109 protein-coding genes and 2 riboswitches (2 of these 111 only partly in view) are annotated in these 113,455 nt (G+C 60.9%); of the genes, 67 read left to right on the top strand and 42 right to left on the bottom strand.

Annotated features, from left to right (window positions below):
- On the top strand, positions 1-116 hold the end of the coding sequence (locus tag AACY25_RS19880; protein ID WP_445262171.1) for a methyl-accepting chemotaxis protein. The gene continues 1,687 nt to the left of window position 1, outside the view; only the last 116 of its 1,803 coding nucleotides appear in the window; its start codon lies off the left edge, out of view; its stop codon occupies positions 114-116.
- A gap of 154 nt (positions 117-270) precedes the next feature.
- Entirely contained in the window at positions 271-954 is a 684-nt protein-coding gene (locus AACY25_RS19875) for a type 1 glutamine amidotransferase domain-containing protein (RefSeq protein ID WP_339526978.1), read from the top strand.
- Positions 955-1,030: 76 nt separating this feature from the next.
- On the opposite strand, the gene AACY25_RS19870 is transcribed toward AACY25_RS19875, so the two are convergent.
- Positions 1,031-2,263, bottom strand: a complete 1,233-nt coding sequence (locus tag AACY25_RS19870; RefSeq protein WP_339526976.1) for an NADH:flavin oxidoreductase/NADH oxidase family protein — start codon at positions 2,261-2,263, stop codon at positions 1,031-1,033.
- 77 nt (positions 2,264-2,340) lie between these two features.
- Here AACY25_RS19870 and AACY25_RS19865 point away from each other — a divergent pair, with 77 nt between their 5' ends.
- Positions 2,341-2,745, top strand: a complete 405-nt coding sequence (locus AACY25_RS19865; protein ID WP_339526974.1) for a MerR family transcriptional regulator — start codon at positions 2,341-2,343, stop codon at positions 2,743-2,745.
- A 273-nt stretch (positions 2,746-3,018) separates the two neighbouring features.
- Entirely contained in the window at positions 3,019-4,332 is a 1,314-nt protein-coding gene (locus AACY25_RS19860; RefSeq protein WP_339526973.1) for an NAD(P)/FAD-dependent oxidoreductase, read from the top strand.
- Between the two features lie 83 nt (positions 4,333-4,415).
- Here the strand turns inward: AACY25_RS19860 and AACY25_RS19855 are convergent, their stop codons facing one another.
- Together AACY25_RS19855 and AACY25_RS19850 are read right to left on the bottom strand one after the other, a co-directional pair.
- Positions 4,416-6,398 (bottom strand): alkaline phosphatase D family protein, encoded by a 1,983-nt coding sequence (locus tag AACY25_RS19855; protein WP_339526970.1) that lies wholly within the window; start codon positions 6,396-6,398, stop codon positions 4,416-4,418.
- 78 nt (positions 6,399-6,476) lie between these two features.
- A complete protein-coding gene (locus AACY25_RS19850) occupies positions 6,477-7,160 on the bottom strand; it encodes a Crp/Fnr family transcriptional regulator (protein WP_339526968.1) in 684 nt (227 codons plus the stop codon).
- A gap of 100 nt (positions 7,161-7,260) precedes the next feature.
- Between AACY25_RS19850 and AACY25_RS19845 the strand changes: the two genes are divergently transcribed.
- Positions 7,261-7,785, top strand: a complete 525-nt coding sequence (locus AACY25_RS19845; protein WP_339526966.1) for an Mpo1 family 2-hydroxy fatty acid dioxygenase — start codon at positions 7,261-7,263, stop codon at positions 7,783-7,785.
- Positions 7,786-8,036: 251 nt separating this feature from the next.
- Here the strand turns inward: AACY25_RS19845 and AACY25_RS19840 are convergent, their stop codons facing one another.
- Both AACY25_RS19840 and AACY25_RS19835 read right to left on the bottom strand, forming a co-directional pair.
- On the bottom strand, positions 8,037-8,780 hold the full coding sequence (locus tag AACY25_RS19840; RefSeq protein ID WP_339526965.1) for a hypothetical protein: 744 nt from the start codon (positions 8,778-8,780) through the stop codon (positions 8,037-8,039).
- A 102-nt stretch (positions 8,781-8,882) separates the two neighbouring features.
- Positions 8,883-9,695: a helix-turn-helix domain-containing protein gene (locus AACY25_RS19835; protein ID WP_339526964.1), complete on the bottom strand. Its 813-nt coding sequence runs from the start codon at positions 9,693-9,695 to the stop codon at positions 8,883-8,885.
- 127 nt (positions 9,696-9,822) lie between these two features.
- Between AACY25_RS19835 and AACY25_RS19830 the strand changes: the two genes are divergently transcribed.
- A complete protein-coding gene (locus tag AACY25_RS19830) occupies positions 9,823-10,254 on the top strand; it encodes a hypothetical protein (protein ID WP_339526962.1) in 432 nt (143 codons plus the stop codon).
- Here the strand turns inward: AACY25_RS19830 and modC are convergent.
- The 5 genes from modC to nirB form a co-directional block, all read right to left on the bottom strand.
- On the bottom strand, positions 10,237-11,328 hold the full coding sequence (gene modC / locus AACY25_RS19825; protein ID WP_339527020.1) for a molybdenum ABC transporter ATP-binding protein: 1,092 nt from the start codon (positions 11,326-11,328) through the stop codon (positions 10,237-10,239). The genes AACY25_RS19830 and modC overlap by 18 nt on opposite strands.
- A gap of 47 nt (positions 11,329-11,375) precedes the next feature.
- Positions 11,376-12,056 carry a molybdate ABC transporter permease subunit gene (modB, locus tag AACY25_RS19820; protein WP_339526960.1) on the bottom strand — a complete coding sequence of 227 codons (681 nt, stop codon included), beginning with the start codon at positions 12,054-12,056 and terminating at the stop codon, positions 11,376-11,378.
- 12 nt (positions 12,057-12,068) lie between these two features.
- Positions 12,069-12,815: a molybdate ABC transporter substrate-binding protein gene (modA, locus tag AACY25_RS19815; protein ID WP_339526958.1), complete on the bottom strand. Its 747-nt coding sequence runs from the start codon at positions 12,813-12,815 to the stop codon at positions 12,069-12,071.
- 260 nt (positions 12,816-13,075) lie between these two features.
- The gene (nirD, locus tag AACY25_RS19810; protein WP_339526956.1) at positions 13,076-13,453 is read right to left on the bottom strand and encodes a nitrite reductase small subunit NirD; all 378 of its coding nucleotides are present in this window, start codon (positions 13,451-13,453) and stop codon (positions 13,076-13,078) included.
- The gene (gene nirB, locus AACY25_RS19805; RefSeq protein ID WP_339526954.1) at positions 13,453-16,008 is read right to left on the bottom strand and encodes a nitrite reductase large subunit NirB; all 2,556 of its coding nucleotides are present in this window, start codon (positions 16,006-16,008) and stop codon (positions 13,453-13,455) included. Before nirB ends, nirD begins: the two co-directional genes overlap by 1 nt.
- A 545-nt stretch (positions 16,009-16,553) precedes the next feature.
- Here nirB and AACY25_RS19800 point away from each other — a divergent pair.
- Positions 16,554-20,624 carry a bifunctional nitrate reductase/sulfite reductase flavoprotein subunit alpha gene (locus AACY25_RS19800; protein ID WP_339526952.1) on the top strand — a complete coding sequence of 1,357 codons (4,071 nt, stop codon included), beginning with the start codon at positions 16,554-16,556 and terminating at the stop codon, positions 20,622-20,624.
- Positions 20,625-20,703: 79 nt separating this feature from the next.
- On the opposite strand, the gene AACY25_RS19795 is transcribed toward AACY25_RS19800, so the two are convergent.
- From AACY25_RS19795 to hemF, 3 genes are read right to left on the bottom strand one after another with little or no spacing between them, the layout of a single operon-like run.
- Positions 20,704-21,330: a class I SAM-dependent methyltransferase gene (locus AACY25_RS19795; RefSeq protein WP_339409357.1), complete on the bottom strand. Its 627-nt coding sequence runs from the start codon at positions 21,328-21,330 to the stop codon at positions 20,704-20,706.
- 4 nt (positions 21,331-21,334) lie between these two features.
- Positions 21,335-22,159, bottom strand: coding sequence for a shikimate dehydrogenase (aroE, locus tag AACY25_RS19790; protein WP_339526951.1), 825 nt, complete (start codon positions 22,157-22,159; stop codon positions 21,335-21,337).
- Positions 22,159-23,079 (bottom strand): oxygen-dependent coproporphyrinogen oxidase, encoded by a 921-nt coding sequence (gene hemF / locus AACY25_RS19785; protein WP_339526950.1) that lies wholly within the window; start codon positions 23,077-23,079, stop codon positions 22,159-22,161. Before hemF ends, aroE begins: the two co-directional genes overlap by 1 nt.
- Positions 23,080-23,261: 182 nt before the next feature.
- Here hemF and AACY25_RS19780 point away from each other — a divergent pair, with 182 nt between their 5' ends.
- Positions 23,262-24,239: an NADPH:quinone reductase gene (locus tag AACY25_RS19780; RefSeq protein ID WP_339526948.1), complete on the top strand. Its 978-nt coding sequence runs from the start codon at positions 23,262-23,264 to the stop codon at positions 24,237-24,239.
- 15 nt (positions 24,240-24,254) lie between these two features.
- Here the strand turns inward: AACY25_RS19780 and AACY25_RS19775 are convergent, their stop codons facing one another.
- From AACY25_RS19775 to AACY25_RS19765, 3 genes are all read right to left on the bottom strand, one after another.
- Positions 24,255-24,812, bottom strand: a complete 558-nt coding sequence (locus AACY25_RS19775) for an L-threonylcarbamoyladenylate synthase (protein WP_339526947.1) — start codon at positions 24,810-24,812, stop codon at positions 24,255-24,257.
- A gap of 41 nt (positions 24,813-24,853) precedes the next feature.
- On the bottom strand, positions 24,854-25,969 hold the full coding sequence (dprA, locus tag AACY25_RS19770; protein ID WP_339526945.1) for a DNA-processing protein DprA: 1,116 nt from the start codon (positions 25,967-25,969) through the stop codon (positions 24,854-24,856).
- A 98-nt stretch (positions 25,970-26,067) separates the two neighbouring features.
- On the bottom strand, positions 26,068-27,093 hold the full coding sequence (locus AACY25_RS19765) for a LysM peptidoglycan-binding domain-containing protein (RefSeq protein WP_339526944.1): 1,026 nt from the start codon (positions 27,091-27,093) through the stop codon (positions 26,068-26,070).
- A gap of 152 nt (positions 27,094-27,245) precedes the next feature.
- Here AACY25_RS19765 and def point away from each other — a divergent pair, with 152 nt between their 5' ends.
- Genes def through AACY25_RS19740 form a run of 5 tightly spaced genes read left to right on the top strand, consistent with a single transcriptional unit; the run spans position 27,246 to position 31,787 of the window.
- Positions 27,246-27,752: a peptide deformylase gene (gene def / locus AACY25_RS19760; RefSeq protein WP_339526943.1), complete on the top strand. Its 507-nt coding sequence runs from the start codon at positions 27,246-27,248 to the stop codon at positions 27,750-27,752.
- 53 nt (positions 27,753-27,805) lie between these two features.
- Positions 27,806-28,747 (top strand): methionyl-tRNA formyltransferase, encoded by a 942-nt coding sequence (fmt, locus tag AACY25_RS19755; protein ID WP_339526941.1) that lies wholly within the window; start codon positions 27,806-27,808, stop codon positions 28,745-28,747.
- Positions 28,748-28,760: 13 nt separating this feature from the next.
- Entirely contained in the window at positions 28,761-30,074 is a 1,314-nt protein-coding gene (gene rsmB / locus AACY25_RS19750; protein WP_339526939.1) for a 16S rRNA (cytosine(967)-C(5))-methyltransferase RsmB, read from the top strand.
- A gap of 12 nt (positions 30,075-30,086) precedes the next feature.
- A complete protein-coding gene (trkA, locus tag AACY25_RS19745) occupies positions 30,087-31,460 on the top strand; it encodes a Trk system potassium transporter TrkA (RefSeq protein ID WP_339526937.1) in 1,374 nt (457 codons plus the stop codon).
- A 9-nt stretch (positions 31,461-31,469) separates the two neighbouring features.
- The gene (locus AACY25_RS19740) at positions 31,470-31,787 is read left to right on the top strand and encodes a hypothetical protein (protein WP_339526935.1); all 318 of its coding nucleotides are present in this window, start codon (positions 31,470-31,472) and stop codon (positions 31,785-31,787) included.
- Between the two features lie 20 nt (positions 31,788-31,807).
- Here the strand turns inward: AACY25_RS19740 and AACY25_RS19735 are convergent, their stop codons facing one another.
- The 3 genes from AACY25_RS19735 to AACY25_RS19725 form a co-directional block, all read right to left on the bottom strand.
- The gene (locus tag AACY25_RS19735; protein ID WP_339526933.1) at positions 31,808-32,080 is read right to left on the bottom strand and encodes a PilZ domain-containing protein; all 273 of its coding nucleotides are present in this window, start codon (positions 32,078-32,080) and stop codon (positions 31,808-31,810) included.
- A gap of 68 nt (positions 32,081-32,148) precedes the next feature.
- Positions 32,149-33,036, bottom strand: coding sequence for a lysophospholipid acyltransferase (locus tag AACY25_RS19730; RefSeq protein WP_339526931.1), 888 nt, complete (start codon positions 33,034-33,036; stop codon positions 32,149-32,151).
- A 45-nt stretch (positions 33,037-33,081) separates the two neighbouring features.
- A complete protein-coding gene (locus AACY25_RS19725) occupies positions 33,082-33,639 on the bottom strand; it encodes a DNA-3-methyladenine glycosylase I (RefSeq protein ID WP_339526930.1) in 558 nt (185 codons plus the stop codon).
- Positions 33,640-33,705: 66 nt separating this feature from the next.
- On the opposite strand from AACY25_RS19725, the gene glyQ reads away from it, so the two are divergent.
- The 10 genes from glyQ (at position 33,706) to AACY25_RS19675 (ending at position 44,141) form a co-directional block, all read left to right on the top strand.
- Complete coding sequence (glyQ, locus tag AACY25_RS19720) at positions 33,706-34,653, top strand: glycine--tRNA ligase subunit alpha (RefSeq protein WP_339526928.1); 948 nt, start codon at positions 33,706-33,708, stop codon at positions 34,651-34,653.
- Positions 34,650-36,704, top strand: a complete 2,055-nt coding sequence (gene glyS, locus AACY25_RS19715) for a glycine--tRNA ligase subunit beta (RefSeq protein ID WP_339526927.1) — start codon at positions 34,650-34,652, stop codon at positions 36,702-36,704. Before glyQ ends, glyS begins: the two co-directional genes overlap by 4 nt.
- 90 nt (positions 36,705-36,794) lie before the next feature.
- Positions 36,795-37,328: a D-glycero-beta-D-manno-heptose 1,7-bisphosphate 7-phosphatase gene (gmhB, locus tag AACY25_RS19710; RefSeq protein WP_339526926.1), complete on the top strand. Its 534-nt coding sequence runs from the start codon at positions 36,795-36,797 to the stop codon at positions 37,326-37,328.
- Positions 37,329-37,360: 32 nt separating this feature from the next.
- Positions 37,361-38,134, top strand: coding sequence for a lysophospholipid acyltransferase family protein (locus tag AACY25_RS19705; RefSeq protein ID WP_339526925.1), 774 nt, complete (start codon positions 37,361-37,363; stop codon positions 38,132-38,134).
- A gap of 247 nt (positions 38,135-38,381) precedes the next feature.
- Positions 38,382-39,005: a CDP-alcohol phosphatidyltransferase family protein gene (locus AACY25_RS19700; RefSeq protein ID WP_339526924.1), complete on the top strand. Its 624-nt coding sequence runs from the start codon at positions 38,382-38,384 to the stop codon at positions 39,003-39,005.
- Between the two features lie 10 nt (positions 39,006-39,015).
- Positions 39,016-40,767 carry a bifunctional alpha/beta hydrolase/class I SAM-dependent methyltransferase gene (locus AACY25_RS19695; RefSeq protein ID WP_339526922.1) on the top strand — a complete coding sequence of 584 codons (1,752 nt, stop codon included), beginning with the start codon at positions 39,016-39,018 and terminating at the stop codon, positions 40,765-40,767.
- The gene (locus AACY25_RS19690) at positions 40,767-42,122 is read left to right on the top strand and encodes a phosphatase PAP2/dual specificity phosphatase family protein (protein ID WP_339526920.1); all 1,356 of its coding nucleotides are present in this window, start codon (positions 40,767-40,769) and stop codon (positions 42,120-42,122) included. The genes AACY25_RS19695 and AACY25_RS19690 overlap by 1 nt, the downstream gene beginning before the upstream one ends.
- Complete coding sequence (locus AACY25_RS19685) at positions 42,112-42,567, top strand: hypothetical protein (protein ID WP_339526918.1); 456 nt, start codon at positions 42,112-42,114, stop codon at positions 42,565-42,567. Before AACY25_RS19690 ends, AACY25_RS19685 begins: the two co-directional genes overlap by 11 nt.
- Positions 42,568-42,577: 10 nt before the next feature.
- Entirely contained in the window at positions 42,578-43,198 is a 621-nt protein-coding gene (locus AACY25_RS19680) for a lysophospholipid acyltransferase family protein (RefSeq protein ID WP_339526917.1), read from the top strand.
- A 1-nt stretch (position 43,199) separates the two neighbouring features.
- The gene (locus tag AACY25_RS19675; protein ID WP_339526915.1) at positions 43,200-44,141 is read left to right on the top strand and encodes a phosphatidate cytidylyltransferase; all 942 of its coding nucleotides are present in this window, start codon (positions 43,200-43,202) and stop codon (positions 44,139-44,141) included.
- 63 nt (positions 44,142-44,204) lie between these two features.
- On the opposite strand, the gene gyrB is transcribed toward AACY25_RS19675, so the two are convergent.
- The 4 genes from gyrB to dnaA form a co-directional block, all read right to left on the bottom strand.
- Positions 44,205-46,622 carry a DNA topoisomerase (ATP-hydrolyzing) subunit B gene (gene gyrB, locus AACY25_RS19670; RefSeq protein WP_339526913.1) on the bottom strand — a complete coding sequence of 806 codons (2,418 nt, stop codon included), beginning with the start codon at positions 46,620-46,622 and terminating at the stop codon, positions 44,205-44,207.
- Between the two features lie 4 nt (positions 46,623-46,626).
- Positions 46,627-47,730, bottom strand: coding sequence for a DNA replication/repair protein RecF (gene recF / locus AACY25_RS19665; protein ID WP_269382643.1), 1,104 nt, complete (start codon positions 47,728-47,730; stop codon positions 46,627-46,629).
- Positions 47,731-47,879: 149 nt separating this feature from the next.
- Positions 47,880-48,983, bottom strand: coding sequence for a DNA polymerase III subunit beta (gene dnaN, locus AACY25_RS19660; RefSeq protein ID WP_090254206.1), 1,104 nt, complete (start codon positions 48,981-48,983; stop codon positions 47,880-47,882).
- 31 nt (positions 48,984-49,014) lie between these two features.
- Positions 49,015-50,484, bottom strand: a complete 1,470-nt coding sequence (dnaA, locus tag AACY25_RS19655; RefSeq protein WP_339526910.1) for a chromosomal replication initiator protein DnaA — start codon at positions 50,482-50,484, stop codon at positions 49,015-49,017.
- Positions 50,485-51,006: 522 nt separating this feature from the next.
- Here dnaA and rpmH point away from each other — a divergent pair.
- From rpmH to AACY25_RS19540, 23 genes are all read left to right on the top strand, one after another.
- Positions 51,007-51,141 (top strand): 50S ribosomal protein L34, encoded by a 135-nt coding sequence (rpmH, locus tag AACY25_RS19650; RefSeq protein WP_002551315.1) that lies wholly within the window; start codon positions 51,007-51,009, stop codon positions 51,139-51,141.
- A gap of 11 nt (positions 51,142-51,152) precedes the next feature.
- Positions 51,153-51,557, top strand: coding sequence for a ribonuclease P protein component (gene rnpA / locus AACY25_RS19645; RefSeq protein WP_430695388.1), 405 nt, complete (start codon positions 51,153-51,155; stop codon positions 51,555-51,557).
- Positions 51,550-51,795 carry a membrane protein insertion efficiency factor YidD gene (gene yidD, locus AACY25_RS19640; RefSeq protein WP_090254202.1) on the top strand — a complete coding sequence of 82 codons (246 nt, stop codon included), beginning with the start codon at positions 51,550-51,552 and terminating at the stop codon, positions 51,793-51,795. The genes rnpA and yidD overlap by 8 nt, the downstream gene beginning before the upstream one ends.
- Positions 51,796-51,797: 2 nt before the next feature.
- Complete coding sequence (yidC, locus tag AACY25_RS19635; protein WP_339526905.1) at positions 51,798-53,549, top strand: membrane protein insertase YidC; 1,752 nt, start codon at positions 51,798-51,800, stop codon at positions 53,547-53,549.
- A gap of 75 nt (positions 53,550-53,624) precedes the next feature.
- The gene (gene mnmE / locus AACY25_RS19630; protein ID WP_339526903.1) at positions 53,625-54,992 is read left to right on the top strand and encodes a tRNA uridine-5-carboxymethylaminomethyl(34) synthesis GTPase MnmE; all 1,368 of its coding nucleotides are present in this window, start codon (positions 53,625-53,627) and stop codon (positions 54,990-54,992) included.
- A 614-nt stretch (positions 54,993-55,606) separates the two neighbouring features.
- Positions 55,607-57,499: a tRNA uridine-5-carboxymethylaminomethyl(34) synthesis enzyme MnmG gene (gene mnmG / locus AACY25_RS19625; protein WP_339526901.1), complete on the top strand. Its 1,893-nt coding sequence runs from the start codon at positions 55,607-55,609 to the stop codon at positions 57,497-57,499.
- Complete coding sequence (gene rsmG / locus AACY25_RS19620; RefSeq protein WP_339526899.1) at positions 57,499-58,146, top strand: 16S rRNA (guanine(527)-N(7))-methyltransferase RsmG; 648 nt, start codon at positions 57,499-57,501, stop codon at positions 58,144-58,146. The genes mnmG and rsmG overlap by 1 nt, the downstream gene beginning before the upstream one ends.
- A 12-nt stretch (positions 58,147-58,158) precedes the next feature.
- On the top strand, positions 58,159-58,947 hold the full coding sequence (locus AACY25_RS19615) for a ParA family protein (protein ID WP_339409310.1): 789 nt from the start codon (positions 58,159-58,161) through the stop codon (positions 58,945-58,947).
- A gap of 10 nt (positions 58,948-58,957) precedes the next feature.
- Entirely contained in the window at positions 58,958-59,830 is an 873-nt protein-coding gene (locus AACY25_RS19610) for a ParB/RepB/Spo0J family partition protein (RefSeq protein ID WP_339526897.1), read from the top strand.
- A 157-nt stretch (positions 59,831-59,987) separates the two neighbouring features.
- Positions 59,988-60,395 (top strand): F0F1 ATP synthase subunit I, encoded by a 408-nt coding sequence (locus AACY25_RS19605; RefSeq protein ID WP_339526895.1) that lies wholly within the window; start codon positions 59,988-59,990, stop codon positions 60,393-60,395.
- Positions 60,396-60,409: 14 nt separating this feature from the next.
- Positions 60,410-61,279 carry a F0F1 ATP synthase subunit A gene (gene atpB, locus AACY25_RS19600; RefSeq protein ID WP_339526893.1) on the top strand — a complete coding sequence of 290 codons (870 nt, stop codon included), beginning with the start codon at positions 60,410-60,412 and terminating at the stop codon, positions 61,277-61,279.
- 116 nt (positions 61,280-61,395) lie between these two features.
- Positions 61,396-61,653 (top strand): F0F1 ATP synthase subunit C, encoded by a 258-nt coding sequence (gene atpE / locus AACY25_RS19595; RefSeq protein WP_003097235.1) that lies wholly within the window; start codon positions 61,396-61,398, stop codon positions 61,651-61,653.
- Positions 61,654-61,710: 57 nt separating this feature from the next.
- The gene (locus tag AACY25_RS19590; protein WP_275960033.1) at positions 61,711-62,181 is read left to right on the top strand and encodes a F0F1 ATP synthase subunit B; all 471 of its coding nucleotides are present in this window, start codon (positions 61,711-61,713) and stop codon (positions 62,179-62,181) included.
- Between the two features lie 15 nt (positions 62,182-62,196).
- Positions 62,197-62,733 (top strand): F0F1 ATP synthase subunit delta, encoded by a 537-nt coding sequence (locus tag AACY25_RS19585; protein ID WP_339526891.1) that lies wholly within the window; start codon positions 62,197-62,199, stop codon positions 62,731-62,733.
- 21 nt (positions 62,734-62,754) lie between these two features.
- On the top strand, positions 62,755-64,299 hold the full coding sequence (gene atpA / locus AACY25_RS19580; RefSeq protein WP_274088526.1) for a F0F1 ATP synthase subunit alpha: 1,545 nt from the start codon (positions 62,755-62,757) through the stop codon (positions 64,297-64,299).
- 50 nt (positions 64,300-64,349) lie between these two features.
- Positions 64,350-65,210 carry a F0F1 ATP synthase subunit gamma gene (gene atpG / locus AACY25_RS19575; RefSeq protein ID WP_090378658.1) on the top strand — a complete coding sequence of 287 codons (861 nt, stop codon included), beginning with the start codon at positions 64,350-64,352 and terminating at the stop codon, positions 65,208-65,210.
- A gap of 30 nt (positions 65,211-65,240) precedes the next feature.
- Positions 65,241-66,617 carry a F0F1 ATP synthase subunit beta gene (gene atpD / locus AACY25_RS19570; RefSeq protein ID WP_274088528.1) on the top strand — a complete coding sequence of 459 codons (1,377 nt, stop codon included), beginning with the start codon at positions 65,241-65,243 and terminating at the stop codon, positions 66,615-66,617.
- Positions 66,618-66,700: 83 nt separating this feature from the next.
- Positions 66,701-67,126 carry a F0F1 ATP synthase subunit epsilon gene (locus tag AACY25_RS19565; protein ID WP_090254171.1) on the top strand — a complete coding sequence of 142 codons (426 nt, stop codon included), beginning with the start codon at positions 66,701-66,703 and terminating at the stop codon, positions 67,124-67,126.
- Between the two features lie 231 nt (positions 67,127-67,357).
- Complete coding sequence (glmU, locus tag AACY25_RS19560) at positions 67,358-68,719, top strand: bifunctional UDP-N-acetylglucosamine diphosphorylase/glucosamine-1-phosphate N-acetyltransferase GlmU (protein WP_339526890.1); 1,362 nt, start codon at positions 67,358-67,360, stop codon at positions 68,717-68,719.
- Between the two features lie 14 nt (positions 68,720-68,733).
- On the top strand, positions 68,734-69,243 hold the full coding sequence (locus AACY25_RS19555; RefSeq protein WP_339526888.1) for a M23 family metallopeptidase: 510 nt from the start codon (positions 68,734-68,736) through the stop codon (positions 69,241-69,243).
- Positions 69,244-69,342: 99 nt separating this feature from the next.
- Positions 69,343-70,110 (top strand): DeoR/GlpR family DNA-binding transcription regulator, encoded by a 768-nt coding sequence (locus AACY25_RS19550; RefSeq protein ID WP_339526886.1) that lies wholly within the window; start codon positions 69,343-69,345, stop codon positions 70,108-70,110.
- Positions 70,111-70,120: 10 nt separating this feature from the next.
- Positions 70,121-71,971, top strand: coding sequence for a glutamine--fructose-6-phosphate transaminase (isomerizing) (gene glmS / locus AACY25_RS19545; RefSeq protein ID WP_339526884.1), 1,851 nt, complete (start codon positions 70,121-70,123; stop codon positions 71,969-71,971).
- A 14-nt stretch (positions 71,972-71,985) separates the two neighbouring features.
- Positions 71,986-72,216: a hypothetical protein gene (locus AACY25_RS19540; protein WP_339526883.1), complete on the top strand. Its 231-nt coding sequence runs from the start codon at positions 71,986-71,988 to the stop codon at positions 72,214-72,216.
- Position 72,217: 1 nt separating this feature from the next.
- Here AACY25_RS19540 and cobM read toward each other — a convergent pair whose 3' ends face one another.
- Together cobM and AACY25_RS19530 are read right to left on the bottom strand one after the other, a co-directional pair.
- Positions 72,218-72,973: a precorrin-4 C(11)-methyltransferase gene (cobM, locus tag AACY25_RS19535; RefSeq protein WP_339526882.1), complete on the bottom strand. Its 756-nt coding sequence runs from the start codon at positions 72,971-72,973 to the stop codon at positions 72,218-72,220.
- Complete coding sequence (locus AACY25_RS19530; protein ID WP_339526880.1) at positions 72,970-73,533, bottom strand: cobalamin biosynthesis protein; 564 nt, start codon at positions 73,531-73,533, stop codon at positions 72,970-72,972. Before AACY25_RS19530 ends, cobM begins: the two co-directional genes overlap by 4 nt.
- A riboswitch (cobalamin riboswitch) is annotated at positions 73,500-73,736 on the top strand. (Overlaps the previous gene by 34 nt.)
- 100 nt (positions 73,737-73,836) lie before the next feature.
- On the opposite strand from AACY25_RS19530, the gene cobW reads away from it, so the two are divergent.
- The 7 genes from cobW to AACY25_RS19495 all read left to right on the top strand — a co-directional run bounded on the left by cobW (position 73,837) and on the right by AACY25_RS19495 (position 83,289).
- Positions 73,837-74,892 (top strand): cobalamin biosynthesis protein CobW, encoded by a 1,056-nt coding sequence (gene cobW, locus AACY25_RS19525; protein WP_339526879.1) that lies wholly within the window; start codon positions 73,837-73,839, stop codon positions 74,890-74,892.
- 6 nt (positions 74,893-74,898) lie between these two features.
- Complete coding sequence (gene cobN / locus AACY25_RS19520) at positions 74,899-78,636, top strand: cobaltochelatase subunit CobN (protein ID WP_339526877.1); 3,738 nt, start codon at positions 74,899-74,901, stop codon at positions 78,634-78,636.
- Positions 78,633-78,902, top strand: a complete 270-nt coding sequence (locus tag AACY25_RS19515) for a hypothetical protein (RefSeq protein ID WP_160013923.1) — start codon at positions 78,633-78,635, stop codon at positions 78,900-78,902. The genes cobN and AACY25_RS19515 overlap by 4 nt, the downstream gene beginning before the upstream one ends.
- 292 nt (positions 78,903-79,194) lie before the next feature.
- A complete protein-coding gene (locus AACY25_RS19510; RefSeq protein ID WP_445262170.1) occupies positions 79,195-80,208 on the top strand; it encodes an ATP-binding protein in 1,014 nt (337 codons plus the stop codon).
- The gene (locus AACY25_RS19505) at positions 80,190-80,897 is read left to right on the top strand and encodes a vWA domain-containing protein (protein ID WP_339527015.1); all 708 of its coding nucleotides are present in this window, start codon (positions 80,190-80,192) and stop codon (positions 80,895-80,897) included. Before AACY25_RS19510 ends, AACY25_RS19505 begins: the two co-directional genes overlap by 19 nt.
- The gene (gene cobF, locus AACY25_RS19500) at positions 80,894-81,658 is read left to right on the top strand and encodes a precorrin-6A synthase (deacetylating) (RefSeq protein WP_339526876.1); all 765 of its coding nucleotides are present in this window, start codon (positions 80,894-80,896) and stop codon (positions 81,656-81,658) included. The genes AACY25_RS19505 and cobF overlap by 4 nt, the downstream gene beginning before the upstream one ends.
- Before the next feature lie 203 nt (positions 81,659-81,861).
- Positions 81,862-83,289 carry a PDZ domain-containing protein gene (locus tag AACY25_RS19495; protein ID WP_339526875.1) on the top strand — a complete coding sequence of 476 codons (1,428 nt, stop codon included), beginning with the start codon at positions 81,862-81,864 and terminating at the stop codon, positions 83,287-83,289.
- A gap of 195 nt (positions 83,290-83,484) precedes the next feature.
- On the opposite strand, the gene AACY25_RS19490 is transcribed toward AACY25_RS19495, so the two are convergent.
- The 6 genes from AACY25_RS19490 to cobG all read right to left on the bottom strand — a co-directional run bounded on the left by AACY25_RS19490 (position 83,485) and on the right by cobG (position 89,492).
- On the bottom strand, positions 83,485-83,967 hold the full coding sequence (locus AACY25_RS19490) for a YegJ family protein (protein WP_339526874.1): 483 nt from the start codon (positions 83,965-83,967) through the stop codon (positions 83,485-83,487).
- Positions 83,968-83,981: 14 nt separating this feature from the next.
- Positions 83,982-84,851 carry a tetratricopeptide repeat protein gene (locus tag AACY25_RS19485; RefSeq protein WP_339526872.1) on the bottom strand — a complete coding sequence of 290 codons (870 nt, stop codon included), beginning with the start codon at positions 84,849-84,851 and terminating at the stop codon, positions 83,982-83,984.
- A 160-nt stretch (positions 84,852-85,011) separates the two neighbouring features.
- Positions 85,012-86,673, bottom strand: a complete 1,662-nt coding sequence (gene cobJ / locus AACY25_RS19480) for a precorrin-3B C(17)-methyltransferase (RefSeq protein ID WP_339526870.1) — start codon at positions 86,671-86,673, stop codon at positions 85,012-85,014.
- A gap of 107 nt (positions 86,674-86,780) precedes the next feature.
- The gene (locus AACY25_RS19475; RefSeq protein ID WP_339526868.1) at positions 86,781-87,533 is read right to left on the bottom strand and encodes a precorrin-2 C(20)-methyltransferase; all 753 of its coding nucleotides are present in this window, start codon (positions 87,531-87,533) and stop codon (positions 86,781-86,783) included.
- Positions 87,530-88,156 (bottom strand): precorrin-8X methylmutase, encoded by a 627-nt coding sequence (locus AACY25_RS19470; RefSeq protein WP_090251038.1) that lies wholly within the window; start codon positions 88,154-88,156, stop codon positions 87,530-87,532. The genes AACY25_RS19475 and AACY25_RS19470 overlap by 4 nt, the downstream gene beginning before the upstream one ends.
- Complete coding sequence (gene cobG / locus AACY25_RS19465) at positions 88,149-89,492, bottom strand: precorrin-3B synthase (RefSeq protein WP_339526865.1); 1,344 nt, start codon at positions 89,490-89,492, stop codon at positions 88,149-88,151. Before cobG ends, AACY25_RS19470 begins: the two co-directional genes overlap by 8 nt.
- A gap of 95 nt (positions 89,493-89,587) precedes the next feature.
- Positions 89,588-89,788, bottom strand: a riboswitch (cobalamin riboswitch).
- A gap of 69 nt (positions 89,789-89,857) precedes the next feature.
- On the opposite strand from cobG, the gene cbiE reads away from it, so the two are divergent.
- The 11 genes from cbiE (at position 89,858) to AACY25_RS19410 (ending at position 102,276) form a co-directional block, all read left to right on the top strand.
- Positions 89,858-91,060 carry a precorrin-6y C5,15-methyltransferase (decarboxylating) subunit CbiE gene (gene cbiE, locus AACY25_RS19460; protein ID WP_339526863.1) on the top strand — a complete coding sequence of 401 codons (1,203 nt, stop codon included), beginning with the start codon at positions 89,858-89,860 and terminating at the stop codon, positions 91,058-91,060.
- Positions 91,057-91,776, top strand: a complete 720-nt coding sequence (locus AACY25_RS19455) for a cobalt-precorrin-6A reductase (RefSeq protein ID WP_339526861.1) — start codon at positions 91,057-91,059, stop codon at positions 91,774-91,776. The genes cbiE and AACY25_RS19455 overlap by 4 nt, the downstream gene beginning before the upstream one ends.
- A gap of 120 nt (positions 91,777-91,896) precedes the next feature.
- Positions 91,897-92,613, top strand: a complete 717-nt coding sequence (locus tag AACY25_RS19450; protein ID WP_339526859.1) for a (2Fe-2S) ferredoxin domain-containing protein — start codon at positions 91,897-91,899, stop codon at positions 92,611-92,613.
- A gap of 119 nt (positions 92,614-92,732) precedes the next feature.
- Positions 92,733-92,990, top strand: coding sequence for a BufA2 family periplasmic bufferin-type metallophore (gene bufA2 / locus AACY25_RS19445; protein WP_339526858.1), 258 nt, complete (start codon positions 92,733-92,735; stop codon positions 92,988-92,990).
- Between the two features lie 56 nt (positions 92,991-93,046).
- The gene (gene bufB, locus AACY25_RS19440; protein ID WP_339526857.1) at positions 93,047-93,892 is read left to right on the top strand and encodes an MNIO family bufferin maturase; all 846 of its coding nucleotides are present in this window, start codon (positions 93,047-93,049) and stop codon (positions 93,890-93,892) included.
- Positions 93,883-94,671, top strand: a complete 789-nt coding sequence (locus tag AACY25_RS19435; RefSeq protein WP_339526855.1) for an HvfC/BufC N-terminal domain-containing protein — start codon at positions 93,883-93,885, stop codon at positions 94,669-94,671. Before bufB ends, AACY25_RS19435 begins: the two co-directional genes overlap by 10 nt.
- 57 nt (positions 94,672-94,728) lie before the next feature.
- On the top strand, positions 94,729-96,483 hold the full coding sequence (locus AACY25_RS19430; protein ID WP_339526854.1) for a sensor histidine kinase: 1,755 nt from the start codon (positions 94,729-94,731) through the stop codon (positions 96,481-96,483).
- 297 nt (positions 96,484-96,780) lie between these two features.
- Entirely contained in the window at positions 96,781-98,133 is a 1,353-nt protein-coding gene (locus AACY25_RS19425) for a sigma-54-dependent transcriptional regulator (protein WP_339526852.1), read from the top strand.
- 554 nt (positions 98,134-98,687) lie between these two features.
- The gene (locus AACY25_RS19420) at positions 98,688-99,641 is read left to right on the top strand and encodes a TAXI family TRAP transporter solute-binding subunit (RefSeq protein WP_339526851.1); all 954 of its coding nucleotides are present in this window, start codon (positions 98,688-98,690) and stop codon (positions 99,639-99,641) included.
- Between the two features lie 188 nt (positions 99,642-99,829).
- Positions 99,830-101,857 carry a TRAP transporter permease gene (locus AACY25_RS19415; RefSeq protein WP_339526849.1) on the top strand — a complete coding sequence of 676 codons (2,028 nt, stop codon included), beginning with the start codon at positions 99,830-99,832 and terminating at the stop codon, positions 101,855-101,857.
- Entirely contained in the window at positions 101,854-102,276 is a 423-nt protein-coding gene (locus tag AACY25_RS19410; protein ID WP_339526847.1) for a DUF1850 domain-containing protein, read from the top strand. The genes AACY25_RS19415 and AACY25_RS19410 overlap by 4 nt, the downstream gene beginning before the upstream one ends.
- 124 nt (positions 102,277-102,400) lie before the next feature.
- Here AACY25_RS19410 and AACY25_RS19405 read toward each other — a convergent pair whose 3' ends face one another.
- Entirely contained in the window at positions 102,401-103,660 is a 1,260-nt protein-coding gene (locus AACY25_RS19405; protein WP_339526846.1) for an ATP-binding protein, read from the bottom strand.
- A 264-nt stretch (positions 103,661-103,924) separates the two neighbouring features.
- Between AACY25_RS19405 and AACY25_RS19400 the strand changes: the two genes are divergently transcribed.
- Together AACY25_RS19400 and AACY25_RS19395 are read left to right on the top strand one after the other, a co-directional pair.
- Positions 103,925-104,428 (top strand): GNAT family N-acetyltransferase, encoded by a 504-nt coding sequence (locus AACY25_RS19400; RefSeq protein ID WP_339526845.1) that lies wholly within the window; start codon positions 103,925-103,927, stop codon positions 104,426-104,428.
- A 128-nt stretch (positions 104,429-104,556) separates the two neighbouring features.
- Positions 104,557-105,072 (top strand): DUF3617 domain-containing protein, encoded by a 516-nt coding sequence (locus AACY25_RS19395; protein WP_339526844.1) that lies wholly within the window; start codon positions 104,557-104,559, stop codon positions 105,070-105,072.
- A gap of 15 nt (positions 105,073-105,087) precedes the next feature.
- Here AACY25_RS19395 and AACY25_RS19390 read toward each other — a convergent pair whose 3' ends face one another.
- Positions 105,088-105,834, bottom strand: a complete 747-nt coding sequence (locus tag AACY25_RS19390) for a substrate-binding periplasmic protein (protein ID WP_339526842.1) — start codon at positions 105,832-105,834, stop codon at positions 105,088-105,090.
- 276 nt (positions 105,835-106,110) lie between these two features.
- Here AACY25_RS19390 and AACY25_RS19385 point away from each other — a divergent pair, with 276 nt between their 5' ends.
- On the top strand, positions 106,111-107,778 hold the full coding sequence (locus AACY25_RS19385; RefSeq protein WP_339526840.1) for a BCCT family transporter: 1,668 nt from the start codon (positions 106,111-106,113) through the stop codon (positions 107,776-107,778).
- 557 nt (positions 107,779-108,335) lie between these two features.
- Here AACY25_RS19385 and AACY25_RS19380 read toward each other — a convergent pair.
- The 9 genes from AACY25_RS19380 to AACY25_RS19340 all read right to left on the bottom strand — a co-directional run.
- Positions 108,336-108,596 carry a hypothetical protein gene (locus AACY25_RS19380; protein WP_339526838.1) on the bottom strand — a complete coding sequence of 87 codons (261 nt, stop codon included), beginning with the start codon at positions 108,594-108,596 and terminating at the stop codon, positions 108,336-108,338.
- A 75-nt stretch (positions 108,597-108,671) separates the two neighbouring features.
- The gene (locus AACY25_RS19375; RefSeq protein WP_339526837.1) at positions 108,672-109,229 is read right to left on the bottom strand and encodes a hypothetical protein; all 558 of its coding nucleotides are present in this window, start codon (positions 109,227-109,229) and stop codon (positions 108,672-108,674) included.
- 87 nt (positions 109,230-109,316) lie between these two features.
- Complete coding sequence (locus AACY25_RS19370) at positions 109,317-109,709, bottom strand: hypothetical protein (RefSeq protein ID WP_339526836.1); 393 nt, start codon at positions 109,707-109,709, stop codon at positions 109,317-109,319.
- Positions 109,710-109,864: 155 nt separating this feature from the next.
- Positions 109,865-110,167: a hypothetical protein gene (locus AACY25_RS19365; RefSeq protein WP_339526834.1), complete on the bottom strand. Its 303-nt coding sequence runs from the start codon at positions 110,165-110,167 to the stop codon at positions 109,865-109,867.
- Between the two features lie 498 nt (positions 110,168-110,665).
- Positions 110,666-111,391, bottom strand: a complete 726-nt coding sequence (locus tag AACY25_RS19360) for a hypothetical protein (protein ID WP_339526832.1) — start codon at positions 111,389-111,391, stop codon at positions 110,666-110,668.
- An 89-nt stretch (positions 111,392-111,480) separates the two neighbouring features.
- Positions 111,481-111,948 (bottom strand): hypothetical protein, encoded by a 468-nt coding sequence (locus tag AACY25_RS19355; RefSeq protein WP_339526830.1) that lies wholly within the window; start codon positions 111,946-111,948, stop codon positions 111,481-111,483.
- A gap of 84 nt (positions 111,949-112,032) precedes the next feature.
- Positions 112,033-112,317 (bottom strand): hypothetical protein, encoded by a 285-nt coding sequence (locus AACY25_RS19350; RefSeq protein ID WP_339526829.1) that lies wholly within the window; start codon positions 112,315-112,317, stop codon positions 112,033-112,035.
- Complete coding sequence (locus tag AACY25_RS19345) at positions 112,317-112,622, bottom strand: hypothetical protein (protein ID WP_339526828.1); 306 nt, start codon at positions 112,620-112,622, stop codon at positions 112,317-112,319. The genes AACY25_RS19350 and AACY25_RS19345 overlap by 1 nt, the downstream gene beginning before the upstream one ends.
- 699 nt (positions 112,623-113,321) lie before the next feature.
- Positions 113,322-113,455, bottom strand: partial view of a DUF6434 domain-containing protein gene (locus AACY25_RS19340; protein WP_339526827.1) — the 3' portion only. 79 nt of this gene lie beyond the right edge of the window; 134 of the gene's 213 nt are visible here — the last part of the coding sequence; the start codon falls outside the window, past its right edge — the gene reads right to left on this strand; the stop codon is at positions 113,322-113,324.

Here is a 113,455-nt window from a genome sequence, read left to right as displayed (position 1 = left end):
TGCTGCAGACCTATATGCGCGATACCGGCGAGCTGATGCACGACCTGTCAGTGCCGATCATGGTTCAGGGCAGGCATTGGGGTGGCCTGCGCCTGGGCTACAAGCCGGAGCCCTAGCCGTCCGCTCCCGCTTTCAACGCCTTAGCGGCGGAACGGCATTTGCCGAGAGCGTGCACAGCAGCGCAAACGATATCCGATGGAATTATCCAGCCGTGCGGGCGTTCTTACGCTGTACGCCATTTACGGGCCTCAGGCCCTCAAGGAGCACGCGATGAAGATTCTGTTGGTATTGACCTCTCACGACCAACTGGGTGACACCGGCCATAAAACCGGATTTTGGCTGGAAGAGTTCGCCTCGCCCTACTACGTATTCAAGGATGCCGGCGTGCATCTGACCCTCGCCTCGCCCAAGGGCGGTCAGCCACCGCTGGACCCGAAAAGTGACGCGGCCGATGCGCAAACGCCGGCCACCGACCGCTTCAAGGCCGATCCTGCCGCGCAGCAAGCACTGGCGAACACCGTGCCACTGAGCGCGGTAAAGGCCGATGACTTTGACGCCGTGTTCTACCCGGGCGGCCATGGCCCGTTGTGGGACTTGGCCGAGGATCGCAACTCCATCGCCCTGATCGAACACTTCCATGCGCACAACAAGCCCGTAGCGGCGGTCTGCCACGCGCCCGGCGTGCTCCGTCACGTTAAAACGGCAAGCGGACAGCCGCTGGTCAGCGGGAAGAAAGTCACCGGCTTCAGCAACAGCGAGGAAGCTGCCGTACAACTGACTAAAGTGGTGCCATTTCTGGTGCAAGACATGCTCATTGCCAACGGTGGGCACTACTCCAGCGTGAATGATTGGCAAAGCCATGTGGTGGTCGACGGGCGGCTGATCACCGGGCAAAACCCGGCGTCCTCGGACGCCACTGCCGAAGCGCTGCTGCGGTTGCTCAAGGGCCAATAAACGCGGCCACGGCGGCGCGCCGGGCAGCTGCTCAGGCGCGAATGCCCGGCCACGTAACGGACGAGCGCCCGGCCAATTAGCCAGCGTCTGCCATCAAGCGTTTATATACCCGGGTGCGTCGTACTGCTTTTAGTTGCTCCAGCAGCAGGGCGCGCAACGGTGAAACCTGCGCATTGGTGCGCTTGCCCCGGCTGAGCTGGCGAAGTTGATATTTCACCGCAGCCATATAGGCCAACGAGGCAAACGCCTTGTTCTTCCAACGTATAGGCGGCAGCTCGGCACGCGCCTCAACCTGACCCGCCTGCCACTGCGCGGGTAATGCCGGGTTGATCGCCAATGCCGTGCCAATTCCCGCCATGGCCACGCCGCTGGCTAATACCTGCTCGACCACCGGCAAGCGGCGAATACCGCCCGTGACCATCACCGGCATGCGCGCAACGGCGGCAATCTCGCCGGCAAATTCCAGGAAATACGCTTCACGCGCCAGAGTGCGCCCGTCGCGGGCATCGCCCTGCATCGCCGGCGCTTCATAGCTGCCGCCGGACAGCTCGACCATATCCACAGCGAGCTCATTGAGCAGCTGCACCACGCGTTTGGCGTCGGCCGCGTCGAAACCACCGCGCTGGAAGTCCGCCGAGTTGAGTTTCACTGCCACGCAGAAGCTCGGCGCAACAACAGTGCGCACCGCCTTGACCACTTCCAGCAACAGCCGAGCGCGGTTCTCCAGCGAGCCGCCCCAACTGTCCGTGCGCTTGTTGCTCAGCGGCGAAAGAAACTGACTGAGCAGGTAGCCGTGCGCAGCGTGGATCTGCACCCCGGTAAAGCCGGCCTTTTCGGACAGTTGCGCGGTGCGTGCAAAGCGCTGAATGAGGTCCTGAATTTCTGACTCATCCAGCGCCTTGGGCAGCGGGAACATCTTTGATAAGCCACCAAGCTCGAGGCCCACGGCCGATGGGGCGACGGTCTGCTGGCCGAGGTTGGCCTGCATCTGCCGGCCGGGGTGGTTGATCTGCATCCACATCTGCGCGTCCCGAGCGCGGCCGATACGTGCCCACTCGCGGAATTTATCCAGCTGGCGTTCATCTTCCAGCACCACGCCGCCGGGGCCGGTCATGGCACGGCGGTCAACCATCACATTGCCGGTGAGCAGCAACCCGGCACCGCCCTCCGCCCAGGCCTGATACAGCCGCAGCAGCTCATTGGACGGGCCCTGGGTCGCGTCGGCAAGGTTCTCTTCCATCGCCGCCTTGGCGATGCGATTGAACACGGTGGTGCCGTTGGGCAGTTGCAGCGGTTGGAAGGCAGTCATGGCGTACTCCGGGGTAGCAGATGGAGCAAGGCTAAGGTTAAAGTCAACTTTAAGGTCAATAGCCCGGAGTGCAGATGATGAAAATTGGTGAACTGGCCACGCGCAGCGGCCTGGCCGCCTCGCGTATCCGCTTCTACGAGGCCAGCGGGCTGATCAGCGCCCAGCGCCAGGCCAACGGTTATCGCAGCTACCCGGAACAGGCGGTACAAACCCTGGGCATTATCAGTTGCGCGCAGCAGGCCGGTTTCAGCCTGGAGGAAATTCGCCACCTGCTACCTGACGCTAACTCGCAGGGCTGGGCCCATGAGCAGATGCTTGGCAGCTTGCAACGCAAGGTCGTCGAGATCGAGGCCATGCAGGAGCGCCTAGCGCAGAACAAGGCGCAGCTGCTCGGCATCATCGCCAGCATCGAAAGCAAACCCGAAGGCATGCCTTGTGCCGAAAACGCCGAGCGGGTGATGGCGCAATTGCGCGGTGGGTAATGGGCACCTAATGTTTAGCCCGGCAGCAACCAAGCATGTAAAAAACAGCATTTAACCAACGCATGGCCCTGTGTGAACCTTGCGGCCATGCACTCTTCTCTTGTGTTTTCCCCCACCCCTTCGCACGCAGCCGCGACGCGTGATCAGGTCACGCTGCCACAAACCCTGGCGTTCTGGGCATTGTGGCATTGCCGCCACGCGCGCCCGCCGGATGACTGGACCGCTCAGCCCTGACTGCTTTGTCCATTCCCGTTGTCTACCAGGAAGCTGCTTATGAACGCCGCCATTAAACCCGTAACGCCCGCCGCCGAGCGCTGCCCGTCCTATTACAGCGCCAGCCTCAATGAGGAAACCGACTACCCGACCCTGCAAGGCGAGCTCAGCGTCGATGTGGTGATCATCGGTGGCGGTTTTACCGGCGTAGCATCTGCGGTGGAACTGGCCGAGCGCGGCCTCAAGGTAGCGATAGTCGAAGCCAACAAGATCGGCTGGGGCGCCACCGGGCGCAACGGCGGCCAGGTCACCGGCAGCCTGTCCGGCGATGCAGCGATGACCAAACAGATGCGCAACAGCCTCGGCGAGGAGGTGGAAGACTTTATCTGGCACCTGCGCTGGCGCGGCCACGAGATCATCAAGAATCGCGTGGAAAAATACGCCATTCAGTGCGATCTCAAACACGGTCACCTGCATGCGGCGATGAAGCCTGCGCATATGCAGGAACTCGAAGCCACCTACGCCGAAGCGCAGCGCCGGGGCATGGGCGCCGACGTGACGCTGCTCGACCGCGACGGCGTGCGTAGCCACCTGGCCAGCGACCTGTACAACGGCGCGCTGAAGAACACCCGCAATATGCACCTGCACCCGTTGAACCTGTGCATCGGCGAAGCCAAGGCCGCCGCCAGCCTGGGCGCGCTGATTTTCGAACACTCAGAAGTGCTGGAAATCATCCACGGCGACAAGCCGGCGGTGGTTACCGCAGCGGGCCGGATCAACGCCAAGCAGGTGCTGCTGGCCGGCGACGTGTACCACAAGCTGGAGCCGAAAAAGCTCAAGGGCATGATCTTCCCGGCCATGGGCGGCATCGTCACCACCGCGCCGCTCGGTGCGCTGGCCGATGAGCTGAATCCGCAGGATCTGGCCGTATACGACTGCCGCTTTGTACTCGACTACTACCGCCTGACCGCCGACAAACGCCTGCTATTCGGCGGCGGCTGCAACTACTCCGGCCGCGATTCACGTGACATCGCAGCGGAACTGCGCCCCGGAATCGAAAGCACCTTCCCGCAGCTCAAGGGCGTCGATATCGACTTCCAGTGGAGTTGCGCCATGGGCATCGTGATCAACCGTATCCCACAGCTGGGCAAGCTCTCGGACAACGTCTGGTACTGCCAGGGTTACTCCGGTCATGGCATCGCCACCACTCACATCATGGGCGAGATCATGGCCAACGCCCTGACCGGCACGATGGGCCACTACGACACCTTCGCCGCCTGCAAACACATCAAGGTGCCGCTGGGTGACGTGTTCGGCAACCCGATGCTGGCCGCCGGCATGTGGTACTACCAAATGCTGGAAAAGCTGCGGTAAGCCATTCGCTGACAACCGATCATCGCGGCCAAGGCCGCTCCTACAAAGGGTTAAACCTGTAGGAGCGCCTTGGCCGCGAGCGTTTAGCCCTTGCCAACAAGGCTGCGCGCGACCTGCGGGGCCGGCGCGTCATCACGGTCATCGACAAAGGCCACCGCTGGCGAGCCATCGGCATTTATCTGGTAGATCGCGCTCGGCTGGCCGTGCTCGTTGAAGAACACCTGGCCGAGCCCCGCGCCATTCCACAGGCGTTCGCCGGCCTTGCTGCGCGAGGGGATGCGCGGGCTGACCTGCATACGCCGGCGCGTGGTCAGCCAGTTAAGCGGCGACCAGGGCGCATACAGCCAGCGGTTGAGGCGGTCGAACCAGTCGAGCAGACGCGGCGGGAATTCGTTTTTCAGGCCGCTGCTGGTGATCTGCCAGAGCTTAGGCCCGCGCTTGCGCTGGCGGATCAGCACCTCGTAGACGAACGAGTAGTGCACGTCGCCGGAGAGAATCACGTAGTTCCCCGGCGTACGTGAGTGGCGGAAGATATTCAGCATCACCTGCGCCGCGCCGCGATGGGCCATCCAGTTTTCCGCATCGACCAGCAGCGGGTGGCCGGCCCAGCTGAAGACCTTCTGGATGGTCTCGATCAGCTTGACGCCGAACATCGGCGCCGGCGAAACGATGATCGCCGACGGCTGATCCAGTAGCTCCTGCTGAAACTCGCACAGCGCTTCCCAGTCCAGCAGGCCGGACGGCCGCTTGAGGTTGCGCTCGCTGCGCCAGCGCCGCGTACGGGTGTCCAGCACCACCAGCGCCGGGATGCTCGGCAGGACGAACTGCCACTGGTGAAAGCTCAGCAGGGTGTCGATCAACGCGTCCTGCCGCTGACTGTCCATATGGTTGGCAGCATTGCGGCCCTCGGTCATCGTACGGATCATCTGCAGCGGCTCAGCAAACACATCCGGGTTATTGCCCCAGCCCTGGCACAGCAGGTAGGCGATCAGCGCATTGCCGATGATGCGCTTGGAAAACGGGTGGCCGTAGGCCGTCTCTTCCCACTGCGCGGAGAGATTCCAGTCATCGGTGATGTCGTGGTCATCGAAGATCATCAGCGTCGGCAGGTGGGCGAGGGCACGGGCGACCTGGCCCAGGCCACCGCGAAAGGCTTCGATGCGCCCACGTTCAGCCTGATAACGCGGCACTTCTTCGGCGCTGAGTGCCGGCATTTCGGCGTCGAGTAAAGTCCAGGGCACCGGCGACCAGACCAGCAGGTACATGGCCAGCACCTCGGCGCAGGTCACCAGGTGGTTGTCGGCGCTGCTGGTGGTGAACACCGGCTTTTCCACGCCGCCGAAGAAGCGCTCGCGCAGGGTTTCATTGCTCTTTAGCGCCGGCAACAATTCGGCGCGCTGGTAGTAGCTGGCCGGGTGTACATAGAGCGCGTCGCTATCATCGACCACCGCGCCTTCCAGCCGCTCGCCGAACAGGCCGAGACGCTCAATCACCTGATGGATCGCGCGCAGCAGCGGCCCGCTGACATCATCGGCGTAGATCTGGTCGCCGCTCATCAGCAGCAACGCCGGGCGCTGTTCGGGGTCGTGGGGCTCGGCCAGCAGGCGATCGGCGCAGAGTAGGCCATCGGCCGCCGGGTGGTGCGGCTTGCGGCAGGAGCCGTGCAGCAGATGATCCAGCCGCGCACGCAGAACAAAGTTGGCCTGGGTCGCGTCGTTGTACAGCAGGTGCGGTGCCCAGTCGGCCATGCCTTGCGCAGGCCGACCAGGCTGTTCGATCAGCAGGTCGTAGTCGATCTGCACATCGCAGGGCAGCGGCAACTCCAGCTTCAGATCGATCAGGTGGATAAACGCCTGCTCGCCAATCTGGATAACCTGGCAGCTGTCACCTTGTAGCGGGTAGCCCTGCGGGTCTGCAGCTTCGCCATGAGTTAGCTGCAGGCTAAGCGTCAACGGCTGGCTACCGACCAGCCACAGCAGCAGGCGCTGCGGCTCCATGCGGCGCAGCAACGGGCCGGCCAGCACCTGGGGCAGGTCATCATGGGCAACAGCGGCGGACATCGGCATCAGTACATCAGGCTCTGGCGTTAAGGCGCCTAGTAGAACGCAGTTATGCGCCTGAGGTTCACTCTTTACCGCCGGGGCTTACTGCGCTGCTTCGCGCAGGCGCGGCAGATCGAGGATTTCGATCTCACCATAGGTCAGGCGCAGGATGCCCTGGCTTTCCAGCTCCTTGAGGATCTGGTTGGTGGTTTGCCGGGAGATCGCCAGCATCAGCGCCAACTGTTCCTGAGGCAGGTGCAGCACCCGGCGCGGCTCGCCTTCGCCGTAGTTTTCCGCGATCAGCAGCAGGCGCCGGGCCAGACGCGGGGCAGCGGGCAGCAGGCTCATCTCTTCCAGGGCGATAAACGCCAGGCGCAGTTTGTGGCTCATCAGCAGGGCGAAGTCGCGCCAGTACTGCGGCTGTTGCTCAAGCAGCGCCAGCAGCCGCGCCTGCGGTACCAGCAACAGAGTGGTGGGGCCTTCGGCAAAGGCATCGTGGGTGCGTGGCTGGCCATCGAACAGGGAAATCTCGCCAAACCAGTAGGGCGGCTCCACCAGGGTCAGCAGCGCTTCCTTGCCGGTGGCACTGACCGCGCCGATGCGCATGCCGCCCTCGACCACGGCATACAGGCCGCAGGGTTTGTCGCCCCGACGAAAAAGCACCTGCCCAGCCGCCAGCTGTTGCACCTGGGCGGCGGCCAGCAGCGCCTCCTGCAGCGCGGCGGGCAGAGCGCTGAACCAATGGCCCTGACACAGGCGCGCCTGATAGCTGCGGACGCTGTTCATTGGCGGCTCCCGTAGCGGCGACCTATTTGTCGGCTAGCTGACAGAGCGCAGCGTGAGCGTGGGTTCATCCTGGCCACCTGTCTTGCATGAGGAAATAATAATGAAGACCCTGGTTGATCATCTGGCTCAATACGCGGCCTATCACCGCGACCAACGCAATATTCTCAGCCACTTTATCGGTATTCCACTGATCGTTGTGGCGGTAGCCGTGCTGCTGTCACGCCCCGGCTTCGAGCTGCTCGGCCTGTGGCTGTCCCCGGCCCTGCTGGTAGCCCTGGCGGCGGGGGTGTTCTACCTGCGCCTGGACCTGCGTTTCGGCCTGCTAATGGCGCTGCTGCTGGCGCTCAGCCTGTGGGCGGCCGCAGGCCTGGCCGTGCAGTCGACGGCGGTATGGCTAAGCAGCGGGATCGGCCTGTTCGTGATCGGCTGGGCCATCCAGTTCGTCGGCCACTACTACGAAGGGCGCAAACCGGCGTTTGTCGATGACGTGATGGGCTTGGTGATCGGCCCACTGTTCGTCGCCGCCGAAGCGGCCTTCCTGCTGGGCCTGCGCAAAGAGATCGAACACGCCATCGTCGAACGCGCCGGCCCAACCTGTATTCGCGAGAAGAAAGCAGCGGTTTGATCGATTCACGCCTAGAACGTATTCAAGATCTTGCGAGCTAGAGTCCTGCAAGGCGCTACGTTAGTAACAGCCTCCGGCTGGTCAAAACAGGCTAGGAAGCGGGCTGGGCTCGCACACGAGTGTACTTTTGTACATGAGCACTACTCGTTTCACTCGCCCTTCGGGCCGCGCTAAAGCGCGTTAGCCGCAAGCGACTTTCCGAGCCTGTTTTTAACGCAGCAGGGCCGACGCGCAGCAGATCGTAGCCGGACTTAGTACATCGCCATCCATTGCGTGGTCAGCGAGCGGGTATGGCGATACACGGTGATCGGCGCAAAGGGCCGGCCCGAGGCGCTCTGCAGCGCGCTGCTCTGACTATTGAGGTCGACCAGCGCGGCCTTGAGGTAATCCCAGCGGGTTTTCAGCTTGCCCACCTGCGGGTCGGCTTTGCTGTCCAGCGCGGCTAGCTGCGCATCCACCGACGGTACGATCTTGCGTTCGTCCTGGCCGAGGTAGGTGTCAGGCTGTTCGCGGGCGGTTTCGAAATTGCCGAAGTAGGCGCGGCTGAGGTACTGCACCGAGAGGTATTCAAGCTTAGCGGACAGCTCGTTGTCATCTGGCCCGGCCAGCTTGCGGGTTTCCTCGAGCACGCCGAGCAGGGCCTTGCTGAGCTCTTCAGGGTAGCGCCAGGGCATGTCATCTTCGCTCGGGCCGAAGGCCACGCCACGACGAATCTGCACTACCAGTTCCTGATGGGCGCTGCGCAGGGCATCACTGCTTTGCGGCAGGCTCTGCACCGCCGCGGCCAGAGCCTGCAGATCGGTTTCCAGGGCCTCCTGGTGTTTCTTTTGGAAACCCTCGCCACGTAACAGCATCAGGCTGCTGGTAACCCGGCTGGCCTGCACCTGAACTTGTTCCTGGAGGGTAACGGCCTGGGCAACGGCCAACGGCGAGAGGCTCGCCAGCAAACCGATTAGGCACAGCCATAGCGAACTAGACAGCGTTGTAGAACGCATACGAGGGGTGCTCCTTATTATTTTTGTGAGCAGTGCTGAACCAGGTCAGCTTATACAATCGCGGGCAACAGGGTACTGCACTGAATACTGGAGAAAAGCAGCCTAAAGAGTGATTTCATCGGAAAGATGCGCCTGTTCGGCCAGGTCACGCAAGTACTGCGCGCTGAAGGCATCGGCCGGGAAGAAGGTTTCCAGCGCCAGCTCCGCCAGGGTGATGTCGTTGGCGGTGCCGAACACCGTGGTGGTGCCGATCAGGCTGACCACACCCTGCTCGCTGGCAAACTGCAACGGCATCAGCACTGTATCGCTGTCGAACTGCGCGGGCGCCGCTGGCCCCGGATAGGCATTCAGCTCATCCCACAGCAGCTGCAACTGGGCATCACCACTGGCCTGAATATCACGCTGTAAACGCGACAGCAGGTAGGCGCGCCACGGCCCCAGATTGACGATACGCGGGGCCAGCCCGCCGGGGTGCAGACTCAGGCGCATCACATTGACTGGCGGCTCCAGCAGCTCGGGGGCTATGCCCTGGAGAAAGGGCGCCAGAGCACTGTTGGCCGCCAGCAGGTTCCAGTGCCGGTCGATGGTCAGCGCCGGGTAGGGCTCATGGGCCTTTAGCAGTAGTTCGATGGCGCTGCGCGCAGCCGCCATGGCCGGCTCGGAAAGTGCGTGCTGAGTGAACAACGGTGCATAGCCGGCAGCGCTGAGCAGGCGATTGCGATCACGCAGGGGAATATCCAGCTGCTCGGCGAGCAACAGCAGCATCTCGCGGCTGGGTTGTGCGCGCCCAGTTTCAACGAAACTCAGGTGGCGCGTGGAGATATCGGCCTCGCAGGCGAGGTCGAGCTGGCTTAGACGACGGTGCTGGCGCCATTGGCGCAGCAGGGCCCCGACGGGCTGGATTTGGCTGTTCATGGGCATCGACGATAGACCAGCAAGGTCATTGCAGCCATTACCTGCTAGGTAATCGACACGGCGTGCGGATCGGCGAAATCTAAGGGCCAACCCGCCATTTCGGCGGTACTTCTGTGGAGACTTCGCCATGACCACCTTGCAACCTTCGCTGTTACTGCGCCGCGCCCTGCTCGCCGATGGGCTGGTCGGTGTGGCCACTGCCGCACAACTTCTGCTGCTGGCCGATTGGCTCAGCGGCCTGCTGGCCCTGCCGCGCGAGCTGCTACTCGGCGCCGCCCTGGTGCTGCTGCCGCTGGCGGCCTTTCTGCTCTGGCTATCGCGCCGCGAAAGCCTGTCGCGAACCGCGGTCTATGCAGTGATTGGCCTGAACGTCCTGTGGGTGGTGCACAGCGTGCTGTTGCTGCTCAGCGGTTGGGTCACGCCGAACCTGCTCGGCTACGCCTTCGTGATCGTCCAGGCCGTGGCAGTGCTGGTGTTTATCGAGCTGGAGTGGATCGGCCTAAAGCGCTCGCAGGACATCCCCAGCACGTTTGCCCAGGCTTCAGTGAGTACTCAGTAATGACACCGACTTGACCTGCGCCCACAGCGATTGCTCGCGCTGGATCTGCAGGCGGTCGAAGGAGTAGCGGGTGATGCGGGCGATCAGTTGCTCGCTACCCACTTGCACGCGCACCAGTACATGGGCTTGTTCGGCGACGTTGATCCAGTCCAGCACTCGCGCGGGCAACAGGTTAAGCACACTGCTGTCCTCGGCCTGCTGCAGGCTCAGGCTGACATCGCGGGCCTTAACCTTGATCCGTACCGACTGGCCCAGCGGCAACGGCCCATGGGGCAGGCGTAGGTTGATGGCGCTGCCAGGCAGTTGCAGAGAGAGCAATCCGTAGTCCGGATCATGACCGCTGACCTGACCATCGACCACCGCCTCGGCATCGTCCTCGAAGACAAACGGCAGATCAGCGCGCAGTAGGGTTTCCTTTAACGGGCCGCTGGCGCTGACCTTGCCGTCCTCGAGCAACACCAGATGATCGGCCAGGCGCGCCACCTCATCCGGCGAGTGGCTGACGTAAACAATCGGAATCTCCAGCTCCTGGTGCAGGCGCTCCAGATAGGGCAGCACCTCCTGCTTGCGCTTGAGGTCGAGGGACGCCAGCGGCTCATCCAGCAGCAGCAGGCGTGGGCTGGTCAGCAGGGCGCGAGCAATGCCAACGCGCTGCTGTTCACCGCCAGACAGCCTGTCCGGCAGGCGCTCCAGTAGATGCTCAATCCCGAGCAGCTCGACCGCCTGCTCCAGGGCAATTCGCCGCTGGGCTGCGGGAATGCGTTTCAGCCCGTACTGCAGATTGCGCAACACTGACAGGTGGGCAAACAGGTTGGCATCCTGAAACACGTAACCCACGGCGCGTTGATGCGCCGGCACGAAAATGCCCTGGGCACTGTCCTGCCACAGCTCGCCGTTGACCTGCAGGTAGCCTGCGCTCGGCTGATCCAGCCCGGCAAAACAACGCAGGCAGCTGGTCTTGCCCGAGCCGGAATGGCCGAACAGGGCGCTGACGCCGCGACCCGGCAGGTTCAGCTCAACATCCAGAGTAAAACCGGCATGCGCCACCTTGAAACGCGCCTGGATTTCGCCCACCCCGGCGACTGTGCGAATTGCCGGATTGCGCCGCGCCAATGGCCAGATCATTGCCACACCCGCGTGCGGCTTCGCCCGGAATACAGTGCCAACAGCACGATAAAGGAGAACAGCACCATGCCGCCCGCCAGCCAGTGCGCCTGGGCGTACTGCATGGTTTCCACGTGGTTGTAGATCTGCACCGACGCCACCTGGGTCTTGCCGGGAATATTGCCGCCGATCATCAGCACCACGCCGAATTCGCCCACGGTATGGGCAAAGCCGAGAATCGCCGCGGTGACAAAACCCGGCCTGGCCAGCGGCAGCACCACCGTGAAGAACGCATCCCAAGGCCCGGCGCGCAGCGTCGCCGCCGCCTCCAGCGGGGCACGGCCAATCGCCTCGAAGGCGTTCTGCAGCGGCTGCACAACAAAGGGCAGGGAATAGAACACCGAGCCGATCACCAGCCCGGTAAAGGTAAACGTCAGGGTGCCGAGGCCGAGGCTCTGAGTCAGCTGGCCGATAAAACCGTGCGGGCCCATGCTCACCAGCAAGTAGAAACCAATCACCGTCGGCGGCAGCACCAGCGGCAGGGCGACGATGGCGCCAATCGGCTGCTTCCATTTGGAGTGAGTGCGAGCCAGCCACCAGGCAATCGGCGTACCGATCAGCAGCAGCAACAGGGTGGTCAGCGATGCCAGCTCCAGGGTCAGCAGAACCGCGGCGAAATCGGCTTTAGTCAGTGGCATCACAACCGCCCTTTAGAGTAGGTAGCCGTAGGACTTGATGATCTTCGCCGCCTTCTCACCTTTCAGGTACTCGGTCAGGGCTGCCGCGGCGGGATTATGTTCGCCTTTCTTGAGGATCAACGCATCCTGCCTGATCGGCGTGTGCATCTGCGCCGGCACCATCCAGGCCGAGCCACTGCTGAGCTGACCATCCCTGTACACCTGCGACAGCGCAACAAAGCCCAGTTCGGCATTGCCGGTGGCAATGAACTGATGCGCCTGGGTGATGTTCTGCCCTTCGACCAGCTTGTCCTTGACCGCCGCACTCAGGCCGAGCTGGTCCAGCACTTCGGTGGCAGCCAAGCCGTAGGGTGCGGCTTTCGGGTTAGCGATCGCCAAGTGTTTGTACTGGTTGGCCTTGAGCACCGCGTCGCTGCCATCCAGATAACCCGGCGTGGCCGACCACAGCACCAAGCTGCCAACTGCGTAGGTAAAGCGCGAACCGCTAACGCCCAGACCCTCACTGTCGAGCTTGGCCGGGGTGCTTTCATCGGCACTTAAAAACACCTCGAACGGCGCACCGTTGTGAATCTGCGCATACAGCTGGCCAGTGGCACCGAAGGAGGCAACCACGCTGTATCCAGTGTCCTTTTCAAACTCGCTGGCAATCGCCTGCAACGGCGCGGTGAAGTTGGCGGCTACCGCCACCTGAACCTGTTCAGCCAGGGCGTGACTGCTGATAGCAAAAACGGCGAATAACGTCGCGATACGCGCGTGCATGGATACCTCCTGGGTGTGCGGCCAAGGGCCAACGGCTGTTCTGTCGACGCTGATGCGCCTGGCTACTCTACCTTCGCTATATCTCATGAGATATAGCGATTTACGTACCAAGGCACTCTGTAGAGCAACAAAAACAGGGTTGCCGAGATAATCGACAACCCTGTTACACAGGCATCAGCGCTGCGGGCTGAGGCGCATAAAGCCAATTACTGACTCAATAGTCAAGTAGCGCCCTGTTCAGCCCGGCTAGCCCAGTGGTTTTAGCTCAGACCAATTTCCACCCGGTCGCCCTGTAAGCGCACCGGCCAGGTGCGCAGCTGCTGCTCGGGATACTCCAGGCAGCTGCCGTCTTCCAGGCGGTAGTGCTGTTTGTACAGCGGCGCGGCGATCACCAGGTCGCCGGCCAGGCTGCCGACAATGCCGCGGCCGATAACGTTGGCGCCGGACTTGGGGTCGCGGTTGTCCACGGCATACAGCTGTTTGCCGCTGGTCTCGTCTGGCAGATAGAACAGCGCCACCTGGGCGCCATCGACCCAGGCGACCACGCCGGAGTTGGCCACCAGATCGGCACGGCTGCACAGGGCGCGCCATTGCACGCTGGTGTGTTCGATTGTTGCGGTTGCGCTCGACTGGCCCATCAGACCACCTCCTCGGCTGGAATAAGTTGCAGTTCGGCGGCGCTGATCGGGCGGCGCTGGCCGCGTTCCTCGACGAACTGGATATCCGGGTCGCCGCCCTGCTGGTTGACGAAGGTGCGGAAGCGCTTGAGCTTCTCCGGGTCCTTCAGGGCGTTGGCCCATTCGCACTCGTAGCGCTCGATCACCAGCTGCATCTGCGCTTCCAGTTCGGCGGCGAGATTGAGGCTGTCGTCGATGATCACTTCCTTCAGGTACTCCAGGCCGCCTTCCAGCGACTCGCGCCACACCGAAGTACGCTGCAGGCGGTCGGCGGTGCGCACGTAGAACATCAAGAAGCGGTCGATGTAGCGGATCAGGGTTTCATCATCCAGATCGGTGGCGAACAGCTCGGCATGGCGTGGGCGCATGCCGCCGTTGCCAGCCACATAGAGGTTCCAGCCGTTCTCGGTGGCAATCACGCCAACGTCCTTGCTCTGCGCCTCGGCGCATTCGCGGGTGCAGCCGCTGACCGCAAACTTGATCTTGTGCGGCGAGCGCAGGCCCTTGTAGCGGTCCTCCAGCAGCAGCGCCATGGCCACGCTGTCCTGCACGCCGTAACGGCACCAGGTGCTGCCCACGCAGCTCTTCACCGTACGCAGCGACTTGCCGTAGGCGTGGCCGGTTTCAAAGCCGGCGGCAATCAGCTCGGCCCAGATATCCGGCAGTTCATGCAGCTGCGCGCCGAACAGGTCGATGCGTTGGCCGCCGGTGATCTTGGTGTAAAGGTCGTACTTCTTCGCCACCGCGCCGATGGCCAGCAGGCCGTCCGGGGTGATCTCGCCACCGGGAATACGCGGCACCACCGAGTAGGTGCCGTTCTTCTGCATGTTGGCCATAAAGGTGTCGTTGGTGTCCTGCAGCGGCACCAGCGCCGGATCGGTGATCGAGCGGTTCCAGCAGGAGGCGAGGATCGAACCCACCGCCGGCTTGCAGATGTCGCAGCCGACATGGCCACGGCCGTGCTTGGCCAGTAGCGCCTCGAAGCTCTCGATGCCTTCGACGCGAACGATGCCGTACAGCTCCTGGCGGGTGTAGGCGAAGTGCTCGCACAGGCTCTTGTCCACCACCACGCCGCGGGCGGTCAGCTCGTGCTCGAACACCTGCTTGAGCAGCGCCGAGCAGCCGCCGCAGCCGGTAGCGGCCTTGGTGCAGGCCTTGAGCCCGGCCAGGTCGCCGCAACCGCCGTCGATGGCGGCGCAGATCGCGCCTTTGCTGACGTTGTGGCAGGAGCAGATGGTCGCGGTGTCCGGCAGCGCATCGGCACCCAGCGCCGGCGCGCCTTCGCCTTGCGGCAGGATCAGGCAGGACGGGTCGGCCGGCAGCTTGATGCCGTTCTGCACATACTGCAGCAGGGTGTCGTAGTAACTGTTGTCGCCGACCAGCACGGCACCGATGGCCTGCTTGCCGTCGGCGGATACCACCAGACGACGGTAGCTGGCGTTGGCTTCGTCGATAAAGCGGTAGCTGCGCGAACCAGCGGTGGCGCCGTGGGCATCGCCGATGGAGCCGACGTCGACGCCGAGCAGCTTGAGCTTGGTCGACATGTCCGCGCCCATGAACGGCTCGCTGTCTTCGCCGCACAGCTGGGTGGCGACGCTGCGGGCCATCTGGTAGCCCGGGGCAACCAGGCCGAAGATGCCGCCGTTCCACGCCGCGCACTCGCCGATAGCGTAGATGGCCGGGTCGCTGGTGCGGCACTGGCTGTCGATGGCCACGCCGCCGCGCGGGCCGAGTTCCAGGCCGCACTGCTTGGCGATGGCGTCCTGCGGACGGATACCGGCGGAGAACACGATCAGGTCGGTTTCCAGGAATTCGTCACCGGCGAAATTCATCCGGTAGCGGTATTCGCTGCCCGGGGTGATCGACTGGGTGCCGCGCGACAGGTGCACGCTGACGCCCAGCGCTTCGATCTGCGCCTTCAGCGCCAGGCCGCCATGGTCATCCAGCTGCACCGGCATCAGGCGCGGGGCGAATTCCACCACATGGGCTTCCAGGCCCAGGGATTTCAGCGCGTTGGCCGCTTCCAGGCCGAGCAGGCCACCGCCAACCACTACACCACGGCGCGCACTCTTGGCGGCGGCCTGGATGGTGTCGAGGTCGGCCAGGGTGCGGTACACCAGGCGCGAATCACCTTCGGCGCCTTCAATCGGCGGCACGAAGGGGTAGGAGCCGCTGGCCAGCACCAGCTGGTCGTAGGGGAAGCTGCCTCCGGCGGTTATCACTTCGCGGCGTTCGCGGTCGATCTCCAGCACCGGCACGCCGAGGTGCAGGGTTACGCCCGGCGTCTGGTACAGCTCGGCACCGCTGAGGGCCAGGGATTCGGCATCGCGGCCGGTGAAATACTCGGAGAGGTGCACGCGGTCATAGGCGCGCAGCGGCTCTTCACTGAACACATGCACGCGGTACTGCGCCAGCGCGCCACGCTCGATCAGTTGCTCGACGCAGTGATGGCCGACCATGCCGTTGCCGATGATGATCAGCCGTTGCTGGTCTGTGGAGGTATCTGTGCTGTTCATGGCATTTCCCGGCCGAAGCTCATCAGGTTTTTCTGCGGCAATAAAAAAAGCGCCTGAAACCTTGCGGTTTCAGGCGCCTTTGCCTGTTCTGTGCGGTGCCTGCGAGTGGCACCTGATTACCCATTGCCTGTGTAGGCTGGCGATCGCCATTGATCGAATGGGCGGCCCGAATGTGGCGGGCTCGCTGGGGCTCATGCAGCGCCTGTGCCAGTTTCCCCGCTGTGCCCTGCGGCCCGCGTTGCAGCGGGCTACAGGCGCAGTTGCAGGCTGACCTACCCGACGCGATAAAGACCCAAAAAGAGGCGAGCAGAGCACCCTGCGCCCCATTATGAGTCGCTTAAAACCGGCCCATCAGCCCCGCACACACCTCGCCAGCCCTTGCCGTGCGGGCATTCAAGCCGCCCTGGCGAACCCTGGCGCGTGCCTTGCTATAGACCAACCCAGGTAATCAACGCTGATTGCCCATCCACGACAAAGACGCCGTGCCACTCCCGTTCCGACGGAGGGTTGCATGGCGTTTTGCGTTTCAGGTGCAGGAGAGGGGTGTGGCGAACAAAACGGTTCGGAGTGTCTGTCCATATTGCGGCGTCGGCTGCGGCATCGTCATGCAAGTGGAAAACGGCAAGATCGCCAAGGTCAGCGGTGACCAACAGCATCCGAGCAACTTCGGCCGCCTGTGCACCAAGGGCAGCACCTGCGCCCAGCCGCTGAACGAATCCGGCCGCATGGAACACGCCTACCTACGCAGCGAACGTAGCCGCGACCCTGGGCAAATCGCCATGGACGCCGCGATCAGCGCCGCCGCCACCCGCCTGCGGGCGATTCTCGACGAACACGGCCCGGACGCCATCGCCCTGTATGCTTCCGGGCAGATGTCGCTGGAGGCGCAGTACCTGGCCAACAAGCTGGTCAAAGGCTACCTGGGCAGCAACCAGATCGAATCCAACTCGCGCCTGTGCATGGCCAGCGCCGGCAGCGGCTACAAACTGTCGCTGGGCGCCGACGGCCCGCCCGGCTCATACCAGGATTTCGACCGTGCGGATGTGCTGCTGGTGATCGGCGCGAATATGGCCGACTGTCATCCGATCCTGTTTCTACGCCTGATGGCACGGGTCAAGGCCGGCGCCAAGCTGATCGTCGTCGACCCCCGGCGCAATGCCACGGCGGACAAGGCCGATCTGTTTCTGCAGATCAAACCGGGCAGCGACCTGCTGCTGCTCAACGGCCTGCTGCACCTGCTGCACAAGAATGGCCACACCGATCCAGGCTTTATTACCGAGTTCACCGAAGGCTGGGAGGTCATGCCGGACTTCCTCGAAAGCTACACCCCCGAATACGTCGCCGCCCACACCGGGCTCAGCGAAGCGGCGATCCGCCAGGCCGCACGCTGGATCGGCGAAGCCGGCGAGTGGATGAGCTGCTGGACCATGGGCCTCAACCAGAGCACCCACGGCACCTGGAACACCAACGCCCTGTGCAACCTGCACCTGGCCACCGGCAAGATCTGCCGCCCCGGCAGCGGGCCGTTCTCCCTCACCGGCCAGCCCAACGCCATGGGCGGCCGCGAGATGGGTTATATGGGCCCCGGCCTGCCGGGCCAGCGCAGCGTACTGGTGGACGACGACCGCGCCTTTGTCGAGCAGATCTGGGGCGTGCCCGCCGGCACCCTGCACACCCGCCTGGGCGGCGGCAGCGTGACGCTGTTCGAGGATCTGGCAGCCGGCAAGGTCAAGGCCTGCTGGATCATCTGCACCAATCCGGTGGCGAGCATGGCCAACCGTAGCAAGGTGATCGAAGGGCTGAAGGCCGCCGAACTGGTGATCGCCCAGGACGCCTTCCTCGACACCGAAACCAACCGCTACGCCGATATCCTCCTGCCCGGCGCACTGTGGGCCGAAGCCGAAGGGGTGATGATCAACTCCGAACGCAACCTGACCCTGATGCCGCAAGCCGTCGAGCCGCCCGGCGAGGCCATGGCCGATTGGCAGATCATCGCCGAGGTGGCCTGCGCCATGGGCTTTGCCGACGGCTTCAGCTACAGCTCGGCCGAGCAGGTGTTCGAGGAAATCAAGCGCTTCCACAATTCCAAAACCGGTTATGACCTGCGCGGCGCCAGCTACCCGCGCCTGCGCCAAACACCGCTGCAATGGCCCTGCGCCAGCGAGGCGGGCGACGGGCGCACACCGATCCGCTACCAGAATGACGGCATCAGCCAGACCCTGCACACCCGCGCAGACGGCAGCACGCCGCGTCTGGCCTTTGCCACGCCCAGCGGCAAGGCGCAGTTCTTCCCGCGCCCGCACCTCGACCCGGCGGAAATGCCCGATGCCGACTTCCCCTTTGTGCTCAACACCGGGCGCCTGCAGCACCAGTGGCACACCCTGACCAAGACCGGCAAGGTCGCCACGCTGAACAAGCTCAACCCCGGCCCCTTTATCGAAGTGCACCCGCAAGACGCGGCCGCCCTCGGCGTGCGCGACCGCGACCAGCTGGAAGTCCGCTCGCGGCGTGGCCATGCCGTGCTGCCAGTGCAGATCAGCGACCGCGTGCTGCCCGGTGGCTGCTTTGCGCCGTTCCACTGGAACGATGTGTACGGCGACAACCTGGCGATCAACGCGGTGACCAGCGACGCCATCGACCCCATCTCGCAGCAGCCGGAATTCAAGTTCTGCGCCGTTAGCCTGCGGCGGATCGAGCTGATCGCCCATCAACGCCTCGATAAGCCCGCCGTCGAGGCAGTCGACAGCACTCGCCTATCTCACCAGCCCGAGGAACTTGCGATGTCGAGCATCGAAACCTTTGCGGCCCTGGTCGGCGTAGATTGCAGCACGCCGCCGCCCCTCAGCGAAAGCGAGCGCACCTATATGGCCGGCTATATCAGCGGCTTGCGCAGCAACCCCGGCGGCGGTGTGCCCAGCCTGCCGACCCAGGCGCCCCTGGCCGAGCCGACCCGCCTGTGGCTCGACGGCATGCTCGCCGGAATATTCAGCCGCGTAACTCCATCAACGTTGACCGCGACCCCAGCGGTGACTCTGCTGTGGGCCTCGCAAACCGGCAATGCCGAAGCGCTGGCCGAACGCCTGGCCGCGCACCTGAGCGAGGCCGGGGTTGCCGTGGCACTCAGCTGCATGGCCGATTACCCACCGCAGCAACTGGCCAGCGCCGGCTCGGTGTTGCTGCTGAGCAGCACCTTCGGCGACGGCGATGCACCGGACAACGGCCAAGCCTTCTGGAATGCCCTGCAGACCAGCGACCTGCGCCTAGAGAATCTGCGCTATGCGGTACTGGCCCTCGGTGACCCGAATTACGAGCAGTTTTGCCAGCACGGCAAAAACCTCGACCGGCGTATGGCCGAACTCGGCGCCACGCCACTGCGGCCCTGCCTGGACTGCGACAGCGATTTCGACGACGCAGCGGCGGCCTGGCTAAGCGAGCTGCTGCCGTTGCTGCGCCCGGCGGCAACAGCAGTTCCGGCACACAGCGCCGTCGCAACGGAGCCCGTCAGCACGCAGTTAGTCAGCAAAACCAAGCCGCTGCCCGCGCGTCTGGCGCTTAACCTGCGCCTGAACGCAGCAGGCGCGAGGAAGGACACCCGCAAGTTCGCCTTCGCCCTGGGCGACTCAGGCCTGACCTACGAAGCAGGTGATGCCCTCGGCGTATGGCCGCGCAACTGCCCGGAGCTGGTCGAGGAAGTGCTCGAACTGGCGCGCCTGGACGGCGAGCAACTGGTCAACGTGGCCAAGGTCGGCGACCTGCCGCTGCGAGAGGCGCTTAGCAGCCATTTCGAAATTGCCCGACCGAGCAACGAGGCCCTCGCCCTGGTCGCCGAACGCAGCGCCAGCAGTGAGCTGCGCAGCCTGCTTGGCGAGCGCAAGGCCGAGCTGAAGGACTGGCTGTGGGGCCGCCAACTGGCCGATGTGCTGCAAGCCTTCCCGGCCGAACACACGGCAGGCGAGCTGCTGGGCAGCCTCAAGCGGCTGCAACCGCGCCTGTATTCCATCTCATCAAGCCCCAAGGCGCATGCCGGCGAAGTGCACCTGACTGTGTCCGCCGTGCGCTACGGCAAGCGCAAGGGCGTGGCCTCAACCTTTCTCGCCGACCGTGCGGATAACGCCGAAGTACCGCTGTTTGTGCAGAGCAACAAATACTTCCGCGTGCCGCGCGATGGCGACGTGCCGATGATCATGATCGGTCCCGGCACCGGCGTGGCGCCGTTTCGCGGCTTCCTCCACGAACGCCGCGCGCGCGGCGATACCGGCAAGAACTGGCTGTTCTTCGGCGAGCAGCATGCGGCCAGCGACTTCTACTACCGCGACGAGCTCACGGCGATGCAGCAGGACGGTCTGCTGACCAACCTCAGCCTGGCCTTCTCCCGCGATCAGGCGCAAAAGATCTACGTGCAGGATCGTATTCGTGAACAGGGCGGCGAGCTGTGGCGTTGGCTGGAGGAGGGTGCGCAGCTGTATGTCTGCGGCGACGCCAACCGCATGGCCAAGGATGTCGAGCAGGCGTTGCGGGATGTGGCGCGCAAGCACGGCGGTTTGAGCGAGGAGCGGGCGGCCGAACATATCCGCCGCCTGGCCGAGCAGAAACGCTATCTGCGTGATGTGTACTGAGTAGGGTGGATCACGCTTATCGATCCACCATTGCGGTGGACGTGAAAAGCGACGTCCACCCTACGGACTAGCTAATTAATCAGAGCCTGCGCCATACACTGGCCAGCCAGGGCTGCTGGTCACGCGGCAAGCCTGCCGGGCGGTAGTAATGCTGCAGTTCGACAAATCCAGCGGCGTTGAGCAGCACGCGCCAGTTGGCCAGATCGTGATAGGCGCCATAGCGCTCGCCATTCCAGCCTTCCTCGTTCTCACCACGGGGGTTGGAGCTGAACAGCACGCCGCCGGGTTTAAGGGTGGCATGCAGCTGCTGCAGCACCCGTGGCAGTTCCTGGCGGGGAATATGAAACAGCGAGGCATTGGCAAACACCCCATCGAAGCGCTCAGGCGGCAGATCGAGGGCAAGAAAGTCCTGCTGCCAGGCCTCGCAGCCACTGTCGGCGCGAGCCATTTCGACAAAGCGCCCGCAGCCATCCAAACCGACAGCGCTGTGGCCCATAGCGCCAAAGGTGCGCAGATCGCGCCCCGGCCCGCAGCCGAAATCAAGAATCTGGTAAGGCGCCGTGGCCTGAATATGCGCGAGCAGGGCGGCGATATTCTGGCTGACATCGTGATCGCGGGTGCCCTCGCGAAAGTCTTCGGCGCAGTCCTGATAATGGCGCAGGGTCAATGCGCTGATTTGCGCCAGTTCGTCGGCACTCAATCCCACAGTCTTAGCCCTCGGCCAGCAGGCGGCGCAGTTCGGCCAACACCGGGGCGCTGGCTGGGCGCACATCGCGCCAGAGGGCAAAGGCTTCAGCGGCTTGTTCGACCAGCATGCCGAGGCCATCCAAAGTGCGCGCCGCGCCATGCTCGGCAGCCCAGCGGTTAAAGGCGGTCAATTCCTTGCCGTACATCATGTCGTAGCACAGGGTATGGCCGGGCTGAATCAGGCTTGCGGCAATCGGCGGCAACTCGCCGGCCAGGCTGGCCGAGGTGCCATTGATGATCAGGTCCACCGGCGCGTCGATCCAGTCATAACCACTGGCAACCACCGGGCCCAGATCGGCGAATTCGCGGGCCAGTTGCTCGGCCTTTTCCACCGTACGGTTGGCAATCACCAGCGCCGCCGGCTGTTCGGCCAGCAACGGCTCCAGCACCCCGCGCACCGCACCGCCGGCGCCGAGCAGAAGAATGCGCTTGCCCTTGAGGGTTATGCCAGCGTTGACCGTCAGATCACGTACCAGGCCAGCACCGTCGGTGTTATCGCCAAGCAGGCTGCCGTCGGCGAGCTTCTTCAGGGTATTTACCGCACCGGCGCGTTGAGCACGGGCGCTGAGCTGATCAGCGAGAGCAAACGCCTGCTCCTTGAACGGCACGGTGACATTCGCCCCCAAACCTTGAGCAAAGAACGCGCGGGCAAATCCGGGGAAGTCATCCAGCGGCGCGAGCAGCGCTTCATAGCTCAGCTGCTCGCCGGTCTGCTCGGCAAACAGGCGATGGATCAGCGGCGACTTGCTGTGGCCAATGGGGTTGCCGAATACGCCGTAGCGGTCCATCAGCGGTCCGCCTCATTAAGCCAGTCGCGGTCGGTGAGGAAATACTCGGTCAGGCGCGCCTCTTCGCTGCCCGGCTCCGGCTTCCAGTCGTAGCCCCAGCGTACGTGCGGCGGCAGCGACATCAGGATCGATTCGGTACGCCCGCCGGACTGCAAACCGAACAGCGTGCCACGGTCGAACACTAGGTTGAACTCGACATAGCGGCCACGGCGGAAGGCCTGGAACTCACGCTCGCGCTCGCCATAGGGGGTCAGCTTGCGGCGCTGCACGATGGGCAGATAGGCGGCGATATAGGCATCGCCGATGGCGCGCATAAAGGCGAAGCTGGTGTCGAAATCCCACTGATTCAGGTCATCGAAGAACAGCCCACCAATGCCGCGCGGTTCGCCACGGTGCTTGAGGTGGAAGTAGCGATCACACCACTCCTTGAACTTCGGATAAACCTCGGCACCGAACGGGGCGCAGGCGTCATGGGCGACTTGGTGCCAGTGCCGGCAGTCTTGTTCATTGCCGTAGTAAGGCGTCAGATCGAAGCCGCCGCCAAACCACCAGACCGGCTCTTCACCTGTTTTCTCGGCGCTGAAGAAGCGCACGTTAGCGTGGGAGGTCGGCACATAGGGGTTTTCCGGGTGGATCACCAGGGACACGCCAAGGGCCTCGAAACCGCGCCCGGCCAGTTCCGGCCGATGCGCGCTGGCCGAGGGCGGCAGGCTGTCGCCGAACACATGGGAGAAGTTCACCCCGCCTTTTTCGATCAGTGCGCCGTTCTCCATCACCCGCGTGCGCCCGCCACCGCCGGCTGGCCGCTGCCAGGCATCCTCGAAGAATTCGGCACCGCCATCCTCGGCTTGCAGGGCAGTGCAGATACGGTCTTGCAGATCCAGCAGGTAGGCTTTAACGGCCTCAGTACGGTCACTCACGGCGGCACCTTGAAAACGGGTAAGGCCAGGCGGCACGTGGCCGCGGGGGAAAATGGGCGGCCAGCATAACACCTGCCACCCCACGGCCGCAGTTGACGGCGGTCAATGCAGACGATTGGATAACGGCACTTTTACGCCCCTGCGGGCATCATCCAGACATGCAATCGCTGAGGAACCTGAAAATGGCCACGCGTATCCAGTTCAGCCGCCATGGCGGCCCGGACGTTCTCGAATACACCGACTACAGCCCCGCCGCGCCAGGTCCTAATGAAGTGCGGGTACAGAACCAGGCGATTGGCCTGAATTTTATCGACACCTATTTCCGCAGCGGCCTGTATGCACCGCCGGCGCTGCCATCCAGCCTTGGTACAGAGGGTGCGGGTATCGTTGAGGCGGTGGGTGCTGCGGTCAGCGGCTTTCAGGTGGGCGACCGTGTGGCCTATGCCACCGGGCCGCTGGGCGCCTACAGCGAACTGCATGTGCTGCCGGCCGAGAAGCTGGTCACGCTGCCGGATGCAATCAGCTTCGAGCAAGCCGCCGCAGTGATGCTCAAGGGCCTGACGGTGCAATATCTGCTGCGCCAAACGTTCCCGCTGCAAGGTGGCGAAACCATTCTGTTTCATGCCGCCGCTGGCGGGGTTGGCTCTTTCGCCTGTCAGTGGGCCAAGGCACTTGGGGTCAAGCTGATCGGCACCGTCAGCTCGGCGGAAAAAGCGGCGCGAGCCAAACAGCAGGGCGCCTGGGCGACCATCGATTACAGCCATGAAAACGTCGCCCAGCGCGTGCTGGAACTGACCGATGGCAACAAGTGCCCGGTGGTCTATGACGGCGTCGGCAAGGACACCTGGGAAACCTCGCTGGACTGCGTGGCACCGCGCGGCCTGTTGGTCAGCTTCGGTAATGCCTCTGGCGCAGTCAGCGGGATTAATCTGGGCATCCTGGCGCAGAAGGGCTCGCTGTTCGTCACCCGCCCGACCCTGGCCGGCTACGCCGATACTCCTTCCCGGCTGCAAAGCATGGCGGACGAACTGTTTGCCATGATCGCAAGCGGCCAGCTGCAGGTAGAGATCAGCAATCGCTATGCGCTTACGGATGCGGCGCTGGCACAAACCGCCCTAAGCGCACGGCAGACCACCGGCTCGAGCATTCTGCTGCCCTAGCCGGTTGGGCTGTGGTCAGGACGCCCTGACCACATCACCACTGATCAGATCACGGATCAGGCTGGGGTTCTTGCGCCCGCCCAAGGCGCCGCCCAACACACAGTCGAGCTGACCGGGGAAATACTGCTCGACCCGCAGGCGTGACCGCGCCGAAGGGCGGCCTGCCGGATTAGCCGAAGTAGACACCAACGGTCCCGTCAGACGGCACAGCGCACGCACCTGTGGATGATTACTCACGCGCAGGGCAACGCTGTCGTGCTGGCCGCTGATCCACTCGGGCAAGCGGTTCTGATGTGGCACCAGCCAGGTGTTGGGGCCTGGCCAGCTACCGGCCAGGCGCGCCAACCAGATTTCCGGTAGGTCCTCGAGAAGAAAGTCGAACTGTTCGATATCGGCGGCCACCAGAATCAGCCCCTTGTGCACGGGACGATCCTTCAGCGCCAGCAGACGCTCCACCGCTTCGTCATTCCAGGGATCACAGCCCAGCCCCCATACCGCCTCGGTCGGATAGGCAATCACCCCACCGTTGCGCACCACCCGTGCGGCTTGCTGTATCTGCCAGTTGCTGACCATTCACTGCTCTCCGCTAAAGCCTGACGGGCAGTGTATCCAAGCTAAAGCGCGCGGCCCACCCAGCGGCCATTTTCACAGGCAACGCGGCCGTCCAGTTCCAGCTCTGTCAGCGCAGCGAGCACCTCGGCCAGCGGCCAGCCACTCGCCGCCACCAAGGCTTCGCTGCTATGCGGCGCTGCATGCAGCAAGGCCAGTAATGGGTGGTCGGCCTGCTCTGGTTTGGCCCCACCTGGGATCGGCGGCTGCACCTGCCAGCCGCGCAAGGCCTGCAGAATATCCTCGATACTTTCCACCAGCGTCGCGCCTTCGCGGATCAACTGATGGCAACCACGGGCACCGGGATGATGAATCGATCCGGGAATTGCGTACACCTCGCGGCCCTGTTCGGCGGCCAGACGCGCGGTGATCAGCGAACCGCTGGAGAGACTGGCTTCCACCACCAGCACGCCAACTGATAGACCGCTGATGATGCGATTGCGTCGGGGGAAATTGCTCGCCTGGGGCGGACAATCCAGCGGCAACTCAGATACCAGCGCGCCCCCACGATCGACGATATCGGCGGCGAGTTTCTTGTGCCGCGCCGGATACAAACACTGCAAGCCCGTACCAAGCACCGCCACCGTTTTGCCGCAAGCATCAAGTGCGCCCTGATGGGCCGCGCCATCAATGCCCAGGGCCAAACCGCTGGTAATCACAAAGCCGCCACCAGCCAGGCTGCGGGCAAAACTCTGCGCAGTGTCCAGCCCTGGCCGCGATGCACGCCGACTGCCGACCATGGCCAGTTGCGGCTGCTCCAGCAGCGTCGGATCACCGTCAATAAACAGCAGTGGCGGTGCATCCACCAATTCGGCCAGTAAGCCCGGATAAATTGCCTCATCCCACATCAACAGGTGGTGCGTATCGGCATCCAACCAAGCCAGACTTTGTGCAGCGCGCTCACGCACCTCAGGGCTGCGTCGCGCGTCACTACAAGCCTGCGGCAAACCCAGGGAACGCCAGGCACTAGCCGGTGCGCTAAGCGCGGCAGAGGCACTGTCAAAAGCACTGAGTAATTTGCGAAAACGACGAGGGCCCAACTCCGGCAAGCAGTGCAAGCGCAGACGGGCTTCCAGCTCAGCGGGAGAAACAGCAGGAGAAATAACAGAAGGTTGCGACATGCGGATCATCCTTGATCGGTCGCGCCGCATAGGCGGCAGGGGTGGCGGCCAGAAATGACACACCATAAAAAGCCCCGCATTTGCGGGGCTTTTCGGTGTTACGGGTTACGCACTTTGTCCATGATCGCCAGCGAGCGAGAAGCTCCCAGCACCAGGCCATAGCTGAGCTTGTCGTAGGTGCGGAACACCATCAGGAGGCCCGAGCGCTCGTCCGGAATCTTCACCGACTCACCGGTTATCCGGTCACGTACGGTTTCGCCAGTTTTGTAGATCGCCAGCACGTTGCCTTCACTCAGGCCGTCACGGACGCCCTTGTTGATGGTTACCACATCAAACTGACCAATCTGAGTCACGCCGCGCGGCACATCGAGGATCACACCGTTGACCTCGCCATCAGGCTCGCTCGGCATAAAGGTCGAATTGATCGCACGCTCTTCGGTGGCGAACAAGCGGTCGCCGAGGCGCACTTCCTGGGTCGAGCGACTCAGCAGCATAGTGCCAACATCACCTTCCTCGGCAACGATCTCGCCCGAGCCAATGTCATCGGCGTTGATACCGAGGAATTCCTGGGTTTCAGGGTCGGTGTAGGTTTTGCCCTGACGGAAGATGCCATAGGCCGGCGCCGCCTCATCGAAGCTGCCACGGGCATACACACGATCACCTGCGCCACTGACCACACGCTCGGCATTGCCGGCCACGATATAGGGCGCGCCCTGGAACTGCTCAGGTGTATCAACGATGCGGTTGCTCAGCAGGAAGCTGTTGATCGCCTCCAGTGGAATCGCCGGAATGGCTTCGGCCATCGGCGTGCTGCGCACCTGCGGTGACAATTTGATGGTACCGCGCGACTCGCCACGGTTAAGCATCAGACGTGGCTGACCGTCGATATACACCAGGCTCAGTTGGTCACCCGGATAAATCAGATGGGGGTTTTCTACCTGTGGATTGGCATGCCAGATTTCTGGCCACTTCCACGGCTGGCTAAGAAATTTTCCGGAAATATCCCAGAGGGTATCGCCCTTGACCACGGTATAACGATCTGGGTGACCGTCCTTGAGTTGCACGGCGGCCTGGGCCAAGCCACTTGCCGCAACCAGCAGCAGGGCGAGTAGTGATTTCCTCATGCGGTGAATCCCTTTATTATGTGCCTTCACGTGGAGCGCCCTAGCGCCGCGACAAAACCCAGTCGTGCTGCGGCGTGAAGCCGTTTTTCAATGCTGCTCATCATCTTAGCAGCGGATTTTGACTTTATTCCACAAGTGCATCACAAACGCATATGGCGATCCTGAATATCCTCGAATTTCCCGATCCGCGCCTGCGCACCATCGCCAAGCCGGTGGACGTAGTCGATGACGCCTTGCGTCAGCTGATCGATGACATGTTTGAAACCATGTACGACGCCCCGGGCATCGGCCTGGCGGCCACCCAAGTCAACGTACACAAGCGCCTGGTGGTGATGGACCTGTCCGAAGACAAGTCCGAGCCACGGGTGTTTATCAATCCCGAGTTCGAGCCACTGACCGAGGAATTGGATCAGTACCAGGAAGGCTGCCTATCGGTGCCGGGCTTCTACGAAAACGTCGATCGTCCGCAAAAGGTCAAGATCAAGGCACTGGACCGCGATGGCCAACCCTACCAGCTGATCGCCGAAGGCCTGCTGGCCGTGTGCATCCAGCACGAATGCGACCACCTCAACGGCAAGCTGTTTGTCGATTACCTGTCTAATCTCAAACGCGACCGGATCAAGAAGAAGCTGGAAAAGCAACATCGCCAGCAGGCTTGAACCAAATCTTTCAAAGGCTTGCTGCGGCAAGCCTTTTTCTTTAGCGAGTCCTCATGACTGAAGCACTGCGTATTGTCTTTGCCGGCACCCCGGAATTCGCCGCCGAACACCTCAAGGCGCTATTGAACAGTTCTCATCAGATCGTCGCGGTGTACAGCCAGCCCGATCGTCCGGCAGGTCGCGGGCAAAAACTCACGCCAAGCCCGGTCAAACAGCTGGCCCTGCAACACGATATTCCTGTGTACCAGCCGCAGACCCTGCGCGACCCCGCTGCCCAAACCGAACTGGCCGCACTCAAACCCGACCTGATGGTGGTGGTGGCTTACGGCTTGATCCTGCCGCAGGTGGTGCTGGATATCCCGCGGCTGGGTTGTATCAACAGTCACGCCTCGCTGCTGCCACGCTGGCGTGGCGCCGCACCGATCCAGCGGGCGGTCGAAGCCGGCGATGCTGAGTCCGGCGTAACGGTAATGCAGATGGAGGCCGGCCTGGATACCGGGCCGATGTTGCTCAAGGTCAGCACACCCATTTCTGCCGAAGATACCGGTGGCAGCCTGCACGATCGCCTGGCCACACTCGGCCCACAGGCCGTGATCGCGGCCATCAGCGGCCTGGCCGCCGGCAACCTGGTTGGCGAGGTGCAGGACGACAGCCTGGCCACCTACGCGCACAAACTGAACAAGGATGAAGCGCGCCTGGACTGGAGCCGCCCGGCTATTGAGCTGGAGCGTCTGGTACGCGCCTTTCACCCCTGGCCGATCTGTCATAGCACGCTCAATAGCGAAGCACTCAAAGTGCACGCGGCTGAGCTTGGCGAGGGCACCGGCGCTCCCGGCACTATTCTCGTCGCCGATAAATTCGGCCTGACCGTGGCCTGTGGCGAAGGCGCGCTGCGCCTGACCCGTCTGCAACTGCCCGGCGGCAAGGCGCTGAACTTCAGTGACCTGTACAACAGCCGCCGCGAGCAGTTTGCCCCAGGCCTGGTGCTGTTGTGATGAGGGCATGCCAATGAACCCGCGTCTCGCCGCCGCCCGCGCCCTGGCCGTGGTGCTCAATGGCAAAGCCTCGCTGGGCAGCAGCCTGCCGCCGTTGCTGGACAAGGTCGAGCAACGCGACCGTGGCCTGGCCCAGGACCTGGCCTTCGGCACCGCCCGCTGGCAGCCGCGCCTGGCGCTGATCGCCGAGAAACTGCTGCAGAAACCCTTTAAAGCCGCCGACCGTGATGTTGAGGCGCTGCTGCTGATTGGTCTGTATCAGCTGTTCTACACGCGCATCCCGGCGCACGCCGCCATTGGCGAGACGGTAGCCTGCGTCGACAAGCTGAAAAAGCCCTCGCTCAAGGGCCTACTGAATGCCGTATTACGCAATGCCCAGCGCGACGGCGAGAGTATTATTGCCAGTTTAGAGCGTGACCCGGTACTGCATACCGCCCACCCACGCTGGCTGCAGAAAGCCCTAAAAGCCCAGTGGCCGGAGCAGTGGGAGGCCATCTGCGCAGCCAACAACGCCCACCCACCGCTGATTTTGCGGGTCAATCGTCGCCTCGGTAACCGTGACTATTACCTGGCCGAGCTACGCCGGGTCGGCTTTGAAGCCGAGCCCTGTGCCTTCAGCTGCGACGGTATCCGCCTGCTGCAGGCCTGTGATGTCACCACCCTGCCGGGGTTTTCCGAAGGCCGCGTCAGCGTGCAGGACGAAGCCGCGCAACTGGCCGCCGAACTGCTTGACCTGGCGCCCGGCCAACGCGTGTTGGACGCCTGCGCTGCGCCCGGTGGCAAGACCTGCCACCTGCTGGAAGCCGAGCCCGCCCTGGCCGTCGTTGTAGCGGTGGATCTGGAAGAAAAACGCCTGGTGCGCGTACGCGAAAACCTCAAGCGCCTTGGCCTAAACGCCGAGCTGATCGCCGCCGATGGCCGTGATCTGGCCGCCTGGTGGGACGGCAAGCCATTCCAGCGCATTCTGCTCGACGCGCCCTGTTCGGCAACCGGGGTGATTCGCCGTCACCCGGATATCAAGCTAACTCGCCAGGCCGATGACATCCCCGCACTGGCCAAGCTGCAAGGCGAGCTGCTAGATAGCCTGTGGCAGACCCTGGAAGTTGGCGGCATCCTGCTCTACGCCACTTGTTCGGTAATGCCGGCGGAAAATAGCGAGAATATCGCCGCCTTCCTGGCGCGCACTCCAGGTGCCCGTGAGCTGGATATTGCCGGTGCGTTCGGCCATAAAACCACCCACGGTCGCCAGCTATTCCCGCAAGTCGACGGCCACGACGGCTTCTACTATGCCAAGCTGATGAAAATCGCTGCCGCACCGCGCGGCTGAGGAACAGACTGCATGAAGATCATCATTCTCGGTGCAGGCCAGGTAGGCGGCACCCTGGCCGAACATCTGGCCAGCGAAGCCAACGACATCACCGTGGTCGACACCGACGGCGACCGTCTGCGTGACCTCGGCGACCGTCTGGATATCCGTACCGTCCAAGGCCGTGGCTCGTTCCCTACGGTGCTGCGCCAGGCCGGCGCGGACGATGCCGACATGCTGGTGGCCGTGACCAACAGCGACGAAGTCAACATGATCGCCTGCCAGGTAGCCTATAGCCTGTTCCACACCCCGACCAAGATTGCCCGGGTGCGTGAAGCGGCCTACCTGACCCGCAGCGGCCTGTTCTGCAACGAATCGATCCCGGTCGACGTGCTGATCAGCCCCGAGCAGGTAGTGACCAACTACATCAAACGCCTGATCGAATACCCCGGCGCTTTGCAGGTGATCGACTTCGCCGAAGGCAAAGCTCAGCTGGTGGCGGTCAAGGCGTACTACGGCGGCCCGTTGGTCGGTCAGCAGCTGCGCCAGCTGCGCGAACACATGCCGAATGTCGACACGCGGGTGGCGGCGATCTTCCGCCGCAACCGGGCGATCATGCCGCAGGGCGACACGGTGATCGAAGCCGATGACGAAGTGTTTTTTATCGCCGCCAAGGCGCACATCCGCGCGGTGATGAGCGAAATGCGCCGCATGGAAGACAGCTACAAGAAGGTGGTGATCGCCGGCGGCGGGCATATCGGCGAGCGCCTGGCCGAAGCCATCGAGAGCCGCTACCAGGTGAAGATCATCGAGATGAACCCGGCACGCTGCCGCTACCTCTCGGAAACCCTCGACAGCACCATCGTGCTGCAGGGCAGCGCCTCGGACCGCGACCTGCTGGTTGAAGAGAACATCAGTGACGCCGATATCTTCCTCGCCCTGACCAACGACGACGAGGCCAATATCATGTCGTCTTTGCTGGCCAAGCGTCTGGGCGCGCGCAAAGTGATGACCATCATCAACAACCCGGCTTATGTCGACCTGGTGCAAGGCGGCGAGATCGACATCGCCATCAGCCCGCAGCTGGCCACCATCGGCACCCTGCTGACCCACGTACGCCGTGGCGATATCGAAAGCGTGCACAGCCTGCGTCGCGGCGCCGCCGAGGCCATCGAGGCGATTGCCCACGGTGACGCCAAGTCGAGCAAGGTGGTCGGCCGCGCCATCGCCGATATTGCCCTGCCGCCGGGCACCACCATCGGCGCGATTATCCGTAACGAAGAAGTGTTGATCGCCCATGACAACACGGTGATCGAGACGGGTGACCACGTGATTCTGTTCCTGGTCGACAAGAAGTACATCCGCGATGCCGAGCGGTTATTCCAGGTCGGCCTGACCTTCTTCTAGGAATCGCCAATGAGCACTGAAGCCCTGGAAAAAATGCTGGCCAAAGGCATGGACAATGCCCTGCTGCGCTTCGGCCTGGGCAAGGGCTATCTGGATGTGGCTGAGTTCGCTCGGGCCGCGGAGCATTTACAGCGTTGCGTTGAGTTCGATGCGCAATATTCAGCGGCCTGGAAGCTACTCGGTCAGGCGCTCAACAAACAGGGACTCAGCGCCGAGGCACGGGCGGCCTGGACGCAAGGCTTGCGGGTGGCAGAAGAGAAGGGCGACAAACAGGCGGGCAAGGAAATCAGCGTGTTTCTCAAACGCCTGGATAAGCAAACTCAGTAGCCCAGAGAAAATTGCCCGGACTACTCCTCGGTTTGCACAAAGCGTAAGCCAACGCCCAAGGCTTCAACGCGCACCACTTCGAGCGTGAGAATCGGCGCTTCCATCGGCAAGCCCTGCACCTGGCCCTTCACCTGCTCGCCCATGCTGAGCATATTCTGCGCCTGGTCCATCAGCACATAAACGCCACATTCGGAAATATCCCGGGTGGTGACCAGCAGCTCGCCGTGCACCGGGTGGTCGATACGCAAGCGCACCTTAAGGGGGGTGCGGACATTCTTTCGACTATTGCTCATGCGCCGTCCGTCAGAGTGAGTTTCCCCAGCCTAGTCGAGAGCAGGCTCAGCCTGCAACTCAGTCCCGTTTAATACCACTTGGCCTCGCCGGCAGGACGCTTTTTAAAGCGTTTCATATTCCACATATATTGGCTGGGTGCCTGCTGTACCTGCTTCTCGATGCCATGATTAAGGGCGGCAACCGCCGCGTCGATATCCTCGCCATAGAGCGCCTGCCCGGCCGCTTCAATCACCACACGATAACCGCTGCCATCTTCCAAGCGCAGAGCATGCATAAATACCGCTTCCGCCTTGCGATCCTTGACCAGCGACGGCACAAACTTGCTGGTCAACGCCGGTACGCCGAAGAATGGCACGAAGACCCCACTCGAGAGGCTCGGCTCCGGGTCTGCTGCAATCCCGGCAATACCACCTTTACGCACCTGCTTAATTAGGCTGAGGATGCCTTCCTTGGTCGACGCCGCCAGGCTATTGCCCAACTGCACACGTTGTTTGACCAGGAGTTCATCGATTGCCTTGAGCTTGATCGGGCGGTACAGAATGATCGGTTTACACAGTGAACTAACGTACTGCAGCAGCACTTCCCAGTTGCCCAAGTGACTACTGATCAGCACCACCCCCTTGCCGCTGGCCAGGGCATCCTGCAGCACCTGCATGCCTTCCACTTGCTTAATAAGCCCAAGAGTTTTGTCAGCCGGCCAGATCCAGGCGCAGGCGCTTTCGGTGAGGGTTTTGCCGATATCGCGCAGGCTCTCACCTACCAAACGCTCGCGTTGCTCGGCCGGCAGATGAGCAAAGCAAGCAGCCAGGTTTATCCGCGTGACGTCACGGGAACGGTTCGGCAGCTTCCACATCAGCCAGCCGATTGCCGCACCTACGGCCTGTACGGCGCGCCACGGCAGCAAAGCAAACAAACGCAAAAAGCCCACCGCCAGGGCACCTTTGAGCTTTTCCACAGGCAACTCCAGCCGATCAAAAGGCGCTTATTGTAACCACCCGAGCTAGTGAGTGGTCAGTTGCGCGTAGCGGTCACAGTCGGTGGTGTGGTCCATGACCATGCCCGCGGCCTGCATATAGGCGTAGCAGATGGTGGGGCCAACGAAGGTGAAGCCGGCCTTTTTCAGCGCCTTGCTCATCGCCTCGGCTTCAGCGGTTACCGCCGGCACCTGGCTACGCTCGCTGAAGTGATTGACCTTTGGCGCGCCGCCAACAAACGACCAGAGCAGCGTTACCGGGTCTTCCAGCTTGAGCCAGGCCTGGGCGTTCTTTCGCACGGCCTTGAGTTTGAGGCGGTTGCGGATGATGCCGGGGTCCTGCATCAGGGTGTCTTCGATGTATTCGTCTGTGAGCATCGCCAATCGCTGCACATCAAAGCCGAACAACACCTCGCGGTAGCGCTCGCGCTTCTTCAGCACGGTGATCCACGACAGGCCGGCCTGGAAAGCCTCAAGCAGCAGCAATTCGAACAGCACCTTGGGGTCGCGTTGCGGCACGCCCCATTCCTCGTCGTGGTAGGCCTGATAAAGCGGATCGTCAGTGCACCAGAAACAGCGTGGCATGCGGGTTTTCCTGAGCTTCGGTATACTCGCGGACTTTCTGAAGCCGCCAAAGTACGGGTGAAATTTGTGAGCCAGACTACGCCTGCCGTGCGCACCTTCCAAGACTTGATCCTCGCCCTGCAACAGTACTGGGCCGAGCAGGGCTGTGTGGTGTTGCAGCCCTACGATATGGAAGTTGGCGCGGGCACCTTCCACACCGCTACCTTTCTCCGTGCCATCGGCCCAGAGACCTGGAACGCCGCCTATGTGCAGCCTTCCCGTCGTCCGGCAGACGGCCGCTACGGCGAGAACCCCAACCGCCTGCAGCATTACTACCAGTTCCAGGTGGTACTCAAGCCGAACCCGGAAAACTTCCAGGAGCTGTACCTGGGCTCACTGAAGGCCATCGGCATCGACCCTCTGGTGCACGATATTCGCTTCGTCGAAGACAACTGGGAATCGCCGACCCTCGGCGCCTGGGGCCTGGGCTGGGAGATTTGGCTGAACGGCATGGAAGTCACCCAGTTCACCTACTTCCAGCAGGTTGGCGGCATTGAGTGCTACCCGGTGACCGGCGAGATCACCTACGGCCTGGAACGTCTGGCCATGTACATCCAGGGTGTCGACTCGGTCTACGACTTGGTGTGGACCGACGGCCAATTCGGCAAGGTCACCTATGGCGATGTGTTCCACCAGAACGAGGTGGAGCAGTCGACCTACAACTTCGAACACGCCAACGTCGAGAAACTCTTCGACCTGTTCGACTTCTATGAAAGCGAAGCCAACCGCCTGATCGAGTTGGAGCTGCCGCTGCCGACCTACGAGATGGTGCTCAAGGCCTCGCATACCTTCAACCTGCTGGATGCGCGCCGGGCCATCTCGGTGACTGCGCGTCAGCAATACATCCTGCGCGTGCGTGCCCTGGCCCGTTCGGTGGCGCAGAGCTACCTGCAAGCGCGGCGCAAACTCGGCTTCCCGCTGGCCGCTCCCGACCTGCGTGATGAAGTACTAGCCAAGCTGGAGGCAGCAGAATGAGTGCGCGTGATTTCCTGGTAGAACTGGGCACCGAAGAGCTGCCACCGAAAGCCCTGAAAACCTTGGGTGAAGCCTTCCTCAGCGGTATCGAAAAAGGCCTGAAAAACGCCGGTCTAAACTATGGCCAAGTGCGCTATTACGCTGCGCCACGGCGTCTGGCCGTGCTGATCGAGCAGCTTGAAGAGCAGCAAGCCGATCGCACCCAGAACCTCGACGGCCCGCCCGTACAGGCTGCATTCGACAAGGACGGCAACCCAACTCAAGCAGCGCTGGGCTTCGCCAAAAAGTGCGGCGTCGAGCTGAGCCAGATCGACCAAAGCGGCCCCAAGCTGAAATTCAGCCAGAGCATCCCAGGCCAGGCTGCTGCCGGCCTGCTGCCGGCCATCGTCGAAACTTCGCTGAACGAGCTGCCGATTCCCAAGCGCATGCGCTGGGGCGCGCGCAAAACCGAATTCGTCCGCCCGAGCCAGTGGCTGGTGATGCTGTTCGGTGACGAAGTGATCGATTGCGAGATCCTCGCCCAGCAAGCCGGTCGCGTATCCCGTGGCCATCGCTTCCACGCCAACCACGAGGTGCGCATCAGCGCGCCGGCCAACTACGCCGAAGACCTGCGTAGCGCCTATGTGATTGCCGACTTCGCCGAGCGCCGCGCGCAAATCATCGCCCGGGTCAATGAACTGGCTGCAGCAGAGCAGGGCATGGCCATCGTGCCGCCGGCGCTGCTGGATGAAGTCAGTGCCCTGGTCGAATGGCCGGTGCCGCTGGTCTGCTCCTTCGAGGAACGCTTCCTCGAAGTGCCGCAGGAAGCGTTGATCACCACCATGCAGGACAACCAGAAGTACTTCTGTCTGCTCGATGGCAACGGCAAGCTGCTGCCGCGTTTTATCACCGTGGCCAACGTCGAGAGCAAAGACCCTACGCAGATTATTTCCGGCAACGAGAAGGTGGTGCGTCCGCGCCTGACCGACGCCGAGTTCTTCTTCAAGCAGGACAAGAAGCAGAAGCTGGAAAGCTTCAACCAGCGCCTGGCCAACGTGGTGTTCCAGGCCCAGCTGGGCTCTGTCTACGACAAAGCCCAGCGCGTCTCCGCCCTGGCTGGTTTTATCGCCCAGCGCATCGGTGGCGACGCCACTCGCGCGGCGCGTGCCGGCATCCTCTGCAAGTGCGACCTGGCCAGTGAGATGGTCGGCGAGTTCCCGGAAATGCAGGGCATCGCCGGCTATTACTACGCCAAGCACGACGGCGAAGCCGAAGACGTCGCCCTGGCGCTGAACGAGCAATATATGCCGCGCGGTGCCGGCGCTGAGCTGCCGAGTACCCTCACCGGTGCCGCCGTGGCCCTGGCCGATAAGCTGGATACCCTAGTCGGGATCTTCGGCATCGGCATGCTGCCCACCGGCAGCAAAGACCCCTATGCCCTGCGTCGCGCCGCCCTTGGCGTGCTGCGCATTCTGATCGAGAAGCAGCTGGATCTGGATCTGGTTGAAGCCGTTGGTTTTGCAATCGAGCAATTCGGCGACAAGATCAAAGCCGATGGCCTGGCTCCTCAGGTGCAGGACTTTATCTTCGACCGTCTGCGCGCCCGTTATGAGGACGAAGGCGTCGAAGTGGCCGTGTACCAGGCCGTGCGTGCGGTCAGCCCGACTTCACCGCTGGACTTCGATCAGCGCGTGCAGGCCGTGCAGGTGTTCCGTGCGCTGCCGCAAGCCGCGGCCCTGGCTGCGGCGAACAAGCGCGTGTCGAATCTGCTGGGCAAGGCCGAAGGCCAGGTCGCGGCGAGCGTCGAGGCGCATTACTTCGACAGCCCCAGCGAGTTCACCCTCAACGCCGCCATCCAGCAGGCCGAACAAGCGGTACAGCCGCTCGCGGCAGCGCGTCAGTACAACCTGGCGCTGAGCCAGCTGGCCAACCTGCGTGAGCCGGTGGATGCCTTCTTCGAGGCCGTACTGGTCAACGCCGAAGACCCTGCCGTGCGGGCCAACCGTTATGCGCTGCTGGCCAAGCTGCGTGGTCTGTTCCTCGGCGTGGCTGATATCTCGGTACTCGGCTAACGCCTGCCGCGAGTCCGGTGGGCTGCGCGCAGCCCATCATCACCTTTACCGGCTGGCGGCCATCACCGTCAGCCGGTTACGGATTACTGCATGAAATTGCTGATTCTCGACCGCGACGGCGTAATCAATTACGACTCCGACGCCTATATCAAAAACCTCGACGAGTGGATTCCGCTGCCCGGCGCCATCGAAGCCATCGCGCGCCTGTCGCAAGCCGGCTGGACGGTCGCCGTGGCCACCAATCAATCCGGGGTCGCCCGCGGCTATTACGACCTAGCCACCCTGGAGGCCATGCACGCGCGCCTGCGTGAACTGGTGGCGGCGCGGGGCGGCGAGCTGGGCCTGATCGTGCACTGCATCCACGGCCCGGATGAGGGCTGCGCCTGCCGCAAACCGAAACCCGGCATGCTTGAGCAGATTGCTGCGTACTATGACATAGCACTTAAGGGCGTGTGGTTTGTCGGTGACAGCAGCGGTGACCTGAGCGCCGCCCAGGCCGTCGACTGTCAGCCAGTTTTGGTAAAGACCGGCAAGGGCGAACGCACCCTGGCGAAAGGATTGCCAGCGGACACCCTGGTATTCGATGATCTGGCGGCGGTTGCCGCTCAGCTTCTCCACTTATAAAGCAGGCCCTGCCTGCGACGGTAAAAGCTCCCATGTCGACAGTGCAGACCCTCAGAACCTTTCTCTTCTACCTGCTGCTGGCCTCCACCTCCTTCTTCTGGTGCACCCTCAGCGTCTTCATCGCGCCCTTTCTGCCGTTTCGTGCACGCTATCGTTTTGTCGTGCAGAACTGGTGCCGCTGCGCCACCTGGCTGGCCAAGGTGGTGGTCGGCATCAACTACGAGATCAAGGGCCTGGAGAATATCCCCGATAAGCCCTGCGTGATCCTCGCCAAACACCAGAGCACCTGGGAAACCTTCTTCCTCTGCGGCTACTTCGAGCCACTGAGCCAAGTGGTCAAGCGCGAGCTGCTGTATGTGCCGTTCTTCGGCTGGGCGATGGCCATGCTCAAGCCCATCGCGATTGACCGCAGCAACCCCAAGGCGGCGCTCAAGCAGCTGGCCAAGCTTGGCCACAAACGCCTGGGGCAGGGCGCTTGGGTGCTGGTATTCCCGGAAGGCACGCGTATTCCACCGGGCCAGATCGGCAAGTTCAGCCGTGGCGGCGCCTCCCTCGCAGTGAATGCCAACCTGCCGGTGCTGCCGATTGCCCACAATGCCGGCGAGTTCTGGCCCAAGCAGGGCTGGCGCAAGACCCCTGGCACCGTTCAGGTGATTATCGGCCCGCCGATGTACGCCGAAGGCACTGGCCCACGCGCCATCGCCGAACTGAACGACCGCGCCTTTGCCTGGGTCAGCCAGGCGCAACGCGATATCGGCTCGCTGGATGCGCAAAGCCAGCCGCTGGAAACCCAAGCACCGGCCTGAGCAATTGTGGATAAGCTGTGCACCGAATAGCGTCAAAGTGCTATTACGCGATGCAAGCAGTTGATTTAACGGGAATTAACGCCTGGAACGGAATTCCAGGCGATGGGGGATAAGTTTCCCCCATAACGCCCAGGTAGCTGCCAACCAGCAAATCCGGGCGTTTGCGCACAGTCTTATCAGTCTGTGCGCCAGGCAAAGCGGCTAAGCTGGATCGACGTGCCCCAGCAGCGAAAAGGAATTCTTCGCCATGCTCTCCATTTACCAGCTCAAGCCGGCTTTTCAAAACCTCCTGCGCCCGGGGGTAAAACGCCTCTACGACAAAGGCGTGACGGCCAATCAGGTCACCCTGTTCGCCGCCGTGGTTTCCGTGCTGCTCGGCATCCTGCTGCTGGCCTTGCCCCAGCACACCTGGCTGTTCGCCCTGATCCCGCTGTGGATGATTCTGCGCATGGCGCTGAATGCTGTGGACGGCATGCTCGCCCGCGAGTTCGGCCAGCAGTCGCGGCTTGGCGCCTACCTCAATGAACTCAGTGACCTGATCGCCGACAGCGCGCTGTTTCTGCCCTTCGCCTTGCTCCCCGGGGTCTCGCCGCTGCTGGTGGTGCTCGTCGTGCTGCTGGCCCTGATCAGCGAATACGCCGGCGTGCTCGGGCCTATGGTCGGTGCCTCGCGGCGTTACGACGGGCCCATGGGCAAGAGCGACCGTGCCTTCTGCTTCGGCGTGCTGGGAGCCGGCGTAGCCTGCGGGTTGCTGCCTGCCGTCTGGCTCAACGGCCTGCTGGCGGTGATTCTCGCCCTGTTGCTTTACACCCTCTATAACCGCGTACGCCAGGGCCTGGCCGAAGCGGCGCAGCCCACTGACTCGAAATAAGGATGTCTCGATGCGCGAAGCCCAAGAATTCAGCTTTACCACCCATGACGGCGTAGAGCTGTTCTACCGCCACTGGCCAGCCAGCAACGCTGCCGCGCCAAAGCGTGCAGTAGTGATGTTCCACCGCGGCCACGAACACGGCGGGCGCATGGCCCATCTGGTCGACGAACTGCAGATGGCGGATTTCGACTTCTTCGCCTGGGACGCGCGCGGCCATGGCCTGTCGCCAGGTGAGCGCGGCGACAGCCCAAGCTTCGCCACCAGCGTGCGCGATGTGCAGACCTTTATCGATCATATCGTCAGCAACCACGGCCTGCCTGTGGAGGATATTGCCGTACTGGCGCAGAGCGTCGGCGCGGTGGTGGTCGCCACCTGGGCGCATGACTACGCACCGAAGATTCGCGCCCTGGTGCTCGCCTCGCCTGCGTTCAAGGTCAAGCTCTACGTGCCCTTTGCCCGGCCCGGCCTCAAGTTGATGCGGGCGCTGCGCGGCAACTTCTTCGTCAACAGCTATGTGAAGGCCAAGTACCTCAGCCATGACCCGGAGCGGATTGCCTCCTTCAATAACGACCCGCTGATCGCCCGGCCGATCTCGGTAAATATGCTGCTGGGCCTGTATGACGCCGCCGAGCGCGTGGTCGCCGATGCCCAGGCGATCCAGATTCCCACTCAGTTGCTGATTTCCGGCGCCGACTTCGTGGTGCACCGCAAACCCCAGCAGCAATTCTTCGAACGCCTGGGCAGCCTGCGCAAGGAGATGCACATCCTTCCCGGCTTCTTCCACGACACCCTCGGCGAGCGCGACCGCAGCCACGCCCTGAGCCGCGCCCAGCGCTTTCTGCTGCGCTGTTTTGACGAGCCGGTAACGCGCCCTTCCTTACTTGATGCCGACCGCCTCGGCGTAACCTGCGCCGAATCGGAAAGCCTGGCCGCACCGCTGCCGCATAACTCCCTGGGTGACCTTTACTGGCGTGCCACCCGGGCCAGTCTGCGGCTCGGCAGCAGTCTGGCCGACGGGGTGAAACTGGGCTTCGACACTGGCTTCGATTCCGGCAGCACCCTGGATTACGTCTACCGCAACCAGCCCAGCGGCAAATCGCCTATCGGCAGGCTGATCGATCAGAACTACCTCAACTCCATCGGCTGGCGCGGTATCCGTCAGCGCAAGCTGCACGCCGAAGAGCTGCTGCGCCTGGCCATGGGCAAGCTGCGCGAGCAGGGCCGGGGCGTGCGTATCGTCGATATCGCTGCCGGCCATGGCCGCTACATCCTCGAAGCTCTGGAAGGGATGGAGAGCAAACCGGACTCGATCCTGCTGCGCGATTACAGCGATATCAACGTGCGCGACGGCGGCGCACTGATCGAACAGAAGGGCCTGGGCGCTATCGCCCGCTTCATCAAAGGCGATGCCTTCGACCGCGCCGACCTGGCCGCCCTCGATCCCAAGCCAAGCCTGGCGGTGGTCTCAGGTTTGTATGAGCTGTTCGGCAGCAACCAGATGGTTGGCGACTCGCTCGCCGGGCTGGCAGCAGCCGTCGAGGAGGGTGGTTATTTGGTGTACACCGGACAACCTTGGCACCCACAGCTGGAGCTGATCGCCCGCGCCCTGACCAGCCACCGCGGCGGCGAAGCCTGGGTTATGCGTCGGCGTAGCCAGGCAGAGATGGATCAACTGGTCGAGGCCGCAGGCTTTCGCAAGATCACCCAGCGTATCGACGAGTGGGGCATCTTCAGCGTCTCCCTGGCGCAGCGGGTGTCCTGATGGCGGAAGTTAGCCTTAGCCGCGACGCCGGATTATGGAAGCGCGGCGTGCTCTGGTTGTTGCTCTTGGCGCCGCTGTTCTTCGCCAGCTACAGCTTCGCCAACTGGCTAAGCGCGCAACGCGACGACGTCGGCACCCTGGTGTTTGCCTGGGAAAGTCAGATGCCGCTATGGCCGTGGACTATCGTGCCGTACTGGTCAATTGATCTGCTTTATGGATTGTCCTTTCTGCTGCCGGCAACGCGGCGGGAAATGGATCGCCACGGCCTGCGCCTGCTTAGCGTGCAAGTGCTGTGCATTGCCTGCTTTCTGCTCTGGCCGCTGCGCTTTACCTTCGAGCGACCCGAGCTGGATGGCCTGTTCGGCGGCATGTTCGATGTGCTGATGGGCTTCGACAAACCCTTTAACCAGGCGCCATCCCTGCATATCGCCCTGCTGGTGGTGATCTGGGTGATGTTCGCCCGGCATACCCATGGCCTGTGGTTGCGCGGCCTGCTGCATGGCTGGATGGCCCTGATTGGCCTGTCTGTACTGACCACCTGGCAGCATCACTTTATCGATGTGCCCACCGGGATACTGGCCGGCTGGCTCTGCGTCTGGCTGTGGCCGCTACAAGGCCGCAGTCCGCTACTGGCCTGGCAACTGACGCGCGAACCGCAACGCATGCGCCTGGCATTGCGCTACAGCCTGGGTGCGGCGCTGCTTAGCGCCCTGGCGGTGAATCTCGGTGGTGCCTGGCTATGGCTGCTCTGGCCCGCGTTCTCCTTACTGCTGGTGGCCCTCAACTACCTGCTGTTCGGCGCGGCGGGCTTTCAGAAGGCGGCCGATGGTCGGCTGAGCAGCGCCGCAACCTGGTTGCTCGCGCCTTACCTGGCCGCCGCCTGGCTTAACTCACGGCTATGGACCCGCGCCCATCCGCATGCCGATGAGGTAGAGCCGGGTATTTGGCTAGGGCGCATTCCCGCGCCCGGGCAGGCCGAGCAGTTCCAGGCCCAACTTGATCTGTGCGCCGAGCTGCCGGCCAGAGTTCAAACCAAGGCGTATCACTCGCTGCCACTGCTCGACCTCAGCGTGCCCAGCCCAGCCGACTGCCTGGCAGCCGCGCAAGCCATTGAGGCGCTGCGCAGCCACGGCAATCTGCTGGTCTGTTGCGCCCTGGGCTATTCACGCAGCGCTACCGCGGTAGCCGCCTGGCTGCTGCACAGCGGGCGTTGTAAGGATGTAACCGAAGCGCTGGCACATCTGCGCCGAGCGCGGCCACAGGTGGTCTTAAGCGACGCTCATCAACAGGCGCTGCAGGGCATGCTGGAACTCAGCAACAGCTGCATGCCAGCGGGTGCCGCCCATGGCTACTGAAATGCAGCTGTTTACCGTGGCCAGCTTGCTGCGTCGGGGTAGGGCACTGGATCAGCTGTCCACCACGCTCAGCCTGGTCGCTTTACTGATCGGTCTGGCGCCGCTGCTCGGCATCACCGCACAGCCGCTGACGGCGCTGTTCTGCGCGCTGCTGCTGATACCCGGTCTGGGGCAGAAATACTGGGCGCTGCGCGTGGCCTTGGATGCCGAGCTGTTCCAGCAACTTGCCAGCCGAGTTGACCAACTGGCTGCCCACACCGCCGATCTCGACCAAGCCCTTGCCCAGCTCAAGCTGCAACCGGCCAATCAGCCGGCGCGCAGCTGGGATGAACGCAGCCTCGGTGCGTTGCGCCTGTTGCGCCAACAAGCGCTCTGGCTACTGGCGCAACTACTGTTGGCCGTGTTGATCGTGCTGGGCCTGCCCTGGCTTTCAATCACTGGATAAGGAGTCGTCCATGCTCGCGTCCCTCACCGCCTTCGTTATCACCTCGGCTGCACGCCTGCTCACCGGTGCCCGCGCACTGTGGCTCGGCTGCACGCCACAGCCGGTGCAGCGGCTTTATTACGCCAACCACAGCAGCCATGGCGATTTCGTCCTGCTCTGGGCCTCGCTGCCGGATGAACTGCGCCGCAGAACCCGGCCGGTGGCCGGTGCCGATTACTGGCAGCGTGACGGCCTGCGCCGCTACCTGATCAACAAAGTATTCAACGGCGTACTGATCGACCGCGAGCGCGCCACGCCGGAAGCCAACCCGCTGCAGCCAATGCTTGATGCCCTGGACCAGGGCGACTCATTGATCCTCTTTCCCGAGGGCACACGCAATCTGGAGGACGGTCTGCTGCCGTTCAAGAGCGGCCTGTACCACCTGACCCGGCTGCGTCCCGACATCGAACTGGTACCGGTGTGGATCGCCAATCTCAACCGGGTCATGCCCAAGGGCAGGGCGCTGCCGTTGCCGCTGCTGTGCACCCTGAGTTTCGGCACGCCGCTGGAACATCTGCACGATGAAAACAAGCAGGCGTTCCTCGAACGCGCCCGTAACGCCTTATTGGCCCTAGCACCCGAGGAGGCTTGAGATGGATAACAACACCCTGTTGCTGTTCGCCGGTATCGGCGCGCTGTTGCTGCTCGCCTCGGCCATCGGCTATTTCCTCAAGTGGCGCAGTGGCGACAGCGCCAACCCGGTGATCGACAATCTCAATGCGCGGATCAATGCCTGGTGGGTCATGGTGCTGGTAATCGGCATCGCGTTCCTGTTCGGCAACCTGGGCGTGATTCTGCTGTTCTACTTCGTCTCGTTCTACGCCCTGCGCGAGTTTATGACCCTCACCCCCACCCGGCGCAGCGACTACCCGGCACTGGTGGCGGCCTTCTACTTCGCCCTACCCATGCAGTACCTGCTGATCGCCCTCGACTGGTACGGCCTGTTCGCCATCTTTATCCCGGTGTATCTGTTTCTGCTGCTGCCGATCCTGGCGTCACTGGGCGGCGATACCACGCGCTTTCTCGAGCGTGCGTCAAAGGTGCAGTGGGGGCTGATGATTGCGGTGTACTGCATCTCCTCGGTACCCGCGCTGCTGACCCTGGACATACCCGGCTATGAAGGGCGCAACCTGCTGCTGATCGCCTGGCTGATCATCGTGGTGCAGCTGTCCGATGTGCTGCAGTACGTCTGCGGCAAGTTGTTCGGTAAGCACAAGATCGCGCCGCGCTTGTCGCCGTCGAAAACCGTCGAGGGTTTTGTCGGCGGCGTCAGCCTGTCCTGCCTGGTCGGCGCGCTGCTGTGCTGGATCACCCCGTTCAGCTTCTGGCAGGCCGCTTTGATGGCCCTGACCGTCAACCTTCTGGGCTTTGCCGGTGGCCTGGTGATGTCAGCGATCAAGCGCGACCGTGGAGTGAAGGACTGGGGGCATATGATCGAAGGCCACGGCGGCATGCTCGACCGCCTCGACTCAGTGTGTTTCGCCGCGCCGATCTTCTTCCACTTCGTGCGCTACTGGTGGGTGCCATTGGCTTGAGTAGAGCGGAATAAAAATGCCCCGGATATCCGGGGCATTTTTTGTGGCTGATACTGCTGCTGATCAGAAGTCCAGGTTGGACACTGCCAGCGCGTTGGTCTCGATAAAGTCCCTACGCGGTTCTACAGCATCGCCCATCAGGGTGTTGAAGATCTGATCGGCAGCAATCGCGTCTTCGATGCGCACCTTGAGCATACGGCGTACTTCCGGGTCCATGGTGGTTTCCCAGAGCTGATCCGGGTTCATTTCACCGAGACCTTTATAGCGCTGAATGCTGTGACGCTTGGTGCTTTCGGCCATCAACCAGGCCAGTGCATCCTTGAAGGTGGTGACCGCCTTCTTACGCTCACCACGCTGCACGTAGGCGCCTTCTTCAAGCAGGCTGTTGAGTTGATCGCCCAGGCTGGTAACAGTCTTGTAGTCGTTACTTGCGAAGAAATCGCGGTTGAAGATGATGTAGCTGGAAACCCCATGGGACACCAGTTCAACCTGCGGCAGCCAGACGTGACGCTCCTGATCTTCATGCAAGCTGGTTTTGTAGATCAGACCGGACTTCTCCATCCCCTTGAGGCGCGCATCGAGCAGGCCCAACCACTGCTCCATGGCTGCCTTGTCCGCCAATTGCTCGGCTTCCACGCGCGGGATGTATACGAAGTGCTCGGTGAGCTCCAGCGGGTACAGACGCGACAAACGGTTAAGGGTCTTCATCACCAGGCGGTAATCGTTGACCAGGCGCTCCAGCGACTCACCAGACAGCCCTGGGGCGCTTTCGTTGACGTGCAGGCTAGCGTCTTCCAGAGCTGACTGGGTCATGTATTCATCCATGGCCTCGTCGTCCTTTATGTACTGCTCCTGCTTGCCCTTCTTGACCTTGTACAGCGGCGGCTGAGCGATATAGATGTAGCCGCGCTCGACCAGCTCCGGCAGTTGACGGAAGAAGAAGGTCAGCAGCAGGGTACGGATGTGCGAACCGTCGACGTCGGCGTCGGTCATGATGATGATGTTGTGGTAGCGCAGCTTGTCGATGTTGTACTCATCGCGGCCGATACCACAGCCCAGGGCAGTGATCAGGGTGCCGACTTCCTGGGAGGAAATCATCTTGTCGAAACGCGCTTTCTCGACGTTAAGGATCTTGCCCTTGAGCGGCAGGATCGCCTGAGTCTTGCGGTTACGGCCCTGCTTGGCAGAACCACCCGCGGAGTCCCCTTCCACGATATAGAGTTCGGAAAGGGCAGGGTCTTTCTCCTGGCAGTCGGCCAGTTTGCCCGGTAGCCCGGCGATATCCAGCGCGCCTTTACGACGAGTCATTTCACGGGCTTTACGCGCCGCTTCACGAGCACGCGCGGCATCGATCATTTTGCCAACCACAAGCTTGGCTTCGTTGGGGTTTTCCAACAGGAAGTCGGAGAAGTACTTGCCCATTTCCTGCTCGACCGCGGTCTTCACTTCGCTGGAAACCAGCTTGTCTTTAGTCTGCGAGCTGAACTTGGGGTCCGGTACTTTTACCGAAATAATTGCTGTTAGGCCTTCGCGGGCATCATCGCCGGTGGTGGCAATTTTGTGCTTCTTGGCCAGGCCCTCTTGCTCGATATATGCATTCAGGTTACGCGTCAGCGCCGAGCGGAAGCCGGCAAGGTGGGTACCACCGTCGCGCTGAGGAATGTTGTTGGTAAAGCACAACAGGTTCTCGTTGAAGCTGTCGTTCCACTGCAGAGCAACTTCAACACCGATGCCGTCTTCACGTTGAATGGTGAAGTGGAACACCTGATTAACTGCGGTCTTGTTGTGGTTGAGGTACTCAACGAAGGCACGTAAGCCGCCTTCGTACTTGAACAACTCTTCCTTACCGCTGCGTTCGTCCTTAAGCAGGATGCCCACGCCGGAGTTGAGGAACGACAGTTCGCGCAGACGCTTGGCCAGAATATCCCAGCTGAAATGGATATTGGCGAAGGTGTCTTCGGACGGTTTGAAGTGGATCTGCGTGCCGGTGACATCGCTGTCGCCAACCGCTGCAATCGGCGCCTGAGGCACGCCATGCACGTAGGTCTGCTCCCAGATCTTGCCGCTGCGGCGGATGGTCAGAATCAGTTCCTTGGACAGGGCGTTAACCACGGACACACCCACACCGTGCAGACCACCAGAAACTTTGTAGCTGTTGTCGTCGAACTTACCGCCTGCGTGTAGCACGGTCATGATCACTTCAGCAGCAGAAACGCCTTCTTCCTTGTGCATATCGACCGGGATACCACGACCGTTATCGCGCACGCTGATCGACTCATCCGGGTGGATGGTGATGGTGATTTCGCTGCAATGCCCAGCCAACGCCTCGTCAATCGAGTTGTCGACCACCTCGAACACCATGTGGTGCAGACCGCTGCCATCGTCGGTATCGCCGATGTACATGCCAGGCCGCTTGCGTACGGCATCCAGGCCCTTGAGGACCTTAATGTTATTGGAGTCGTACGTTTGGTTTTCGCTCATGCCTTCACTCCCGGTGGTCGTGGGTCTGGGTAATGCCACCATGTTCCACGTGGAACATGGCAACTGGCGTATCCGTGCGCCAGCCTTCCCTCAACAATTCATGGTCTACACAGGTGATAAACACCTGGCAGTGCAAGTCTTCCAACAATCGGCACAACGCGCGGCGGTGCTGCTCATCCAGTTCTGACGGCAAGTCATCCACCAGATAGATGCATTGGCCGTGCTTGGCCTGATTGACTAAGTGGCCCTGCGCAATGCGCAGGGCGCATACAACTAATTTCTGCTGGCCGCGCGAGAGTATCTCGGCGGCATTATGCGCCCCTAAACGCAGCCTTAAATCGGCGCGCTGCGGGCCTGCCTGGGTGTGGCCCAATTGCTGATCGCGGGAGAGGGTAGAGGCAAGCACCGTATTGAGCTCGCGCTCTTTATCCCAACCGCGGTAGTAACTGAGAGTCAAACCTTGCAGCTCAACCAGCTCATTCAGGGTGCGTTCGAAAACCGGTTTCAGGGCCTGGATATAGGCACGCCGATAACCGTCTATTTCGTCGCTGGCCAGGCACAACTCTCGGTCCCAGGCCGCCTGCGAAGCGGCGTCAAGTGTACCATGCCGCAGCCATGAGTTCCGCTGACGCAGGGCCTTCTGCAGGCGCTGCCAGGCCGGCAGAAAACGAGGTTCCACGTGGAACACTCCCCAATCGAGAAACTGCCTACGAATCTTCGGCGCACCTTCAAGTAAACGGAAGCTGTCCGGATTGATCAGTTGCAGCGGCAAGGTCTCGGCCAGTTGTGCAGCACTGCGCGCATTCTGCCCATCGATACGAATCTGAAATTCACCCTGACGATCCCGCGAAATCCCCAGATTGCTTTGACGACCATCAGACATCTGCACCTGACCGAAAATCGTGCATGCAAGTTGATCGTATTGAATGACCGGAAGCAGGCGAGTACTACGAAAGGAGCGAGCCAGACCCAACAGATGAATGGCTTCGAGCAGGCTGGTTTTGCCGCTGCCATTGTCGCCGGAAAGGATGTTGATACGCGGGGATGGGGAGAGGGTCACCGGGTGCAGATTACGCACCGCGGTGACGGTAAAGCGAGTAAGGGACATTAACTAAGAGACCGTTGAAGAACGTTACGAGCGAAGGTCAGGCAAGGCGGGATCGGTTGAGGAAGCGGAGTGTACGGGTAGTACATGAGCATTCCGAAAGCGACCCCAACGCGGCATGGCCGAGCGCAGTAGTTATTCAACGGTCTGGATTACAGACGCATCGGCATAACGACATAGGATGAGTCGTCGTTGTCAGCTTCCTGTACCAAGGCACTGCTGTTGGCGTCGGAGAGAATCAGACGCACCTGGTCGGTGGTCATCACGCTCAGCACGTCGAGCAGGTAGCTGACGTTAAAACCGATTTCCAACGAGCTGCCGTTATAGTCCACGGCGATCTCTTCTTCCGCTTCTTCCTGCTCCGGGTTGTTAGCCTGAATTTTCAGCAAGCCAGATTCCAGTTGCAGGCGAATGCCGCGGTACTTCTCGTTGGACAGAATCGCGGTACGGCTGAACGCTTCACGCAGGCCCTGACGATCGGCAACCACAAGCTTGTCACCACCACGCGGCAACACACGCTCGTAATCCGGGAACTTGCCGTCGACCAGTTTCGAGGTGAAGGTGAACTCGCCGGTGGTAGCGCGGATATGGTGTTGACCGAGAACGATGCTGACGCTGCCATCCTGTTCAGTCAGCAGACGTGCCAGTTCGAGAATACCTTTGCGCGGCACAATGACCTGGTGGCGCTCAACCTGCTCGATCGCCGCTTCCATCGAACACATAGCCAGACGGTGACCGTCAGTGGCAACCGCGCGGAGGATGCCGGTCTGTACTTCCAGCAGCATGCCGTTGAGGTAATAGCGCACGTCCTGCTGGGCCATGGCAAAGCTGGTGCGTTCGATCAGGCGACGCAGTCTGCTTTGTACCAGGCTGAAGGTCAGCGAACCTGGGCCTTCTTCAACAGTTGGGAAATCATTGGCGGGCAGGGTGGACAGACTGAAACGGCTGCGGCCAGCTTTGACCAGCAGCTTCTGCTCGTCGATACGGATATCGATCAGGGCGTCCGCTGGCAGGCTTTTGCAGATGTCCATCAGCTTGCGCGCCGGAACGGTGATCTCACCGGACTCCGCTGGCTCTTCCAGGGTGACGCGACCGACCAGCTCGACTTCAAGGTCGGTACCGGTCAAAGACAGCTGCTGGCCTTCGACCACCAGTAGCACGTTAGAGAGAACCGGCAAGGTCTGACGGCGTTCCACGACGCCGGCGACCAGTTGCAGAGGTTTCAACAAGGCTTCGCGTTGAATGGTGAAATGCATGGTCTAGTCCCTTGCCTAGTGGAGTTGCGTATTAGGTTGTAAGCGTACGCAGCAAATTCTTATAGTCCTCGCGGATGTCCGCGTCGGATTCCTTAAGTTCAGCAATCTTACGGCATGCATGCAATACCGTTGTGTGATCGCGGCCGCCGAAGGCATCACCAATTTCCGGCAGGCTGTGGTTGGTCAGCTCTTTCGACAACGCCATGGCCACCTGACGTGGGCGCGCAACCGAACGCGAGCGGCGCTTGGACAGCAGATCAGAAATCTTGATCTTGTAGTACTCGGCAACCGTGCGCTGAATATTGTCGATGCTGACCAGCTTGTCCTGCAGGGCCAACAGGTCCTTGAGCGATTCGCGGATCAGCTCGATGGTAATGTCACGCCCCATGAAGTGCGAGTGGGCGATAACACGCTTCAACGCACCTTCCAGCTCACGCACGTTGGAGCGGATGCGCTGGGCAATAAAGAAGGCGGCATCATGCGGCAGGTCGACTTTGGCCTGATCGGCCTTCTTCATCAGAATCGCCACACGGGTTTCCAGTTCAGGCGGCTCGACGGCTACCGTCAGGCCCCAACCGAAACGTGACTTGAGACGCTCTTCCAGGCCTTCGATTTCTTTCGGGTAACGGTCGCTGGTGAGAATCACCTGCTGGCCGCCTTCAAGCAAAGCGTTAAAGGTGTGGAAGAACTCTTCCTGGGAACGTTCTTTCTTGGCGAAGAATTGAATGTCGTCGATCAGCAGTGCGTCCACCGAACGGTAGAAGCGCTTGAACTCGTTGATCGCGTTCAGCTGCAAAGCCTTGACCATGTCCGCGACGAAACGCTCGGAATGCAGGTACACCACCTTGGCATTCGGATTCTTCGCCAGCAGATGGTTACCCACTGCATGCATCAAGTGAGTCTTACCCAAGCCCACGCCGCCATAAAGGAACAGCGGGTTGTAACCGTGCTTGGGGTTGTCCGCTACCTGCCAGGCCGCTGCGCGGGCCAGCTGGTTGGATTTACCTTCGACGAAGTTATCAAAGGTAAAGGTGCGATTCAGGTAACTGGTGTGTTTCAACCCGCCTTCAACCTGCACCGAACGCTCAGTACGCGCCGGGGCCTGCTGACTGGCCGCACCGGCCATGGGGTCAAAGCTCGCGCGTGAGGGTTCTGCCTGCGCGGTAGCGGTTGCTGCTGTTGTGACCGCGGCAGGTGCTGGCGTGCTCGGCGTAGCGGACGGGGTACTGACAGCTGCGGCACGCGGTGCAGAGCTGCGTTTGCTACCTATTAATAAGGAGAGCGCCGGAACCAGACCGTTAGTCCGTTCGGTGAGTAACTCGAGCAAACGGCTGAGGTACTTTTCATTAACCCAGTCGAGGACAAAACGATTCGGCGCATAGACGCGGAGCTCGTCGCCTTCGGCTTCGACCTGCAGTGGACGGATCCAGGTGTTGAATTGCTGAGCAGGCAGCTCATCGCGCAGAAGCTCGACGCACTGCTGCCAAAGTTCCACAGACACGGACATCCCCTAAATCGCAAGGCGCGAGGCAAAAAACAGCCGTCATTGTAGCCGCCGAGGCTTGAGTTATCCACATGTAAGCTGGCTTATGCGCAAGGAAAATCAACGTGTTAATCGCGTTCGAGGCTTATAACGCAGATGGGATAAGGGCTGTGGATAACCGCCCGCAAGCTCATTGGATAAACCAGAGTAAAACCCGGTGGAAAACCCTGCTGTGGGTAAAATGGCATTCCATCCTCAGCTTGTGCGCTGCTTCCACACAGTTGAAGCACGCCTTTTCGACAGACTTACCCTTGGCTGAACAGCTCTAATCTGTTGGTCTACAGGCACTTATGCACAGATGAATGGCTAGCTAATAGCTACTAACATTACTAAACATCTTTAAATATTCTCTTCTTTATATTTCTTTATGCAGGAAAAGCCTGGTTGGAAATTGACCTGACCCTCGGGTTTCTCTAGAATTGCCGGTCTCTTAAAACGGGGGCCATTCCGGCCCGTAGTCGACCACCCAGGTACCGCACCATGAAACGTACTTTCCAACCCAGCACTATCAAACGCGCTCGCACCCACGGTTTCCGTGCTCGTATGGCCACCAAGAACGGCCGTGCTGTCCTGTCGCGTCGCCGCGCCAAGGGCCGTAAGCGTCTCGCCGTCTAAATTTCGGTCTTGTGGTGAGTCGAGACTTCAGTCGGGAAAAGCGTCTGCTAACCCCCCGGCAATTCAAGGCAGTCTTCGACTCCCCTAGCGGCAAAGCTCCGGGCAAAAATGTCCTGCTGCTGGCGCGCAACAACGAACTTGATCACCCCCGTCTGGGATTGGTGATCGGCAAGAAGAGCGTCAAGCTCTCGGTTGAGCGCAATCGTCTGAAACGCCAGATCCGCGAATCGTTCCGTCTCAATCAGGACAACCTGGTGGGATGGGACATCGTGGTGGTTGCGCGTAAAGGCCTTGGTGATTTGGAAAATGTCGAACTGGCTCGCCAGTTTGGCAAACTCTGGAAACGCCTCGAACGCAGTAAGCCAAGCCCGGAAACCGTCGCAACACCCGGGGTGAACGACAGTCCCCATGCGTAAACTGGCTTTGCTTCCCATCCAGTTCTACCGCTACGCCATCAGCCCCTTGATGGCCAGTCACTGTCGTTTCTACCCAAGCTGTTCTTGCTACGCGCTTGAAGCCATTGAACATCATGGCGTCATGCGCGGTGGCTGGCTGACCCTGCGTCGGCTTGGCCGCTGTCACCCGTGGAATCCCGGTGGCTACGACCCGGTTCCCTGCGTGAAAACCTCCCGTTCCTCTTCGATGGCCGAATAATCATGGATATTCAACGCTCGATCCTGATCGTCGCCCTGGCAATCGTGTCCTATATGATGGTTCTCCAGTGGAACCAGGACTACGGTCAAGCTGCCCTGCCGACAGAAATTGCCGCGACCAGCAGCACTGTACCCGGCTTGCCGGATACCACTGCCGCGACCTCAACCCCAGCAGGCGGCGATGATATTCCGAGCGCCACCACTGCCGTTGAGCCCAGCGCCATCAGTACCGCACCTGCTGCTGCCAGCGATGAACTGATTCGCGTGAAGACCGATGTGCTGGATCTGGCCATCGACCCGCGCGGTGGTGATGTGGTGCAACTGCGTCTGCCGCAGTACCCACGTCGTCAGGATCGTCCGGATGTACCTTTCCAGCTGTTCGACAACGGCGGCGAGCGTACCTACCTAGCGCAGAGCGGTTTGATCGGCAGCAATGCGCCGGACAAATCCAGCGGTCGTGCTTTGTGGAGCAGCGAGCATAAGAGCTATGAACTGGCCGACGGTCAGGATCAGCTGCAGGTTGATCTCAAACTCAGCGAAGACGGCGTCAACTACATCAAGCGCTTCACCTTCAAGCGTGGTCTGAACGCTGAATGTGCGGCCAAGGATCAACAGCAGAAGAAACCCGGCTGCGTCGATCCTTCGTCCTATCAGGTGACTGTCAGCTACCTGATCGACAACCAGAGTGGTCAGGCCTGGAGCGGCAACATGTTTGCCCAGCTCAAGCGTGATGGCAGCGACGATCCGTCCTCCACCACTGCCACCGGCACTGCGACCTACCTCGGTGGTGCACTGTGGACCACCGAAGAGCCATACAAAAAAGTGTCGATGAAAGACATCGACAAACAAGCCTTCAAAGAAACCGTTCAAGGAGGCTGGGTTGCCTGGCTACAGCATTACTTCGTCACTGCCTGGATTCCAAGCAAAGACAGCACTAACCAAGTACAGACCCGTAAAGACAGCCAAGGCAACTACATTGTCGGCTTTACCGGCCCGGCCATTCAGGTTGCTGCCGGCGCTCAAGGTGAAACCAGTGCAATTTTGTATGCCGGCCCGAAGCTACAAGGCCATCTGAAGACTCTGTCTCCAGGTCTTGAGCTGACTGTCGACTACGGCATTCTGTGGTTCCTGGCTCAGCCAATCTTCTGGCTGCTGGAAGTTATCCACAACCTGCTCGGCAACTGGGGCTGGTCGATCATCATGTTGACCGTGATCATCAAGCTGATCTTCTTCCCGCTGTCCGCTGCCAGCTACAAATCCATGGCGCGCATGCGTGCCGTTGCACCGAAACTCGCTCAGTTAAAAGAGCAGCATGGTGACGATCGCCAGAAGATGTCCCAGGCGATGATGGAGCTGTACAAGAAAGAGAAGATCAACCCGCTGGGCGGCTGCTTGCCGATCCTGGTGCAGATGCCGGTATTCCTCGCGCTCTACTGGGTGCTGCTGGAATCCGTGGAAATGCGCCAAGCGCCGTGGCTGCTGTGGATAACCGACCTGGCGATCAAGGATCCGTTCTTTATCCTGCCGATCATCATGGGCGCGACCATGTTTATCCAGCAGCAGCTCAACCCAACGCCGCCAGACCCGATGCAAGCCAAGGTACTGAAGATGATGCCGATCATTTTCACCTTCTTCTTCCTCTGGTTCCCGGCTGGTCTGGTGCTGTACTGGGTGGTCAACAACGTCTTGTCCATCGCCCAGCAGTGGTACATTACCCGCAAGATCGAAGCCGCAGCCAAGGCCGCAGACGCCTAAGCAGTGATTGCTTCTAAGCTGTAACAAACGCCCCTTTTCAGGGGCGTTTTGCTATGTCGTATTCAGGAGAACCGCATGCCACCCGTTGCTGAAACCATTGCCGCCGTCGCCACCGCCCAAGGCCGGGGCGGCGTGGGCATCGTGCGTGTTTCCGGGCCGTTGGCCAGCACCTTGGCGCAGGCGATCTGCCAGCGCGAACTGCAACCGCGCTATGCCCAATACGGGCCGTTCTTCGCCGACGCCAAGCAGGTACTGGATGAAGGCCTGGCCCTGTACTTCCCCGGCCCCAACTCCTTTACCGGCGAAGACGTACTGGAACTGCAGGGCCACGGCGGGCCTGTAGTACTCGATCTGCTGCTGCGCCGCTGTGTGCAACTCGGCGCACGCCTGGCACGCCCCGGTGAATTCAGCGAACGCGCCTTTCTCAATGACAAACTCGACCTGGCCCAGGCCGAGGCGATTGCCGACCTGATCGAAGCCAGTTCTGAGCAGGCCGCACGCAATGCATTGCGCTCGCTACAGGGCGAATTCTCGCGTCGTGTGCATGGCTTGACTGAGCGCCTGATCAGCCTGCGTATCTACGTTGAAGCGGCCATCGACTTCCCCGAAGAGGAAATCGACTTTCTCGCCGATGGCCACGTACTCAACCTGCTCGATGGTGTGCGTACTGACCTTGCCGGTGTGCTGCGTGAGGCTGGCCAAGGAGCCCTGCTGCGCGATGGTATGACTGTGGTGATTGCTGGCCGGCCCAACGCGGGTAAATCCAGCCTGCTCAACGCCCTCGCCGGTCGCGAGGCAGCCATCGTTACCGAAATCGCCGGCACCACCCGCGACGTGCTGCGCGAACATATCCACATCGATGGCATGCCGCTGCACGTGGTCGACACTGCCGGCTTACGTGACACCGAGGATCAGGTCGAACGCATCGGCGTCGAGCGTGCGCTGAAAGCCATTGGTGAAGCCGACCGCATCCTGCTGGTGGTGGATGCTACAGCGCCCGAAGCCGACGACCCCTTTGCCCTGTGGCCGGAGTTTCTCGACCAACGCCCTGATCCGTCCAAGGTCACCCTGATTCGCAACAAGGCCGACCTGTCCGGCGAGTCGGTGGTTCTAGAAGTCTGCAATGACGGCCACGTCACCATCAGCCTTTCCGCCAAATCCGCTGAAGGTCTGGACCTGCTGCGGGAACACCTCAAGGCCTGCATGGGTTATGAACAGACCTCTGAGAGCAGCTTCAGTGCGCGCCGACGCCACCTGGAAGCGCTACGCCAGGCCTCTACACATCTGGAACACGGCCATGCTCAGCTGACCCTGGCCGGCGCTGGCGAGTTGCTGGCTGAAGACCTGCGCATGGCCCAGCAAGCCCTGGGCGAAATCACCGGTGCGTTCAGTTCCGATGACCTGCTGGGCCGAATCTTTTCCAGCTTCTGTATCGGCAAATAGGCGGGCGGCGCACTGCCAACGCATCGCCTAACCCGTCAGCTGCAGGATATTTCTGATGGGTTACGGTGCATCGAATCATGCCCCGCATCCGCAATACCCTCTATGCGCCTCACCCATCCTAAGTCCTGAAATCCCAACTAATGTCGTTCGGGAAGGCCTTCGCCTGGGCGAAATAGGCGTGCCCAACCACCTATTTATCCACCTAAGCTCTGTGGAAAACCCGGCCTAAGCCCTGCCTATAACCCGGTGATAAAACTGAGGATAACCGCCCCTGTGGATAACCATGCATTTCATCCACAGCTTGCGTACGGCAACTGAACAGGCAGATGGCAGGATCAGCACAGACTTTTTAAACGCTGTAGCCACTGAATCTATTGGTCTGTAGCAATCTATCCACAGAAAAGCCGTTGCTAAGTAATAAACATATAAACAAGGCTTTATAAAAATTCTCTCTTTTATTCTTTATTAACCGACACGGTCGAACAGCGCCCAAGCGAGCTGGCTATTTTTTGTGCAAAAGGCTTCTTTCACACCAGCTAAATCCCTATACTTGCCGCCTTTCCCGCTTTTCAACCCAAAAAGCCCCCCATTTCTCAACAGGCACGAGGTGCGTGGTGGATTTCCCTTCCCGTTTTCAGGTGATCGTCATCGGCGGCGGTCATGCCGGTACCGAAGCTGCGTTGGCAGCTGCACGCATGGGAGTAAAAACCCTGCTGCTGACCCATAACGTGGAAACACTCGGGCAGATGAGCTGCAACCCGGCGATTGGCGGGATCGGCAAGAGCCACCTGGTCAAGGAAATCGACGCCCTCGGCGGCGCCATGGCTGAAGCCACCGACAAAGGCGGCATCCAGTTTCGCGTACTGAACAGCCGCAAGGGCCCAGCAGTACGCGCCACCCGCGCCCAGGCTGATCGCGTGCTGTACAAAGCCGCGATTCGCGAAACGCTGGAAAACCAGGCCAACCTGTGGATATTTCAGCAGGCAGCCGATGACCTGATCGTCGAAAACGACGAAGTCAAAGGCGTAGTCACCCAGATGGGCCTGCGTTTCCTCGCGGATTCCGTGGTGTTGACCACGGGCACCTTTCTCGGTGGACTTATCCACATAGGCCTGCAGAACTACTCCGGTGGCCGCGCCGGTGATCCACCTTCGATTGCCCTTGCTCAACGTCTACGGGAGCTGCCGCTGCGCGTCGGTCGACTGAAAACCGGTACGCCGCCACGCATCGACGGTCGTTCGGTGGACTTCTCGGTGATGACCGAGCAGCCGGGCGATACGCCAACGCCGCTGATGTCCTTCCTCGGTCGTGCAGAGCAGCAACCGCGTCAGGTCAGCTGCTGGATCACCCACACCAACGCGCGCACCCACGAAATCATCGCGGCCAACCTCGATCGTTCGCCGATGTATTCGGGCGTAATCGAAGGGGTTGGCCCGCGTTATTGCCCATCGATCGAAGACAAGATCCACCGCTTCGCCGACAAGGACAGCCACCAGGTATTTATCGAGCCCGAAGGCCTGAATACCCATGAGCTGTACCCCAACGGCATCTCCACCTCGCTGCCGTTCGATGTGCAATTGCAGATCGTGCGCAGCATCCGTGGCATGGAGAACGCGCATATCGTGCGTCCCGGTTACGCCATCGAGTACGACTACTTCGATCCGCGTGATCTCAAGTACAGCTTGGAAACCAAGGTGATTGCCGGGCTGTTCTTCGCCGGGCAAATCAACGGCACCACCGGTTACGAAGAAGCCGGTGCCCAAGGGTTGCTCGCGGGTTGTAACGCTGCACTGCGCGCCCAGGGCAAGGACAGCTGGTGTCCGCGTCGCGATGAGGCCTACATCGGCGTTTTGGTCGACGACCTGATTACCCTGGGTACCCAGGAGCCGTACCGCATGTTCACCTCGCGCGCCGAATACCGGCTGATCCTGCGCGAAGACAACGCCGACCTGCGCTTGACCGAGAAAGGCCGCGAGCTGGGTCTGGTCGATGACGTGCGTTGGGCAGCGTTCGAAACCAAGCGCGAAGCCATCGTGCAGGAAGAACAGCGCCTGAAAAGCACCTGGGTACGCCCGTGTACGCCTCAGGGCGATGCGATTGCTGCCCACTTCGGCACGCCGCTTACCCACGAATACAACCTGCTCAACCTGCTGGCCCGCCCGGAAATCGATTACGCCGGGCTGGTGACCATCACCGGTGGCGGTGCACAGGACCTGCAGGTGGCCGAACAGGTCGAGATCAAGACCAAGTACGCCGGTTATATCGACCGCCAGCAGGATGAAATCGCCCGCTTGCGCGCCAGTGAAGACACCAAACTGCCGCTCGATATCGACTACGCCGGGATTTCCGGGCTGTCCAAGGAAATTCAGCACAAGCTCGACAACAGCCGCCCGGAAACCCTCGGCCAGGCCTCGCGGATTCCCGGCGTTACCCCGGCAGCAATTTCCCTGCTGCTGATCCATTTGAAAAAGCGCACTGCCGGTCAGCAGTTGGAGCATAGCGCCTGATGTCGTTGGTTACTGCACGTCACGCCGAAGAACTGAGCCAGGGCGCGCTTGAGCTGGGTGTCGAACTCAGCGCGCAGCAGCACGAACAGTTGCTGGCCTACCTGGCCCTGCTGATCAAGTGGAACAAGGCCTACAACCTCACCGCAGTGCGCGATCCGAATGAAATGGTTTCGCGCCATCTGCTCGACAGCCTGTCGGTCGTGCCTTTCGTCGTCGAGGCTGGGGATAACTGGCTGGACGTCGGCAGTGGCGGCGGCATGCCGGGCATTCCCCTGGCCATTCTGTTTCCCGAACGGCAGTTCACCCTGCTGGATTCCAACGGCAAAAAGACCCGCTTCCTGACTCAGGTGAAGCTGGAGTTGAAACTGGCCAACCTGCAAGTTATCCACAGCCGCGTCGAAGAGTTCAATCCGGCTGTGCCATTCAGCGGTATCTGCTCACGGGCGTTTAGTTCTCTGGAAGATTTCAGCACCTGGACCCGGCACCTGGGAAACGGCAATACCCAGTGGCTGGCGATGAAAGGCGTGCACCCGGATGACGAACTGCAGGCCTTGCCAGCGGACTTTCGTCTCACCGCCACCCATGTACTCAAGGTTCCCGGTTGCCAAGGTCAGCGCCATCTGTTGATACTGCGTCGCTCGGTTTAGGGGGAACGCAGCATGGCTAAGGTATTCGCAATCGCTAACCAGAAAGGCGGCGTGGGCAAAACCACCACCTGCATCAATCTGGCTGCCTCGCTGGTGGCAACCAAGCGCCGTGTGCTGTTGATCGACCTCGACCCCCAGGGCAACGCGACCATGGGCAGTGGTGTGGATAAACACGGTCTGGAGCATTCGATCTACGACGTACTGATCGGTGAATGCAACCTGGTCGATGCCATGCAGTTCTCCGAGCACGGCGGCTACCAACTGCTGCCGGCCAACCGCGATCTGACCGCCGCCGAAGTATCGCTGCTGGAAATGAAAATGAAGGAAAGCCGCCTGCGTTATGCGTTGGCGCCGATCCGCGAGAATTATGATTACATCCTGATCGACTGCCCGCCGGCGCTGTCGATGCTCACGATCAACGCCCTGGTGGCCGCCGATGGGGTGATTATCCCCATGCAGTGCGAGTACTACGCACTTGAGGGGTTGAGCGACCTGGTCAACAGCATTCAGCGCATCGCCGAGATACTCAATCCCAAGCTGAAGATCGAAGGCCTGCTGCGCACCATGTATGACCCGCGCATCAGCTTGACCAATGATGTTTCGGCACAGCTCAAGCAGCACTTCCCGAATCAGCTCTACGACGTGGTCATCCCGCGTAACGTGCGTCTGGCCGAGGCGCCAAGCTTTGGCATGCCGGCGCTGGTGTATGACAAGCAATCCCGTGGTGCCATTGCCTACTTGGCGCTGGCCGGCGAATTGGTACGCCGCCAGCGCGCCAATGCCCACACCGCAACCGCATAAGGAAATACCCATGGCTGTGAAAAAACGAGGACTGGGACGCGGTCTGGATGCCCTGCTGGGCGGCACCAGTGTCAACGCCTTGCAGGAAGAGGCCGCGCAGGTCGACAGCCGTGAACTGCAATATGTGCCCCTGGACCTGATCCAGCGCGGCAAATACCAGCCACGTCGTGACATGGACGCCACTGCCCTCGAAGAACTGGCGCAGTCGATCAAGGCCCACGGCGTGATGCAGCCGATTGTGGTGCGGCCGATTGGTGAAGGACGTTTCGAGATCGTCGCCGGTGAACGTCGCTGGCGTGCCAGTCAGCAAGCCGGCCTGGACAAGATTCCGGCCATGGTCCGTGAGCTGCCGGATGAAGCCGCCATCGCCATGGCGTTGATCGAGAACATCCAGCGCGAAGACCTTAATCCCATCGAAGAAGCCATGGCTTTGCAGCGCCTGCAGCAGGAATTCCAGCTGACTCAGCAGCAGGTCGCCGATGCTGTGGGTAAATCACGGGTGACCATCAGCAACCTGCTGCGCCTGATCGCCCTGCCGGAAGAGATCAAAACCCTACTCTCTCATGGCGATCTGGAAATGGGTCATGCCCGCGCCTTGCTTGGTTTACCGGCCGAACAGCAGACCGAAGGTGCGCGACATGTTGTCGCACGCGGCCTTACCGTGCGCCAAACCGAAGCACTGGTACGGCAGTGGTTGAACAGCAAAGAGAAGCCGGCGGCAGTGGTCAAAGCCGACCCGGACATTACCCGGCTGGAACAGCGCCTGGCTGAGCGCCTGGGCTCGCCGGTGCAGATCAAGCATGGGCAGAAAGGCAAAGGTCAGCTGGTGATCAGCTACAGCTCGCTGGATGAACTGCAGGGCGTACTCGCTCACATTCGTTGAAACAATTGATCGTGTAGCGACTAGTCGGAAATCACTACCCGACAGTTGAATGGGGGGGGAAGCGCCCCTATACTCTGCGCGCATTTCGTCGGCACAAAGTATGCCAAGTTATTGATTTCAGATGCCGACGTCCGGGTTCAGCTTTCAGGAAAACAAGATGGACGTTCGCACGCCGAATCGCCTGCCCCTCCATCGTCTGGCTGTTTTTCCGGTACTGCTGGTACAACTGTTGGTCCTGTTGTTGCTGGCCTTGGTGTTGTGGCAGTGGCAAGGCACAGTTGCTGGATACTCTGGGTTGTGTGGTGGCCTGATTGCCTGGCTACCTAACGTGTACTTCGCCCACAAGGCGTTCCGTTTCAGTGGAGCGCGGGCTGCTCAAGCCATCGTCCGGTCTTTTTATGCCGGTGAGGCGGGCAAACTGGTTTTAACGGCAGTGTTGTTTGCACTGACCTTTGCAGGTGTTAAGCCTCTGGAACCGCTGGCGGTATTTGGCGTGTTCTTCCTGACCCAGTTGGTCAATTGGTTTTCACCCCTGCTGATGAAAACAAGACTTTTAAGACCTTAGCGCTCGAGGGATATATGGCAGCAGCACAAACCGCTTCGGGTTATATCCAGCACCACTTGACCAACCTGACCTACGGTCAGCACCCGGTCAACGGCTGGAGTTTCGCCCACAACGCAAAAGAAGCTCAGGAAATGGGCTTCTGGGCATTTCACGTAGACACCCTCGCGGTGTCCGTCGTGCTGGGCCTGTTCTTTATCCTGCTGTTCCGTGCCGCTGCTAAACGCGCCACTTCCGGACAACCGGGCAAGCTGCAGAACTTTGTTGAAGTCCTGGTCGAGTTCGTTGACGGCAGCGTCAAGGACACCTTCCATGGCCGCAACGCCTTGATCGCACCTCTGGGTCTGACCATCTTCGTCTGGGTCTTCCTGATGAACTTCATGGACTTGATCCCGGTAGATTGGCTGCCAATGCTGGCGGCAAAAATCTCCGGCGACCCGCATCTGTACTTCCGCGTCGTTCCGACCACCGATCCGAATGCCACCCTGGGCCTGGCCCTGTCGGTATTTGCCCTGATCTTGTTCTACAGCATCAAGGTCAAAGGCCTCGGCGGCTTTATCGGTGAGCTGACTCTGCACCCATTTGGTAGCAAGAACGTATTCGTTCAAGCGCTGCTGATTCCGGTCAACTTCCTGCTTGAGTTCGTGACCCTGATCGCCAAGCCGATTTCCCTGGCTCTGCGTCTGTTCGGCAACCTGTATGCCGGCGAGCTGATCTTTATCCTCATCGCGATCATGTTTGGCGGCGGTCTGCTGCTGGGCGCGCTGGGTATTGCCCTGCAGTGGGCGTGGGCTGTGTTCCACATCCTGATCATCGTGCTGCAGGCGTTCATCTTCATGATGCTGACCATCGTCTACCTGTCGATGGCGCACGAAGACAACCACTAAGAGCGCTTAGGCGCTCGCAGTGGACGCCCGCAAGGGCAACCAGAAGTACCGATTTTGCTTTACCGCTTTACCTTAGAAAACCTTAACCAATACGACATAAAAAGTCGGGAGGAAAGATGGAAACTGTAGTTGGTCTGACCGCTATCGCTGTAGCACTGCTGATTGGCCTGGGTGCCCTGGGTACCGCAATCGGTTTCGGCCTGCTGGGCGGCAAGTTCCTGGAAGGCGCTGCGCGTCAGCCGGAAATGGTTCCGATGCTGCAAGTGAAAATGTTCATCGTCGCCGGCCTGCTCGACGCCGTGACCATGATCGGTGTTGGTATCGCACTGTTCTTCACCTTCGCGAACCCCTTCGTTGGTCAAATCGCAGGCTAATTCACTCGATTTCCGAGTGAATTGGTTTGATGGACAACGAACGAGCGAGGTGTTGGCGTGAACATTAATGCAACCCTGATTGGCCAGTCCGTTGCCTTCTTCATCTTCGTGCTGTTCTGCATGAAGTACGTGTGGCCTCCGGTCATTACGGCTTTGCAAGAACGTCAGAAGAAGATCGCAGACGGCCTGGACGCTGCTAGTCGTGCGGCTCGTGACCTGGAGTTGGCCCAAGAGAAAGCGGGTCAGCAACTGCGCGAAGCCAAAGGCCAAGCAGCCGAGATCATTGAGCAAGCCAAGAAACGCGGTACGCAGATCGTCGACGAAGCCCGTGAACAGGCCCGTGTCGAAGCTGACCGTGTGAAGGCCCAGGCTCTGGCCGAGATCGAGCAGGAACTGAATGGTGTCAAAGACGCGCTGCGTGCCCAACTGGGTAGCCTGGCCGTTAGCGGTGCCGAGAAGATCCTGGGCGCATCTATCGACCAAAACGCGCATGCGGAGCTGGTTTCCAAACTGGCAGCCGAAATTTAAGCGAGGGGCGCGATCATGGCAGAACTGACCACGCTGGCCCGACCTTACGCTAAGGCTGCCTTTGAGTACGCCCAGGCCCACCAGCAGCTGGCCAATTGGTCAGCCATGCTCGGCCTGGCTGCAGCGGTGTCGCAAGACGACACCATGCAGAGCATGCTCAAGGCTCCGCGTTTGACGAGTACAGACAAGGCCACCACGTTTATCGACGTGTGTGGTGAAAAGTTCGACGCCCAGGTACGCAATTTCATTCACATCGCCGCTGAAAACGATCGCTTGGCCCTGTTGCCAGAGATCGTTGAACTGTTCGAGCTGTACAAAGCCGAGCAGGAAAAGTCGATCGACGTGGATGTCACCAGTGCCTTCGCATTGAGCGATGAACAGCAAGACAAACTCGCCAAGGTTCTCAGTGCACGGCTCGGCCGAGAAGTGCGTCTGCACGCCGCGGAGGATGCCGCCCTTATTGGTGGTGTCGTCATTCGCGCCGGCGACCTGGTTATCGATGGCTCAGTTCGCGGCAAAATCGCGAAGCTGGCCGAAGCATTGAAATCTTGAGTTTGAAGGGGCAGCAGAGCTATGCAGCAACTCAATCCTTCCGAAATAAGTGAAATCATCAAGGGGCGTATCGAGAATCTCGATGTCGCCTCTCAAGCCCGTAACGAAGGCACTGTCGTCAGCGTATCTGACGGTATCGTGCGTATTCACGGTCTCGCCGACGTTATGTACGGCGAAATGATCGAGTTCCCGGGTGGTGTCTACGGTATGGCACTGAACCTGGAGCAAGACTCCGTGGGTGCAGTGGTTCTGGGGGCTTATACCTCCCTGGCCGAAGGCATGAGCGCCAAGTGCACTGGCCGCATCCTGGAAGTTCCGGTTGGTCCGGAATTGCTGGGTCGCGTTGTCGACGCACTGGGCAACCCAATTGACGGCAAAGGCCCGCTGAACAACGTCGCTACCGACGCTGTTGAAAAGGTTGCGCCGGGCGTGATCTGGCGTAAGTCGGTCGACCAGCCGGTGCAAACCGGTTACAAGTCGGTTGATGCCATGATCCCGGTTGGCCGTGGTCAGCGTGAGCTGATCATCGGTGACCGTCAGATCGGTAAAACTGCTCTGGCCATCGACGCCATCATCAACCAGAAGAACAGCGGCATTAAGTGCGTCTACGTTGCTATTGGTCAGAAGCAATCGACCATCGCTAACGTGGTTCGCAAGCTGGAAGAAAACGGCGCGCTGGCTAACACCATCGTTGTCGCGGCTTCCGCTTCCGAATCCGCTGCGCTGCAGTTCATTGCACCGTACGCCGGTTGCACCATGGGCGAATACTTCCGCGACCGCGGTGAAGACGCGCTGATCGTGTATGACGATCTGTCCAAGCAAGCAGTGGCTTACCGCCAGATTTCCCTGCTGCTGCGCCGTCCACCAGGCCGTGAAGCTTACCCAGGCGACGTGTTCTATCTCCACAGCCGTCTGCTGGAGCGCGCTTCCCGCGTTTCCGAAGAGTACGTTGAGAAGTTCACCAATGGCGCTGTGACTGGCAAGACCGGTTCCTTGACCGCTCTGCCGATCATCGAAACCCAGGCTGGCGACGTTTCCGCGTTCGTTCCGACCAACGTGATCTCGATCACCGACGGTCAGATCTTCCTGGAATCGGCCATGTTCAACTCGGGTATCCGTCCTGCGGTCAACGCCGGTATTTCGGTATCCCGCGTGGGTGGTGCTGCACAGACCAAGATCATCAAGAAGCTCTCCGGTGGTATCCGTACCGCTCTGGCTCAGTACCGTGAACTGGCAGCATTCGCCCAGTTTGCTTCTGACCTGGACGAAGCCACCCGTAAGCAACTTGAGCATGGTCAGCGCGTTACCGAGCTGATGAAGCAGAAGCAATATGCGCCGATGTCGATTGCTGACATGTCCGTATCGCTGTATGCCGCTGAGCGTGGTTTCCTGGTCGACATCGAAGTTGCCAAAGTTGGCGCATTCGAACAGGCCCTGATTGCTTACTTCAACCGGGATCACGCCGCTCTGCTGGCGAAGATCAACGAGAAGGGTGACTTCAATGACGACATCGATGGCCAGCTGAAAGCCGGTATCGAGAAGTTCAAGGCCACCCAAACCTGGTAAGCCGCAGTGGGGACCGTGAGGTCCCCGCTTGCTAACCCGATAGGTGTCAAATGGCAGGCGCAAAAGAGATTCGCAGCAAGATTGCGAGCATCAAAAGCACGCAGAAGATCACCAGCGCCATGGAAAAGGTGGCGGTCAGCAAAATGCGCAGAGCACAAATGCGCATGGCTGCTAGCCGTCCCTACGCGGAGCGTATCCGCCAGGTGATTGGTCATCTGGCCAACGCCAACCCGGAATACCGTCACCCGTTCATGATCGAGCGCGAAGTTAAGCGTGTGGGTTATGTCGTGGTGAGCTCGGACCGTGGTCTGTGTGGTGGTCTGAACACCAACCTGTTCAAGGCTCTGGTCAAAGACATGGCGAGCAATCGCGAGCAAGGCGTTGAGATTGATCTCTGCGTCGTTGGCAGCAAAGGTGCGGCGTTCTTCCGCAACTTTGGTGGCAACATCGTTGCTGCGATCAGCCACCTGGGCGAAGAACCATCGATCAATGATCTGATTGGTAGCGTCAAGGTAATGCTCGATGCCTACCTAGATGGTCGCATCGATCGTTTGTCCGTGGTCTCGAACAAGTTCATCAATACCATGACGCAAAAGCCGACAGTGGAGCAGTTGATTCCGCTGGTGGCCGATCCGGATAAAGAACTCAAGCACCACTGGGATTACCTGTACGAACCCGACGCCAAAGAGCTGCTGGACGGCTTGATGGTGCGTTACGTGGAGTCGCAGGTGTACCAGGCAGTGGTTGAGAACAACGCGGCTGAACAAGCGGCCCGGATGATCGCGATGAAAAACGCCACCGACAACGCTGGCGATATCATCAAAGACCTGCAGTTGGTTTACAACAAAGCACGTCAGGCAGCGATCACCCAGGAAATTTCGGAAATCGTCGGCGGCGCTGCCGCGGTTTAAGCACGGTTCAAATATTCAGAGGAACCAAAGATGAGTAGCGGACGTATCGTTCAAATCATCGGCGCCGTTATCGACGTGGAATTCCCGCGTGATCAAGTGCCGAATGTTTATGAAGCGCTGAAAGTAGTCGGCGCCGAAACCACTCTTGAAGTTCAGCAGCAGCTGGGCGACGGCGTGGTACGTACCATTGCAATGGGTTCGACTGAAGGCCTCAAGCGTGGCCTGAATGTCGGCAGCACTGGCGCAGGTATCCAGGTACCGGTTGGGGTGAAAACCCTGGGCCGTATCATGGACGTGCTGGGCAACCCAATCGACGAAGCTGGCCCGATTGGCGAAGAAGAGCGTTGGGGGATTCACCGTCCTGCGCCAACCTACGCCGAACAAGCTGGCTCGAATGAACTGTTGGAAACCGGCATCAAGGTTATCGACCTGGTTTGCCCGTTTGCCAAGGGCGGTAAAGTCGGTCTGTTCGGTGGTGCCGGTGTAGGCAAAACCGTAAACATGATGGAACTGATCCGTAACATCGCCATCGAGCACAGCGGTTATTCCGTGTTCGCCGGTGTGGGTGAGCGTACTCGTGAGGGTAACGACTTCTACCACGAGATGAAGGACTCCAACGTTCTCGACAAGGTAGCCCTGGTTTACGGTCAGATGAACGAGCCACCAGGCAACCGTCTGCGCGTAGCACTGACCGGCCTGACCATGGCCGAGAAGTTCCGTGACGAAGGCCGTGATGTTCTGTTCTTCGTGGACAACATCTACCGTTACACCCTGGCCGGTACTGAAGTATCCGCACTGCTAGGCCGTATGCCTTCCGCAGTGGGTTATCAGCCGACCCTGGCCGAAGAAATGGGCGTTCTGCAAGAGCGTATTACTTCGACCAAGACCGGTTCGATCACCTCGATCCAGGCCGTTTACGTACCTGCGGACGACCTGACCGACCCAAGCCCGGCGACCACCTTCGCCCACTTGGACGCCACCGTTGTACTGTCTCGTGACATCGCTTCCCTGGGTATCTACCCAGCGGTCGATCCACTCGACTCGACGTCGCGCCAGCTGGACCCGATGGTTATCGGCCAGGAGCACTACGACACTGCTCGCGGCGTGCAGTACGTACTGCAGCGCTACAAAGAGCTGAAGGACATCATCGCGATTCTGGGTATGGACGAACTGTCCGAAACAGACAAGCAGCTGGTATCCCGTGCTCGTAAGATCCAGCGCTTCCTGTCCCAGCCGTTCTTCGTGGCCGAAGTCTTCACCGGCTCGCCAGGTAAGTACGTTTCCCTGAAGGACACCATTGCCGGCTTCAGCGGCATTCTGAAAGGTGACTACGATCACCTGCCAGAGCAGGCGTTCTACATGGTTGGCAGCATCGAAGAAGCTGTTGAGAAAGCGAAGAAACTGTAATCACCCGTGCGCCCGGAAACGGGCGCTTACGGTCTGTTTATCCGCGTAGTAGTGTGTAAACAGATCGATACGTGAGGTTAGACATGGCTATGACAGTCCATTGCGACATCGTCAGCGCAGAAGGCGAGATCTTCTCCGGTCTGGTCGAGATGGTGATTGCGCACGGCAACCTGGGTGATATCGGTATCGCTCCAGGCCACGCGCCGCTGATCACCGACCTCAAACCGGGTCCGATTCGTCTGGTCAAGCTAGGTGGCGAAACCGAGGTGTTCTACATCTCCGGTGGCTTCCTCGAAGTTCAGCCGAGTGTGGTGAAAGTTCTCGCCGATACCGTGCAGCGTGCTGCCGATATCGATGAAGCTGCTGCTCAGGAAGCCCTTCGGGCTGCCGAGAATGCCTTGAATGAGAAGGGCGCGGAGTTCGATTACGGTTCCGCAGCCGCTCACCTGGCTGAGGTCGCGGCTCAGCTGCGTACCGTTCAGCAGTTGCGCAAGAAGTTCGGCGGTTAATTCCGACGCTTCATCGCAAACGAGTAAAAGGGTAGCCTTGGCTACCCTTTTTCTTTGCCTGCTGTTTTAGAACCTGCTTACGATCTGCTGCGGGTCGGCCCTACTGCGTTAAAAACAGGCTTGTAGGTCTCTAGCTCGCGAGCTCGTAAACACGTTCTTCGCAAGTAGCCCGGATAAATCCGGGACGATCACCCCCGGATTGCATCCGGGTTACTACAAGGATCTGCCCCCATGTCGCTCGATATCGTTATCCTCGCCGCCGGCCAAGGCACTCGCATGCGTTCCGCCTTGCCGAAAGTCCTGCACCCGGTTGCCGGCAAAGCCATGCTTGGCCATGTGATCGACACTGCCCGCCTGCTGAAACCGCAAGGCATTCATGTAGTGATTGGTCATGGCGCGGAATTGGTGCGCGAGCGACTCGCGGCGGATGACCTGAATTTCGTGCTGCAAAGCGAGCAACTCGGTACCGGCCATGCAGTAGCCCAGGCGCTGCCGGCCTTGAGCGCCGAGCGCGTGCTGATTCTCTATGGCGACGTGCCGCTGATCGAAGTTGAAACCCTGCAGCGCCTGCTGCAACAGGTCAGCGAGCAGCAGTTGGGGTTGCTGACGGTTAATCTGAACGACCCGACTGGCTACGGCCGCATCGTGCGCGATGAGCAGGGTGTGGTGAAGGCCATCGTCGAGCACAAGGATGCCAGTGCTGAGCAGCGTCTGATCAGTGAAGGCAACACCGGCATCCTCGCCGTACCGGGGAAAAAACTGGGTGACTGGCTCGGTCGTCTGTCTAACAGCAACGCCCAAGGCGAGTACTACCTGACTGACGTGATTGCGATGGCGGTAGCCGACGGCCTGGTAGTCGCCACTGAGCAGGCGGCTGACGAGATGGAAGTGCTGGGCGCTAACGACCGCATCCAGCTTTCGCAGCTGGAGCGTCACTACCAGTACCGAGCCGCACGCCGGCTGATGGTGCAGGGCGTGACCCTGATCGACCCGGCGCGTTTCGATCTGCGTGGTGAAGTGACGGCAGGCCGCGATGTATCGATCGATATCAACGTGATCCTCGAGGGCCAGGTCGTCATCGAAGATGGCGTGCAGATTGGTCCGAACTGCGTGATCAGAAACTCGATCCTGCGCAAAGGCGCCATCGTCAAAGCCAACAGCCATCTTGAAGGTGCCGAAGTGGGTGAGAGTGCCGATTGCGGCCCGTTTGCTCGTCTGCGTCCCGGTTCGGTGCTGGGCGCCAAGGCCCATGTGGGTAACTTCGTTGAACTGAAGAACGCCAAACTGGGTGAAGGCGCCAAGGCCGGCCACTTAAGCTACCTGGGCGATGCCGAAATCGGCGCGCGCAGCAATATCGGTGCCGGCACCATCACCTGCAATTACGATGGCGCCAACAAGTTCAAGACCGTGCTGGGTGAAGACGTGTTTATCGGCTCCAACAGCGCCCTGGTCGCCCCGGTAACTTTAGGCGACCGCGCCACCACCGGCGCCGGTTCGGTGATTACTGGTGATGTGCCGGATAACACCCTGGCCGTCGGCCGAGCCAAGCAGCGGAATATCGAAGGCTGGAAGCGCCCGACCAAGAAGACCTGATGGAGTTGGCAAGGATGCCTTTACGCAAACGCTGGATAATACCGGCGCTGTTTCTTATATGGGCCTTGCTCCCTGAGTGGCCGCAGATTCCAGTGCAGGGAGCCAGTGCCGGGGACTGGAATCCGCGCACCTTCTGGTTTGAACCCTGGGGCCGCTCGGGCGTGCACAAGGGCATCGACATCTTCGCCAAACTCGGCACGCCGGTGCGCTCCAGTAGCTATGGGGTGGTGCTGTTTCGCGGTGAAATCGCGCAGGGCGGCAAGGTGGTGGTCGCCCTGGGGCCGAAATGGCGCATTCATTATTACGCCCACCTGCAAAGCATCGACGCCTATCCAGGCCAACCGCTGCTGGCTGGCAGCCTACTGGGCACGGTTGGCGATACAGGTAACGCGCAAGGCAAACCGGCGCACTTGCATTACTCGATTGTCAGCCTGCTGCCGTTGCCTTGGCGGGCGGACGAGTCGACCCAAGGCTGGAAGAAGATGTTTTATCTGGACCCCAACCAGCTTCTGCAAGCCCGCTGAATTGGCCTGGACCTAGTTGCCCCTACATCGATTGCTGCTTGACGAAAAACTTCGTTTAGGTTTTGATTCGCGCCATTATCTTTCGAACCGAAACTTAGCATGTCGAAACGCAACACTCCGCAACGTCGCCACACCATTCTTGCCCTGCTCGCCGAGCAAGGCGAGGTGAGTGTGGATGAGTTGTCGAAAGCGTTCGCCACCTCGGAAGTGACCATTCGCAAAGACCTCGCCGCCCTGGAAAAGAGTGGCCTGCTGTTGCGTCGTTACGGCGGTGCGGTGCCCATGCCGCAGGAGCTTATCAGCGATATCCAACCGATCTCCCAGTACAAGCAGGCCATCGCCCGCGCCGGTGTGGCGCGCATTCGCGAACATGCGCGGATCATCATCGACAGCGGCACCACCACTGCGGCGATGATTCCGCAACTCGGCCATAAGCCCGGCCTGGTGGTGATGACTAATTCGCTGAACGTCGCCCGCGCCATTAGCGAGCTGGAGCACGAGCCAGTGTTGCTGATGACCGGCGGTACCTGGGACCCGCATTCCGAGTCTTTCCAGGGCCAGGTCGCCGAGCAGGTGCTGCGCTCTTACGACTTCGACCAGCTGTTTATTGGCGCCGATGGCATCGACCTAAACCGTGGCACCACCACCTTCAATGAATTGCTCGGGCTAAGCCGAGTGATGGCCGGTGTGGCCCGCGAAGTGGTGGTGATGGTCGAGAGCGACAAGATCGGCCGCAAGATTCCTAACCTGGAGCTGCCCTGGAGCGGCATCCATACCCTGATAACCGACGAACGCCTCAGCCCTGAGGCTCGTGAACAATTGACCGAGCGCGGCATCAAGCTGATCTGCGCGGCTGTTGAAGCTTAAGGAGAAGATTATGTGTGGCATCGTAGGCGCAGTCGCCGAACGCAATATCACCGCTGTGCTGGTTGAAGGCCTCAAGCGCCTGGAATACCGCGGCTACGACAGCGCCGGCGTGGCACTGCTGACTGATCATAACGGTCTTGACCGTCGCCGCCGTGTCGGCAAGGTCAGCGAGCTGGAAAGCGCCTTGAGCGAGGAGCCGCTGGCCGGCCGCTTGGGCATCGCCCACACCCGCTGGGCCACCCACGGCGCACCGAGCGAGCGTAACGCCCACCCGCATTTCTCCAGCCATGATCTGGCGGTGGTGCACAACGGCATTATCGAGAACCACGAAGAACTGCGCGCCCAGCTCAAGGGCCTGGGCTATGTGTTCAGCTCCGATACCGACACGGAAGTGATCGTGCACCTGCTCGACCACAAGCTGAAAACTCAGCCGGATCTGACCGCAGCGTTGAAAGAGGCGGTCAAGGAACTGCACGGTGCCTACGGCCTGGCGGTGATAAGCGCCAAGCAGCCGGATCGCCTGCTCGCCGCCCGCAGCGGTAGCCCGCTGGTGATCGGTCTGGGCCTGGGCGAGAACTTCCTCGCCTCCGACCAGTTGGCCCTGCGCCAGGTAACCGACCGCTTTATGTACCTGGAAGAAGGCGATATCGCCGAGATCCAGCGCGAGAGCGTGCAGATCTGGAGCGTCGACGGCCAGCCGGTGACGCGCGAAAGCGTGCAATACCACGAAGGTGCGGAAGCCGCCGACAAGGGCGAGTACCGCCACTTTATGCTCAAGGAAATCTTTGAGCAGCCCAAGGTCGTGCAACGCACCCTGGAAGGCCGTCTGGGCACTGACCACGTACTGGTTCAGGCCTTCGGCCCGCAAGCCGCCGAGCTGTTCGCCAAGGTGCGCAACGTGCAGATCGTCGCCTGCGGCACCAGTTACCATGCCGGTATGGTCGCGCGTTACTGGCTGGAAGGTCTGGCCGGGATTCCTTGCCAGATCGAAGTGGCCAGCGAGTTCCGCTACCGCAAGGTGGTGGTGCAGCCCGACACCCTGTTTGTCAGCATCTCCCAGTCCGGCGAAACCGCCGACACCCTGGCTGCCCTGCGCAACGCCAAGGAAAATGCGCCGGAGAAGGGCGGCTACCTGGCCAGCCTGGCCATCTGCAACGTTGGTATCAGCTCGCTGGTGCGTGAATCCGATCTGACCCTGCTGACCCAGGCCGGCCCGGAAATCGGCGTGGCCTCGACCAAAGCCTTCACCACCCAGCTGGTCGCGCTGATGCTGCTGACCCTGTCCCTCGGCCAGGTGCGTGGCACTCTGGATAAAGGTCTGGAAGCCGAGCTGGTCGATGAACTGCGTCGCCTGCCAACCCGTCTTGGCGAAGCCCTGGCCATGGACAGCGTGGTCGAGAAAGTCTCCGAGCTGTTCGCCGAGAAGCACCACAGCCTGTTCCTCGGCCGTGGCGCGCAGTACCCGGTGGCGATGGAAGGCGCGCTCAAGCTCAAGGAAATTTCCTATATCCACGCCGAGGCCTACCCGGCCGGCGAGCTTAAGCACGGCCCATTGGCGCTGGTGGACAGCGATATGCCGGTGGTCACCGTGGCGCCGAACAACGAGCTGCTGGAAAAGCTCAAATCCAACCTGCAGGAAGTGCGCGCCCGTGGCGGTGAGCTGGTGGTGTTTGCCGACGAGCAGGCCGGCATGAGCAATGGCGAGGGCACCCACGTCGTGAACATGCCGCATATCCACGACGCCCTGGCGCCTATCCTCTACACCATTCCGCTGCAGCTGCTGTCCTACTACGTCGCCGTGCTCAAGGGCACCGACGTCGACCAGCCGCGTAACTTGGCCAAGAGCGTAACGGTTGAGTAAGCAGGAGCCAGCTAATGCGGCGTGAAGATATACAGAGCAAGCAGGCGCAGGGCGTGCTCTTTGATACTCACATCATTGCCAACCCGGCCAATATTCGGGAATGGATCGTGCTGTTGAAGAAAGGCGCGGGCACCAGCTTCTTTCTGGTCGATGACCAGGAGCAGGTGGAGTCCTTCGCCGATCTCAATGGCTTGATCGAAGAGCTGCGTCTACTCGGCATCAAGGCTGCGGAGATTCATCTCTAAGCTAGTCGTCCGCTGACCGGAACAGGTGCCGATGCTCGGCGTTGTACAGCGCCGAGTCGGCAAACTGTTCGGCGTGCAGCACGCGGCCGACGAGAATCAGCGCGGTGCGGCGAAAGCCCTTGGCGCGCACCTGTTCCTCGATGGTGGCCAGGGTGCCGCTGACCCAATCCTGATCCGGCCAGCTGGCGCGATGGACCACGGCAATCGGGCAATCCGCGCCGTAATGCGGCAGCAGCTCAGTGACGATCTTGCTCAGGTGCACCACACCCAGGTGGATGGCCATGGTCGCACCGTGGCGGGCCAAGTCGCCCAGCGCCTCGCCCTCGGGCATGTTCGACTTGCTCGCATAGCGGGTAAGAATCAGCGTCTGTGACACCTCGGGCAGGGTCAGTTCGCTTTCCAGCAGGGCGGCGCACGCCGCTGTGGCGGTGACCCCGGGGATGATCTCGAAGGCAATGCCCAGCCGGCGCAGGTGGCGGATCTGTTCGCCAATCGCGCCATACAGCGACGGGTCGCCGGAGTGTACGCGGGCCACATCCTGGCCTTTGTTGTGGGCCTGGCGGATCAGCGCGATGATTTCATCCAGATGCAGTTCGGCGGTGTTGATCACCAGTTCGGCGCTATGGCCCTGCAGTACTGCCTCGGGCACCAGCGAGCCGGCGTAGAGAATCATTGGGCAGCTGCGCAGTAGGCGCTGGCCTTTGACGGTAATCAGCTCGGGGTCGCCGGGGCCGGCGCCGATAAAGTAAACGGTCATGACACATCCTTGGGTGCAATCGACGCCAGGGCGCAGGTGGCGCTGGCGTTGCGGGTTTTTTCGCCGAGCAGGCGGGCAGCATTGCCGCTCATAAGCGTGGCCAGGGCCAGGGCGCTGGGTTCGGCGACGGCCGGGCTGCCGGTGGCGGCCAGGGTAAGCGGCGAGCCTTGCACGAGGTGCTGATATGGCTGCAGTTCTTCAGCACTAAAGCAGCTCAGCTGCAGACCGAGGCGCTGGGCCAGTGCCAGCAGACCCGGCTCGCTCTGTTTATGCGCGACGCTGGCCAATCCCACCAAGTTATCCACAGTCAGGTCATGTGCTTGCAGGCTGTGCAGCAGCAGACTGAACACGTCCTCCACGCTGCAGCCACTGCGGCAACCCAGCCCGGCGACTACCTGAATGGTGGCAGCGGGGTGGCGAGGGGTGTGGCTGGGGATCATCTGCGGCGCTCGGTGTGTGCGGCGGCGTAGCTCAACATGGCGGCCGGCACCGGTCAACCGCGATTGACCGGCCGCCATGGCCTGCGTAGCCTTGTCGCGTTCGAGGTTCTTCGTGGGCATGCCCATGAAGCTAAGAGGGAACAGGGTGAATGCCCTGGCTGCCCCCGCAACTGTAAACGACTCGTACCCTTGCGTTGTTCTGCCGCCCAAGCGCTGCAGCACAACAGCCACTGCGTCAGCGCGGGAAGGCGAAGGGATTAGCCGGCGTATCTACGCCAGCCCGGTCGTGAGCCAGGAGACCTGCCTCGTCACGCTTTCGACAACCGGGCGGGGTGATCCGGTGGTGTTGGCTGACGCCCCGTGGCTGTCATGTCTGTGCCGCCTGCCTGCTCGTCTTTCTTTCGACGCCATGCAGGACTCGCCATGCAAACCCTCGCCAAACTCCCCGTCACCATCGTTACCGGCTTTCTCGGCGCCGGCAAAACCACCCTGTTGCGTCATCTGCTGACCCATGCGGAGGGACGGCGTATCGCGGTGATCGTCAACGAGTTTGGCGAGCTGGGCATCGACGGCGAAATCCTCAAGCAGTGCTCCATCGGTTGCAGCGAAGAAGAAGCCAACGGCCGTATCTTCGAGCTGGCCAACGGCTGCCTGTGCTGCACCGTGCAGGAAGAGTTCTTCCCGGTGATGCGCGAGCTGGTGGCGCGCCGCGGCGAGCTGGACCATATCCTGATTGAAACCTCCGGCCTGGCCCTGCCCAAGCCGCTGGTACAAGCCTTTAACTGGCCGGAAATCCGCAACGCCTGCACTGTCGATGCGGTGATCACCGTGGTCGACAGCCCGGCCGTGGCCGCCGGCACCTTCGCCGCATTCCCCGAGCAGGTCGACGCGCAGCGCAAGCTCGACCCCAATCTGGATCACGAATCGCCGCTGCATGAGCTGTTCGCCGACCAGCTGGCCAGTGCCGACCTGGTAATCCTCAACAAGGCCGACCTGCTCGATGCCGCCGCCCTGGCTGCGGTGCGCACTGAAGTGGCGGAAGAGCTGCCGCCGGCGGTGAAAGTTATCGAAGCCCATGGCGGCGAGCTGCCGCTGGACGTGCTGCTGGGCCTGAACTGCGAGACCGAACTGCACATCGATGGGCGCAAGACCCACCATGATCTGGAAGGCCATGAAGACCACGATCACGACGAGTTCGCCTCGTTCCACGTGGAACTGCCTGAAGCCGAGGAAACCCATCTGCTGCAAGCGCTGAAGGAGGCGGTCAGCAAACACGGCATCCTGCGCATCAAGGGCTTTGCGGCGATTCCCGGCAAACCGATGCGTCTGCTGCTGCAGGGCGTCGGTCAACGTTTCGACAAACACTTCGACCGCGCCTGGCAGGCCGATGAGCCGCGCATCACCCGCCTGGTGGTGATTGGCCAGACCCTGGATCAGGCCGCCATCGAAGCCGAGCTCAACGCCGCGCTGGCAGGCTAAGCCCACATGCACCTGCTGCGCACCCAGCCCGGCAGCCAGCTGCCGCTCGACAGCATTGCCGATCTCGGCCAGACCCCGGCCGAGCTGGTGATTCTCTGTACCGGCGATTCGCACCTGTCGCTGCTGGCCGAAGCGGCGCGCCAGTTGCCGGCGGATTACCCCAGTCTGCGTCTGGCCAGCCCGGCGCAGCTGAGCAATCACGCCTCGGTGGATCTCTACGTCGAGCAGGTGCTGCAGCACGCCAAGGTCATCCTGATTTCCGTGCACGGCGGCGTCAGCTATTGGCGCTACGGCATCGAGCGCCTGGTCGAACTGGCCGAGCGCGGTGCACGGGTGATCATGGTGCCGGGCGACGACAGCCCTGATCCCGAGCTGATGGGCCTAAGCAATGTCGATAGCGAGAGCGCCCACAGGCTCTGGCAGTTTCTGCGTCAGGGCGGCGCGGGTAATGCGCTGCAACTGTTTAACTGCATCGCCAGCCAGTGGCTGCAGCGTGACTATGCCTGGGTAGAACCGCAGCCGCTGCCGCGTGTGGGCCTGTATCACCCGCAGTTGGCCAATCCAAGCCTGGCCGATTGGCAAGCCAGCTGGCAGGCCGATGCGCCTGTGGCGGCGTTGCTGTTCTACCGCACCCAGGTGCAGGCGGCGAATACCGGGTTTATCGATCAGTTTTGCCAACGCATGCAGGCCCAGGGCCTTAATCCACTGCCGATTGCCGTGGCCAGCCTCAAGGAGGCCGCCTGCCTGGCCCAGGTCGAAACCTGGCTGGACGACACCGGCACGGCGCTGATCATCAACACCACCGCGTTCGCCTTATCCAACCCGGAAGCACCGAGCGAGCGACCTTTCCGTCGCGATATCCCGGTGCTGCAAGCCATTTGCTCGCTGGATAACCATGAGCAGTGGCAAGCCAATGCCCAAGGCCTGGGTTCGCGCGACCTGGCCATGCATGTCGTGCTGCCCGAGCTGGACGGCCGCTTGATCACCCAGCCGATCAGCTTCAAGGGCTTGGCCTGGCGCAGCGAGCGCAGTCAGAGCGATGTGGTGTGTTACCAGCCGCATTTGGCGGGGATGGATTTTGTCGTTGAGCTGGCGCGCAACTGGATTGCTCTGGCGCGCAAACACAACGCCGACAAACGCATCGCCCTGGTGCTGGCCAACTACCCGACCCGCGACGGGCGCATCGGCAACGGCGTCGGCCTGGACACCCCGGCGGCGGCGCTAAATATCCTCCGCGCAATCGAACAGCAGGGCTATCCGGTGGAGGGCTTGCCCGACAGCGGCACCGCGCTGATCCACCAGCTGCTCGGCGGCGTGACCAATGATCTGGAGATGCTCGACGCGCGGCCCTGCGCGCAGAGCCTGGCGCTGGACGACTACCTGGCGTTCTTCCACAGCCTGCCGGCGGCCAACCGGCAGGCTGTGCGTGAACGCTGGGGCGGACCGGAACGTGATCCGATGTTCCGAGGAGGGCGGTTGATGATCGCCGGCCTGCGCTTCGGCCTGACCTTTGTCGGCATCCAGCCGGCGCGTGGTTATCAGCTGGATGCAGCGGCGGTATATCACGACCCCGATCTGGTGCCGCCGCACGGCTACCTGGCGTTCTACTGCTGGCTGCGCCGAGCCTTTGCTTGCGACGCGGTGATCCACGTCGGCAAGCACGGCAATCTGGAATGGCTGCCGGGCAAGAGCGTCGGCTTGTCCGAGCAGTGCTGGCCGAGCGCGATTCTCGGCCCGCTGCCGAATATCTACCCGTTTATCGTCAACGATCCGGGCGAGGGCGCGCAGGCCAAGCGGCGTACCCAGGCAGTGATCATCGACCACCTGATGCCGCCACTGACGCGCGCTGAAAGCTACGGCCCGCTGCGGGATCTGGAACGTCTGGCCGACGAGTATTACGAGGCCAGCCAGCTCGACCTGCGCCGCGCTGCCGAGTTGCGCGGCGAGATTCTGCTCAAGGTGCGCGAGGCCAGCCTGGATCGCGAACTGGGCCTGCAGCTCAACGAAGACCCCAACAGCTGGCTGCCGCAGCTCGACGCCTACCTGTGTGATTTGAAGGAATCGCAGATCCGCGATGGCCTGCATGTATTCGGCGAATCGCCCGCCGGCAGCCTGCGCCGCGACACCTTGCTGGCGTTGCTGCGCATTCCCCGTGGCGACGGCCAGGGCGGCAACGCCAGCCTGCTGCGCGCCTTGGCCAGCGATCTGCAGCTGGCCTTCGACCCGCTCGACTGCGAAATGGCCGCGCCCTGGCTGGGCCCGCGCCCGGTCGTGTTGCAGAGCCTGAGCGATGACAGCTGGCGCAGCGCTGGCGATACCCGTGAACGCTTGGAACTGCTGGCCTTGCAGCTGATTGGCGCGGCAGATTTTGAATCCGTTGGTGCGGAAAGCACCCAGGTGCTGCAGCGTTTGCGTGAGCAGATCGCACCGCTGCTGGATGCTTGTGGCGATGCAGAAATGCACGGCTTGCTCGCGGCGTTGAACGGGCGTTTTGTGCCAGCCGGGCCGAGTGGCGCGCCAAGTCGCGGGCGGCTGGATGTGCTGCCCACCGGGCGCAACTTCTACAGCGTCGATGTGCGCAACTTGCCCACGCCGACCGCTTGGCGTATCGGCATGCAGGCAGCGGATCGGTTGCTGGAGCGGCATCTGCAGGACAACGGCGACCACCTGCGTCAGCTTGGCCTGTCGATGTGGGGCACCGCGACCATGCGCACCGGCGGCGACGATATGGCCCAGGCCCTGGCACTGATGGGCGTGCGCCCGGTGTGGCAAGCCGGCAGTCAGCGTGTCGAGCGTTTCGAGGTATTGCCGCTGGCGCAACTCGGCCGCCCGCGGGTGGACGTGACCCTGCGCGTGTCCGGCTTCTTCCGCGATGCCTTTAGCAACCTGATCCGCCTGTTCGATGATGCGGTGCAGGCGGTGGTCGATCTCGATGAGCCGGAAGATATGAACCCGCTGTCGGCGCGGGTCTGGCGTGAATCCCTGACCTTGCAGGACAGCGGCCTGGATGAACACGAGGCACGTAAGCAGGCCGGTTGGCGGGTGTTTGGCTCCAAGCCGGGGGCCTATGGCGCGGGCGTGCAGAACGCCATCGAAGAACGCCTGTGGCAAACCCGCGGGGATCTGGCCGAGGTCTACCTGAACTGGGGCGGCTACGCCTACGGCAGCCACAGCGAGGGCACCCCGGCGCGCGCGCAGTTCGCCGAGCGCCTGGAGCAGATGCAGGCGGTGCTGCACAACCAGGACAACCGCGAGCACGACATTCTCGACTCCAACGATTACTACCAGTTCCAGGGCGGCATGCTCGCCGCCGTGGAAACCCTGCGTGGCGCCAAGGTGGCCAGCTACCACGGTGACAACAGCCAGCCCGATACGCCGCGCATCCGCACCTTGAAGGAAGAGCTAAACCGGGTGGTGCGCGCCCGCGCTGCCAACCCCAAGTGGATCGACGGCATGAAGCGCCACGGCTACAAGGGTGCGTTCGAGCTGGCGGCGACCATCGACTATTTGTTCGCCTTCGACGCCACCAGTGAGCTGGTCGACGACCACCAGTACGCGCTGCTCACCGATGCCTATTTACTCGACAAAAGCACCCGCGATTTTATCCAGCAGCACAACCCCGGCGCTTTGCAGGACATCCTCGAACGTCTGCTCGAAGCCCAGCAACGCGGCCTCTGGCAGCACCCCGGCGAGTACCGCGAAGCCTTGGAAAATCTGCTGATTGATAGCGAGGAGGGTGTGTGAAAGAAACACTGGCCCGAATACGAGTCTGGTGGAAACGCCCGATTACCCGACGTGATCGGGTTCGTTCGGCCGGCATCGGTGCCATGGCTGGCATCTGGATCGGCTTGCTGGCGTTCATTCTGTTTGACGGTGGGCCGGCGAGCCTCACAGAGCTGGGTATCTGGGTTTTGTTTGGTGCAATAAGCTGCGCCGGATTGGCTGCCTTGTTTCCCCGGGTTCTTGGGATCGTCCTGTTTCCACTGAGCATATTTGGTATCGGCAACTGAACATGGCGCACAACGGACCGGCTGTGGGAGGGGCTTTCGGCTCTGGCGTCCTGCTTCGCTCTACCTCCTGCATCCATGCAGTCGTAGCCGCGAGCTTGTCGCTGCTGAAGCGTCTCCCACTGCAAATGCATGAGCCCGTAACCCGGATGCCATCCGGGCTACGCTCTGGAAAACCTGCTGATCGACAGCGAAGAATCGTAGGGTGGATGGCGCTTTAACCATCCACCAAAACACCGCCATGGTGGACGAGAAAAGCGTCGTCCACCCTACGCAAACCAGATGGACTGCAACCATGACCGATAGCCACTTCCCCCTCGCAGCCGTGGTCGCAGCCGATGACCTGAAACTCGCGTTGTGCCTGGCGGCCATCGATCCGGCCATCGGCGGCGTGCTGATCGAGGGGCCGCGCGGTATGGCCAAATCGACTCTGGCCCGTGGCCTGGTCGATCTGCTGGCCAGCGGCACCTTTGTCACCTTGCCGCTGGGCGCGAGCGAGGAGCGCATCGTCGGTACCCTCGATCTGGATGCCGCGCTGGGCGAGGGCCGCGCGCAGTTTTCTCCCGGTTTGCTGGCCAAGGCCAATGGCGGCGTGCTGTATGTCGATGAGGTCAATCTGCTGCCCGATCATCTGGTCGACCTGCTGCTGGATGCCGCCGCCAGCGGGGTCAACCATATCGAGCGCGACGGCATCTCCCACCGACATGCGGCGCGTTTTGTGCTGATCGGCACCATGAACGGCGAGGAGGGCGAGCTGCGCCCGCAACTGCTCGACCGCTTCGGCCTTAACCTGGCCCTGGACGCCCAGCCGCAACCGGCTCAGCGCGCCGAAATCGTTCGCCGCCGGCTGGCTTTCGATGCCGATCCGCAGGCCTTTCTGCAGCGCTGGCAAACCCAGCAGGATGAGCTGCGTGAGTGCTGTCAAAACGCCCGTGCGCGGCTGATGGCTATTCCCCTGGATAACGACGCCCTGGAGCAGATCAGCCAGCGTTGCTTCGCCGCCGCCGTCGATGGCCTGCGTGCCGATCTGGTCTGGCTGCGCGCCGCCCGAGCGCATGCCGCCTGGCGCGGTGCCGCACACATTGAGGCGGTGGATATCGATGCGGTGGAAGACTTCGTGCTGCGTCACCGCCGCCGGCATAGTCCGCCGCCTGCCGCGCAGCCGCCACAATCTCAGCCTGAATCACCGCCCAGCAACAGCGCACCCAGCGAGCAGCCGCAAGGCGAAGGTCAATGGGGCGAGTTACCCGCCCAGGCGCAAAGCCTTGGCGTACGGCGTGAACCGCCGCGCTGGGCAAAAAAGCCCTAGGCATCCGCCCGCGCACAGCCCCAGGCGCGGATGCCCGGGCCGCTCCCGGAAAATTAGGCGGTGGTCGTAATGGCGCCAGTCGCAGTGGTGCTACGGGCCGTATCGATTGGCCGGCGAGCCTGCTTAAAGGCCGCCCGCGTACTCGGCAGGATCTCGTGCTGCGTCCGCGCAGCGCCAAGCCGGCGGAACTCTGGCTGGTAATAGTCGATGCCTCGGCCTCGACCCGCCGCCATGGCGCGCTAAGCAAAGCCAAAGGCTTGCTCAGTGAGGTATTCGAGCAGGCGCGCCGGCAACGCGCGCGCCTGGCTTTGCTGCACGCCACCGGCCGCCAGGCGCAATGGTTGTGGCAAGGGCAGAAAGCCTCCCAGGCATTGCAGCAGTGGCTGGCCGAGCTGGGTGCGGGCGGCGGCACGCCGCTGTTTGATGCTTTACAACAGGCTGCCGACTGGCAGGCGCGGCGTCAGCGCCTGCACCCGGCCGAGCGTCAGCGTTTGTTGATCATCACCGATGGCCGTTTACGCGACTGGCCGGCGTTAACCCCGAGTGCCTGCCCGGCGCTGCTGGTGGATATCGAAAGCGCGCCGATCCGCCTGGGCCGCGCGCGCCAATTGGCCACTGAGCTGGGCGCCGACTACCGCCATATTGATTCGCTGCCGGTGATCGCCGGCAGCCTGGAGACCGCCTTATGAAAACCCTGTTGATTATCGGCATCGGTGCCGGCGACCCGGACTACCTGACGGTGCAGGCGATCAACGCGCTGAACCGCACGGACGTGTTCTTTCTGATGGACAAGGGCAGTGCCAAGGACAGCCTTATCGGCCTGCGCAAGACCATCTGCGAGCGCTTTATCCAGGGTCGCGACTACCGCTTTGCCAGCGCCGACTGCCCGGAGCGGGTGCGCGATGTGCCGGACTATCGCGGCAGTGTGGTCGATCTGAATCAGGACAAACAGCAGGTGTTCGAAGGCATGATTCGCGAGCAGATGCGCGACGGCGAAACCGGCGCCTTTCTGGTCTGGGGCGACCCGGCGCTGTACGACAGCACCCTGCGCATCGTCGAACAGATCGTGGCCAACAGCAGCGAACAGATCGAGTACGAAGTGATCCCCGGCATCACCAGCCTGCAAGCCCTGGCGGCCAAGCATAAGGTCTGCTTTAACAGCATCGGTCAGGCCTTCCAGATCACCCCGGCGCGCCGCCTGGCAGAAGGCGGTTTTCCCGAGGGCGTGGACAGCGTGCTGGTGATGCTCGACGCCCAGGACACCTACCAGCGCTTTGTCGGCCAGCCGATGCAGATCTACTGGGGCGCCTATATTGGCACCCCGGACGAAGTGCTGATCGCTGGGCCGCTGAGTGAAGTCGCCGACACCATCCGCACCCGCCGCGCCGAATTGCGCGAACTGCATGGCTGGATTATGGATAGTTATTTGCTGCGCAAGAACGCTTCGTAGGGTGGATGACGCTTTATCCATCCACCATCGGCATGACCCTAAGGTGGATAAAAAAGCATTGTCCACCCTACTTGCTGATTTTTCCCCATCGGAACATACCAACTTCAAAGCCTTGATCAGGCGCCGAGAGCTTTTTCTTTTGAGTCCCTTTCCCAGGCTCACTGGCTAGTTGATGATGGAGCTCCACTGGGGAGGGTGGCTCCATGAAAATAATCCAAACGATCTGCTTGGCTCTGGCTGCGTCATCACTGACCGGTTGTATGATCGCTGCTGTAAATGGGATGGTGGCTGACGCTTACACCAGTGCTGAAACACCTGAGAGCCTTGGCATTGCACCTGCTAATTATCGAGGAAAAAGCTGCCTAGAGCTTGCTGTAGACCGAGAGAATGCAGAGTATTTGAGCAATCATATTGGTGAGTATCAAGACTACGTTCAGAAGCAAGGCCGGTGGGCCAAAGCATCTGTTGAGCAGGTGGAAAGAGAGACAGGATGTCTACCAGGTACGACGGGGCAGCAGGCCGGTGTCATTGATTACGTCTTAAAGCACCCTGAGTCATTGAAAGAACTTGAGCTGAAACTACCTCCTGGTGGGCTGGAGTACATCAAGGCAGGGGGTAAGCTGCCCGCGAACACTTCTTCAACGCCCACAATTTCACCTGTTCCGCCGCCAGCATCAGCGCCTCAGACTGTCGGATCACGATGGGGGGCCACTACACCGGAAGGGTTGCCGCAGACCTCACTGGATCAATGGATAGCGAAAGAAACACCGGAGAATTATCAGGGGCGATCCTGCGAGTACCTTCAGCGGGCCTTTGCCTTGAGCGAGAGCATGGAGGCATCCGCAGAGATTGAAGTTAGAACCTGGGGGGCTAGCAAGAAAAGAGTCATCAGCGGAGTGCTGGCAGGCAGAGAGTGCCCTGCGTTTAGTCCACCTATTGGCGGAAGGCTGGGGGCCGTCATCGGTCCTATAGACCCCATAAAAGCCGCTCGACTAGGAATGCCATTCACTGGGTCCTCCATTGAGCAAGTAGTGCCCAGCAGTCCCGCTGAGCATGCTGGGCTCAAGTTTGCCGACGTAGTGGTCGCTGTCGGGACTACCCCAATCAGCGATCACATAGAGCTACTTATTGCGCTGAGTAAGATTTCGCCGGGATCCACTGCGTTGCTAAAGGTTTGGCGAAAAGGTGCCTATGTCAATGTGCCCGTCATGCTTGGTTCCCCCGCTATTAGTCAGGCCGACTTGCAGAGCGCCACTGCGAAGTCAGTTGCGTCAGGCCTCAAGGAGTACTGTTACATCTACATGGCCTCGGATGCTTATGAGGTGAATCCGGACGTGCTATCTCTGGTTTTCCAGGACTCGCAGGCGAATGGTTCGCAAGGTAGCCAGGTGGCGACGATCAAGAAATTCCATCAGAAAGTGGCTCAAATGCAGCCAGGGGTCTGGCGCGACTACAAGGTGAATGATCTGCTGTGTCATTCATCAAGCGGCCATTGCTCCGTAACGGCAAGCGGTATGTTCGGTCCCAAGCAAACCACGACACTTCGGTGTTTCGATTCTCTTGATGCCGCTACGTCGGCGCTCTCAAGTGACCGGTCAGCTGATCCAACAGCAAAAGTAATCCAGCCGTAGTCCAGTTCAAAAAGCCCAGCCAAGTGCTGGGCTTTTTGGTTATGCCATTTTCGATATACCTACTCTTCCCTAGGCGTGGCTGATTAATAACAGCTAGTAGGATGGGTTGAGCGCAGCGATACCCATGCTGCTGCCAGCCCATCATTTGTGAACCACTAACGCTCTGATGGGTACCGCCGGCTTCGGCTTTTGTGGTTACTGGCAGTCAAAACCGTGCTGGCTGCGGTAGTACTCCACCTGTTCGGGTGGCATGTCTTTAAACAGCGCACAGATGGTGAAGCTACCGACCTGGCGGTCGTTCTTCAGGTAGCCCCAGTCGGTGATTTGTTCGCGGGTAAAGCGCAGTTGCTGGCCCCAGGTCACGCTTTTGACGATGCGCGGCTCGTTGGCCACGGTGCCGATAAAACCCTGCTCAAGCGCGTGGAAGGGCGTGATCCAGAAGGTTTCTATACCGTTGCTGTCTTCGGCCATGACCTGAACCTTGTAGTCACGGGTATTGGCGGGCGGTTTGGCGGCCAGTGCGAGGAAATCGGTCAGGCCTGCCTGGGCCTGGCGCACGGCAGCAGAGACGGCCGGGTTCTGCCGGTCAGAGGTGACCACTTCATTGGTGTCGCGCGCGGTGGCGTGAAACGCAGTCAGGCCAAGAGCGAGCAAAGGAAAAATAACAAAGGGGCGCATGTTGATTCCTTTCGTTAGTAGCTTGCCTGCTGCTCTGTGGCTTCTAGTTCTGAGTCCGGACATTGAGCTGTTCCGTCGATCATTTGCCGCTTGCCCCAGTTTTCCAGGCGGGTGTACCAAGGTAAATCGCTGTCATCCAGTCGCTCCTTTGCCTCTTCACTGCCGTTGCTGGCTGCCCGTTCCAGCCACAGTTGCTGCTGGTCGCGATTGACCGGTACGCCACTGCCGGTGCTGTAGGCCTCGCTGAGGCTGAATTGCGCGGGGGCATGGTTGCTTTGCGCGGCTTTGCAGATCCAGTAAAGCGCTTTGCTGTCGTCGCTGCTGAAGTGCATGGCGCGCTCATCGCCGCTGGCGGCAAACTCCACACCGCTGTCACGGCTCCAGTACAGCTCACCCAGCAGGTATTGGCTTTGGATGTCGCCCTGGTCGGCCGCTTGTTCAAACCAGTGCATGGCTTGGTAGCGCTCATCCTGATCACCTGGGTTGTCCAGATAGTCGATGCCCAGTTCAACCTGAGCCTGGGTAAAACCTTGTTCGGCTGCCTGGTTCAGCCAGCGTTTGCGCTCGGAGTCGTCGCCCGGTAGGAGTTTGTCGCGGTAGAGCATGGCAATTTCAAATGCCGCGCGGCTGACCCCTTGCTCGGCGGCTTTGGCGTACCAGCGTTCACTCTCGGCGTAGCGTTGCTGGGTGTAAAACTGGTAGCCCATGTTGAACTGGGCGCAGGCATCGCCGGCATGCGCCCGCTGGGCATGGTCCAGGATGTTGGCTTCGTCTGATTGATCAATCGTCACCGGACATTGCTTGATCGCTGCCTGACTGGTGAGTGCGCAGAGCAGCAAGGTGTTGGCGAGCAGCGTGGCGGTAAGGGCGTGGGTACGTAGCATGCCAATCATCCTTGATGAGGTAACCCGAGCCTGATGCGGCCGGGGTTGATAAACAGTGACGGCCACCTTAGTGACTCACCGTTAAACAAGACAAGTTATGCCTGCCCAGGCTGTCGATCAATCGTCTTTTGGCAGGGCTGCCGAGCGCTGTGGTGCCGATCTATATCTGTGGATAACTCCGCGGTGTATACACCCACTCCCCACCCTCGGCACGCGGAAAGCGGCAGGTTTGGCTGGAGCCGATAATCACCAGGGTGCGCATATCGACCATCTCTGGCGTGAGTTCGCCGAGGGTAAGGCTGCGCAGGGTTTCGCCGGGGCGGCCGATATCGCGGCCCAGTACCACCAAGGTTTCTGGCGTGCGTTGTTGGCGGATGATCTCCAGCGCACTGCCGAGCTGCCAGGGGCGGGCTTTGGAGATGGGGTTGTAGAAGGCCATCACCAGGTCGGCGGCGGCGGCGTGGGCCAGGCGCTTTTCGATAATCGCCCAGGGTTTGAGGTTGTCCGACAGGGAGATCAGGCAGAAGTCGTGGCCCAGCGGTGCGCCGGCTTTGGCGGCGGTGGCAAGCGCAGCGGAAACGCCGGGGAATACCTGTAGATCGACGCGCTGCCATTCGGCGTCGGTGGATTCGTGCAGCGCTTCCAGCACAGCGGCGGCCATGGCGAATACGCCGGGGTCGCCGGACGACACCACCACCACGCGGCGACCGCTGGCGGCCAACTCGAAGGCATGGCGGGCGCGCTGCATTTCCTCGCGGTTATCGGTGCAGTGGCGCACCTGCTCCGGGCGCAGCGGGCCGGCCATATTGATATAGGTTTCGTAGCCGAGCAGGTCTTGCGCTTCATCCATAGCCTGGCGTGCGGCGGGCACCATAAATTCGGCAGCACCGGGGCCGAGGCCGATCACCGTGAGGCGGCCACGGGGGCGGCCGAGGTTTGCGGCGTCTATAGGCGCGGCGGCCAGCAGCAGGCGCAGATTGGCGTGCTGGCTATGCAGCGGCGGCAGTTGCTGGGTGTCATCGATAAAGCGCAGCGGTAGTTTGAGTTGCGCGGCGGCGCTGTGCAGTTCGGCATTGGCCATCAGCGCTGGTGCGGCCAGTAGGCAGGCCAGGCTTTGCACGGCAAAGCCGCTTGTTTGAAGCGCCTGTCGCAGTTCGCTCAGTAAATCGACGCTGGCGTGTTCGACCCATACGGCCACCTGCTGCGGGTGGATCAGCAGTTCATCAGTATTCGCGGCGCGGCTATGGGGGCTGATATGGATCACCCGTGCCGCGTCGTCAGTTACCGGCAGTTTGGCCTGAGCCAGCCAGGGCGCGTCGCCTTCGATGCGCACCGCCTGGCCGCCGAGCAGGTCGCTGACAAAGCCTTTGCCTTGCTCAAGGTCGGCCAGCACATAGCCGGCTGGCGGCTCCAGCAGGCAGGTGCCAAAGCGCAGTTCGCCGCTGGTGGTGATCGCCGCGCTGACCTGTAGATGCGCGGCAATCTCCCGCGCCATACGGTTGACCCCACCGAGTCCACCGAGCAGCGGCACCACGGCGCTGCCATCTTCGGCCACGGCCAGTACCGGCGGCTCGCTGTCTTTCTCGCCCAGCACTGCGGCCAGGCTGCGAATCACGATGCCGGCGGCGCACAGTACGATCAGCGGCGTACCGGCGCGATACAGCGCGCGCAGGTTGTCGCCGAAGTCTTCATACGTCCGCTCAACGTCCGCCACCCGGCTGTGCAGGCCGTGAATCTCGGCCTGTGGATAAAGTGCCTGGATGCGCCGCGCGCAAGTCAGGGCAGAGGGGCCGAGGATAATGATGGCGGGGGAGTGGTTCATGCGGGTTCCATCTGTGCCGTGTGTAGGTTGGGTAGGGTGGATGACGCTTTTTTCATCCACCATCGCGGTTGGTGGATGGGTAAAGCGTCATCCACCCTACGGCCGTGTTAACCGCGCCATTTCTCGCCGGGAATCACGATCATCGAGAAATAAGGCGATGACATCGGCTCCACTTCATCCAGCGGCACGATGCGTTGGTTGCCCATGGTCGCGCGCTCGACGTAGTGAGCGCGCTGGTCGATGCCCAGCTCCTGCAGCACGCGGCGGACTTTCTCGAAGTTGCGCCCCAGCTTCATCACCACGGCGGCTTCGGCGTCCTGCAGGCGCTGCTTGAGTTCATCTTCCGGCAGCACGCCGGAGAGCACGCTTAAGCTCTGGTTGCGGTACACCAGCGGGGTGCCGAGCACCGAGGCGCAGCCGAGCATGGAGCACACGCCGGGCACCACTTCCACCTGGTACTGCGCGGCCAGGCGGTCGTGCAGGTACATATAGGAGCCGTAGAAAAACGGGTCGCCTTCACAGATCACCGCCACATCGCGGCCGGCGTCGAGCTGGGCGGCGATCTGCACCGCACAGGTGTCGTAGAAATCGCTGATCACATCTTCATAGCTCAGCGGCGCGGCGAGCTTTTCCGTGGTCACCGGATACACCAGCGGCAGGCGCTGCTGAGTGTCGGTCAGGTGCGCCTCGATAATGCCGAAGGCGTTGCCGCCATGGCCTTTGTTGGCTTTAGCCTTGGCCACAAAGTAGCCGACCACCGCTGCCGATTGCAGCAGGCGCAGGGCCTTGAGGGTGATCAGCTCCGGGTCGCCGGGGCCAACGCCGATGCCGAGTAGACGGCCTTTTTGCACAGTCATCACTCCACCTCCGTGGCCAGGGCGTTGACCGCCGCCACCGCCATGGCGCTGCCGCCACGGCGGCCACGGACGATCACATAGGGCACGCCACGGCTGTCGGCGGCCAGGGCGTCCTTGGATTCCGCAGCGCCGATAAAGCCCACCGGCATGCCGATAATCAGCGCCGGTTTTGGCGCGCCGGCGTCGAGCATTTCCAGTAGATAAAACAGTGCGGTGGGGGCGTTGCCGATCACCACCACGCTGCCTTCCAGATGCTCGCGCCAATGTTCCAATGCGACTGCCGAACGGGTATTGCCCAGTGCGCGGGCCTGCTCAATCACACCATCGTTATGCAGGGTGCAGATCACCGGGTTATTCGCGGCCAGGCGCGGGCGGGTGATGCCTTCGGCGACCATCCGCGCATCGCAGAGAATCGCCGCGCCCTTGGCCAGGGCGGCGCGGCCGGCAGCGCCGGCACCCGGGGAGAAGCGCAGGTCCTGCACCACATCGACCATGCCGCAGGCGTGGATAACCCGTACGGCGAGCTTTTCCAGGTCTGCTGGGATCGCCGACAGGTCGGCCTCGGCGCGGATGGTGGCAAACGACTGGCGGTAGATTTCCTGGCCATCGCGGATGTACTCAAGCATCGCTGTTTCCTGTTGCGCAGTGGGCGGCGAACCAGTCGCCGGCCTCGTCGATAGTCATGGCGCTGGCCAGCAGTTGGCCGAAACCGGCCGCCTCGGGCGTGCGTTGATAAAGCTGGTAATGCCCGGCGCTGCTGGCCAGCAAGGTAAAGGGCGCGGTGTGCGCGGCGGCGCAGGAGCGCGGGCAGGCGCTCAGGTGCACCTGCGGTCGTGCTGTGCTCGCGCGCAGGCGCTTGGCGAGCTGTAGAGCATCGGCCTTGCTGCCGGCCAGACCTTTGCCGCAGGCGGCTGAGCCGGTGCAGGCGATCAGATTGCTTAACGGGTCGTTGGCATCGATCAGCAGGCCGAGTTCGGCCAGTTTGTGCAGTAATTTTTCTGCCGAGTGCTTGGGGATATTCGGTAGCAGCAGACCTTGCCAGGGCGTCAGGCGCAGGCTGGCATCGCCATGGTGCTCAGCCAGTTCGGCCAGTGCTTTGAGTTGCGCGGCGTCGACCCGGCCTAGGCGCGTGGCGGTAGCGACCATGCACAGGCCGTTCTGCTGCTGTGGATAAATGCCAATGGGCGCGCGTTGGCTGACCGGCGCGCGCTGCCAGTCGGTAGGGGTCGCTTGTACGGCAAAGGGCAGGCACGTTTGTAGCTGTTGCAGCAGCTGGCTGGGCGTCATCACACCGAGCAGCTGGCGCATCCGGCTGTGTTCGCTCCCAGCCAGATCGAGGAACAGCCTGAGCAGTTGCTCCACCAGCGGCACGGCCTGCTCTGCGTCGATCACACCCAGCGGCTTGTCAGTCGGGCAGCCGGCCAGGCCAAACGCCAGTCGTGCCGGCGAGCCGGGCAGGGCGCTAAGCCAGATATCGTGGGGGTGTTCGAGCATCGCCAGGGCTTCGCCGCCGTCCAGCTGCAGGGCGAATTTGGCTGACAAGCCATGCAGCGCCGGGGTGTTTTGCAGCAGCTCAAGCAGCGCGGCGGCCAGCGGGCGGGTGTCGAGCAGGGCCTGCGGGTCGAAGCCGGCGGCGGGGCTGAGCAGCAGGTTGCGCACATCGTCAGCGGCCGGGTTGCTCGGGCCAAGGCCGGCGGCGAGCAGCCGTTCGATCAACTCAGTCTGCTGGCCAGCCAATACGCCACGAATCTGCAGATTGCTGCGGTTGGTCAGCTCCAGCACGCCACTGGCGCAGCGCTCAGCAGCCTCGGCGATGGCCCGTGCCTGTTGGCTGCTGAGCACGCCGCCGGCCAGCTTGACCCGGCAGATGCCACCGTCCAGCGCCTGAACGATACGCAGCAGGCCGGGGCACGCGCTAGGGCGTGGGTCGGGCAGGTCGGCGGAGGTTGGACGGTCGCGCAAAAAGGTCACCAACAACAAAGACGCGGCGACCGAACCAGCGAAATCCGCCCACAGGGGATTTCATGGCATCGGTACACCCCGCCCGATGTTGGCACTCGCGACTAGCGTCGTCGGCAGGTCTCCTGGCTGACAGGTCATCATCTGCTGCGGCCTTCCCGGTTACCCAGTGGCGCAGTTGCGGCAGACTCGCTGTTTACAGTTGCGGGGGCAGCTCGGTCACGATCAGCGGATCGCTCCGGATTCCCTCTTAGGCCCTATGCACAATGGCGGCGGGCACCGACGAAGGCGCTATTATGCCCGCTTTGCGCGCAGGCACGACAGCCAGCTGGTCGGGCGGCGCGCTGATGACGGTTTGAGGAAAGCGCATGACGGCCTGGTTAACCCTGGTGGGTATAGGTGAAGACGGCTACGCCGGCCTGGGTGAGGCGGCGCGGTTGGCGCTGAGCGAGGCGCAGTGCATCGTCGGCGGTGCCCGCCAGTTGGCGCTATTGCCTGCCGATCTGCCGGGGCAGCATGAGCTGTGGCCGAGCCCCTTTAGCCTGGAGCCGGTGCTGGCGCGGCGTGGTACGTCGGTGTGTGTACTGGCCAGCGGTGATCCGCTGTTCTATGGCGTTGGCGCGAGCCTGGCGCGGCAGCTGCCGGCTGAGGAATTGCGGGTATTTTCTGCGCCCTCGTCAGTGTCACTGGCCGCCGCCCGTATGGGTTGGCCGTTGCAGGAGGTGACAGTGCTGTCGCTGGTGGCGCGGCCGTTGGCGGCGTTGCAGGCGCAGCTATTCCCGGGTGCACGGCTGCTGCTGTTGAGCAATGACGGCGAAAGCCCGGCGGCCGTGGCCGAGTTGCTGCGTGTGCGCGGTTTTGGCCCCAGTCGCTTGACCGTACTGGAGCATCTGGGTGGCGCTCAGGAGCGGCGCATCGACGGTTTGGCCAGCGACTGGGTGTTGCCGCGCGTTGCCGATCTCAATCTACTGGCGGTCGAGTGCGTGGCTGCCGGCGATGCGCGCCTGCTGCCGCTCACACCAGGTTTGCCAGACGATGCCTATCAGCATGACGGCCAGCTGACCAAGCGCGACGTGCGCGCTATCACCCTGGCGCGCCTGGCGCCGCAACCCGGTGAGCTGCTCTGGGATGTCGGCGCCGGCTGCGGTTCGATCGGCATTGAGTGGATGCGCGCACACTCCAGCTGCCGGGCGCTTGCGGTCGAGGCCGATGCCGGCCGCCAGGCGCATATCCAGCACAACCGCGATGCCCTTGGTGTGCCCGGCCTGCAACTGGTCGCCGGCCGTGCGCCCGAGGCCTTGACCGGCTTGGCTGCGCCGGATGCGATCTTTATTGGTGGCGGGGTGACCATCCCCGGCGTGCTGCAGCAGTGCTGGGCCAGCCTGAAGCCGGGCGGGCGTCTGGTGGCCAATGCCGTGACCCTGCAAAGCGAAGCGGCGCTGGTGGCCTGGCGCGAGCAGGTGGGCGGCGAGTTGACCCGCATCAGCGTGGCCCAGGCGCAGCCGTTGGGTGGCTTCGACACCTGGCGCAGTGCCTTGCCGATCACCTTGCTGGAGGTGTGCAAGCCGTGAGTCCACGCATCCTGCTGCTTGGCGGCACTACCGAGGCGCTGCGCCTGGCGCGGCGATTAAGCCCTGAAGCGATCTACAGCCTGGCCGGGTTGGGCCGGGTGCCGGATGATTTGCCCTGTCAGGTGCGTGTCGGTGGTTTTGGCGGGGCGGAAGGCTTGGCTGCGTTTATCCGCGAGCAGGGCATCGAACTGCTGCTGGACATGACCCATCCCTACGCCGCACAGATCAGCGCCAACGCTGCCCGCGCCGCCGAGCTGAGTGGGGTTGCCTGCTGGGCGCTGCGCCGCCCCGGCTGGCAGCCCGGCACCGGCGATGACTGGCGTGAAGTGGACGACTGGAGTGGGTTAGTCGCTGAGCTGCGAGACTTCCGTCGTCCGTTATTTACCCTCGGCCGTGAGCCGCTGGAGCATCTGCATGAGATCCCCCCTCATCAGTACTGGGCCGTGCGTTGCCTAACGGCGCAGGAAGCCGTGCCGCGGGCGAAAATTATCGGCGCCCGCGGGCCGTTTGATCTACATGGCGAGCGAGCGCTGTTCGCTCTGCTGGGCATTGATGTGCTGGTCAGCAAGAACAGCGGCAGCCAGTCCACCGAGCCGAAACTGCAGGTGGCGCGGGAGCTGAACGTCCCGGTTTTGCTGCTGCGTCGGCCTGAGTTGCCGAGTGTGGAGCGCGAGTTTGTCAGCCTTGAAGCGCTGGCCGAGGCGCTGCAGTTATAGGGTAGGGTCGATGACGCTTCATCCATCAACTGCGATGGTGGATGAAAACAGCGTCATCCACGCTACGTGCCAAATGCAAAACATCCCCTGCTAGACTGCCGCCCCGCTTTGGAGGCCGCCATGACCACGCCCGTTTCGCCCTATGCCCGGATTCTCTTCGTCGGCCCCGACCTCGCCGATGGCTCGTTTGCCGAGCTGTTCCGCCGTCGTCTGGTTGAGCTGCGCGGCGAAGCGGCGCTGGCCGATATCGTCGATACCAGCGAAGGCTATGCGCCGCTCTGGCAGTGCGTGGTCGAGGCTGAGCGGCCGTTGTTGGTGATCGATCTGGAGCCGCAGAGCAGCAGCCCGCATCTCGATTGGCTGCGCAGCGAGCTCAGCCAGCAGGCCACCCCCGAGCAGCTGTTTGTCGCCAGCGCCATTGGCCAGGCTGAAGGCCTGCCGGTGGAGGCCGCCTGCACCCTGATCGAGCGCCCCGAGCTGCACCTGCCCTGCGTCGGTGTAAAGGCCGTACCGGGCCATCACGCCTGGTCGCAGATTCCGCCACACGCCCAGCGCCTGCTGTTGTGCAACGGCCCGCGCTGCACCCGACGTGGCGCGCTGGACCTTTGGAAAACCCTGCGTCAGCGTCTTAAGGCCGCCGGCAAGCTGGAGTGCGAGGGCGGGGTGCATATCACCCGTACGCAGTGCCAGTTCCCTTGTGATCTGGGCCCGACGGCCAGCCTCTATCCGGCCGGTGAGTGGTTCCGTGTGCGTGATGAAGCCGAGCTGATTCGTCTGGTCGACGAGCGCCTGGTGGCGGGTCGTGCAGTGCCTGAGCTGCGGATCGATCAGAGCTAAGGAATCGTCGGCAAATATTTTCATCGTGCCTGTAACGCGTGCCTATCTCGCGGCTCTAGTTGAATGCCGGCACGCGAAAATCCTTTTGCCCGGCCAACCCTGATCCCGAGGATACGCACATGAATATGAAATCTACCGCTGCTACTGGTGCTGCTATCGCCTTCGCTGCTGCTAGCCTGTTCGCTGGTCTCTCGAGCACCGTCGCAGTGGCTGAAGAAGCCAAAGTGCATTGTTACGGCGTGACGTCCTGCAAAGGCCAGAACGACTGCAAGACTGCCGAGAACAGCTGCAAAGGCCAGGCTGCCTGCAAAGGTCACGGCTTCAAGTCGATGACCCTCGCGGAGTGCAATGCCGCCAAAGGTACTGTCGGCGAGTAAGTGAGCCGGGGCGGCCATTGCGCGGTTGCCCCGCATCACCCAGTAAGGAGCGAGCGATGAATGCTCAACGCGGCAATCTGGGTTTCGGCCTGGGCCTGCGCAGCACCTATTACCAAGCCATTCTCGAACAGCAGCCGACGATCGACTGGTTCGAAATCGTCTCGGAAAATTACTTGGTAGCGGGCGGTAAGGCCCTCTACTTTCTCGATGCCATCGGTGAGCAGTACCCGTTGGTGATGCATGGCGTGTCGCTGTCGATTGGCGGCCCGCATGAGCTGGACCGCGACTACCTGCGCCAGCTCAAACACCTGGCCGCGCGCGTGCAGCCCGCATGGATCTCCGACCACCTGTGCTGGAGCCGCGGCAATGCCCATCAGCTGCATGACCTGCTGCCGCTGCCCTACACCGAAGAAAGCTTGCAGCATGTGGCCGCGCGCGTGCGTCAGGTGCAGGACGTGATCGAGCGGCCACTGGTGCTGGAAAACGTCTCCAGTTACTTGCGCTGCGCCGATGATCAATTCAGTGAATGGCAGTTTCTCGCGGCCCTCAGTGAACTGAGCGGCTGCGAGCTGTTGCTCGACGTTAACAACGTCTACGTCAGTGCACGTAACCATGGCTTCGATGCCTGGGAATTTATCAGCAGCCTGCCCCCGCAGCGTATTCGTCAGCTGCATTTGGCCGGGCACAGCGATTACGGCAGCTACTTGATCGACACCCATGATCAACCGGTCAGTGATCCGGTCTGGCAGCTCTATCAGCGCACCTTGCAGCACCTCGGGCCGGTGTCGACCTTGCTTGAGCGCGATGACCATTTTCCTGATTTAGATGAACTGCTCGGCGAGCTGAATAAGGCCCGTATGGTGGCCGCAGAAGCCCTCAAAGGCTCGACGTTATGCGCCTGATTGACTGGCAGGCAGAGGTGCAGAGCTATCTGCTAAATGGCGAGGTAATACCCCATCCGGCTTTGCAGGCGAGCCTATTGGGCAGCGCGGCATTGACTGCCGAACAGGGCCTGGCGATCTATCACAACGCCTATCGCGCGCGCCTGTTGGAAACGCTGCGCGGTGACTACCCCGCCGTGCATGACTGGCTCGGTGACGAGGAGTTCGATGCTCTGGCCCTGGCCTATCTCGACGCGCACCCGTCACAACACTACAGCCTGCGTTGGCTCGGCGCGCAGTTGGCCGACTTTATCGATGCTTACCTGGTGCCGGCGCAAGCCGCACCGTTAAGCGAGCTGGCTCGGCTGGAATGGGCCTTTACCCTGGCCTTTGATGCTGCAGACGCTAGCGTGCTGAGCATGGCGCAGATGGCTGAGCTTGCGGCTGAAGATTGGCCGACCTTGCAGGTACGCCTGCTCCCCAGCGTGCAATGGCTGGCGTGTTGGCATAACAGTCTGGCGATCTGGCGGGCATGCAAGGAGCAGGGCGAATTTCCCGGCAGCCAGCCACTGACGGAGGTGGAAATCTGCCTGGTGTGGCGCGACCACCTGATCACCCGCTATCGCAGCGTGGCGGCCGATGAAGCCGCTGCGCTACAGGGCATGGCCGTGCAGGGCTGGAGCTTCGCCGAGCTGTGCGGCGAGCTGGCGCATCTGGGTGAACAGGCGCCGGTACAGGCCGTCTCCTGGTTGCGCCAGTGGCTCAGCGATGGCTTGCTACAGCGTTACCCAACGGTCTAATCCGCTGCACCTGGCTTTTGCCTTACCATGCCGGCTCTGCCTTGTTGCGAGCCGTGCATGCCTGCTTTCCTGCTGCGTTACCGCGTTGCCCTGATCGTCCTGCTGATTCTGCTCGGCCTGTTGGCGAGTATCTGGCTGGCCGGGCGCTATGCCGAGCAGCGCGCCTGGCAGGAGCGCAGCGTCGAAGCGCGCGGGCAGTTGCAGCTGTATGCGCAGTCGATCCATACCCTGGTCGAGCGCTTTCGTTCGGTGCCCGAGGTGCTGGCGCTGGACAGCGATATCAAGTCGCTGCTGCGTGCGCCGACGGACAGCCTGTTGCGCAGCAAACTCAATGAACGCCTGGAGCAGCTCAACACAGCCGCCGGCTCCAATGTGCTGTATCTGCTCAACAATAAAGGCGAAACCCTGGTGGCCAGTAACTGGCGCGACTGGAGCAGTTTTGTCGGCAACAACTATGCCTTCCGCCCATATTTTCAGGATGCCGTGCGTCAGTCCTCCGGGCGCTATTTTGCGGTGGGCGTGACCACCGGCATCCCCGGTTACTTCCTCTCCCATGCGGTGCGCGACGATAACGGTGAGGTGCTCGGCGTGTTGGTGGTCAAGCTGGAGCTGGAAGAGTTGCAGCGCGAATGGGCCAGTCAGTCCGGTGTGCTGCTGGTGGCCGACAGCTACTCGGTGGTGATCCTCAGCAACCGTCCGGCGTGGCGTTTTCTGGCCCTCGATAGCTTGAGCGAGCAGGCCCGCGCCGAGCTGGTGGAGGTGCGCAAGTACGCCGAGCAAGCGTTGCAGCCGCTGCCCAGCACGCTGCGCCGGCAGATCGACAGCGACAGCCAGTGGCGCCGCGTGCAAGGCCCGGATGGCCCGCGTGATTACCTGTGGCAGCGCCAGGATCTGGGTGACGAAGGCTGGACTCTGCACTTGCTACACGAACCGAAAACCCTGGTCGACAGCGTACGCAGCTACCGCCTGGCCGCCGCCGGCGTATGGATGACCTTGGCTTTTCTGCTGCTCTACCTGGCCCAGCGGCGCAAGACCCAACGCCTGCAGGCCGGCATTCGTGAGCGTCTGGAGCGTGAGGTGGCACTGCGCACCGCCGAACTGCGCGAGGCCCAGGAAGGCCTGGTGCACGCGGCGAAGATGGCCGCGTTGGGGCAGATGTCGGCGGCCATGGCCCATGAAATCAACCAACCGCTCACCGCCATGCAAATGCAGCTGGGCAGCCTGCGCCTGCTGCTCGATAGCGGTCGTCAGGATGATGTGCGCGAGGGACTGCAACGCATCGATGGTTTGTTGCAACGTATCGCCGGGCTTACTGGCCACCTGAAAACCTTTGCACGCAAAAGCCCGGCTGGTCTGAGCGAGCGCCTGCGCCTCAGCGATGTGCTGGAGCAGGCGCTGCAACTGCTGGCGCCGCGCCTGCGCAGCGAACAGGTGCAGCTGCACAGCGAAATCGACAGCAATGCGCGGGTGCTGGGTGATGCGATTCGCCTGGAACAGGTGCTGCTCAATCTGCTGAATAACGCCCTGGATGCCATGGCGTCTGTCGAGTCACGGCAGTTGCAGATCCGTATCGAGCGCCAGGCCGAGCAGTGCCTGCTGAGCATCGCCGACAGTGGCGGCGGGATCGCCAGCGAGGCGCTGGGTCATGTGTTCGAGCCGTTCTTTACCACCAAGCCGGTGGGCGCCGGACTGGGCCTCGGTCTGGCGGTGTCCTACGGCATCGTTCGTGAACTGGGCGGCAGCCTGGAGGCGGCCAATGGCGAGCAGGGCGCGGTGTTTACCCTGCGTCTGCCGGCAGCACCAAATCCGTAGGGTGGATGTCGCTCTTTACATCCACCACTGGCTCATCACGGTGGATGGATAAAGCGCCATCCACCCTACAAAAAAGCTCTGTACCAGGCCTGTATTGCAGGCTGCTTTTGTAGGGTGGGTTACGCGTGCGTTGTAAATCGGTGGCGTTTGCCTGATCCCGGCTCGCGCCTAACCCACCCTACGTATTACCGGGCTTCATGCGCTGTATAGCCGTTCAGGACGACTCAACAGATAACGGCTACATAGCCTACAAAAATCCCAAGGGATTACACTGCCGCCGATTGATCAGGAGGTGATATGACCGGGCACGTAATAGTCGTCGACGATGAAGCGGCAATCCGCGAGGCGGTGCAGCAGTGGCTGGAGCTGTCTGGCTTGCACGTGCACAGCTGCGCCACGGCGCAGGCCGCGCTGGCGCTGGTCGGCCGTGATTACCCTGGCATCATCATCAGCGATGTGCGCATGCCCGGCACCGACGGCCTGCAGCTGCTCGACAGCGTGCTGGAGCGCGACCGCGACCTGCCGGTGATTCTGATCACCGGGCATGGTGATGTGCCGATGGCGGTGCAGGCGCTGCGCCAGGGCGCGTATGACTTTATCGAAAAGCCCTTTACCCCCGAACGCCTGCTCGACAGCGTGCGCCGCGCGTTGGACAAGCGCCGCCTGGTCTGTGAGAACCGCCAGCTGCGTCAGCAGTTCGCCCTCAAGGACCATATCGAGGCGCAGCTGCTTGGCGTGTCAAAGCCGATGGAAACCCTGCGCCGGCAGATCCTCGAACTGGCCGGCACCTCGGTGAATATCCTCTTGCGCGGCGACACCGGCAGCGGCAAGGAGCGGGTGGCGCGCTGCCTGCACGACTTCAGCAACCGCGCCGGCAAACCCTTTGTCGCGCTGAACTGCGCGGCGATTCCCGAGCACCTGTTCGAGAGTGAGCTGTTCGGCCATGAAAGCGGCGCCTTTACCGGCGCCCAGGGCAAGCGCATCGGCCGCATCGAGCATGCCGACGGCGGCACGCTGTTTCTCGATGAGGTGGAAAGCCTGCCGCTGGCCCAGCAGGTCAAACTGCTGCGCGTATTGCAGGAGAAGACCCTAGAACGTCTGGGTTCGAACAAGAGCATTCGGGTCGACTTGCGAGTGATCAGTGCGGTTAAACCGGACCTGCTCGATGAGGTTAAGGCTGGGCGTTTCCGCGAAGACCTCTACTATCGCCTGAATGTCGCCACCCTGCGTATTCCGCCGCTGCGCGAACGTCGCGAGGATATTCCGCTGCTGTTCGAGCACTTCGCCAATCAGGCTGCGCAACGCAATGGCCGCGAGGCGCCAAGCCTAGCGCCGGCTGAGCTGAGCCGTCTGCTCGGGCATGACTGGCCGGGCAACGTGCGTGAGCTGATCAACGCCGCCGAACGCCATGCCCTGGGTTTGAGTGGTGACGTGGCGAATGCCGATGGTCTGCCGCAGCAATCGCTGGCCGAGCAGATGGAGGCTTTCGAGGCGCAATGCCTGCACCGCGCCTTGCAGCACTGTCAGGGCAATATCGCCGAGGTAATGGCGCTGCTGCAGCTGCCACGCCGCACGCTCAACGAGAAGATGCAGCGCCACGGTCTGCAGCGCAGCAGCTATCGGCCGGCCGGCAGCAGCGACGAAGATTGATAGCCCGTAGCCTGGATGTAATCCGGGTAGCAGAGCTATGTAGGGTGGATGACGCTGTTTTCATCCACCATGGCAGTTGGTGGATGGGTGAAGCGTCATCCACCCTACGAAGTCGCGGATAGCCCGGTGTCGCGGATTGCATCCGGGCTACATGTGATGGAATCGGCGGAATTTCGCTTATCTGAGTTTTTTCACTGGCGGATTTCCGCTTACTGCAGCCGCCAGGCTGGCAGTGCTGATTGGAGTAGAGGCTCTAGTGCGGGCTTTTTTCTCACTGGCACGGCATCTGCTATAGCTCTTGTCAGCCGCGCACTCGATTGCGCTGGCACCCATAAGAAAGACAAGAGGTGAACCCCATGAACTGCCCTGCAACATCTGCGCGTTCGGCGCATCCGGCATCACTACCCCTCTCTTGTGCGCTCGACTCAGGTCGTACGCTGGCATCTGCCTCTTTCTGCCATTCAGCTAAACCAGGCGTTGCACGGCCATAGTGGCTGGTAGCGTCTACAGTGAAAACCTCTGCATAAAGCCATAACAACGACGGAGATTCTTCCATGCGAATGACCAAACGTTTCAGCCTGTTTGCTGCTGCCGCAGCCTTTACCGCAAGCACTGCGGTACTCGCCGCGCCGACCTTTATCAATATCCTGACCGGCGGCACCAGCGGTGTGTATTACCCGATTGGTGTGGGCCTGTCGCAGCTGTATAGCAACGGCATCGAAGGCTCGAAAACCTCGGTACAAGCGACCAAGGCCTCGGTGGAAAACCTCAACCTGCTGCAATCCGGCCGTGGCGAACTGGCGCTGGCGCTGGGTGATTCGGTGGCCGATGCTTGGAATGGTGTGGAAGACGCTGGCTTCAAGGCGCCGCTGAAAAAGCTGCGGGCGATTGCGGGCACCTACCCGAACTACATCCAGATCGTCGCCAGCAAGGAATCCGGCATCACCACCCTGGCTGACCTGAAGGGCAAGCGCATCTCCGTTGGCGCACCGAAATCCGGCACCGAGCTGAACGCCCGCGCCATCTTCAAGGCCGCTGGTCTGAGCTACGAAGACATGGGCAAGGTCGAGTTCTTGCCGTACGCCGAGTCGGTTGAGCTGATCAAGAACCGTCAGCTGGATGCCACCCTGCAGTCCTCGGGCCTGGGCATGGCGGCGATTCGCGACCTGGCCGCGACCCTGCCGATCACCTTTGTTTCGGTCCCGGCTGAAGTGACCACCAAGATTGGTAACGATGCTTACCAGGCCGCGTCTATTCCTGCTGGCACCTATGACGGTCAGGATGCCGACGTACCGACCGTGGCCATCACCAACATTCTGGTCAGCCATGACGGCGTGTCCGAAGAAGTGGCTTACCAGATGACCAAGCTGATGTTTGAAAACCTTGAGCGTTTGGGCAACGCCCACTCAGCTGCCAAGGACATCAAGCTGGAAACTGCAGCGAAAAACCTGCCGATCCCGCTGCATCCGGGTGCTGAGCGCTTCTACAAGGAAGCCGGCGCGCTGTAAGGCTGTTGAAGGGTTGGCTGCGTAGGATGGGTCGGGCCGAGCAACGCGCGATACCCATGCTGCACGGCTAGCCCGTCTTACCCAGGCTCCACTGTCAGTAGAGCTGCGAATAAAACCGGCGTGCGCGCCACGGCAGGTTTTGTTGGCGACTCTTGCGCTATCGACGTTGTAACGAGGGTGTGACCTTCATGAGTGAGCAAAACCAAGGCCTCGCCGCTAACCCCAGCGAGTGGCCGAAAGCGCTGTTTTATGTCGCGCTGCTGTTTTCCATCTTCCAGATCGTCACCGCGGCCTTTCACCCGGTATCCAGCCAGATTCTGCGCGCGGTGCATGTGGGCTTTCTGCTGCTGGTGGTGTTTCTCTGCTTTCCCGCCCGTGGCAAGGAGCAGCCCTGGCAGCCACTGGCCTGGCTATTGGGCCTGGCCGGTATGGCCACGGCGTTTTACCAGTGGTATTTCGAAGCCGATCTGATTCAACGCTCCGGTGATCTGACTCAGAGCGACATGGTCGTCGGCCTGGTGCTGATCGTGCTGGTGTTTGAAGCCGCACGCCGGGTCATGGGCATCGCCCTGCCGTTTATCTGCGCGCTGTTTCTGGCCTACGGTCTGTTCGGCCAGTACCTGCCTGGCGACTTGATGCACCGTGGTTATGCCATCGATCAGATCGTCAACCAGCTGGCATTCGGCACCGAAGGCCTGTACGGCACGCCGACCTATGTGTCGGCCACCTATATCTTCCTGTTTATCCTGTTCGGCGCGTTCCTCGAACAGGCCGGGATGATCAAGCTGTTTACCGACTTCGCCATGGGTTTGTTCGGCCACAAGCTTGGCGGCCCGGCCAAGGTCTCGGTGGTGTCGTCGGCGCTGATGGGCACCATCACCGGTTCGGGCGTGGCCAACGTGGTCACCACCGGCCAATTCACCATCCCGCTGATGAAGCGCTTCGGCTACAAGCCGGCGTTTGCCGGCGGCGTCGAGGCGACCTCGTCGATGGGCAGCCAGATCATGCCGCCGATCATGGGTGCGGTGGCCTTTATCATGGCCGAGACCATCAATGTGCCGTTCTTCGAGGTGGCCAAGGCCGCGTTGATTCCGGCCATGTTGTACTTCGGCTCGGTGTTCTGGATGGTCCATCTGGAAGCCAAGCGTGCCAACCTGCGTGGCCTACCGAAGGATCAATGCCCTAATCCCTGGGCCGCGGTGAAGCAGCGCTGGTACCTGCTGATTCCGTTGTTCGTGCTGATCTACCTGCTGTTTTCCGGGCGCACACCGTTGTTCTCCGGGATGGTCGGCCTGTGCTTGACCGCCATTGTGATTCTTGGCTCGGCAATCATCCTGCGGGTGTCATCCAAGGTCATGCGCTTCGCCTTCTGGATTGCCCTGGGCGTGCTTTGCGCCGGCTTCTTCCAGCTCGGTATCGGCGTGGTGTTTGGTGTGGTCGCGTTGTTGGTGGCAGTGTGCTGGTTTATCAAAGGCGGCCGCGACACGTTGACCATCTGCCTGCACGCGTTGGTCGAAGGTGCTCGTCATGCGGTGCCGGTGGGCATTGCCTGCGCCCTGGTGGGGGTGATCATTGGCGTAGTCTCGCTGACTGGCGTGGCCTCGACCTTCGCCGGCTATATCCTCGCCATCGGTCAGGACAACCTGTTCCTCTCGCTGGTGCTGACCATGCTCACCTGCCTGGTGCTGGGCATGGGCATCCCGACCATTCCCAACTACATCATCACCAGCTCGATTGCCGCGCCGGCGTTGCTGGAGCTGGGCGTGCCGCTGATCGTCTCGCATATGTTCGTGTTCTATTTCGGCATCATGGCCGACCTCACGCCGCCGGTAGCGCTGGCTTGTTTCGCCGCCGCACCGATTGCCAAGGAGAGCGGCCTGAAGATCAGCCTATGGGCGATTCGCATCGCCGTTGCCGGCTTCGTGGTGCCATTTATGGCGGTGTACGAGCCGGCGCTGATGCTGCAAGGCGATAGCCTGCTAGCCACGCTCTATGTGGTACTCAAAGCGCTGCTGGCCATTGGCATCTGGGGTGTGGTGTTTACCGGTTACCTGCAGGCCAAACTGAGCTGGTGGGAGCGCGCGCTGGGCTTTGCTGCCGGCGCCAGCCTGATTCTGGCCACGCCGATGAGTGACGAAATCGGCTTCGCTCTGGCGGCGCTGTTTATCGCCCAGCACGTCTGGCGTGCTCATCGTGCCCAGGCTGCTGCTGCGTGATTGGTTTGTGCCTGGGTTTGGCGGGGGCGGTGTGGGCAGAAGTGCCCACGTCCAGCTTTACCCTGGCCTGGACGCACACGATTGAGAAGATACGTTGGGAAGAGGATTACCGCGTGACGCCTGAGGGGTTGCTGCTCGGCGAGGCGCGGGTCAAGGGTTCCGGGGCCGGAATGGAGATTCCAGACGGTGCCGAACTGCGCGAGGGCAGCTGGCATTACCAGCGTCAGCTACCACCCTTGCAACCACTGCGTTTGGGGCGAACCCCCGAGGCAGGGGATTATCAACTGTGTTTCAACCAGCGTTGCCACTCGATGAGTGAATGGCTCGGCCCGCCACAAGCGACCCAGCCGGCGTTGGAACTCTGGAGCTGTGAGCAAAGCTCCCCGGCCGCCTCGGCGGCAGGCCAGGACGACGGCTAAGGCTGCGTTCGCTCCCGGGCCACAAGCCTTGGTTGTTATAGAGGAGAACCCCCATTTGGCGAAGCCGGTGGGGGTTTTGTTCGTTTGGTCTGGCGCAACGGCAAGCAGTCTTCAGTTTCCCAAACTACGCGTTGGTACTGCGCGCCTGTGGTATCAGGATACTGATAGGCACGGCAAACAACCGCTCGCCGAATGGCAGGATGCTGTCACCATCGTAGAACACCACACCCGCAGAGAATCGCTCTGCACAGGCATCCTTCAACTTGCGCAGGCCCTTGAAGTCGGAGGCGGTGACAGTGGCGGATGCCTTGATTTCGATGCCGGCCAGTTGTTGGCCCTGTTCGATGATGATGTCCACCTCCACCTGATCCTTGTTGCGGAAATGGTAGAAGGCCAGGTTGGCGTCATGCCAGTCCGCTTGTTTGCGCAGTTCCTGATAGATGAAGGTTTCCAGCAGTTGTCCCAGCAGCGCTTTGTCTTGCCACAGGCTTTTGCAGGTTACGCCGAGCAAGGCACACGCCAGCCCGGTATCGGCTAGGTGCATTTTCGGCGTTTTGATCAAGCGACTGAGGCGGTTGCTGTGCCAGGGTTGCAGTTGTTCGAGCAGGAAAATCTGTTCTAGCAATGCCAGATAGTTGGCAATGGTCGGCCGGCTTATGGCGAAGGGTGAGGCCAGGTCTGCGGAGTTGAACAACCGTGCGGTTTGGCTTGCCGCCAGGCTCAGGAGCCGTGGCAGGATATCCAGGTTGTGGATATTGGCGATGTCCCGCACGTCGCGCTGAATCAGTGTGGTGATGTAGTCCTCATACCAGGCCATACGGCGTCTTTCGCTACTGCGAACAATGGCGGCGGGATAACCACCCTGGCTGATGAACTCGGCCAAGGATTCACCCAGGCTGGAAAAACGATGGATTTGTGCGCTTGAGCTGAAATCAGCGCGGAATAACTCATCAAGAAAAGTGGGCTTTTGTCCTGCGATTTCGCACTGAGCCAATGGTCGCAGGTGGATGATTTCCATGCGGCCAGCCAGTGAGTCGGCCAGCTTGGGAAGCAGCAACACATTGGCTGATCCCGTCAGGATGAAACGCCCCGGTTTCCTGTTCTGGTCGACACTGGCCTTGATACTGGTAAAGAGCTCAGGCGTGCGCTGAATTTCATCGAGAATGACCTTCTCGGGAAGAGCTCTTATGAATCCCACCGGATCAACTTTGGCTGCCTGCAGTTGGTTGTCATCGTCGAAGCTGATGTAGTGGTAGCCTTCGTCCTTGCCAATAGCCTGAGCCAAGGTGGTTTTGCCGCATTGGCGCGAGCCGTGGATCAGAACCACAGGCGTGTCCTGCAGCGCGTTGCGAAGTGAGCTTTCCGAGTATCTGTCGTAGTGCATGGGGTTAGCCTAACCGGCTGAGCAAGTGTGCGAAGCCTAGCCTAGCGTCCGTACGAATGAAAGTTTAGCTTCGTCCATATGTAAATTTGTGTTCGTCCATCTGTAAAAATTAATCCGTCCATGTGTAAGTTTTTCAAAGGCTCAGGTTGGGCTGTTGATTTTGTTTAATGAGATATCGTCAACAAGATTGCCGAACCCATCGTGGGTCATTAGCCTGCGCTTTTTCATGGGCTAGATGGCCCTACCAGGGCGGCGGAAGACGGCATGAGCGAGCAGGGCGGCTACACCACCTATTACCTGGATATGCAGCACCCCGAGCAGATCCGCGCCAAAGCCCTGCCGGGTGACCTGAGCGTGGTGGAATGCCAGCTCAAGCAGTTTCAGCTCAACCGCTTTCTCTACCAGCTAGTCGGCGAGCCCTGGCAGTGGACCGACAAACTCAGCTGGACGGACGCGCAGTGGCGCGAGCTGATCGAGCAGCCCAATCACCGCACCTGGGTCGCCTATCACCAGGGCGCTATTGCCGGTTATTACGAGCTGCTGCGCGATGCCGATGGCGCGGTGGAGATTCTCTATTTCGGCCTGGCCGAGGCCTTCTTCGGCCAGGGCTTTGGCGGCCCGCTGCTGACCCACGCGCTGCAGTCCGCCTGGGCCTGGCCGGGCACCACAAAGGTCTGGGTGCATACCTGCAGCCTCGACCACCCGAGCGCGCTGGCCAACTACCAGGCGCGCGGCCTGCGTATCTATCAGGAGGAAGTCACCCGGTAGGATGGGTTAGCCGTGCGGCAGATTCAGGCGTTCTGCCGCACAATCCGGCGCGGCGTAACCCATCAGACGCACCAGCCTATGCAGCGGTCTACGCTTGCAAGGTCGCCCACTTATTTCAGGAGCCACTCATGCGCCGCGTTCTTAGCAAACCCCTGTTACTCAGCCTTTGTCTGCTACCCGCCCTGGCCAGCGCGGTGGACATCCAGCCCGGCCTCTGGGAAATCAGCTCGAACAATATGCAGGTCGGCGGCCAGGCGGTGCCGGGGATGGAGCAAATGCTCGAGCAGATGAAAAACCTACCGCCCGAGCAGCGCCAGATGATGGAGCAAATGATGGCCCAGCAGGGTGTTCAGCTGGGCGACAAGGGCGTGCGCATCTGCATGAGTGAAGCGCAGATCAAGGCCCAGCAGATTCCCATGCAAGACCCCGAGTCTGGCTGCAGCAATGAAGTCACCGAGCGTAGCGACGCGCTGTGGAAATTCCGCTTCAGCTGTCCCAACGGGCAGGGCGAAGGCGAGACGCGCTTTGTCAGCGACAAGGAGTTCACCTCAACGGTCAACGGCACCTTCGATGGCCAGAGCAGCAGTATGCAAAGCCACGCACGCTGGGTTGGGACGGATTGCGGGACGTTGCAGCCGCAGTAAGCAGCCGATAGCGCTTTACTGGCCGCTCAGTGGGTCGCTGATGCCGTGGCGATCTTTTAGCGTTTGCACCAGATCGGCCTGGTTGATGAGGAAGGCGTCGAACTGCTTGATCACCTCGGGGTGTTTGATGCTCGAGAGGAAGTAGTGGTCATCCTGATAGGGCAGTTTGGGGTCGAACACCAGGCCGCTTTGCGCGCTGTTATAGAGCTGGTGGCGCACCACTTGCGGGTTGAGGTACACACCGTCGACCCGGTCGCTCATGGCCATGGCCAGCAGAGAGTCGATCTGGTTGGCCTGGATCAGCAGAATCTTGCCGGCTTTGATGTCATTCAAGTAAGGCCAGGGGGTAAAGCCGCGCTGCGTGCCGAGGCGCAGTAGGCGCTCTTTGCCTTTGCCGAGAAACTGCGGTTTGACCAGCACACCATCGATGGCCGGCGCTGCCGCCTGGCTGAAGTGCACCTTGTGGCCTTGTTTCAGGTCGGCGTTCCAGCGCGGGTTGTCCGGGTATTTGAAATCCACCCGGCCGCTGAGAAAGTCGCTAAGCAGGCGCCGCACCGGCAGCGGCTGGTAGATAAATTCATGGCCCTGATGCGCTGCAAAGGTGTCGAGCAGATCACGGCCATAGCCCAGGTACTGGCCATCCTGCACGTTGGAGTACGGCAAATAGGGTTGTAGCTCAACTCCAACCTTAAAAGTCTCGGCTTGTGCCAGCGAAGCCAGGGCAAGAACTAGACAAGCCAGCAGAATCAGCAATGCTCTCATCAGTGACATCTCGAACAGCGACCCTGAGCAGGCCATAGGCAAACCATAGCTAATTGCCAGGTCGGCGGGAGGCAAAGTGCCGAGATAATCTGATCAGGTAGACCAAACAGCAATTGCGCAGCAGGCTGCAATGGCCGGTAATACTGGCGTTGCGCCGGCACACAAGGGCTATGGCTGTTACTCTGTACCTCGCAGCTGCCGGGTTGGCGGCTGTACGAGTAGGGCAATCCGTCCTCGTGCGCGTAATGCGTGCCACACGCCAAAGGAGCATTCCATATGGAAAAAGACCCTTCGTCTGACACGACCCCGCTACCAGAAGCGGTAATTCTGGATGGCATCCCCGCCCCTTCGGGCGAGGCCAATCTGATCGACACCGACTACGTCATCGGTCAGGACAACATCAAAGGACAGTTCTTTTTCGCCCTCGACATTCACGGCAAGGTTTTCAGCATTTCGGCACTGACTATTGTGCTGTTCGTGGTGCTGACCCTGGCTTTGCAAAATCAGGTAGAGCCGTTGTTCAGCGCAATGCGCGGCTGGCTCACTCAGCACCTGGCCTGGTTCTTCCTCGGTTCGGCGAATATCTTCGTGCTGCTCTGCCTCGGCCTGATCATCTCGCCGCTGGGCAAGGTGCGCCTCGGTGGTATGGATGCCACGGCGGACTATAGCTACGCCGGCTGGTTCTCCATGCTGTTCGCCGCCGGTATGGGCATCGGCCTGATGTTCTACGGCGTGGCCGAGCCGATGTCGCACTTCTCGTCGGCCATGGGCGGGGTCAGTGTGGGTGAAGACGGTTTACGCACCGACTGGGCGCCGCTGGCTGGCGCTGCCGGTGATGCTGAAGCTGCTGCGCGTCTGGGCATGGCCGCGACCATCTTCCACTGGGGCCTGCACCCCTGGGCGATCTACGCCATCGTCGCCCTGGCGCTGGCGCTGTTCTCCTTCAATAAGGGCCTGCCGCTGTCGATCCGCTCGATCTTCTACCCGATTCTCGGTGAGCGGGTGTGGGGCTGGCCGGGGCATGTGATCGACATCCTCGCGGTATTCGCCACCCTGTTCGGCCTGGCCACCTCCCTGGGCCTGGGTGCGGAACAGGCAGCCGCCGGCCTGGACAAACTGTTCGGCATCGCTGCCACGGACACCAGCAAGGTGCTGCTGATTCTTGGCATCACCGCCATCGCTCTGGTGTCGGTGCTGGCTGGCCTGGATAAGGGCGTCAAGCGCCTGTCCGAGTTGAATATGGTCCTGGCCATTCTGCTGTTGCTGTTCATCATCATCGCCGGGCCGACTCTGGCCATCCTCACCGGCTTCTTCGACAACCTCGGCGCGTATATGCAGCATCTGCCGGCGCTGTCCAACCCGATTGCCCGTGAAGACGCCAACTTCAGCCAAGGCTGGACGGCCTTCTACTGGGCCTGGTGGATCAGCTGGTCGCCGTTCGTGGGCATGTTTATCGCACGGGTCAGCCGTGGCCGTACCGTGCGCGAGTTTCTGATTGCCGTGCTACTGGTGCCGTCGCTGGTGTCGGTGCTGTGGATGACCGCTTTTGGCGGCACCGGTATCAGTCAGCTGGTCAGCGATGGCTTTACCGGCGTGCAGGACGCCGCACTGGAGCTGAAGCTGTTTGCCATGCTGGCGCAGCTGCCGTTGGCGGAGATCAGCTCGTTTATCGGTATCTTGCTGGTGATCGTATTCTTCGTCACCTCTTCGGACTCCGGTTCGCTGGTGATCGACACCATCACCGCTGGCGGCAAGGTCAACGCGCCGGTGCCGCAACGGGTGTTCTGGGTGGTGATCGAGGGCATCATCGCCATCGCCTTGCTGCTCGGCGGCGGGCTGGTGGCCTTGCAGGCCATGGCGGTGTCGACGGGGTTGCCGTTTACCATCGTGCTGTTGGTGGGCTGCATCTCGATCGTCAAAGGCTTGATGAGCGAACCGCGCTGACCGCTGTTGGTTGGTAGTACAAGAGCGCGCCTTTTGGCGCGCTTTTTTATGCCCACGATTTGTGCTGGTGAGCACCTGTAGGAGCGGCGGGGACGCCTAGTTCCATGGCCGCGATGCTTTGCTTTTCACCCCTCTCCCGTGAAGCGGGAGCGGGGCTGGGGGAGAGGGCGCTTTTGCTGTTCGGCAATTGCACCGCATGCGCTGATGTTTCGTGTTGCGCCCCCTCGGGCGCGTCACTTTTTCTTGCTTGCCCAAGAAAAAGTAACCCAAAAGAAGGGCACCCCGGCATCCGGCCCTGCCTGCGACAGGGTACGCTCACGCCATCATTGCTCCAGGGGCCCGCCGCGAAGGGCCATCCCTGGCCCATCGCGGCTCTCGCGGCATCCATGCCGCTCAACCCCTTCCGCAACGATTCTGTTCACCCTCCTGATGGGGGATTTGGCGCGCGCCTGAAAGTGGGTGGTTTCTGAACTGGAAAGAACTAAAAAGCGAACGAGGAAGGGACGTTTTTTTGTTATTCGCAGAACAAAAATAAATCCGCCCCTTTACGACCTTCTTTACGTGCGCTCATCTTTTACTGTCGCGGCATCAAGTAGTTTTTGTGGGCTTTCATTCGCTAAATCTACGTTGCTAGCGAGATCATCCAGATTTCCTGGCCGGGTCAGAAACAGAATAGCGCCCAAAACTTTGTCCGATTTATCCGTCGATTTTTGCAGGGTCTCTTCTGCCTTTTCTCGATAGAGAGGACCAAATTTTTTATTGATGACCCAATCTCTATCTTCAGGGCTTAAACCGTATTCCCTTCTGTTCCTTGGCATAACCCTAAAGCCTCGAATTACACATAGTGTTGACGTGAACGGCGCCGCTGGCTGTGCATACGCTCAATGGAATGGTTAGTCATCTCGAGTAGAACTGAGGTGTAGTGCTATTGCGATGACCATGTTCCAGAAAATGTACGACGGGATAACCCACTGTGGCGCGAACAATGCGTCTTTCCAGTCCATTGTTCGGAAGCATATTGCGAAGGGAATGCTGCCTAGAAACCCTGCCAAAGCAAGCAGCCTGAGGTAACGAAAATACTGCCGAGACTGAATGAGGCGTGGAGCGAGAAGCCCGAGTATCGCCCCGCTTATCGACCCCGCTGCGACAAAGGAAAGCCAACCGCCGATCCACCAGCCAAAGCCTCCGACTGCGAATGCAGCAACCCACGCGAACACGCCTATGCCGAGCGCAGCCACTGCGCGACCGGGGCTGATCCAACGACTATGGGGAACGAGAAGCAAGGCACCGAAGATAATCCCCGGCAAAATCCAGGCAGGAATTTCCGACACAACATCCTTATCAAGAAGACCTAGGGGGCCAACTGCCCAAGCAAGAAGTCCAGCCACAAAGGCCAGCCCAAGCTTAATAGGCAATGAAATTTTTACGTTCGTCGCAAGTTCTTTATGCATCAGCATGTTCCTGTGATGCCTAACGTTTGGTTAATGTGGGGGCTTTAGCCTGTCCCGGAGAGTGAAGCGAACGGTTCGACCCAGCTGTTAGGGCTCGTGCCACTCTTCTGCCGGAATTGACTCTTGTTCCGGGTTACCGAAACTGAACGTGTCGCCATTGCCCGCGGTGATAGTACCGGTACCAAAATTTCGAATTTGCCACTGCCATGTGTCGTAACGAGTGCTAAGAGTCCCTCTTATAGAGCATGGCCCATACAGGAAAAAATCGTGCTCTTGGCGCCCAGAAATCAATACCGCTTTGTTAAAAAAGACACGGACCTCATCCGGAGTCATAACAAACGCGGCACACCCTTCGTTCTTTGGTCCTATGCCGCTCTCCATAATGGAGATATTTGTAATAGCGCCAATTGGGCTAGCTAAACTCAGCGCAGGGTATATAAGTCCGATTATGAGTAATAAATGTAAGATTTTTTTATTCATCGGAGGCTAACGTTTGGTTAAGGGCGGGCTTTTGTCCGAAGCGAACCACCTATTAGGTTTGCCCCAATTCGTAAGCCATTGGTTATGAGGATTGCTGCTGTGGAGAACGATCGTACCGAGATTGCAATCTGACGCCAAGCGATGCTGCTTTCAAGTTAAGCGCGCTGATCACGGAAGATGAAATATCGAATTACCGTTGCTCCGAGCAGCACAAATGACCATACGGTTGATGCATTAAAAGCTGCGCCTGCAGGCCGCCAAAGGCTGTCCATTGAGTAAATATTGACAGGCCAAGAGAACAGAATGCTGGCCAACGTCGCAAGTACAGTAATTGACCACGTCCAGCGATTAAATGCACGCATACGATCGGATGAGACACATTTTGGTTTTAGCTTTGCAAAAGCAAGCGCCGTGATGGTCATAAGTAGACAAATATAAATAGCGAAGATAATCATCATGTGGCCTGACGTTTGGTTAAGGGCGGGCTTTATCCCGTCCCAGTGGGCGTAGCGAGCGGTTTGAACTATTTGTTAGGAGCTTGTACTCAACCGCAGCTGCCAAAATAAATTTCAGGCCCGCGGAATATATTTTCAACCCCCTGCGCACAACCAGCAGAGCCGTCATCCCCCATGTAAAAGAACAATGTTGGGCAGATACTGGGGCTGGGGCGAACTGACTGCAATTCTATTTTTGATAAGCGTTCTCTCATTTTTCCTTGTAATACATTGCTTATATGACACTCAGATTTAAGAGATGAGTACATGAAAATGGATATTACTGTGACGAGTGCAACTGGTAGCACATGTATGAGCGCTACGAACAAATATTTCGGCCGCGCCTTGGCTGCGAGCATCCTTGCCTCCTAACGCCTGAATTAAGCCGCGCCGCGAAGCGGCGTCGGCTTGAATGAATTGTTAGAGCTGCACGCGCCGAGCTACCGAATACGTGCCGCCGCGCTATTTTGCGCACTGCTTAAGTTTTTCGATGACCGGTGCGGCGCTGTGCCATTCGATATCCAATAGCATTTTCCCGTTATCGGACAACCTGAATCTTTGCTTGTCACTCATCCCGTTCAGCATCGCAGTTAGCCCGGGGACGGCAAACAGAATCGTGCCAATCTCCCTTGATTCCATGTAATTGAATACCTGGATGGTTTGGGCTGGCTCATCGTCCTGCTGGAGGGTGATTTTCAGCTTGGTCACGTCTTTTGACTTGGGCAGCCCCACGCCATGAAAAATTAGCCACGCATCTGGTTTGGGGTTTTGGAATCCCATGACCGTCACAAGCCCCCCATGCTCGGGCTTGTATTCTTTGTATTCGTAACTGTATTTGGAAAACACCGCCGCGCACAGATTCCCTTCAGGGGTGGATGTGGAACCAAAATCCCAGACACCTTTTGCATGTGCTTGTTTTTTGTCCTCTGTTTCTTTTTCTACCCGTTTCCTGAGTTCTTCCAATCTTTTAAACTCCTCAGGAGGTAGTGCATTTGCGTAGTTGTTTTTATAAAGTGTGTCGGAGCCAATGGCATCAATGGCAGCCCGACGGTCGCGCATCAAGTCCCAGCCCGTATATTCATACGGAGGACTGCAAACATGCCCGTTAAACTGCATGCCGGCTGGGCAAGCAATTGCCGTGAACGGTAGTAATAGCGTAGTGAAAAATAAAATTCCTGAAAAATTCATAATGTGTATCCCTGAGTAGCTCTAACGTTTGGTTAAGGGGCGGGCTTTAGCCCGTCCCAGTGAGCGAAGTGAACGGTTTGAACCACTTGTTAGGCCGTTGTGTCCCAGTAAAAATGTAAATACTCATTGGTGTACTCGGCAAATATAGAAATAATAAATTCTGTTTTTAATGAGTACATCATTAGCGCCCCTATGAATTCCTGCCCGCCAATAACTGGCAGTGGTGGTGGCGAAATTAAGCCTGAGCATTGGGTGAATATTTCAAAATTCATCTCATCTTCTGTGATTTTTTCAAAGGCGCTATCTGTGATATATGAGGAAAACAATTCCTCTTTTCCGTGCCAGCCAGCAAGCCATTCACTGGCTAGCCAAAACTTCATTCCGTCATCGTTTGATGTCTTTGGCGCCCTAGAAATTCTTATAGTCTCTTCACCGTCTGGGACAGTAAATGAATATTGTGGGTATGTTACATAGTAAAGACCAGGATAGCGTTCAAAATTAATGCTATCGCTCAGGAGTTTCTTACCAAGCTTGCTGAATTCTGTATATGTAAACATAGAGCCTAACATTTGGTTAAGGGGCGGGCTTTAGCCCGTCCCAGAGAGCGAAGCGAACGGTTTGAACCAATTGTTATAGCTTGCTCAATTTATTTTAGGCTTTTCTTTTGTTGCAGTTGATATTAGAAGCGGTGTGGCAATACCTAGGTGTACTGCCATAAATTCGTTAACGTTTATTCCAACCTTTTGATATAGAACAACAGTTGCTCCGCCAAGCAGAACCATTACAGACGTAACTAGCCAATAAAAAGGTGAGCCAAGCCATGCTGGTTTTTCATTCTTGTTGGTGTGTCTAAGATTATAAAGCGCCAAAATTTCTGGCAGGGCTCCACCTATGACGCCATAAAAAGCCGCTTCTTGCCAGGTCATTATTCATCACCTAGCTTATCTGAATTCATTGCCCTGAAGGCTGTTAGTAGGTCTTTAAAAACAGAACGTTTTTTCTTGAGTGTATATAGCCCGGACCCCGAACGAGATCTCATTACGGATTGACGCACTCTTGGGTCTGTTTCCAATATTATTTTTATTTCTTGGATTGGCCTATGAATTTGTTTTGCTATTCCTTCGGCTGTTCTGTAGTCCCACTTTTCTTCAGCGAGTGCGTTTATAACAAAACTTCCAGTGTTATGGTCACGAGGCGGTTTGTGGGTTTTCTTTGCTTTGTGTCTGCTCATGATTACCTACTGGCTATAACTATTAATTATGCGACAGGTATGTCGCAATGCTTGTCGCATAAACTTCCTAGTCGTCGGCTAAGCCTATGCCTACATTGAAGTTTCTTCGCAGCAACGCGACAGTACTTCGAGGTAAACGCGACATGAAGGACGGCGTGCCCGGCCTGCTGGCGTAATGCTGCAGGTTTGAGCCAGAAGCTAGTTCATTCGAGCCTAGGCTGTCCATGGCGCGGCCGGTAACGCAGGTCCGGCTAGGTTTCGTTTTGGCTTTTCTCCCGTCAGCCACTGAAGGTTAGCCGCGTGCCAACTCCCCACCGGAAGGTCGAGCGTAGGTGTTGCGTAGGAGGATGAGACGCATGGATGCGGCGAGATACCGAGGGCGGCCCCACATAACGGGCTAAAGATGGCCCATGTACGCGGCTCCCAGTGCAGGCCCGGAGAAAGGGAAGTGCAGCTTAGCGAAATCCGGATGCAGCTGCGCGCTCTCTGATTACGTTCGCTCGTGCGCAGCAAAGCAACGGGGCGAAGCGTAGTAACAGCCGCAGGCTGGCCCGAAGGGTGAGCGTAGCGAATCAAGTGACCTGCCCTAGGGCGCTACCAGAACATCAGCACTTAGGGTGCGTGTCGAGCGACTATGTAATAGCCGAGTATTGATGGGTATCGCGATGTTCAACCCGTCCTACGTTGCTAATTCCGTCGTTACTGTTGCTGGCGCCGCAGCCATTCTGTCGCCACGTCGCCCATTGTTTTGGGCGACCCGTCTTTTATCCAAGCCATAAACGCGCGATTAAATTGGAAGCTCGGTCCGCAAGCGTCAGTTAAAAACCGGCGAA

The sequence above is a fragment of the Pseudomonas sp. EA_35y_Pfl2_R111 genome, from assembly GCF_963970955.1.
GTDB lineage: Bacteria > Pseudomonadota > Gammaproteobacteria > Pseudomonadales > Pseudomonadaceae > Aquipseudomonas.
This window is presented reverse-complemented; position numbering and strand designations above follow the sequence as displayed.

Excerpts from the sequence above, each read along its gene's own strand:
- AACY25_RS19875 (WP_339526978.1), top strand. The coding sequence starts at position 271 with ATGAAGATTCTGTTGGTATTGACCTCTCACGACCAACTGGGTGACACC.
- AACY25_RS19870 (WP_339526976.1), bottom strand. The coding sequence starts at position 2,263 with ATGACTGCCTTCCAACCGCTGCAACTGCCCAACGGCACCACCGTGTTC.
- AACY25_RS19865 (WP_339526974.1), top strand. The coding sequence starts at position 2,341 with ATGAAAATTGGTGAACTGGCCACGCGCAGCGGCCTGGCCGCCTCGCGT.
- AACY25_RS19860 (WP_339526973.1), top strand. The coding sequence starts at position 3,019 with ATGAACGCCGCCATTAAACCCGTAACGCCCGCCGCCGAGCGCTGCCCG.
- AACY25_RS19855 (WP_339526970.1), bottom strand. The coding sequence starts at position 6,398 with ATGCCGATGTCCGCCGCTGTTGCCCATGATGACCTGCCCCAGGTGCTG.
- AACY25_RS19850 (WP_339526968.1), bottom strand. The coding sequence starts at position 7,160 with ATGAACAGCGTCCGCAGCTATCAGGCGCGCCTGTGTCAGGGCCATTGG.
- AACY25_RS19845 (WP_339526966.1), top strand. The coding sequence starts at position 7,261 with ATGAAGACCCTGGTTGATCATCTGGCTCAATACGCGGCCTATCACCGC.
- AACY25_RS19840 (WP_339526965.1), bottom strand. The coding sequence starts at position 8,780 with ATGCGTTCTACAACGCTGTCTAGTTCGCTATGGCTGTGCCTAATCGGT.
- AACY25_RS19835 (WP_339526964.1), bottom strand. The coding sequence starts at position 9,695 with ATGAACAGCCAAATCCAGCCCGTCGGGGCCCTGCTGCGCCAATGGCGC.
- AACY25_RS19830 (WP_339526962.1), top strand. The coding sequence starts at position 9,823 with ATGACCACCTTGCAACCTTCGCTGTTACTGCGCCGCGCCCTGCTCGCC.
- modB (WP_339526960.1), bottom strand. The coding sequence starts at position 12,056 with ATGCCACTGACTAAAGCCGATTTCGCCGCGGTTCTGCTGACCCTGGAG.
- modA (WP_339526958.1), bottom strand. The coding sequence starts at position 12,815 with ATGCACGCGCGTATCGCGACGTTATTCGCCGTTTTTGCTATCAGCAGT.
- nirD (WP_339526956.1), bottom strand. The coding sequence starts at position 13,453 with ATGGGCCAGTCGAGCGCAACCGCAACAATCGAACACACCAGCGTGCAA.
- nirB (WP_339526954.1), bottom strand. The coding sequence starts at position 16,008 with ATGAACAGCACAGATACCTCCACAGACCAGCAACGGCTGATCATCATC.
- aroE (WP_339526951.1), bottom strand. The coding sequence starts at position 22,159 with ATGGACCGCTACGGCGTATTCGGCAACCCCATTGGCCACAGCAAGTCG.
- AACY25_RS19780 (WP_339526948.1), top strand. The coding sequence starts at position 23,262 with ATGGCCACGCGTATCCAGTTCAGCCGCCATGGCGGCCCGGACGTTCTC.
- AACY25_RS19775 (WP_339526947.1), bottom strand. The coding sequence starts at position 24,812 with ATGGTCAGCAACTGGCAGATACAGCAAGCCGCACGGGTGGTGCGCAAC.
- dprA (WP_339526945.1), bottom strand. The coding sequence starts at position 25,969 with ATGTCGCAACCTTCTGTTATTTCTCCTGCTGTTTCTCCCGCTGAGCTG.
- AACY25_RS19765 (WP_339526944.1), bottom strand. The coding sequence starts at position 27,093 with ATGAGGAAATCACTACTCGCCCTGCTGCTGGTTGCGGCAAGTGGCTTG.
- def (WP_339526943.1), top strand. The coding sequence starts at position 27,246 with ATGGCGATCCTGAATATCCTCGAATTTCCCGATCCGCGCCTGCGCACC.
- fmt (WP_339526941.1), top strand. The coding sequence starts at position 27,806 with ATGACTGAAGCACTGCGTATTGTCTTTGCCGGCACCCCGGAATTCGCC.
- rsmB (WP_339526939.1), top strand. The coding sequence starts at position 28,761 with ATGAACCCGCGTCTCGCCGCCGCCCGCGCCCTGGCCGTGGTGCTCAAT.
- trkA (WP_339526937.1), top strand. The coding sequence starts at position 30,087 with ATGAAGATCATCATTCTCGGTGCAGGCCAGGTAGGCGGCACCCTGGCC.
- AACY25_RS19740 (WP_339526935.1), top strand. The coding sequence starts at position 31,470 with ATGAGCACTGAAGCCCTGGAAAAAATGCTGGCCAAAGGCATGGACAAT.
- AACY25_RS19735 (WP_339526933.1), bottom strand. The coding sequence starts at position 32,080 with ATGAGCAATAGTCGAAAGAATGTCCGCACCCCCCTTAAGGTGCGCTTG.
- AACY25_RS19725 (WP_339526930.1), bottom strand. The coding sequence starts at position 33,639 with ATGCCACGCTGTTTCTGGTGCACTGACGATCCGCTTTATCAGGCCTAC.
- glyS (WP_339526927.1), top strand. The coding sequence starts at position 34,650 with ATGAGTGCGCGTGATTTCCTGGTAGAACTGGGCACCGAAGAGCTGCCA.
- gmhB (WP_339526926.1), top strand. The coding sequence starts at position 36,795 with ATGAAATTGCTGATTCTCGACCGCGACGGCGTAATCAATTACGACTCC.
- AACY25_RS19705 (WP_339526925.1), top strand. The coding sequence starts at position 37,361 with ATGTCGACAGTGCAGACCCTCAGAACCTTTCTCTTCTACCTGCTGCTG.
- AACY25_RS19700 (WP_339526924.1), top strand. The coding sequence starts at position 38,382 with ATGCTCTCCATTTACCAGCTCAAGCCGGCTTTTCAAAACCTCCTGCGC.
- AACY25_RS19695 (WP_339526922.1), top strand. The coding sequence starts at position 39,016 with ATGCGCGAAGCCCAAGAATTCAGCTTTACCACCCATGACGGCGTAGAG.
- AACY25_RS19690 (WP_339526920.1), top strand. The coding sequence starts at position 40,767 with ATGGCGGAAGTTAGCCTTAGCCGCGACGCCGGATTATGGAAGCGCGGC.
- AACY25_RS19685 (WP_339526918.1), top strand. The coding sequence starts at position 42,112 with ATGGCTACTGAAATGCAGCTGTTTACCGTGGCCAGCTTGCTGCGTCGG.
- AACY25_RS19680 (WP_339526917.1), top strand. The coding sequence starts at position 42,578 with ATGCTCGCGTCCCTCACCGCCTTCGTTATCACCTCGGCTGCACGCCTG.
- AACY25_RS19675 (WP_339526915.1), top strand. The coding sequence starts at position 43,200 with ATGGATAACAACACCCTGTTGCTGTTCGCCGGTATCGGCGCGCTGTTG.
- gyrB (WP_339526913.1), bottom strand. The coding sequence starts at position 46,622 with ATGAGCGAAAACCAAACGTACGACTCCAATAACATTAAGGTCCTCAAG.
- recF (WP_269382643.1), bottom strand. The coding sequence starts at position 47,730 with ATGTCCCTTACTCGCTTTACCGTCACCGCGGTGCGTAATCTGCACCCG.
- dnaN (WP_090254206.1), bottom strand. The coding sequence starts at position 48,983 with ATGCATTTCACCATTCAACGCGAAGCCTTGTTGAAACCTCTGCAACTG.
- rpmH (WP_002551315.1), top strand. The coding sequence starts at position 51,007 with ATGAAACGTACTTTCCAACCCAGCACTATCAAACGCGCTCGCACCCAC.
- yidD (WP_090254202.1), top strand. The coding sequence starts at position 51,550 with ATGCGTAAACTGGCTTTGCTTCCCATCCAGTTCTACCGCTACGCCATC.
- yidC (WP_339526905.1), top strand. The coding sequence starts at position 51,798 with ATGGATATTCAACGCTCGATCCTGATCGTCGCCCTGGCAATCGTGTCC.
- mnmE (WP_339526903.1), top strand. The coding sequence starts at position 53,625 with ATGCCACCCGTTGCTGAAACCATTGCCGCCGTCGCCACCGCCCAAGGC.
- rsmG (WP_339526899.1), top strand. The coding sequence starts at position 57,499 with ATGTCGTTGGTTACTGCACGTCACGCCGAAGAACTGAGCCAGGGCGCG.
- AACY25_RS19615 (WP_339409310.1), top strand. The coding sequence starts at position 58,159 with ATGGCTAAGGTATTCGCAATCGCTAACCAGAAAGGCGGCGTGGGCAAA.
- AACY25_RS19610 (WP_339526897.1), top strand. The coding sequence starts at position 58,958 with ATGGCTGTGAAAAAACGAGGACTGGGACGCGGTCTGGATGCCCTGCTG.
- AACY25_RS19605 (WP_339526895.1), top strand. The coding sequence starts at position 59,988 with ATGGACGTTCGCACGCCGAATCGCCTGCCCCTCCATCGTCTGGCTGTT.
- atpB (WP_339526893.1), top strand. The coding sequence starts at position 60,410 with ATGGCAGCAGCACAAACCGCTTCGGGTTATATCCAGCACCACTTGACC.
- atpE (WP_003097235.1), top strand. The coding sequence starts at position 61,396 with ATGGAAACTGTAGTTGGTCTGACCGCTATCGCTGTAGCACTGCTGATT.
- AACY25_RS19585 (WP_339526891.1), top strand. The coding sequence starts at position 62,197 with ATGGCAGAACTGACCACGCTGGCCCGACCTTACGCTAAGGCTGCCTTT.
- atpA (WP_274088526.1), top strand. The coding sequence starts at position 62,755 with ATGCAGCAACTCAATCCTTCCGAAATAAGTGAAATCATCAAGGGGCGT.
- atpG (WP_090378658.1), top strand. The coding sequence starts at position 64,350 with ATGGCAGGCGCAAAAGAGATTCGCAGCAAGATTGCGAGCATCAAAAGC.
- atpD (WP_274088528.1), top strand. The coding sequence starts at position 65,241 with ATGAGTAGCGGACGTATCGTTCAAATCATCGGCGCCGTTATCGACGTG.
- AACY25_RS19565 (WP_090254171.1), top strand. The coding sequence starts at position 66,701 with ATGGCTATGACAGTCCATTGCGACATCGTCAGCGCAGAAGGCGAGATC.
- glmU (WP_339526890.1), top strand. The coding sequence starts at position 67,358 with ATGTCGCTCGATATCGTTATCCTCGCCGCCGGCCAAGGCACTCGCATG.
- AACY25_RS19555 (WP_339526888.1), top strand. The coding sequence starts at position 68,734 with ATGCCTTTACGCAAACGCTGGATAATACCGGCGCTGTTTCTTATATGG.
- AACY25_RS19550 (WP_339526886.1), top strand. The coding sequence starts at position 69,343 with ATGTCGAAACGCAACACTCCGCAACGTCGCCACACCATTCTTGCCCTG.
- glmS (WP_339526884.1), top strand. The coding sequence starts at position 70,121 with ATGTGTGGCATCGTAGGCGCAGTCGCCGAACGCAATATCACCGCTGTG.
- AACY25_RS19540 (WP_339526883.1), top strand. The coding sequence starts at position 71,986 with ATGCGGCGTGAAGATATACAGAGCAAGCAGGCGCAGGGCGTGCTCTTT.
- cobM (WP_339526882.1), bottom strand. The coding sequence starts at position 72,973 with ATGACCGTTTACTTTATCGGCGCCGGCCCCGGCGACCCCGAGCTGATT.
- AACY25_RS19530 (WP_339526880.1), bottom strand. The coding sequence starts at position 73,533 with ATGCCCACGAAGAACCTCGAACGCGACAAGGCTACGCAGGCCATGGCG.
- cobW (WP_339526879.1), top strand. The coding sequence starts at position 73,837 with ATGCAAACCCTCGCCAAACTCCCCGTCACCATCGTTACCGGCTTTCTC.
- cobN (WP_339526877.1), top strand. The coding sequence starts at position 74,899 with ATGCACCTGCTGCGCACCCAGCCCGGCAGCCAGCTGCCGCTCGACAGC.
- AACY25_RS19510 (WP_445262170.1), top strand. The coding sequence starts at position 79,195 with ATGACCGATAGCCACTTCCCCCTCGCAGCCGTGGTCGCAGCCGATGAC.
- cobF (WP_339526876.1), top strand. The coding sequence starts at position 80,894 with ATGAAAACCCTGTTGATTATCGGCATCGGTGCCGGCGACCCGGACTAC.
- AACY25_RS19495 (WP_339526875.1), top strand. The coding sequence starts at position 81,862 with ATGAAAATAATCCAAACGATCTGCTTGGCTCTGGCTGCGTCATCACTG.
- AACY25_RS19490 (WP_339526874.1), bottom strand. The coding sequence starts at position 83,967 with ATGCGCCCCTTTGTTATTTTTCCTTTGCTCGCTCTTGGCCTGACTGCG.
- AACY25_RS19485 (WP_339526872.1), bottom strand. The coding sequence starts at position 84,851 with ATGCTACGTACCCACGCCCTTACCGCCACGCTGCTCGCCAACACCTTG.
- cobJ (WP_339526870.1), bottom strand. The coding sequence starts at position 86,673 with ATGAACCACTCCCCCGCCATCATTATCCTCGGCCCCTCTGCCCTGACT.
- AACY25_RS19470 (WP_090251038.1), bottom strand. The coding sequence starts at position 88,156 with ATGCTTGAGTACATCCGCGATGGCCAGGAAATCTACCGCCAGTCGTTT.
- cbiE (WP_339526863.1), top strand. The coding sequence starts at position 89,858 with ATGACGGCCTGGTTAACCCTGGTGGGTATAGGTGAAGACGGCTACGCC.
- AACY25_RS19450 (WP_339526859.1), top strand. The coding sequence starts at position 91,897 with ATGACCACGCCCGTTTCGCCCTATGCCCGGATTCTCTTCGTCGGCCCC.
- bufA2 (WP_339526858.1), top strand. The coding sequence starts at position 92,733 with ATGAATATGAAATCTACCGCTGCTACTGGTGCTGCTATCGCCTTCGCT.
- bufB (WP_339526857.1), top strand. The coding sequence starts at position 93,047 with ATGAATGCTCAACGCGGCAATCTGGGTTTCGGCCTGGGCCTGCGCAGC.
- AACY25_RS19435 (WP_339526855.1), top strand. The coding sequence starts at position 93,883 with ATGCGCCTGATTGACTGGCAGGCAGAGGTGCAGAGCTATCTGCTAAAT.
- AACY25_RS19430 (WP_339526854.1), top strand. The coding sequence starts at position 94,729 with ATGCCTGCTTTCCTGCTGCGTTACCGCGTTGCCCTGATCGTCCTGCTG.
- AACY25_RS19425 (WP_339526852.1), top strand. The coding sequence starts at position 96,781 with ATGACCGGGCACGTAATAGTCGTCGACGATGAAGCGGCAATCCGCGAG.
- AACY25_RS19420 (WP_339526851.1), top strand. The coding sequence starts at position 98,688 with ATGCGAATGACCAAACGTTTCAGCCTGTTTGCTGCTGCCGCAGCCTTT.
- AACY25_RS19415 (WP_339526849.1), top strand. The coding sequence starts at position 99,830 with ATGAGTGAGCAAAACCAAGGCCTCGCCGCTAACCCCAGCGAGTGGCCG.
- AACY25_RS19405 (WP_339526846.1), bottom strand. The coding sequence starts at position 103,660 with ATGCACTACGACAGATACTCGGAAAGCTCACTTCGCAACGCGCTGCAG.
- AACY25_RS19400 (WP_339526845.1), top strand. The coding sequence starts at position 103,925 with ATGAGCGAGCAGGGCGGCTACACCACCTATTACCTGGATATGCAGCAC.
- AACY25_RS19395 (WP_339526844.1), top strand. The coding sequence starts at position 104,557 with ATGCGCCGCGTTCTTAGCAAACCCCTGTTACTCAGCCTTTGTCTGCTA.
- AACY25_RS19390 (WP_339526842.1), bottom strand. The coding sequence starts at position 105,834 with ATGAGAGCATTGCTGATTCTGCTGGCTTGTCTAGTTCTTGCCCTGGCT.
- AACY25_RS19385 (WP_339526840.1), top strand. The coding sequence starts at position 106,111 with ATGGAAAAAGACCCTTCGTCTGACACGACCCCGCTACCAGAAGCGGTA.
- AACY25_RS19380 (WP_339526838.1), bottom strand. The coding sequence starts at position 108,596 with ATGCCAAGGAACAGAAGGGAATACGGTTTAAGCCCTGAAGATAGAGAT.
- AACY25_RS19375 (WP_339526837.1), bottom strand. The coding sequence starts at position 109,229 with ATGCATAAAGAACTTGCGACGAACGTAAAAATTTCATTGCCTATTAAG.
- AACY25_RS19370 (WP_339526836.1), bottom strand. The coding sequence starts at position 109,709 with ATGAATAAAAAAATCTTACATTTATTACTCATAATCGGACTTATATAC.
- AACY25_RS19365 (WP_339526834.1), bottom strand. The coding sequence starts at position 110,167 with ATGATGATTATCTTCGCTATTTATATTTGTCTACTTATGACCATCACG.
- AACY25_RS19360 (WP_339526832.1), bottom strand. The coding sequence starts at position 111,391 with ATGAATTTTTCAGGAATTTTATTTTTCACTACGCTATTACTACCGTTC.
- AACY25_RS19355 (WP_339526830.1), bottom strand. The coding sequence starts at position 111,948 with ATGTTTACATATACAGAATTCAGCAAGCTTGGTAAGAAACTCCTGAGC.
- AACY25_RS19350 (WP_339526829.1), bottom strand. The coding sequence starts at position 112,317 with ATGACCTGGCAAGAAGCGGCTTTTTATGGCGTCATAGGTGGAGCCCTG.
- AACY25_RS19345 (WP_339526828.1), bottom strand. The coding sequence starts at position 112,622 with ATGAGCAGACACAAAGCAAAGAAAACCCACAAACCGCCTCGTGACCAT.